Annotated in this window: 74 protein-coding genes and 3 pseudogenes; 39 read left to right on the top strand and 38 right to left on the bottom strand. The window is 75.3% G+C overall.

What is annotated here, in order from left to right; all coding sequences use genetic code 11:
* Positions 1-379: 379 nt before the first annotated feature.
* Together ACFC0B_RS34295 and ACFC0B_RS34290 are read left to right on the top strand one after the other, a co-directional pair.
* Positions 380-1,447: an NUDIX domain-containing protein gene (locus tag ACFC0B_RS34295; protein WP_376095020.1), complete on the top strand. Its 1,068-nt coding sequence runs from the start codon at positions 380-382 to the stop codon at positions 1,445-1,447.
* A gap of 76 nt (positions 1,448-1,523) precedes the next feature.
* Entirely contained in the window at positions 1,524-2,378 is an 855-nt protein-coding gene (locus ACFC0B_RS34290) for a DUF4184 family protein (protein WP_376095017.1), read from the top strand.
* A gap of 88 nt (positions 2,379-2,466) precedes the next feature.
* On the opposite strand, the gene ACFC0B_RS34285 is transcribed toward ACFC0B_RS34290, so the two are convergent.
* Positions 2,467-3,831 (bottom strand): dipeptidase, encoded by a 1,365-nt coding sequence (locus ACFC0B_RS34285; protein ID WP_376095014.1) that lies wholly within the window; start codon positions 3,829-3,831, stop codon positions 2,467-2,469.
* A 219-nt stretch (positions 3,832-4,050) separates the two neighbouring features.
* Between ACFC0B_RS34285 and ACFC0B_RS34280 the strand changes: the two genes are divergently transcribed.
* Positions 4,051-5,298: a geranylgeranyl reductase family protein gene (locus ACFC0B_RS34280; protein WP_376095011.1), complete on the top strand. Its 1,248-nt coding sequence runs from the start codon at positions 4,051-4,053 to the stop codon at positions 5,296-5,298.
* An 83-nt stretch (positions 5,299-5,381) separates the two neighbouring features.
* Here the strand turns inward: ACFC0B_RS34280 and ACFC0B_RS34275 are convergent, their stop codons facing one another.
* Positions 5,382-7,679, bottom strand: coding sequence for a glycosyl hydrolase family 18 protein (locus ACFC0B_RS34275; RefSeq protein WP_376095008.1), 2,298 nt, complete (start codon positions 7,677-7,679; stop codon positions 5,382-5,384).
* 182 nt (positions 7,680-7,861) lie between these two features.
* Positions 7,862-8,857 carry an ArsR/SmtB family transcription factor gene (locus ACFC0B_RS34270; protein WP_376095005.1) on the bottom strand — a complete coding sequence of 332 codons (996 nt, stop codon included), beginning with the start codon at positions 8,855-8,857 and terminating at the stop codon, positions 7,862-7,864.
* A gap of 75 nt (positions 8,858-8,932) precedes the next feature.
* Between ACFC0B_RS34270 and ACFC0B_RS34265 the strand changes: the two genes are divergently transcribed.
* A complete protein-coding gene (locus tag ACFC0B_RS34265) occupies positions 8,933-10,249 on the top strand; it encodes an MFS transporter (RefSeq protein WP_376095002.1) in 1,317 nt (438 codons plus the stop codon).
* 4 nt (positions 10,250-10,253) lie between these two features.
* Here ACFC0B_RS34265 and ACFC0B_RS34260 read toward each other — a convergent pair whose 3' ends face one another.
* Positions 10,254-10,676: a RidA family protein gene (locus tag ACFC0B_RS34260; protein ID WP_376094999.1), complete on the bottom strand. Its 423-nt coding sequence runs from the start codon at positions 10,674-10,676 to the stop codon at positions 10,254-10,256.
* A 59-nt stretch (positions 10,677-10,735) separates the two neighbouring features.
* On the opposite strand from ACFC0B_RS34260, the pseudogene ACFC0B_RS34255 reads away from it, so the two are divergent.
* Positions 10,736-10,999, top strand: a pseudogene (locus ACFC0B_RS34255) (Uma2 family endonuclease); the annotation flags it as partial.
* 130 nt (positions 11,000-11,129) lie between these two features.
* A complete protein-coding gene (locus ACFC0B_RS34250) occupies positions 11,130-11,903 on the top strand; it encodes an enoyl-CoA hydratase family protein (RefSeq protein ID WP_376094996.1) in 774 nt (257 codons plus the stop codon).
* Positions 11,904-11,922: 19 nt separating this feature from the next.
* On the opposite strand, the gene ACFC0B_RS34245 is transcribed toward ACFC0B_RS34250, so the two are convergent.
* A complete protein-coding gene (locus ACFC0B_RS34245; protein WP_376094993.1) occupies positions 11,923-12,675 on the bottom strand; it encodes a maleylpyruvate isomerase family mycothiol-dependent enzyme in 753 nt (250 codons plus the stop codon).
* 129 nt (positions 12,676-12,804) lie between these two features.
* Here ACFC0B_RS34245 and ACFC0B_RS34240 point away from each other — a divergent pair, with 129 nt between their 5' ends.
* Positions 12,805-13,563 (top strand): acyltransferase, encoded by a 759-nt coding sequence (locus ACFC0B_RS34240; RefSeq protein ID WP_376094990.1) that lies wholly within the window; start codon positions 12,805-12,807, stop codon positions 13,561-13,563.
* A gap of 158 nt (positions 13,564-13,721) precedes the next feature.
* Positions 13,722-15,176, top strand: coding sequence for a hypothetical protein (locus ACFC0B_RS34235; protein ID WP_376094987.1), 1,455 nt, complete (start codon positions 13,722-13,724; stop codon positions 15,174-15,176).
* A gap of 29 nt (positions 15,177-15,205) precedes the next feature.
* Here the strand turns inward: ACFC0B_RS34235 and ACFC0B_RS34230 are convergent, their stop codons facing one another.
* Positions 15,206-15,787 carry a HutD family protein gene (locus ACFC0B_RS34230; protein ID WP_376094984.1) on the bottom strand — a complete coding sequence of 194 codons (582 nt, stop codon included), beginning with the start codon at positions 15,785-15,787 and terminating at the stop codon, positions 15,206-15,208.
* Positions 15,788-15,830: 43 nt separating this feature from the next.
* Positions 15,831-17,084 (bottom strand): MFS transporter, encoded by a 1,254-nt coding sequence (locus tag ACFC0B_RS34225; protein ID WP_376094981.1) that lies wholly within the window; start codon positions 17,082-17,084, stop codon positions 15,831-15,833.
* Between the two features lie 116 nt (positions 17,085-17,200).
* On the opposite strand from ACFC0B_RS34225, the gene ACFC0B_RS34220 reads away from it, so the two are divergent.
* Positions 17,201-18,379, top strand: a complete 1,179-nt coding sequence (locus tag ACFC0B_RS34220; RefSeq protein ID WP_376095062.1) for an ROK family protein — start codon at positions 17,201-17,203, stop codon at positions 18,377-18,379.
* 115 nt (positions 18,380-18,494) lie between these two features.
* Positions 18,495-19,613, top strand: a complete 1,119-nt coding sequence (locus ACFC0B_RS34215; protein WP_376094978.1) for a PLP-dependent cysteine synthase family protein — start codon at positions 18,495-18,497, stop codon at positions 19,611-19,613.
* A gap of 93 nt (positions 19,614-19,706) precedes the next feature.
* Here the strand turns inward: ACFC0B_RS34215 and ACFC0B_RS34210 are convergent, their stop codons facing one another.
* The 10 genes and pseudogenes from ACFC0B_RS34210 to ACFC0B_RS34165 all read right to left on the bottom strand — a co-directional run bounded on the left by ACFC0B_RS34210 (position 19,707) and on the right by ACFC0B_RS34165 (position 33,965).
* Positions 19,707-22,115 carry a right-handed parallel beta-helix repeat-containing protein gene (locus ACFC0B_RS34210; RefSeq protein WP_376094975.1) on the bottom strand — a complete coding sequence of 803 codons (2,409 nt, stop codon included), beginning with the start codon at positions 22,113-22,115 and terminating at the stop codon, positions 19,707-19,709.
* 269 nt (positions 22,116-22,384) lie between these two features.
* A complete protein-coding gene (locus ACFC0B_RS34205; protein WP_376094972.1) occupies positions 22,385-23,263 on the bottom strand; it encodes an MOSC domain-containing protein in 879 nt (292 codons plus the stop codon).
* Between the two features lie 337 nt (positions 23,264-23,600).
* Positions 23,601-24,401 carry a DUF6643 family protein gene (locus ACFC0B_RS34200; RefSeq protein WP_376094969.1) on the bottom strand — a complete coding sequence of 267 codons (801 nt, stop codon included), beginning with the start codon at positions 24,399-24,401 and terminating at the stop codon, positions 23,601-23,603.
* Between the two features lie 522 nt (positions 24,402-24,923).
* A pseudogene (gene mscL, locus ACFC0B_RS34195) lies at positions 24,924-25,334 on the bottom strand (large conductance mechanosensitive channel protein MscL); the annotation flags it as partial.
* A 138-nt stretch (positions 25,335-25,472) separates the two neighbouring features.
* Positions 25,473-26,666 carry a DegT/DnrJ/EryC1/StrS family aminotransferase gene (locus ACFC0B_RS34190; RefSeq protein ID WP_376094966.1) on the bottom strand — a complete coding sequence of 398 codons (1,194 nt, stop codon included), beginning with the start codon at positions 26,664-26,666 and terminating at the stop codon, positions 25,473-25,475.
* Positions 26,663-28,234, bottom strand: coding sequence for a hypothetical protein (locus tag ACFC0B_RS34185; RefSeq protein WP_376094963.1), 1,572 nt, complete (start codon positions 28,232-28,234; stop codon positions 26,663-26,665). The genes ACFC0B_RS34190 and ACFC0B_RS34185 overlap by 4 nt, the downstream gene beginning before the upstream one ends.
* A gap of 8 nt (positions 28,235-28,242) precedes the next feature.
* A complete protein-coding gene (locus ACFC0B_RS34180; RefSeq protein ID WP_376094960.1) occupies positions 28,243-29,322 on the bottom strand; it encodes a GNAT family N-acetyltransferase in 1,080 nt (359 codons plus the stop codon).
* A 92-nt stretch (positions 29,323-29,414) separates the two neighbouring features.
* Positions 29,415-30,587 (bottom strand): glycosyltransferase, encoded by a 1,173-nt coding sequence (locus tag ACFC0B_RS34175; RefSeq protein WP_376094957.1) that lies wholly within the window; start codon positions 30,585-30,587, stop codon positions 29,415-29,417.
* Entirely contained in the window at positions 30,584-32,413 is a 1,830-nt protein-coding gene (locus tag ACFC0B_RS34170; RefSeq protein ID WP_376094954.1) for a tyrosine-protein kinase family protein, read from the bottom strand. Before ACFC0B_RS34170 ends, ACFC0B_RS34175 begins: the two co-directional genes overlap by 4 nt.
* Positions 32,414-32,819: 406 nt before the next feature.
* Positions 32,820-33,965 carry a glycosyltransferase family 4 protein gene (locus tag ACFC0B_RS34165; RefSeq protein WP_376094951.1) on the bottom strand — a complete coding sequence of 382 codons (1,146 nt, stop codon included), beginning with the start codon at positions 33,963-33,965 and terminating at the stop codon, positions 32,820-32,822.
* Between the two features lie 309 nt (positions 33,966-34,274).
* Here ACFC0B_RS34165 and ACFC0B_RS34160 point away from each other — a divergent pair, with 309 nt between their 5' ends.
* The 5 genes from ACFC0B_RS34160 to ACFC0B_RS34140 all read left to right on the top strand — a co-directional run bounded on the left by ACFC0B_RS34160 (position 34,275) and on the right by ACFC0B_RS34140 (position 39,748).
* Positions 34,275-35,408, top strand: a complete 1,134-nt coding sequence (locus ACFC0B_RS34160; protein WP_376094948.1) for a glycosyltransferase family 4 protein — start codon at positions 34,275-34,277, stop codon at positions 35,406-35,408.
* Positions 35,409-35,512: 104 nt separating this feature from the next.
* Entirely contained in the window at positions 35,513-36,202 is a 690-nt protein-coding gene (locus tag ACFC0B_RS34155) for a thiol:disulfide interchange protein DsbA/DsbL (RefSeq protein WP_376094945.1), read from the top strand.
* Between the two features lie 245 nt (positions 36,203-36,447).
* A complete protein-coding gene (locus tag ACFC0B_RS34150) occupies positions 36,448-37,356 on the top strand; it encodes an ABC transporter permease (RefSeq protein WP_376094942.1) in 909 nt (302 codons plus the stop codon).
* Positions 37,346-38,545 carry a polysaccharide ABC transporter ATP-binding protein gene (locus ACFC0B_RS34145; protein WP_376094939.1) on the top strand — a complete coding sequence of 400 codons (1,200 nt, stop codon included), beginning with the start codon at positions 37,346-37,348 and terminating at the stop codon, positions 38,543-38,545. The genes ACFC0B_RS34150 and ACFC0B_RS34145 overlap by 11 nt, the downstream gene beginning before the upstream one ends.
* 3 nt (positions 38,546-38,548) lie before the next feature.
* On the top strand, positions 38,549-39,748 hold the full coding sequence (locus ACFC0B_RS34140; RefSeq protein WP_376094936.1) for a glycosyltransferase family 4 protein: 1,200 nt from the start codon (positions 38,549-38,551) through the stop codon (positions 39,746-39,748).
* Positions 39,749-39,908: 160 nt separating this feature from the next.
* Here the strand turns inward: ACFC0B_RS34140 and ACFC0B_RS34135 are convergent, their stop codons facing one another.
* Both ACFC0B_RS34135 and ACFC0B_RS34130 read right to left on the bottom strand, forming a co-directional pair.
* Positions 39,909-40,655, bottom strand: coding sequence for an SAM-dependent methyltransferase (locus tag ACFC0B_RS34135; protein ID WP_376094933.1), 747 nt, complete (start codon positions 40,653-40,655; stop codon positions 39,909-39,911).
* A gap of 24 nt (positions 40,656-40,679) precedes the next feature.
* A complete protein-coding gene (locus tag ACFC0B_RS34130; RefSeq protein ID WP_376094930.1) occupies positions 40,680-41,819 on the bottom strand; it encodes a glycosyltransferase in 1,140 nt (379 codons plus the stop codon).
* 57 nt (positions 41,820-41,876) lie between these two features.
* Between ACFC0B_RS34130 and ACFC0B_RS34125 the strand changes: the two genes are divergently transcribed.
* On the top strand, positions 41,877-42,647 hold the full coding sequence (locus ACFC0B_RS34125) for a glutamate racemase (RefSeq protein WP_376094927.1): 771 nt from the start codon (positions 41,877-41,879) through the stop codon (positions 42,645-42,647).
* Between the two features lie 516 nt (positions 42,648-43,163).
* Here the strand turns inward: ACFC0B_RS34125 and ACFC0B_RS34120 are convergent.
* On the bottom strand, positions 43,164-44,300 hold the full coding sequence (locus tag ACFC0B_RS34120; protein WP_376094924.1) for a polysaccharide deacetylase family protein: 1,137 nt from the start codon (positions 44,298-44,300) through the stop codon (positions 43,164-43,166).
* Between the two features lie 433 nt (positions 44,301-44,733).
* On the opposite strand from ACFC0B_RS34120, the gene ACFC0B_RS34115 reads away from it, so the two are divergent.
* The 6 genes from ACFC0B_RS34115 to ACFC0B_RS34090 all read left to right on the top strand — a co-directional run bounded on the left by ACFC0B_RS34115 (position 44,734) and on the right by ACFC0B_RS34090 (position 49,259).
* Positions 44,734-45,003, top strand: a complete 270-nt coding sequence (locus ACFC0B_RS34115) for a hypothetical protein (protein ID WP_376094921.1) — start codon at positions 44,734-44,736, stop codon at positions 45,001-45,003.
* Between the two features lie 263 nt (positions 45,004-45,266).
* Positions 45,267-46,109 (top strand): polysaccharide deacetylase family protein, encoded by an 843-nt coding sequence (locus ACFC0B_RS34110; RefSeq protein WP_376094918.1) that lies wholly within the window; start codon positions 45,267-45,269, stop codon positions 46,107-46,109.
* Positions 46,102-47,286, top strand: coding sequence for a glycosyltransferase (locus ACFC0B_RS34105; protein WP_376094916.1), 1,185 nt, complete (start codon positions 46,102-46,104; stop codon positions 47,284-47,286). Before ACFC0B_RS34110 ends, ACFC0B_RS34105 begins: the two co-directional genes overlap by 8 nt.
* Positions 47,287-47,329: 43 nt before the next feature.
* Positions 47,330-48,055: a sugar transferase gene (locus ACFC0B_RS34100; protein ID WP_376094913.1), complete on the top strand. Its 726-nt coding sequence runs from the start codon at positions 47,330-47,332 to the stop codon at positions 48,053-48,055.
* 26 nt (positions 48,056-48,081) lie between these two features.
* Positions 48,082-48,708, top strand: a complete 627-nt coding sequence (locus ACFC0B_RS34095) for an acetyltransferase (RefSeq protein WP_376094910.1) — start codon at positions 48,082-48,084, stop codon at positions 48,706-48,708.
* Between the two features lie 62 nt (positions 48,709-48,770).
* On the top strand, positions 48,771-49,259 hold the full coding sequence (locus ACFC0B_RS34090) for an NUDIX domain-containing protein (protein ID WP_376094907.1): 489 nt from the start codon (positions 48,771-48,773) through the stop codon (positions 49,257-49,259).
* 9 nt (positions 49,260-49,268) lie between these two features.
* Here ACFC0B_RS34090 and ACFC0B_RS34085 read toward each other — a convergent pair whose 3' ends face one another.
* Together ACFC0B_RS34085 and ACFC0B_RS34080 are read right to left on the bottom strand one after the other, a co-directional pair.
* A complete protein-coding gene (locus ACFC0B_RS34085) occupies positions 49,269-50,198 on the bottom strand; it encodes an NAD-dependent epimerase/dehydratase family protein (protein ID WP_376094904.1) in 930 nt (309 codons plus the stop codon).
* Between the two features lie 144 nt (positions 50,199-50,342).
* Positions 50,343-50,882 carry a PTS-dependent dihydroxyacetone kinase phosphotransferase subunit DhaM gene (locus ACFC0B_RS34080; protein WP_376094901.1) on the bottom strand — a complete coding sequence of 180 codons (540 nt, stop codon included), beginning with the start codon at positions 50,880-50,882 and terminating at the stop codon, positions 50,343-50,345.
* Positions 50,883-51,195: 313 nt separating this feature from the next.
* On the opposite strand from ACFC0B_RS34080, the gene ACFC0B_RS34075 reads away from it, so the two are divergent.
* The 3 genes from ACFC0B_RS34075 to ACFC0B_RS34065 all read left to right on the top strand — a co-directional run bounded on the left by ACFC0B_RS34075 (position 51,196) and on the right by ACFC0B_RS34065 (position 54,264).
* Positions 51,196-51,414 (top strand): DUF397 domain-containing protein, encoded by a 219-nt coding sequence (locus tag ACFC0B_RS34075; RefSeq protein ID WP_376095059.1) that lies wholly within the window; start codon positions 51,196-51,198, stop codon positions 51,412-51,414.
* A 695-nt stretch (positions 51,415-52,109) separates the two neighbouring features.
* Positions 52,110-52,604: a hypothetical protein gene (locus ACFC0B_RS34070; protein ID WP_376094898.1), complete on the top strand. Its 495-nt coding sequence runs from the start codon at positions 52,110-52,112 to the stop codon at positions 52,602-52,604.
* Positions 52,605-53,016: 412 nt separating this feature from the next.
* Positions 53,017-54,264: an acyl-CoA dehydrogenase family protein gene (locus ACFC0B_RS34065; RefSeq protein ID WP_376094895.1), complete on the top strand. Its 1,248-nt coding sequence runs from the start codon at positions 53,017-53,019 to the stop codon at positions 54,262-54,264.
* A gap of 24 nt (positions 54,265-54,288) precedes the next feature.
* Here the strand turns inward: ACFC0B_RS34065 and ACFC0B_RS34060 are convergent, their stop codons facing one another.
* The gene (locus ACFC0B_RS34060) at positions 54,289-55,518 is read right to left on the bottom strand and encodes a phosphotransferase (RefSeq protein WP_376094892.1); all 1,230 of its coding nucleotides are present in this window, start codon (positions 55,516-55,518) and stop codon (positions 54,289-54,291) included.
* Positions 55,519-55,997: 479 nt separating this feature from the next.
* On the opposite strand from ACFC0B_RS34060, the gene ACFC0B_RS34055 reads away from it, so the two are divergent.
* A complete protein-coding gene (locus tag ACFC0B_RS34055; protein ID WP_376094889.1) occupies positions 55,998-57,482 on the top strand; it encodes a hypothetical protein in 1,485 nt (494 codons plus the stop codon).
* Between the two features lie 39 nt (positions 57,483-57,521).
* Here the strand turns inward: ACFC0B_RS34055 and ACFC0B_RS34050 are convergent, their stop codons facing one another.
* Positions 57,522-57,872: a PAS domain-containing protein gene (locus ACFC0B_RS34050; RefSeq protein WP_376094886.1), complete on the bottom strand. Its 351-nt coding sequence runs from the start codon at positions 57,870-57,872 to the stop codon at positions 57,522-57,524.
* 287 nt (positions 57,873-58,159) lie between these two features.
* Here ACFC0B_RS34050 and ACFC0B_RS34045 point away from each other — a divergent pair, with 287 nt between their 5' ends.
* Positions 58,160-59,680 carry a HEAT repeat domain-containing protein gene (locus ACFC0B_RS34045; protein WP_376094883.1) on the top strand — a complete coding sequence of 507 codons (1,521 nt, stop codon included), beginning with the start codon at positions 58,160-58,162 and terminating at the stop codon, positions 59,678-59,680.
* 105 nt (positions 59,681-59,785) lie between these two features.
* Here the strand turns inward: ACFC0B_RS34045 and ACFC0B_RS34040 are convergent, their stop codons facing one another.
* Both ACFC0B_RS34040 and ACFC0B_RS34035 read right to left on the bottom strand, forming a co-directional pair.
* Positions 59,786-60,631, bottom strand: coding sequence for an undecaprenyl-diphosphate phosphatase (locus ACFC0B_RS34040; RefSeq protein ID WP_376095056.1), 846 nt, complete (start codon positions 60,629-60,631; stop codon positions 59,786-59,788).
* A gap of 255 nt (positions 60,632-60,886) precedes the next feature.
* Positions 60,887-61,594, bottom strand: coding sequence for a class I SAM-dependent methyltransferase (locus tag ACFC0B_RS34035; RefSeq protein WP_376094880.1), 708 nt, complete (start codon positions 61,592-61,594; stop codon positions 60,887-60,889).
* A 136-nt stretch (positions 61,595-61,730) separates the two neighbouring features.
* Between ACFC0B_RS34035 and ACFC0B_RS34030 the strand changes: the two genes are divergently transcribed.
* The gene (locus ACFC0B_RS34030; RefSeq protein WP_376094877.1) at positions 61,731-62,339 is read left to right on the top strand and encodes a DUF4396 domain-containing protein; all 609 of its coding nucleotides are present in this window, start codon (positions 61,731-61,733) and stop codon (positions 62,337-62,339) included.
* Positions 62,340-62,441: 102 nt separating this feature from the next.
* On the opposite strand, the gene ACFC0B_RS34025 is transcribed toward ACFC0B_RS34030, so the two are convergent.
* Entirely contained in the window at positions 62,442-62,975 is a 534-nt protein-coding gene (locus ACFC0B_RS34025) for a PadR family transcriptional regulator (RefSeq protein WP_376094874.1), read from the bottom strand.
* A 130-nt stretch (positions 62,976-63,105) separates the two neighbouring features.
* Between ACFC0B_RS34025 and ACFC0B_RS34020 the strand changes: the two genes are divergently transcribed.
* Both ACFC0B_RS34020 and ACFC0B_RS34015 read left to right on the top strand, forming a co-directional pair.
* The gene (locus ACFC0B_RS34020) at positions 63,106-63,867 is read left to right on the top strand and encodes an alpha/beta fold hydrolase (RefSeq protein WP_376094871.1); all 762 of its coding nucleotides are present in this window, start codon (positions 63,106-63,108) and stop codon (positions 63,865-63,867) included.
* Between the two features lie 46 nt (positions 63,868-63,913).
* Positions 63,914-64,831, top strand: a pseudogene (locus tag ACFC0B_RS34015) (aminoglycoside phosphotransferase family protein); the annotation flags it as partial.
* Positions 64,832-65,097: 266 nt separating this feature from the next.
* Here the strand turns inward: ACFC0B_RS34015 and ACFC0B_RS34010 are convergent.
* On the bottom strand, positions 65,098-65,874 hold the full coding sequence (locus tag ACFC0B_RS34010; RefSeq protein WP_376094868.1) for a LamB/YcsF family protein: 777 nt from the start codon (positions 65,872-65,874) through the stop codon (positions 65,098-65,100).
* A gap of 84 nt (positions 65,875-65,958) precedes the next feature.
* A complete protein-coding gene (locus ACFC0B_RS34005) occupies positions 65,959-66,516 on the bottom strand; it encodes a hypothetical protein (protein WP_376094865.1) in 558 nt (185 codons plus the stop codon).
* Between the two features lie 232 nt (positions 66,517-66,748).
* Between ACFC0B_RS34005 and ACFC0B_RS34000 the strand changes: the two genes are divergently transcribed.
* The 4 genes from ACFC0B_RS34000 (at position 66,749) to ACFC0B_RS33985 (ending at position 74,729) form a co-directional block, all read left to right on the top strand.
* Positions 66,749-68,284: a hypothetical protein gene (locus ACFC0B_RS34000; protein ID WP_376095053.1), complete on the top strand. Its 1,536-nt coding sequence runs from the start codon at positions 66,749-66,751 to the stop codon at positions 68,282-68,284.
* A gap of 91 nt (positions 68,285-68,375) precedes the next feature.
* Positions 68,376-69,251, top strand: a complete 876-nt coding sequence (locus ACFC0B_RS33995; RefSeq protein WP_376094862.1) for a hypothetical protein — start codon at positions 68,376-68,378, stop codon at positions 69,249-69,251.
* A gap of 125 nt (positions 69,252-69,376) precedes the next feature.
* A complete protein-coding gene (locus tag ACFC0B_RS33990) occupies positions 69,377-73,939 on the top strand; it encodes a hypothetical protein (RefSeq protein ID WP_376094859.1) in 4,563 nt (1,520 codons plus the stop codon).
* 25 nt (positions 73,940-73,964) lie between these two features.
* Positions 73,965-74,729 carry a metallophosphoesterase gene (locus tag ACFC0B_RS33985; RefSeq protein ID WP_376095050.1) on the top strand — a complete coding sequence of 255 codons (765 nt, stop codon included), beginning with the start codon at positions 73,965-73,967 and terminating at the stop codon, positions 74,727-74,729.
* Here ACFC0B_RS33985 and ACFC0B_RS33980 read toward each other — a convergent pair.
* On the bottom strand, positions 74,705-75,169 hold the full coding sequence (locus tag ACFC0B_RS33980) for a hypothetical protein (RefSeq protein WP_376094856.1): 465 nt from the start codon (positions 75,167-75,169) through the stop codon (positions 74,705-74,707). The two genes, ACFC0B_RS33985 and ACFC0B_RS33980, sit on opposite strands and share 25 nt — an antisense overlap.
* Before the next feature lie 180 nt (positions 75,170-75,349).
* Positions 75,350-76,045: a FadR/GntR family transcriptional regulator gene (locus tag ACFC0B_RS33975; protein ID WP_376094853.1), complete on the bottom strand. Its 696-nt coding sequence runs from the start codon at positions 76,043-76,045 to the stop codon at positions 75,350-75,352.
* A 161-nt stretch (positions 76,046-76,206) separates the two neighbouring features.
* Here ACFC0B_RS33975 and ACFC0B_RS33970 point away from each other — a divergent pair, with 161 nt between their 5' ends.
* On the top strand, positions 76,207-76,761 hold the full coding sequence (locus ACFC0B_RS33970) for a gluconokinase (protein WP_376094850.1): 555 nt from the start codon (positions 76,207-76,209) through the stop codon (positions 76,759-76,761).
* Positions 76,758-78,158 (top strand): GntP family permease, encoded by a 1,401-nt coding sequence (locus ACFC0B_RS33965; RefSeq protein WP_376094847.1) that lies wholly within the window; start codon positions 76,758-76,760, stop codon positions 78,156-78,158. Before ACFC0B_RS33970 ends, ACFC0B_RS33965 begins: the two co-directional genes overlap by 4 nt.
* A 321-nt stretch (positions 78,159-78,479) precedes the next feature.
* Here ACFC0B_RS33965 and ACFC0B_RS33960 read toward each other — a convergent pair whose 3' ends face one another.
* From ACFC0B_RS33960 to mmuM, 5 genes are all read right to left on the bottom strand, one after another.
* Positions 78,480-80,075 (bottom strand): glycerol-3-phosphate dehydrogenase/oxidase, encoded by a 1,596-nt coding sequence (locus tag ACFC0B_RS33960; protein WP_350569005.1) that lies wholly within the window; start codon positions 80,073-80,075, stop codon positions 78,480-78,482.
* Positions 80,076-80,220: 145 nt separating this feature from the next.
* Positions 80,221-81,741, bottom strand: coding sequence for a glycerol kinase GlpK (gene glpK, locus ACFC0B_RS33955; protein ID WP_376094844.1), 1,521 nt, complete (start codon positions 81,739-81,741; stop codon positions 80,221-80,223).
* Between the two features lie 91 nt (positions 81,742-81,832).
* Positions 81,833-82,552 carry an MIP/aquaporin family protein gene (locus ACFC0B_RS33950; protein ID WP_376094841.1) on the bottom strand — a complete coding sequence of 240 codons (720 nt, stop codon included), beginning with the start codon at positions 82,550-82,552 and terminating at the stop codon, positions 81,833-81,835.
* 323 nt (positions 82,553-82,875) lie between these two features.
* The gene (locus ACFC0B_RS33945; RefSeq protein ID WP_376094838.1) at positions 82,876-83,640 is read right to left on the bottom strand and encodes an IclR family transcriptional regulator; all 765 of its coding nucleotides are present in this window, start codon (positions 83,638-83,640) and stop codon (positions 82,876-82,878) included.
* Positions 83,641-83,801: 161 nt separating this feature from the next.
* The gene (gene mmuM / locus ACFC0B_RS33940) at positions 83,802-84,755 is read right to left on the bottom strand and encodes a homocysteine S-methyltransferase (RefSeq protein WP_376094835.1); all 954 of its coding nucleotides are present in this window, start codon (positions 84,753-84,755) and stop codon (positions 83,802-83,804) included.
* 67 nt (positions 84,756-84,822) lie between these two features.
* Between mmuM and ACFC0B_RS33935 the strand changes: the two genes are divergently transcribed.
* The 3 genes from ACFC0B_RS33935 to ACFC0B_RS33925 all read left to right on the top strand — a co-directional run bounded on the left by ACFC0B_RS33935 (position 84,823) and on the right by ACFC0B_RS33925 (position 88,627).
* A complete protein-coding gene (locus ACFC0B_RS33935; protein ID WP_376094832.1) occupies positions 84,823-85,902 on the top strand; it encodes an NUDIX domain-containing protein in 1,080 nt (359 codons plus the stop codon).
* Complete coding sequence (locus tag ACFC0B_RS33930; protein WP_376094829.1) at positions 85,899-86,450, top strand: NUDIX domain-containing protein; 552 nt, start codon at positions 85,899-85,901, stop codon at positions 86,448-86,450. The genes ACFC0B_RS33935 and ACFC0B_RS33930 overlap by 4 nt, the downstream gene beginning before the upstream one ends.
* Before the next feature lie 152 nt (positions 86,451-86,602).
* Positions 86,603-88,627, top strand: coding sequence for an acetoacetate--CoA ligase (locus tag ACFC0B_RS33925; protein ID WP_376094826.1), 2,025 nt, complete (start codon positions 86,603-86,605; stop codon positions 88,625-88,627).
* Positions 88,628-88,727: 100 nt separating this feature from the next.
* On the opposite strand, the gene ptsP is transcribed toward ACFC0B_RS33925, so the two are convergent.
* Entirely contained in the window at positions 88,728-90,398 is a 1,671-nt protein-coding gene (gene ptsP / locus ACFC0B_RS33920; protein ID WP_376094823.1) for a phosphoenolpyruvate--protein phosphotransferase, read from the bottom strand.
* Between the two features lie 101 nt (positions 90,399-90,499).
* Positions 90,500-90,949, bottom strand: coding sequence for a PTS glucose transporter subunit IIA (locus ACFC0B_RS33915; RefSeq protein WP_376094821.1), 450 nt, complete (start codon positions 90,947-90,949; stop codon positions 90,500-90,502).
* Positions 90,950-91,448 lie beyond the last annotated feature (499 nt).

The following is a 91,448-nucleotide window of genomic DNA, read 5'->3' as shown; positions in this document are numbered from 1 at the left end:
GTACTGGTTCCGCAACAGCCAGGGCCAGTGGCGCTGGACCTCGCACTACGACGTCTACCTGGACCGCACCGGCGGGGCCGGGGACCTGCGCGCGACGGGGCGCGGGAAGCGCGGAGGGGGCGCGCGCCCAAGGGGCGGACTCCGGTGCCCAGGGGTGCGCGATCCGGCGCGGCCGGGGTCGTACGGGAATCGTCGCAGGCCCTCTGACCTGGGCACATGCCCCTGACAAGCGGAACGGGGAACCGCCATGAGCGGGGGCGGCGTGGAGGTATGGGGACCGGCGCGGCAGGGGTACCACCTCGGGTGGCGCTGGTTCGACGGACGGGGGCGCCGCCCGGTGCGAACGGCGCCGGGGGAGGTCGAGAACATGGGGGCGTGAGTGATCGTCTGGGTCAATGGCACGTTCGGGGCGGGCAAGACGAGCGCCTGCCGCGCGTTGGTGGAACTGCTGCCCGGCAGCATGCTGTTCGATCCCGAGCTGGTCGGCTTCGGACTGCGCGCGATGCTGCCGGCCGACCGGATGGCGGCGGTGTCGGACTTCCAGGACCTGCCGGCCTGGCGCCGCCTGGTCCCCGAGACGGCGGCGGCGCTGCTCGGCGAGGTGACCGGGCCGCTGGTGGTCCCGATGACGCTGCTGCGGGAGGACTACCGGGACGAGATCTTCGGGTCGCTGGCCTCGAACGGCATCGCCGTGCACCACCTCGTCCTGGACCCTGAAGAAACGATCCTGCGCCAGCGCATAGCCCAGCGCGAGGAGATCCCTGACGACCCGGAGCGCAGCGAGCGGATCCGCCAGTGGTGCCTGGAGCACCTGCCGCGCTACCGCGCCGCCCGCCGCTGGCTGCGCCGCGACGCCCGGCTCGTCGACACCTCCGGCCTCACCCCGGGCGAGACCGCCGCCCGGCTGGCCCAGCTGGTGGGCGACGGCTCGGCCCGCTGTCCGATCGCGCAGACCCCCGACCCGACCGGGGACACCGTCGCGGCCGCCGTCCTGTTCTTCGACGAGCAGGACCGGGTGCTGCTCGTCGACCCGGTCTACAAGCCGGACTGGGAGTTCCCCGGCGGCGTCGTCGAGCGCGGCGAGGCGCCCACCGACGCCGCGCTCCGGGAGACCGCCGAGGAGCTCGGCCTGCGCCTCGACCCGGCCGCGCTGCGGCTGCTCGCCGTCGACTGGGAGCCGCGCACCGGCCCGCGCTGCGGCGGGCTGCGGCTGGTCTACGACGGCGGGCTGCTGGACGCCACCGCCCGGCAGGGGCTGCGGCTCCAGCAGGAGGAACTGCGCGGCTGGCGGTTCGTCGGACTGGAGGAGGCCGCCGGGCTGCTGCCCCCGACCCGGTACCGGCGGCTGGCGGCCGCGCTGGACGCCCGCCGCTGCGGGGAGCTGCGCTACCTGGAGGCCGGGCGCCGGGCCGGCGCGGGGCTGGCGTCGACCGCCGACGCGGCGTGAGCACGGGCGGCGCGCGCCCCGCGGCCGCCCCGGCCCCCGGGCGACGGCGCCCGCGGCGGGGCGGCAGGATGGCGGCATGCCGTTCACACTGAGCCACCCCGCCGCCGTGCTGCCCCTGCTGCGCGCGGCGGGGGAGCGCGGACCCCTGGTCGCGTCGGCGCTGGTCGCCGGGTCGCTGGCGCCCGACCTGCCGTTCTTCGCCGAGTCGCTGCTGCCCGGGGTGTACCGGCACGGCGGGACGACCCACCGCTGGTGGGCGGTGCCGACGGTGGACGTGGTGCTCGCGGCCGGGCTGGTGGCGGGCTGGCACGGGCTGGTGCGCGGACCGCTGGTCGCGCTGCTCCCGGGCCGGTGGGCGGGCGCGGCCGAGGCGCTGACGGTCCGCCGGGCCGGGCGGGGGCGGCCGTCGGGCGCGGACCTCGGGTGGTTCGCGCTCTCGGCGGCGGCCGGTGCGGCGAGCCACGTCGGCTGGGACGGCTTCACCCACGCCGGGCGGTTCGGGTCCCGGCTGCTGCCGGCGCTGGAGCGGCCGGTGGCGGGCGGCCCGCCGCTGTACGAGGTGCTGCAGTACGGCACCTCGGCGCCCGGGCTGGCCGCGGTGGCGGGGTACGCGGTGCGGGCGGCCCGGGCGGTGGAGCCGGTGCGCCCGGCCGTCGAGCTGTCGGACCGGGCCCGGCGGACGGGCGCGGCGGTGCTGGGGGCGGCCACCGCGGCGGGGGTGGTGCACCGGCTGGTGCCGCTGCGGCGCGGACCGCTCGCGGAGCTGTGCTTCGGGGCGGGGGCCGGCCTCGCGGTCGGCGCGGTCGGCTGGGCGCTGGGCCGGGCGGCCGTGGCGGGGGTGCGGGGGCGTACGGGGAGCGGTTCCCCACGGCGTACGGGCGCGCGGGCGCAGGTTCGCGCGGGCGGGTGGCTGCGCGGGGCCGGCGCGTAACGGCAGGGGCCGCGCCGTCACGGGCGGACGGCGCGGCCCCGGGCCCGTGGTGCGGGCGGGTGGCGGCGCGGGGCGGTGTGCCGGAGCGTCAGACGGAGCGCAGCTCGGCGTAGCGGCGCAGGAAGAGCGCCTCGGTGAGGGCCATCCGCTCCAGCTCCAGCGGGTCGACGCTCTCGTTGACGGCGTGGATCTGGGTGGTCGGCTCCTCGACGCCGATCAGGATGATCTCGGCCTCCGGGTAGAGGGTGCGCAGCGTGTTGCAGAGCGGGATCGAGCCGCCCTCGCCGGAGGCCACCATCGGGGTGCCGAAGGCCTCGGCCATCGCCTCGCCCATCGCCTCGTAGGCCGGGCCGGAGGTGTCGGCGCTGAACGCGGCGCCGTTGCCCTGCCGCTCCACGGTGACCCGGGCGCCGAACGGCACCTGGCCCTCCAGGTGGGCGACCAGCGCCTCCTGGGCGGCCGCGGTGTCCATGCCCGGCGGCACCCGCAGGCTGACCGAGGCCTTGGCGGAGGCCTGCACGGAGGAGGTCGCGCCGATCACCGGCGGGGCGTCGACGCCGAGGACGGTGACCGAGGGGCGGGCCCAGAGCCGGTCGGCGACGGTGCCGGTGCCGGTGAGCTCGACGCCGTCCAGCACCTTGGCGTCGGCGCGGAACTGCTCGTCGGGGTACTGCACGCCGCTCCAGCTCTGGCCGGTGGCCAGCCCGGCCACGGCGACGTCGCCGTTCTCGTCGTGCAGCGAGGCGAGCACCTTGACCAGCGCCTGCAGGGCGTCCGGGGCGGCGCCGCCGAAGGCGCCCGAGTGCAGGTTGCCGGCCAGCGTGCGGACCGAGACGTCGACCACGGTCATGCCGCGCAGCGAGGCGGTGACGGTGGGCAGGCCGGGGGCGAAGTTGCCGGTGTCGCCGATCACGATGGCGTCGGCGGCGAGCAGCTCGGGGTGGGCCTCGGCGTAGCGCTCCAGGCCGCCGGTGCCCTGCTCCTCCGAGCCCTCGACGATGACCTTCAGCCCGACCGGGTAGCCGCCGTCCGCCTGGCGCAGCGCCCGAAGGGCCGTCAGGTGCATCAGGATGTTGCCCTTGCAGTCGGCGGCGCCGCGCCCGTACCAGCGGCCGTCGCGCTCGGTGAGCTGGAAGGCGGGGCTGAGCCAGGCGTCCTCGTCGAGCGGCGGCTGGACGTCGTAGTGCGAGTAGAGCAGCACGGTCGGGGCGCCGGCCGGGCCGGGGAGCTCGCCGTAGACGGACTGGGTGCCGTCGGGGGTGTCCAGCAGCCGGATGTTCGTCAGGCCCTCGGCGGCGAAGGCGTCGGCGACCCAGCGGGCGGCCTTCTCGCACTCCTCGACCGGGAACTGGCGCGGGTCGGCGACCGAGGGGAAGGCGACCAGGTCGGCGAGGTCGGTGCGGGCGCGGTCCATGAGGGACCGGACGGCGTCGGCCAGGGGCTGCTGCGGCATCGGTGCTCCGGGGGGCTGGTCCGTCCGAGGGGGTGGTGCGGGCGAACGGTGTTGACGGGGGGTAGTGCCGATCATAGGCGGAGCCGGGCGGGGGCCGTCGGGGGCCTTCGGGGGAGCGTCCCAGGGCGGCGCACCGGACCCGGCCGACCGGTGGTTCGGTCGCGCGTTCGGGGTGGTGCGGCCGACGGCGGCGGGGGCGGCCGCATAGGATTGCTGCCCGTGACTGACTCCGGAAGCCCCGATACTCGCAGCCCGCTCGACGCCGAGGCCGACGGGCCGGACCGGCCGGACCCGCTGGACGGCGTCTGGGACGTCGTCGTGGTCGGCGCCGGACCGGCCGGCGCCTCCGCCGCGCACGCCGCGGCCGTGCAGGGCCGGCGCGTGCTGCTGCTCGACAAGGCCGAGCACCCCCGGTACAAGACCTGCGGCGGCGGCATCATCGGCCCCTCCCGGGACAGCCTGCCGCCGGACTTCAGACTGCCGCTCCAGGACCGGGTGCACGCCGTCACCTTCGCGTACCGCGGCCGGTTCGCCCGGACCAGGCGCTCCCGGCAGATGCTGTTCGGCCTGGTCAACCGGGACGAGTTCGACCTGCGCCTGGTCCAGGCGGCCAAGCAGGCCGGGGCGGTGCTGGTCACCGGAGTGACCGTCACCGGGGTCGAGCAGCGCGGCGGCGAGCACCGGACGGCGCTGGTCACCGCCTCCGACGGGCGCGGCTTCGAGGCGCGCGCGGTGGTCGGCGCGGACGGCAGCGCGAGCCGGATCGGCCGGCACGTCGGCGTCTCCTTCGACCAGATCGACCTCGGCCTGGAGGCGGAGATCCCCGTCCCGGCGGACGTCGCCGCCGACTGGGCGGGCCGGATCCACCTCGACTGGGGCCCGCTGCCCGGCAGTTACGGCTGGGTGTTCCCGAAGACCGAGTCCAGCAGCCTGACCGTCGGGGTGATCTCGGCGCGCGGCGACGGCGAGCGGACCAAGCAGTACCTGGCCGACTACATCCGGCGGCTGGGCCTGTCGGGCTTCCCGCCGAGCGTGGAGTCCGGGCACCTGACCCGCTGCCGGGCCGACGACTCGCCGCTGTCGCGCGGCCGGGTCCTGGTGGCCGGCGACGCGGCGGGCCTGCTGGAGCCGTGGACCCGCGAGGGCATCTCGTACGCGCTGCGCTCGGGCCGGCTGGCCGGGGAGTGGGCGGTGAAGGTGGCCGAGGCGGGCACGGCGGCCGAGGTCCGGCGCGAGGCGCTGAACTACGCGTTCGCGATCAAGGCGGGCCTGGGGGTGGAGATGCGGGCCGGCAAGCAGATGCTGAACGCCTTCGAGCGCCGGCCCTACCTGTTCCACGCGGCGGTCTGCCTGGTCGACCCGGCGTGGCGGGCGTTCGCCCGGACCACCCAGGGGCACACCACCTTCGCCCAGGTGCTGCGGCAGTACCGCTCGGCGCGGCGGCTCGCCGCGCTCGCCTCGCGCTGAACCGGCGGGCAACGGCGTGACGCCGGGCCGGACGGGTGGTTCCCGTCCGGCCCGGCGTGCGCGGATCACCGGGGCGACAGGGGCTACCTGAGGCCGCCGTCGACCGCGTTGATCAGGGTGCCGCCCGGGGTGTCACCGGTCATGTCCCAGATCATCGCGCCGAGCAGGCCCTTCGATTTCAGCCAGGCCGTCTTCTTGGTGATCGACCAGGCGTCGTCGAAGGTCCACCACTGTCCGCCCGCTCCGGTGTAGCCGTAGGTCGCCACCGACTGTTCGTCGTGGTAGACGGAGAGGTTGGGGAAGGTGGTGAGCAGGTTGTTGTACCCGCGGGTGCCGGCCTCCTCGGCGAACTGGCCGGGGGCGGCGCCGGTGGCGCTCTGCCACTCGCCCTTGACCCCGCCGTCCGCGACGCCCTGCCAGCCGCGGCCGTAGAAGGCCAGGCCGATGGTGAGCTTGCGCGGGTTGACCCCGGCGTCCAGGTAGGGCTTGACGGCCCCCTCGACGCTGAAGTGCGTGGTGTACGGGTCCTGGGCGTCCACGTAGAGGTTGCCCTGGTGGCCGGCGCGGTTGGGCTCCCACGAGTTGTCGCTGCCGGCGCCGTGGAAGTCGTAGCCCTGGATGTTGGCGATGTCCAGGTAGTTGAAGATCTTCGAGAGGTCCCAGCCCTGGTTGATCTTGACCGGGTCGGCCGGGGTGAAGGCGGTCAGCAGCTTGTGCGAGCCGCCGAGCGCGTCCAGCTGCTTGCGGAACTCGGCGAGCAGCGCGGTCAGGTTGTCCTTGTCGTTGGCGCTGTAGTGGTTGCCGGCGTGGCCGTCGGGCGAGCCGGGCCACTCCCAGTCGATGTCGATGCCGTCGAAGATGCCGGCCGCGACGCCGTCACCGCCCGCGCCGTTGTAGGCCGGCAGGTTGCCCTTGATCCAGATGTCGATGCAGGACTTGACGAACTTCTGCCGGGACGCGTCGGTGGCCGCCGCGTCGGAGAAGTACTTGGAGTACGTCCAGCCGCCGAGCGAGGCGACGACCTTCAGGTGCGGGTACTTGGCCTTGAGCTTCTTCAGCTGGTTGAAGTTGCCGCGCAGCTTGCCCCAGCCGTCGTCCGCCACGCCGTCGATCGACTGGGCGGCGCTCATCGGGCGGGCGTAGTCGGCGTCGGCGTCGCCGGCACCGGTGCCCTGGTCGGGGTCCTGCGGGTTGGACGTGGTGCCCCTGGTGACGCCCGCCATGCAGGTGAGGTTGACCGGGTCGATGTTCTCGAAGGCGTAGTTGATGACGTCGAGCTTGGCCGCGCTGCCCGAGGTGTCGAGGTTCTTCACGAAGTACTGGCGTCCGTAGATGCCCCACTGGGTGAAGTAGCCCACCCGGGCGTACTTGCCGGCGCCGACCAGGTCGGAGGTGGTGACCTTGAGCGCGGTCGAGGCGGGGGAGGCGTTGTCGGCGCCGTCCCGGGCCTTGACGGTGAAGGTGTAGGAGGTGGACGGGGAGAGGCTGCTCACGGTGGTCGTCAGGGTGGAGCCGGTGACCGTGCGGACCAGCGTGCCGTCCTGGTAGACGTCGTACGCGGCGACCTTCAGGTTGTCGGTGGCGGCGTTCCAGGCGAGCGTCACGTCGCTCGAACCCACCGCGGTGGTGCGGAGGTTGGTGGGCGCGGTGGGCGGCGTCGGGTCGGTGGACGGGTCGAAGGTGGAGGCGGTGACCGGCGCGCTCGCCGGACCGAGGTTGCCGCGGGTGTCCTTGGCGCGGACCGTCAGCGTGTAGCTGGTCGCCGGGGTGAGGCCGGTGACCACGGTGTCGGTGGTGGTGCTGCTGCCGACCACGGTGCTGCCGTTCAGCACGTCGTAGGAGGCGACCGGGAAGTCGCCGCCGGTCGCGGCGGGCCACTTCAGCGCGAGCGTGTGGGCGGTCGAGTCGGTCACCGTCGGGGTGCCCGGGGCGGACGGCAGGACGTCCGAACTGCCGTCGCACTTGTCGCCGTTGATCCGGCAGCCGGTCGGCGTGCCGATCGGGCCGTTGGCGACGAACCAGAAGCTGTACGGCTCGGTGGTCTTCCCGGCGGGGACGTTGGCGTTGTAGAACGCGGCGACGGCGGTGACGTGGCGGCCGTTGACCGTCGCGGTGCCGTTGTAGCTGTTCTGGATGGTCACACCGGCCGGGAGGTCGAACTCCAGGGTCCAGCCGTTGACGGCGGTGGTGTTGTCGTTCCTGACGATGTAGGTGCCCTTCCACCAGGAGCCGCTGTTCTCGCTGGTGAAGGCGGCGGTGAGCTTGCCGGCCGCGTTGGCCGGGGTGGCCAGGGCGGTGATCGCGGCCAGGGGGAGGAGCAGGACGGAGAACAGCGCGAGCAGCCTGTGGCGGCCTCGGCGCGTGCGGGATCGAACGGACATGGTTCTCCCTGCGACTGTGGGGGTTGGACAGGGTGACGCCGAACCGTACGGGGGTGGTGCGGGGGTCGTGACATGCCCGCCGCCGTGGGGAGACGGGGGCATGGGCACTGTAGGAGGTACAGACCAATGCGTCAACAGGTCTGTACCATTGAGGAGTTGGCCGGGCCCGGCGGACCGGTGCTTCAGCTGCGGCGCGGCTCGCCGCAGAGCTCGTCGCCGAGCGGACTGCGGGCGTACAGCACCGAGCGGCCGTGCCGCGCCCGGGTGACCAGGCCGGTGGCGTGCAGCACCGCCAGGTGCTGGCTGACCGCGCCCGGGGTGACGCCCAGCCGGTAGGCGAGGTCGGTGGTGGAGCCCGGTTCGGCCAGCAGCGCCAGCAGCCGGGCCTTGGGCGCGCCGAGCAGCCGCTCCAGCGCGCGCGGGGTCGCCGGCGGGCGCGGTCCGGCCATCCCCGCCTGGCCGCGGGCCGGGTAACTGACCTGCGGGGCGCGGTCGTTGCTGATCATCGTGATCGCGCCGCGGGCGAAGAAGGTCGGCACCAGGACCAGCCCCCGCCCGTCCACCGTGATCTCCTCGTCCCAGGCGGACCAGTGCCGGTTGATCGCGAGGATGCCGTCCGCCCAGTGCAGCCGGTGGTCGAGGTCGGCGAAGAGCGCCGCCGCGCCCTGCTGCGCCAGCACCCGCGCCCGGTAGACCAGGTCCGCCTCCAGCACAGCCCGTGCCTGCGGCCACCAGGCGGGCGCCAGGCAGTGCTCCCAGTACTCCTCCAGGGCGTCCGCGATCCGGGCCAGCAGCCGGGCCGGATCGGCCAGGCCGTCCGCCAGTACGGCGGGCATCGGCCGGGGATCCAGCAGGAAGGCCAGCTCCAGCTCCGGCCGCAACTGCTCGGGCGGCAGCGCCCGGACGGTGGCCAGCTCGCTGCGGAAGTCCGGGGAGGGGGTGACCGGACGGGGCGTCAGGAAGTCCGGGACCCAGCGGCTGGCGGAGACCAGGGAGAGCAGCAGGTTCCGGTCCGGCAGCCGTTCGAAGGCGGGCCGGAGCCGTTCGAAGGCGGGGGACTGCAGGTGGTAGACGCCCGGGTGGGTCCACATCCGCAGACTGAGCGCGGCCTCCTGGATCGGCGAGCAGGCGAACCAGGTGGTGGCGAGATCCGCCAGATCGAGCTTGAACCGGTGCACGCCGTCCCCCCTGACGTTTTAGGGCGAGCCTAAATCAGTACGGCTCGGGGGCCGTGCCGGGGTGGGATCGTGGGCATGACCACCCCACCGGCGGCGAACGCCGCACCGAGCCCCGCGCTGCCCGCGTCCAGGGCCTCCCGCCTGCTGCACCCCGACCCGACGGTGCGCCGGCTCGCCCGGATCACCCTGTTCAACACCCTCGGCAGCGGCCTCTCACTCTCCGTCGGGGTGCTGTTCTTCACCCGCTACCTCGGCCTGAGCGCGGCGCAGCTCGGCCTCGCGCTCACCGCCGCCGGGCTCTGCGGGGTGCTCGCGAGCGTCCCCGCCGGGCGCGCCGCCGACCGCTGGGGGAGCCGACCGATCCTGGTGGCGCTGGTCGCGCTCACCGGCCTCGGCACCGCCGGCTACACCGCGGTCGGCGGCTACCCGGCGTTCGTGGCGCTCGCCTGCCTGGTCGCCGCCGCCGACCGGGGCGCGGCCGCCGTGCGCAACGCCCTCTACGCCGAGGTGCTGCCGGCCGACAAGCGGGTGGCCGGGCGGGCCTATCTGCGGGTGGTGACCAACGTCGGGCTCGGCCTGGGCACCGGCGTCGGCGCGATCGCGCTCCAGGTGGACTCGCGCCCCGGCTATCTGGCGGCGATCCTGGCCGACGCGGTCTCGTACCTGGCGGTCGCGGTGATGTTCCACCGGATGCCGGTGCCGGGCCGCGCGGGCGGGGCGGAGGCGACGGGCGGGGCGGAGACGGCGGGCAGTGAGCGGGGCGAGGCGCGGCCGGCCCGGGAGCGCAACCCGGCGCTGCGGGACGGGCCGTTCCTGTTGGTGACCGCGCTCAGCGCGGTACTCGCCCTGCAGTTCGCGCTGCTGGAGGTCGGCGTGCCGCTGTGGATCGTCCAGCAGACCGACGCGCCCCGGATCACCGTGGCCGCCACCCTGGTCGTCAACACCGTGCTGGTCATCGCGTTCCAGGTCCGCGCCACCCGGGGCACCGAGCACCCGGCCGCCGCCGCGCGGGCCTGCGGCCGGGCCGGGCTGATCCTGGCCGCCTCCTGCCTGGTGATCGCCCTCGCCCACGGCGCGCCCGCCGCGATCGCCGCCGTGGTGGTGCTCGCCGGCGTCGGGCTCCAGGCGGTCGGCGAGGTCCTGGGCCAGGCGGGCACCTGGGCGCTCAGCTACGACCTGGCCGGCGAACGGGCCCACGGCGCCTACCAGGGCGTCTTCAACGCGGGCACCGCCGCCGCCCTGATGATCGGCCCGGCCGTCGTCTCGACGGTCGTCATCGGCCACGGCCCGGCCGGCTGGGCCGCCCTCGGCGCCCTGCTCGCCGGCGCGGGCCTCGCGATGGGCCCCGCCGTCCGGTGGGCCCGGCGGCGGAGCGGGGCGGCGGTGCGCTGAGGGCCTACTCCGGGACGACCGCGAAGGCCTCGATCTCCATCAGCACCTCGGGCAGGAACAGCGCGGCGACCTGCATCGCCGAGGACGCGGGCAGCGGCAGGTCCCCGAGCGCCTCGTTGCGGGCCTCGCGGACGGCGGGCATGTACGCCATGTCGGTGACGAAGTACGTCAGCTTGACGACGTGCGAGAAGTCCGCCCCCGCCGCCGCCAGACAGCGCCGCAGGTTCTCGAACACCTGCCGCGCCTGCGCCTGCGGGTCCCCCTCCCCGACCAGCCGCCGCTCCTCGTCGAACGCCACCTGCCCCGACACGGCCACCAGCCGCCCGCTCCCGCTGACGACCTGCGTGTACCCCGTCCCCGGAGCGACCCCGGGCGGCTCGGCGATGTGGGTGAGAGGGGCGGCGTTCCGCTGCGATTCCATGGTCATGCGCCCATCGTGGCCGATGCCCGATCACCGCACCACGCGTTTACGGTCGGACGGAGGGTGCGCTGCTCCCGGACCAGACGCTGCTGGTGGTGGAGGTCGGCTCGCCGTCGAACGCGGAGACCGATCGGACGGTCAAGCGCCGCCGCTACGGCCAGTACGGGGCGCCGCTCCACCTGCTGGTCGACCGCCAGGCCCGCACCTGCACGCTGTTCAGCGAGCCCACCCGGCTCGGCTACGCCGTGGAGGACGGGCCGCATCCCTTCGGGGCGCCGGTCCGGCTGCCGGAGCCGTTCGGCCTCGCCCTCGACACGGCGCGGCTCTGATCCGCTCCGGGCCTCCGAGGGGGCTGGTCCGGGGGAGGGCGGGCATGTCAGAGTCGTGCGGGCGCGCGCGGCTCACGGGCGGCGGGCGTTCGTTCCGACCCACCCTCAGCCGGAAAGCAGGACCGCACCGATGACCAGCGAAGCGCCCCTCGTTCGTGTCGCCACCGAGGACGCCGTCACCACCCTGACGCTCGACTCGCCGCACAACCGCAACGCCCTCTCCACCCGGCTGATGGCCGAGCTGACGGCCGGGCTCGCCGGGGCGGCGGCCGATCCGGAGGTGCGGGCGGTGGTGCTGACGCACGCGGGCAAGGTGTTCTGCGCGGGGGCGGACCTCTCGGAGGCGACGGGTGCCGATCCGACGGTCGGGCCGCGCGGGCTGGTCGACCTCCAGCGGGCCGTCGTGGACTGCGCCAAGCCGGTGATCGCCGTGATCCACGGGCACGTCCGGGCCGGCGGGCTCGGGCTGGTCGGCGCGGCCGACCTGGCGCTCGCCGGGCCGGCCGCCACCTTCGCGTTCACCGAGGTCCGGCTCGGGCTCGCGCCGGCCGTCATCTCGCTGCCGCTGCGCCCGAAGCTGGATCCGCGCGCGGCCTCCCGCTACTACCTGACCGGCGAGGTCTTCGACGCCGTCGAGGCCGCCCGGATCGGCCTGGTCACGCAGGCCGTCGACGCGCCGGAGGCGGCCGAGGTCGCGCTCAAGGGCCTGCTGGACGCCCTGCGGCTGGGTTCGCCGCAGGGCCTCGCGCAGTCCAAGCGGCTCGCCAACGCCGAGGTGGTGCGCTCCTTCGAGCGGGACGCCGACGAGCTGGTGGAGCTGTCGGCGCGGCTGTTCGGCTCGGAGGAGGCGCAGGAGGGCATGCGCGCGTTCCTGGAGAAGCGCCCGGCGCGCTGGGTGCGCTGACCCGCCGCCTCCGCGCGGCTCAGCCGATGGCCGCGGCCTCGCGCCACAGGTCGAGCAGCGAGTCGTCCCCGGCGGTGGCCACCCGTCCGCCGTCCGGCAGACGGTTCCAGAGCAGCAGGTAGAGGTCGCGGGCCGGGCCGGTGAGCGTCAGGTCGGCCGGCCGCTCGGCGTGCTCGACGGTGATCGGCTCCGGGCTGATGGTCAGCAGCCATCGGCCCGGGCCGTCGCTCGCGCTGACCTGCAGTGTGCGCGGGTGCTCGCTGCGGACCTTGGAGCGGCCGAGGGTCAGGAAGCCGGCCAGCAGCTCGTCGATGCCGTCGTGGGCGAACTCCGGGTCGGCGTGCGGCCCCTCGACACCCGCCGCCGCGTCGGCGTCGACCCGGTGCACGGCCGTCTCGTGCGCCTGCCGGCGGGCCCAGAACGCGAGCGGGCTCGGTGCCGGGAGGAAGGTCCAGCAGTCCAGGTCGGCCGGGGCGGCGGTGAGCGTGTCGACCAGCGTGGCGTGGCCGGTGCGGAACCAGGCGACCAGGTCGGCGTCGTCCGGCTCCGGCCCCCAGGCGGCCTGCTGCCGTTCGGCGTCCATCGGGGCGGTCAGCCGGTCGCGGACGGTGCCGGTCACCCAGCGGTGCACCTGGCCGACGTGCAGGACGAGGTCGCGCAGCTGCCACTCCGGGCAGGTCGGGACCGGGGTGGCGAGGTCGGTGCGGGCGGCGGCGTCCGCGAGCAGGGCGCCCTCGCGGCGCAGGGCGTCGAGGTGCGTGGTGATCTCCATGACGGTGAGTCTGGCAGCAGCGGCGGATTCCGGACACCGCTTTTCGAACAGGGTTTCGAGAAGTTTTGTGGCGTGTGACCTTGGCCGCCCTCCCGCCGGGCGGGCGCTACGGGCCGGTAACGTGAGCGCATGTCGATCACGCGTTCCCTGTTCAGCGCCGCCCGGGCGGGTGGCCGGCGAGCCGCGGGCCGGCTCGTCCACCGGGGCTGGCAGTGGGTGCAGCGGGCCGGCGCGGTGTCCAGCGAGAACCCGGGGCCGTACCGGTTCCGCGAGCTGGGCGCGGGGACGAAGCTGACCTTCCCGCTCGGCGCGGTCTTCAACGAGCAGTGGATCACCATCGGGCCGTTCTCGATCATCGGCGAGCGGGTGACCATCAGCGCGGGCTTCCTGCCCGGGCTCGACCTCGGCCCCGAGCCGATCGTGCGGATCGGCGGCGGCTGTGTGATCGGCCGGGACAGCCACATCGTCGGCCACCAGTCGATCGTGCTCGGTGACGACGTGTGGACGGGCCCGGGCGTCTACATATCCGACCAGGCGCACGAGTACCGGGCCACCGATCTGCCGATCGGCAAGCAGTGGCCGCGCAACGAGCCGGTGGAGATCGGCTCCGGCAGTTGGATCGGCACCGGCGCGGTGATCCTGCCGGGCGCCCGGCTGGGCCGCAACGTGGTCGTCGCGGCCGGCTCGGTGGTGCGCGGCGAGGTGCCGGACCACACCGTGGTCGCGGGCGCCCCGGCCAGGGCCGTCCGCCGGTGGACGCCGGAGGAGGGCTGGCAGCCGCCGTTCCGCAACGAGCCGCCGCGGCCGCTGCCGGACGACGTGACGGTCGCGCAACTGCGGGCGCTGGCCGGGTGGGACCTGCGGCTGCCGGGCGAGCCGGGGGCCTGAGCGGGCCCGGGCGGCTCGGCGGGTGTGCGCGGGCGGGACCGCGCGGCCCCGCGTCCGCCCGGCCTCCGGGCCGTGCTGGGCAACGCGGGGGCCGCGCGGTAGCCTCGCCCTGCCGCACCGCGGGTGCTGTCAGGGGAACGACCGGCCCGGGGGGACTGGTGACCGAACAACCCGACACCAAGGGGACGGAGGCCGAGGAGGCCGTCCCGCCCCGCCTCTCGACCGCCGCCACCAGGACGTTCGGCGTGCTGACCGTCCTGGCCGTCGCGGTGTGCGTGGTCCTGGCCGTCCGGCGTCCGTGGAACGGCTCCGGCGATCCGCTGCTGGTCCGGGCGGTGGCGGTCGCCCTCGGGTTCGCCGCGCTGCGGGTGCTCGCCTGCTTCCGCGCGCCGCGCGCGGCGGCACCGGTCGACCGGGCCGACCCGGGCCCGCCCCGCCCCACCCCCGGTGAACTGCGCGGCGCCGCCCGGCTGATCCGCCGTCGGGCCTGGCGCCGCGGCCTGGGCGCCGGCGCGCTCACCCTGCTCACGGTCGCCGCCGTCCCCGCCCTGGTCGCCCCGTTCAGCGGCGCTCCCGAGGAGGCGGCCGGACGACTGGTCGCCCTCGAAGCGGCGGGCGCGCGCTGGGACGCGTTCGAGATCCTGCCCCCGGTGGTCAACGGCGACCCGCTGCCCGCCTACCCGCGCCACACCCCGTACCGGCTGGGCCCGGTCGACGGGACCTCCGGCGAACCGATCGACCTCGACCGCTCGGACGCCGTGGACGGTCTGGCCGTCGGCACCCGGCTGCGGGTCCTGCACGTCCCGGGCGGGACCTGGCCCGGGCCGCTCGCCGAGCGCGAGATCGAGCCCTTCCTGGAGCCCGCCCCGCTGCGGCGCGTGGCCGGGGCGGTCTGGGCGTCCGTCGCCCTCGCCGCCGGCCTGATCGGGCTGGCCGCCGGCCGCGCCTGGTACAGCACGCCAGGCCGCTCGGGGAGCGAGGCCTTCCTGACCGGACCGCTGCACTGGGCCCGGGTGCGCGTTCCTGGTACCACGGTCGAGGCGGTCCGCACCGACATCGAGCCCGAGCCGGGGGAGGAGCCCGCGACCGAGGCCCGGATGCTCCTGGAGCCCGCTCCCGGCGCCCGCCGGGCGGGCGAGACGGCCCCGGCCCCCGAAGAGCTGCAGTGCAGCGCCCTCGGGGCCGGGCGCGGCCACCTCACCCCCGCCACCGGCTGGCTCGCCCGGAAGCCGGGCAGCGGGCGGGCGATGCTCGTCCTCGACGACGGCACGACCGTCTGGGCCACCGTTCCGGGCCCGGCCGAGGCCCCACCGGAGGACACCGCCCCCGCGGACGCCGTCGCGGACGGGGCCGACCGCGGGTCCGCCCCGCGCGTCCTCGCCCCGACGCCCGGCGTCCAGCACCCGTGGGGCAGCGCCCTCCTGCTCGGCGCCGCGGGCTGGCCGGCGGGCCTGCTGCTCCACCGCCTGCTCACCGACCCCGGCGCGATCGTGCCGGCCAAGCGCTTCGCCGGGGAGCTGATCGGCGTCCCCCTGCTCGTCGGCCTCGGGCTGTTCGCCGTGCTGCTGGTGGCCGGCCTCGTGATCACCGTGATCGCGCGCTTCTCCGACTAGCTAGCCGGCCAGTCCGGTGCCGGACGCCGTCAGATCGGCGGCGCGTCGCGGAAGGTGACGACGGCGGTGACGCCCTCGGGGCGCAGGGCGTGGGCGGCCGGGGCGGTGAGGAGGGCGGCGTCGTAGCGGGCGAGGGGGGCGCCGTCGAGGGTGGCGGTGCCGGAGAGGCAGACCAGCAGCACGGTGGCGCCGACCGGGACGTCGACCGGGCCGGGGTGCTCGGCGAGGACGAGGTCGGCGGTGGCGCGGCCGCGGCGGGTCATCACGTTGAAGTCGACGAGCGGGCCGCCGAGCAGTCGGCAGTCGGTGGCCGCGTCGCCGGAGAACGCGAACGGGCGGAACGGCGCGTCGACGAGGTGCTCGGTGCCGTCGACCGTCAGCGCCATGCCCGGGCCCTCGACCACGGTGATCACCCGGTCGACGCCGGGGAAGGCGGAGAACGGTCCGGCGGAGGCGACGTCGGCGAGGCTGACCCGCCACCGGAAGTCGTCCGGCCCGGAGCCCGCCGGGTCCCCGGCGACCTCCCTGGTCACCCCGCCCCCGTTGCGCCACGCCGTGGCCGGTCGCCCGGCGGCGGGCAGGAACCGGACCGGAGCCGTGCTGTTCGTCATGGCGCGATCCTCGCACGGGGCCGGTGGGGGCGGGGTGACGGGTTCAGTGGCGGCGGGCGGCCAGCGGGAGGACGGCGGCGACGACCGCGGCGGCGGCGACGGTGGTCAGGGCGAGCGGCAGGCTGGTCGCGTCGGCGAGGAAGCCGATCACCGGCGGGCCGATCAGCATGCCGGCGTAGCCGAGCGTCGAGGCGAGGGCGACGCCCTGCGGGCCGCCGACGGTGCCGGCCCGGGCGATGGCGAGCGGGAAGATGTTGGCCAGCCCGAGCCCGACCAGGACGAACCCGGCCACGGCCAGCGGCACCAGGGGCGCGAGCGCCGCCAGCAGCATCCCGGCCGCCGCGGTGAGACCGCCGAGGATCATCACCCGGTGCTGGCCGAGCCGCAGGGAGAGCCAGGTGCCGCCGATCCGCCCGGTGGTCATGGCGAGGGCGTAGGCGGCGTAGGCGGCGGCGGCCACCCGCGCGCCGGCGTGGACGTCGTCGGTGAGGTGCAGGGTGGTCCAGTCGGCGACGGCGCCCTCGCCGTACGCGGTGCAGAGCGCGGTGAGGCCGAGCAGCAGGACCAGCACCCGGCCGGAGGAGGGAGCGGTGCGGGCGGAGGGGGTGGAGGGGGTGGAGGCGGCGGAGACCGGTCGCGCCGCGGGGCTGCGGAGCAGCGCGACGCCCGCCGCCGCGGTGACGGCGAGTCCGGCGAGTCCGGCCAGCGCCAGCCACTCGGCGGCCGTGAGCGGGCCGGCGAGCAGCCCGCCGACGCCCGCCCCGAGCAGGCCGCCGAGGCTGTACCCGGCGTGGAAGCTGGGCATCACCGGGCGTCCCAGCTCGGCGACGATCTCGACGGCGGCGCTGTTCATGGCGACGTTGGCCCCGCCGTAGCCGGCGCCGAAGAGCAGCAGGACGCCGCCGAGCGCCGTCACCGAGTGGGTGTGCGCGGGCAGCGGGACGGCGAGCGCGAGCACGGCGAGCGAGGCGACGGTGACCGGCCGGGGGCCGTACCGGAGGCAGAGCCGGCCGACGACCGGCATGGTGACGACGGCGCCCGCCGAGACGCAGAGCAGGGCGAGTCCGAGGGCGCTGTGCGAGGCGTGGACCTGGCTGCGGACGTCCGGGATGCGGACCACCCAGGCGGCGAAGAGCAGGCCGTCGACGGCGAAGAAGGCGGTGAGGGCGAGCCGGGCGGTGCCCCAGGAGGCGAGGGAGTGCGCGAAGGGGCTGGGGGATTTCGCCGAGGTGCTGCGAGACTGGGGAGAGGGGTGACGGAGGGGACCGGAGGGACGGATTTTGTTTCGGAGCGGCACAAAGTAACAATAGGTCCGTGCAGCTCTCACCTTCAAGCCCGAAGCCCGGGACCGGGGCCGACCACGACGCGCAGCGCGACGCCCACCGCCGCGCGGCCCCCGACCGAGGGCGGACGCTGCTCGGCCCCGCGCTCCAGCTGATCCACACCGGCCGGGCCCCGACCCGCTCCGCGCTGACCCGCGCGCTGGACGTCACCCGGGCCACCGCCGGCGCCGTCACCGCCGAACTGGAGGCGCTCGGCCTCATCACGGTCGACTCCCGCCCGGCCGGCGGCGGCCGCGGCCGCCCCTCGCACCGGCTCGCCATCGACCCCGCGGGCCCGGTGGTGGTCGCCGGCCAGATCCACGCCGACGGCCTCAGCGTCACCCTGGCCGGCCTCGGCGGACTGCTCGACCCGCCGGTCCACCTGCCGCTGCCCGCCGCCACCGACCCGGTGCGGATGCTGCGCGCCGTCGCCCAGGCGGGTGCGGAGCTCGCCCGCGGCACCGAGCGGCGCTGTCTCGGCGCGGCGCTCGCGCTGCCCAACCCGGTCACCGAGCCGGACGGCACGGCGCTCGCCGCGCTGCACTTCGCCTGGCCCAGCGGCACGCCCGTCGCCGACCTGTACGACGTGGAGGTGGGGCGCGCCGACCACGGTCCGCGCGCGCTCGACCCGCTGCCCACCGCGATCGCCAACGACGCCAACCTCGCCGCCCTCGCGGAGTACCGGCACGGCGCCGGCCGCGGCGCGCGACACCTGCTGCTCGCCACCTCCGGCCACCGCGGCGTCGGCGGCGCGCTGGTCATCGACGGCCGGCTGCACACCGGCAGCGCCGGACTCGCCCTGGAGGTCGGCCACCTGACCGTGGATCCGCAGGGCCGGCCCTGCGGGTGCGGCAACCGGGGCTGCCTCAACTCGGAGACCGACCCGGACGCGCTGTTCGCCGCCGCCGGGCTGACGCCGGACCCGGACCGGCCGCTGCTCGACCAGGCCGGCGAGCTCTGCCGGGCCGCCGCCACCGACGAGCGGGCCAGGGCGGCCGTGGAGCACGTCATCGACCGGCTCGGCCTCGGCCTGGCCGGGGTCGCCAACATCCTCAACCCGGACCGGGTGGTGCTCAGCGGGCTGCACCTGGACCTGCTGGAGGCCGCGCCGGAGCGGCTGCGCGCGGTCGTCGCCGAGCGCAGCCTGTGGGGGCGCAGCGGCCGGGTGCCGATCGTCGGCGCGGAGCTGGAGCACAGCGCGCTGGCCGGGGCGGCCGAACTGGGCTGGCTCCCGTACCTGGCGGACCCGCAGTCGGTGACCGCCGGGTAGCCGGTCCGATAAGCGGAGCCTGGAGCTTCGGATAATGTTACTTATCGTGACACCCATACACTCGTAGTGAGCGAACGGAGGGGGGCTTCCAGGGGACTCGTACGAGGAGAGTGGCATGGGCATGGGCATGGGGATCGAACCGACCGTTGACGTGGACCGTTCCGACCCGGCGTACCGGAGCTGGCTCAAGGAGGCGGTCCGCAAGGTCCAGGCGGACGCCAACCGCTCGGCCGACACCCACCTGCTGCGCTTCCCGCTCCCGGCGGACTGGGGCATCGACCTCTACCTCAAGGACGAGTCCACCCACCCGACCGGCTCGCTGAAGCACCGGCTGGCCCGTTCGCTGTTCCTCTACGGGCTCTGCAACGGCTGGATCCGCCCCGGCAAGCCTGTCATCGAGGCGTCCAGCGGCTCCACGGCCGTCTCCGAGGCGTACTTCGCGCAGCTCGTCGGGGTGCCGTTCATCGCGGTGATGGCCAAGTCCACCAGCCAGTCCAAGATCGACCTGATCGAGTTCCACGGCGGCGAGTGCCACCTGGTGGACCGGCCGGACGAGGTGTACGAGGCCTCGGCCCGGCTCGCCGAGCGGACCGGCGGCCACTACATGGACCAGTTCACCTACGCCGAGCGGGCCACCGACTGGCGGGGCAACAACAACATCGCCGAGTCGGTCTTCGCCCAGCTGCGCCTGGAGCCGCACCCCGAGCCGGCCTGGATCGTGGCCACCGCCGGTACCGGCGGCACCTCGGCGACCATCGCCCGGTACGTCCACTACATGCAGTACGACACCCGGATCTGCGTCGCCGACCCGGAGAACTCCTGTTTCTTCGACGGCTGGGTGCACGGCGACCCGGACGCGGTGTGCGACCGCGGCTCGCGGATCGAGGGGATCGGGCGGCCCCGGATGGAGCCGAGCTTCGTGCCCGGGGCGGTCGACCGGATGATGAAGGTCCCGGACGCCGCCTCGGTCGCCGCGGTGCGGCTGCTGGACCGGGTGCTCGGCCGGAAGGCGGGCGCGTCCACCGGGACCGGGCTGTGGAGCGCGCTGCGGATCGTCGCGCAGATGCGGGCGGCGGGGGAGCGCGGCAGCGTGGTCACCCTGATCTGCGACCCGGGTGACCGCTACCTCGACAAGTACTACTCGGACGACTGGCTGGCGGGCGAGCGGATCGACATCGCGCCCTACCTGGCCGGCCTGGAGTCCTTCCTGGCCGGCGGCGACTGGACGGGCTGACCGGCGACGGGCTGACCGGCGACGGCCGGACGGGCTGACCGGCGGGCCGCGCGGCGGGCGCGCCGCCCCGGATCACCGCCGGTCCTCCTGCCCCTACGGCAGGCGGGTCGTCGGGAGGTCGGCGGGGACGAGCAGCTGGAGGTCCTCGGTGGAGGCGTCGGGCAGGTGGGCGATCCGCATGGCGTGCCGCTCGACCATGGTCTCGAAGACCTGGCGGGCGGTGCGCCCGTTGCCGAAGTTGGGGCCGCGCTCGATGCCGGCGAAGTGGTCGAGCAGGGCGTGCTCGGTGGCCTCGGCGAGCGCGTACTCGTGCTCGGCGCACTGGGCGCGGGCGATCTCCAGCAGCTCCCCGGCCGAGTAGTCGGGGAAGGTGATGGTGCGCGAGAACCGCGAGGAGACCCCGGGGTTGGCGGACAGGAAGCGTTCCATCTCGGCGGTGTAGCCGGCCACGATGACCACCACCTCGTCCCGGTGGTCCTCCATCAGCTTCACCAGGGTGTCGATCGCCTCCCGCCCGAAGTCGCGGGCGCCGTCCTCCGGTGCCAGCGCGTACGCCTCGTCGATGAACAGGACGCCGCCGCGCGCCCGGTCGAAGGCGGCGGCGGTGCGGATCGCGGTGGAGCCGATGTGCTCGCCGACCAGGTCGACCCGGGCCACCTCGACCAGGTGGCCGAGTTGCAGCACCCCGAGCGAGGCCAGGATCTCGCCGTACAGCCGGGCTACCGTGGTCTTGCCGGTGCCGGGGGCGCCGGTGAAGACCAGGTGGCGGCGGAGCGAGGGCGCCTTGAGTCCGGCCTGCTGCCGCCGCCGGCCGACCGAGATCAGGTCGATCAGCGTCCGCACCTCCTGCTTGACGGTGGCCAGGCCCACCAGCCCGTCGAGTTCGGCCAGTGCCTCGTCGGCGGGCCGGCAGTCGGGGATCGGCCCGATCACCGCGGCGGCCGGCGCGGCGGAGGCCAAGGTCGCCGCGGTGGCCGCGAGTTGGGCGCGCGGCGGGGGGATCTCGGCCGCTCCGGCGGCCCCTGCGGCCGGTACGTCGTCCGAGGTGCACCCCTCCACCACCGGCCCGGGCTCGGAGAACTCGAAGCCGGCCCGCTCGTTCTGCTCGGCCCGGCACCGGGTGAGCACCGTGCGGCAGCCGTCGATGATGTGGAAGCCGAAGCCCTTGCCGTGCGAGACCCGGCAGTCCTCGAAGGTGCCCCGGCCCTGGGCGGAGACGTAGACGCCGGCGTCCGAGCCGGCCCGCACGGTGCAGTCCCGCAGCACCGGGTCGGCGCCCTTGGTGACGATCACACCGGTCGCCACGTCGGAGATCTCGCAGCCGGTCAGCACGCCCCCGCTGCCGTGGTCGCGGAACCACAGCCCGGTGCCCGCCTCCTGGACCCGGCAGCCGGTGAGCGTCACCGTCGCCCCGCCGCTGACCGACACCGCCGAGCTGCGGATCCGGCTGAACGAGCAGCCTTCGGCGACGGCCGCGGAGTCGCGGTCCAGCACGAACAGCGCGTCCGGCAGGTCGTGCAGCGCGCAGTCGGTGAGCGTGAGCCGGGCGCCGTCGCTCACCCACAGCGCCGGGTACTCGCCGTTCGAACCGTGGATCTGGCAGGACTCGGCGCTCGCCTCGGTGCCCTGGTCCCAGACCGAGAGCGCCCCGCGCCCGAAGTCCCGCACGGTGGAGTGGACGAGGCTGAGCCGGGCGCGGCCGCGCAGGTCGGCGGCGTTCTCCGGCACGTCGTGCACCCGGCTGCCGGTGAGCACGAGTTCGGCCTCGCCGTCCAGGGTGAGCCCGTTGCCGGTGACCCGGTGGATCTCGCAGTCGACCAGCCGGCCGCCCGCCTGCGCCTCGGCCTGCACCCCGCTGCCGCGGATCTCGTAGATCTCGCAGCCGGTCAGCTCGGCCGCGCTGCCCGGGTCGGAGAGCAGCACGCCCGCGCCGGAGGCGTGGTGCACCCGGCAGCGCTCCAGCGCGGCGGCCGCGCCGCCGAGCACCGCCAGCCCGGCCTGGCCGGCGGCGGCGACCTCGCAGTCCTCGAAGGCGGCGGCGGTGCCCGGGCCGCGCAGCCGCAGCCCGAGGCCGTCCGGGTTGGTCACCACGCAGCCCTTCAGGGTCGGCCGGGCGCCGTCGGTCACCTCGACCCCGGCCGCCGAGTGGGTCTCCACCCGGCAGCCGGTGAACGCGGGGGTCGCCTCCTCGCCGGTGACCAGGACGGCCGGGGCGGACCGGTCGCTGCCCTCGATCACCAGGTCGCGGACGGCCGCCGCGGCGGTGACGGTGAGCGGCACCCCGCCCGGCGGGTCGATCCGGACGCTGCCGGGGCCCGACGCGGCGACCAGCGTCACCGCCTTGTCGACGACCACGTTCTCCCGGAAGGTGCCCGGTCGCACGGTCACCGTGTCGCCCGGTTCCGCGGCCGCCAGGGCCTCCGCGAGCGTGTCGTACTCGCCGGCGCGGCGCCGCCAGCGGGATGCGCTGTCCTGGGTGACCCGGACCCTGTGCTCAGCCATGACGGTCTGTCGTCCCCACCTTCATCGAGCCGGCGATCTGCGGACCGGACGCACGCGGACGCGGTGCGCCCGGACGCGGCGCACCGGGGTGCGCGGGTCGTCCGCCCACCGTAGCGCGCCCGCGCGGGTGCTCCGGCCGCGCGGGCCGGACGGGGTGGACGCCTGCCGCGGGTCCACCGGGTGTGTCGGCACCTGCTCCAACGAGCGCGCACACGTCCGGTTCCGGGACGCGGGTGCGGAAACGGGGGCGCGAGCGCGGGCGCCCGCCGTCAGACCTGGCGGTCGGCCGGCCAGTGCGCGCCGTCCTCCAGCACCTCGACCTCGTCGCCCAGCCGCAGCGTGCCGAGCACATCGCCCTCGACGCCGGCCGGTCGCTCGGGGATCAGGTTCTGCCCGAACGCCGCCTTCTTCAGCAGCCGGTGGTGCCTGGCCAGGGTGCGCAGCGGCTCGGGGCCGCGCCGCTCGCCGCTCTCCTGGTCGGTGGTGGTGACCACGCAGCGCCCGCACGGCTTGACCACCCGGAAGGTCAGCTCGCCGATCCGGATCCGCTGCCAGCCGTCCTCCGCCCAGGGCTCGCCGCCGGAGACCACCACGCTGGGGCGGAACCGCTCCATCGGCAGCTCCTCGTGGCCGTCCGGGTGCTCGGCGGCGATCAGCTCGTTGAGGCGGGCCAGCGAGGCGGTGCTGGTGAGCAGCAGCGGGAAGCCGTCGGCCATCGAGACGGTGTCGCCGGGGGCCGAGAAGTCCGGGTCGACGGGCCGGGCGCGCGGGTCGTCCAGGTGCACCAGGCGGTAGTCGCCGAGGTGCTCGGCGATCCACAGCTGGGCCTCCTTGCCCGCCTCGGCGGCGCGGAAGCGGGTGCCCCAGACCTCGACGTCGGCGAGCGGGTCGCCGACCGCGACGGCGGGGGCGGGGATCTCGGCGCGCGAGCCGTCGGGGGCGGTGAGGACGAGGGCCCCGGCGGGGGCGAGCTCGGCGCGGACCTGGCCCAGGGCGGCGTTCTCGCGCTGGCTGACGAACCGGCCGGTGGCGTCGGCGAGCATCCAGCGCCGGTCGCCGGCCAGGCCCCACGGTTCGACGCGGGCGCTCTCGGGGCTCAGGCGGTACATGGACTTGACGGGGTAGACGTGGAGTCCGGTGAGCTGCATTCCCCCATCCTGCCAGCCGGGTCCGGGCCGGCGGCGGGCGCGGTCCGTCTCCCCGGTGCGCCGGACGCGGTCCCGGCGGCGGCCCGGTCTCGGCCCGGCGGCGGTGGCCAGGCGGCGGCGGCCCGGCGGCGGTGGCACGGCGGCCCGTACGCGCCCGCACGTGCCCGCACGTGCGCCCGAATGCGCACGGACCGCCCGGAACGCCGGGTGGGGCGGCGTTCCGGGCGGTCCGTGGATGACCCGTTTCTCCGTACGCCCGGCGGATGTGGGTGCGCCGGGTGGTGCTAGGTGGTGCGGGTGCGGGCCGGGTGGGGCCGGCCCGGAGCTGTCACCGGCCTCAGTAGCTCTGGGCCTGCGGCTGGTAGCCCTGCTGGAACTGCCCGGGCTCGCCGTACGGGCCGGGCCGCTGCGGCTGCATCGGGCGGACCGGGGCGACCGGGGTGACCGCGGGGCGCAGCTGGGCGCCGCCGAAGGACTGGTCGCCGGAGCCGCCGAAGCCGCCGGGCTGGGTACCCTGGCCGCCGAAGCCCTGCGGGCCGCCGAACGGCTGCGGGGCCTGGGGCTGGCCGGCCGTGCCCTGCGGGCCGACCGGGCCGCCGGCCTGCTGCGCACCGAAGGTCTGCGGGCCGCCGTGGCCGCCGACGAAGGTGTTCTGGCCGCCGAAGCTCTGGCCGCCGGACGGCTGGTACCCGCCGGTGGCGGCCTGGGTGAAGCCCGGGGCCGGGGTCTGCGGGCGCTGGCCCGGCAGGTACGGCTGCGGGCCGCCGTAGCCGGGGACCGGCGGCTGGGGCGCGGCGGCGTACGCCGGCGCGGGCTGCGCCGGAATGTACGCGGTGGCCGGGCCGGAGGACGGCGCGCTGCTCGGGCCGGGGCCCAGGGCGAGGCGGGCGGGCGGCAGGGCGGGGAGGTTGCCGCCGGGGCTGTCGTACCCGGTGCCGTACCGGTTGTTCTCGTAGGACGGGCCGGACAGGCCGGATCCGTAACCGGTCGACAGGGCCGGCGGGAGGGCGGCCGGCACGTTGATGGGCGCGATCTGGGGGACACCGCGCTCTGCGACGAGGCTGTCGTAGATGGGCGTGCCGGAGGAGAAGGACGGAGAGGGGTAGCCGACTCCGTCGTAGGAGCGGGGCGAGGTCATGGGGCATACGGTAAGCCCACAACGCGCCTGCTGAGGAGACTGGGAGGCGGAGCAGTTCGAGTGTTTACACAAGCTTCGCCCGAACAAAGGCTTCGAAAGTAGGAAGAACGGACATTTCGGCGGCGACTTCAGGCCACTGTCCGGGGGCTCCGGGGGTTCGAACGGGGGTCGGACGGGGGTTCCGAAGACCCGTGCGGTGACGGGCCGGTGGACGGTTCGGGGACCGTCGAAGAAACTTCTGCGGGCGGGGCGCGGACCGGCGCATTCGAGCCCCCGCCGGGGGCGCGGCGGGGGCTCGTGAATGTTTGGGGAATAAAGTCCCCGTCAGGGCCGATATGGGCCCGCGGCCGGGTGGCCGAGTCCCGCTCAGTGCGCCGGGGCGGCCTGCTCGGCGGTCTTGTCGCCGGCCTTCTCGGTCTTGTCGCCGCTCTTCTCGCCGGTCTTCCCGGTGGCCTTCTCGGCGGGCTTCCCGGTCGACGGGCCCGCGGGCTGCTCGACGGGGCCGCGCTGGGCCGGGAAGCCCGGCCGGCCGGCCACCTCGGAGGTGCAGAACGAGCAGCGCACCGCCGCGGCCGGGATCCTGCTGAGGCACTCCGGGCAGTCCGCCGTGGCGGCCGGCACCGGCTTGGCGCCCTCCAGCTTGGCCTGGAGCCTGCCGACCGGCACCACCACGATGAAGTAGATCACCGCGGCCACCAGCACGAAGCCGATCAGGGCGTTGACGAAGACCCCGTACGGGAACCGGGTGCCGGCCACGTCGAAGGTCTTCTGGGTGAAGTCGCCGACCGCGCCCGTCGCCACGCCGATCAACGGCGTCAGGAACGCCGTCACGAACCCGGTGACCACGGCCGTGAAGGCCGCGCCGATCACGATGCCGACCGCCAGGTCGACCACGTTTCCGCGCAGCAGGAAGCTGCGGAATCCCTTGAGCACCGGGAACTCCATATCCGTACGGGGGAGGGTGGAACGGGACCGCGGGCCCCGGCCGGACATCCTGCCGACCCGGTGGGCCCGCGGTCCAACCGCGTTCACCCGAACCGCGTAACGGGCCCGCGGACCGGCCCGGTCGGGTCAGGCCGCGCGCAGACGCTCCGCGTACGGCTGGATCCGGACCACGGCCTCCGCGACCCGGCGCACGGTGGCCGCGTCCATCTGCGACCAGAGCGGCACGGTGAGCACCGAGTCGGCGAGCCGGTCGGTGAGCGGCAGCGACTCGGCCTGGCCCAGGTGGGCGTAGGCGCGCTGGCGCTGCACCGGCGGGTGGAAGTAGCGGCGCGAGTCGATGCCCTCCGCCCGCAGCGCGTCGGCGAGTTGGCGGGCGGTGAGGCCGAAGGCGGCGTCGTCCAGGATGAGCGTGAGGTCCTTGAAGGTGGAGGTGTCGCCCTCCTCCGGCAGCGCCAGGCGCAGCCCGGGCAGTCCGGCGGTCACCGCGGCGAACTCCTCGACCAGCGCCGTCCGGTGGGCCACCCGCTCGGGCAGGCCGGCCAGCCAGTTGAGGCCGACGGCGGCGTGCAGCTCGCTCATCCGCGCGTTCAGGCCGGGGAAGAGCGTGTCGTAGTCGCCCGGGTTGCCGTAGTCGCGGGCGGTGCGCAGCCGGCGGGCGAGGTCGGCGTCGCGGGTGGCGACCAGGCCGCCCTCGCCGGCCACCGCGACCTTGGTCGGGCTCATCGAGAACACCTCGGCGTAGCCGAAATTGCCGATCGGCACGCCCTTGCGGCGGCTGCCGAAGCCGTGCGCCGAGTCGTACACCAGCGGTACCCCGGCGGCGTCGGCGACCTCCTGGAGCCGCTCGACCTGGCAGGGCGTGCCGTACACGTGGGTGGCCATCAGGGCGGCCGGGCGGTCGGCGGCGGCCAGTCTGGCGGCGGCGTCCTCGGGGTCGAGGGTGATGTCCCGCTCGCGGGCCTCGGCGAACACCGGGGTGCCGCCGGCCCAGTGCGCGGCGTGCGCGGTGGCGGAGAAGGTGAAGCCGGGCATCACCACCGGGCGGCGGTCGTCGAGGCCGGCGGCCTGGAGGACCAGCATCAGCCCGGTGGTGCAGTTGGAGACCGCCACCACGTGCGGCACCTCCAGCAGCTCGGCCGCCGCCTCCTCCAGTTCGGCGACGGTGCGGCCGTTGGTGAGCTGTCCGCTGTCGAGCACGGTGCCGAGCCGCTCCAGCAGCGCGGCGCGGTCGGGCACCTGGACCCGGGTGAGCGGCAGCCCGCCGGGGAAGGCGGGCGTGCCGCCGAGGGCGGCGGGCAGGGCAAGGGTGTCGGTGGTCATGGCGCGGTCGATCCCCCCTGGGACGGTGACGGTGGCACGGTTGACGAGGATGGCGCGACGGAGGGCGGCGGGGCCGGGGAGGGCGCCGGCGCGGGAGCCGGCCGGGCCCGCCGCTCCGGCGGCTCGGCGCGGCGCCGGGCGCCCCACTGGCCGGGCGCGGCCCGCCACACCGGTGGCGGCCGGCGGCCGGCGGCGGTCCCGCGGCTCGCGGCGGCCGGGACGACCAGCAGCACCAGGGCGAGCGGCAGCACCTGGACCCGTTCGCGGGACAGGATGCCCATGTTGTTGATGGTCGAGAAGGCCCAGCAGAACAGCAGCGTGTAGACGGCGGCGAAGGCCACGTACGAGCGCTGCACGAACAGCCGGGGCAGCCGGCTCAGCCGCGGCCAGGCCCGGATGAACATCACCAGCAGGGCGAAGCACTCCACCGACTGGATCAGGTTCTGGATGTTGGAGGCCTCGAACGGGAACGGGCGGAACAGCACGCTGATCACCGCGACCGGCAGCCCCGCCGGGTTGAGGCTGAACTTCGGCGCGGCGTCCTCCGGCGCGGTCGCGTTGATCATCGAGTTGCCCTGGCTGGTGCGCCGGGAGGTCTCCGAGAGCACCTGGTTGACGGCGTCGCCGCCGGTCCCGTCGGTGCCGAAGAAGGTGGAGACCTGCTGGAGCACCAGCACCGCCATCGCGCCCAGCACCACGGCGGTGAGGATGGTGCGCAGCGGACCCAGCGCGCTGACCTGCCGCGGACGGCGGCGCAGCACGTAGGCGACCATCAGCCCGGCCCCGGCCAGCGCGGTGACGTGCGGGCGGACCATCGCGGTGCCCAGCGAGCCGAGCGCGATGCAGGCGAAGGCGCCGAACCGGCGGTCCAGCAGCCGCGCGGTGCCGTAGGTGGTCAGGCCCAGGCAGAACATCATCCAGGCGTCCTTGCCGATGCTGGACGGCCAGAACAGCAGGGACGGCAGGAAGAAGACCAGCTTGGCGTACTTGCGGGTGTCCGCCTCCGGGAAGGCGATCTGCAGCGCCCGCCAGAACAGCAGCAGGCCCCAGAAGCCCAGCCAGGAGAAGACCAGGAAGCCGCCGATCAGCGAGGGGCCGGTGATCGCGTAGACCACGCCGGTGACGATGATGACGAAGCCGGTGCCGGCCACCTTCATGCCCAGGTCGTAGTGGACGCCGCCGAGCAGGTCGGCCTGGTCGAGGTAGGCGGCGAGCTCGGTGCCCTTCTGGTGGTACATCTTGGCGTCGGCCGCGCCGCCGTACAGCACGAAGGCCATCAGGTAGCGGGGGAAGGCGCAGAGCAGCTTGGCGGTCATCGCCAGCAGCAGCAGCCGGAAGACGTCCCGTTCGGGGTTGGCGGCGGCGATCCGGGCGAGGACCGGGGTGCCGACGGCCATCAGCGCCGGGAGGATCAGCAGCGCGCCCCAGGTGTCGTACGAGGTGTGCACCGAGGCGAGCACGAAGAGCGTGACGTAGCCGGTGACCAGGGCGGCGGCGACGGCGGACGGCCAGGGGACGCGTCTGAGCGCCGCCGTCGCCACCCCTGGCGCACCCGGGCCCCTGGGCACCCCCGGCATCAGAACACCTCCAGGTCGCCGAGGTTGAACCGCCAGTCGGCCAGGGTGTACGGGGCGGGGCCGGTGGGCGTGCGGGCGACCAGCGTCATCCCGGTGCGCGGGGCGCGCAGGTAGCCGGTCCGCAGGGCGGCGTCGGCGGCCTCGGTGCCGGGGGAGAGGTGGGTGGCGACGTGGTCGCAGCCGCTCTCCCGGGCGGCGGCGCGCAGCAGCCGGGCGGCGCTGTCCCGGTCGCCGGGGCGGACGATCACGTCGGCTAGGGTGAACTCGGCGAGCGGGCCGCGCCGCCGGGGCCGGCCCAGGGCCAGACCGGTCAGTTCGTCGCCGCGGTGGACGGTGAGCACCCGGTAGTCCAGGCCGGGGGCCTCGCCGTAGCGCCAGCGCAGGAACTCCGGGGTGCGGTGGACGGCCAGCCGGTGGTCGGCGGCGGCGTCGGCGGCGGCGCGTTCGCGGAGCAGTTCGGCCAGCGGGCCGTGGTCCCCGGCGCCGGCGTGGGCGGCCAGCCAGGCGGCGGCGGTGGGCAGCCGGCAGTCCTCGTCGACGGGGCGCGCGGGGCCGGCCGGGCGGCGGGCGAGGGCGGCGCGCACGCCCCGGGCGAAGGCGGCCGGGCGTACGGCGCGCACCGTGACCGGCACCCGGCCCAGGTCCTGCCAGCCCATCTTCCGATAGGCGGGCAGGCTGTTGCCGTTGGGGGTGTTGAACACCAGCGCGGCCTCGTCGGCGACCTCGTCGAGCAGGTCGACGGTGAGCCGGCGGAAGATGCCGCGGCCCTGGAAGTCGGGGTGGGTGGCGGTGTCGACCGGGCGGACGGCGGTCACCGGGGCGCCGTCCTCGCCGCCCCGCCGCCACTGCCAGCGCAGGAACAGCCGGACGCCGACGAGCCGCCCGTCCGAGGTCTCGGCGACCAGGCCGGGGCTGGCGCCGAAGGGGTTGCGGCGGTGCTTCCAGGCGAAGAACTCGGCGGTGCGGGTGCCGGTGGGGCCGCCCGCCAGCGTGGCGGTGAGCAGGTCGAGCAGGGCGGGCAGGTCGGTCTCGGCGAGCGGGCGGAAGGTCAGCTCGGCGGGGGCGGGCAGGGCGCTCACGTCCGGACTCGCTCTCCCATCGGTGGTCGGGGGGCTAACGGGGAAACGTCGGTGCGTCGTTGTTCTCGGAGCGGGCCGCCGGGGGCGCGCGGTCAGTGCCGCAGGACCCGCGCGTACACCGCCTCGACGGCGCGTTGGGCGCCGGCCACGTCGAAGCGCTCGGCGCGCTCCCGGGCGGCGGCGGCCAGCCGGGCGCGCAGGTCCGGGTCCCCGGCCAGCCGGTCGAACGCGCCGGCCAGCGCCGCCGGGTCGCCGGGCGGGACGAGGAAGCCCTGCTCGCCGTCGTCCAGCACCTCGGGCATGCCGCCGACCCGGGTGACCACGGCGGGCAGCCCGCTGGTCATCGCCTCCATCAGCGCGACCGGCAGGCCCTCCTGGCGCGAGCTCAGCGTGAACACGTCCAGGGCGGGCAGCAGCGCGGGCACGTCGGCGCGCGAGCCGGCGAACACGACGCTGTCCGCGACGCCCAGTTCGGCGGCCCGGGCGCGCAGTCGCGCGTCCAGCGGCCCGGCGCCGACCAGCAGCAGCCGGGCGTCCGGGCGGCGGCCCAGCAGCGCGGCGTGCGCGGCGAGCAGGGTCGCCTGGTCCTTCTTGGGGGTGAGGTTGCCGACCGTGCCGACCACGAACGCGTGCTCCGGCAGGCCCAGTTCGGCGCGGGCGGCGGCCCGGGCGGCGGGCCCCTCGGGGGCGCCGGCCAGGTCCGGGCCGTGGTGCACCACGGTCACCCACTCGCCGGGGCGGCGCCGGCCGGGCGGGATGCTCCGGGCGACGGCGTGCGAGACGGCGATCACCGCGTCGTTGCGCCGGTACGTCAGCGCGTTCGCCCAGCGGGTGGCCGTGCGGTAGCGCTCCCAGACGTTGTGCTCGGTGTGCACCAGCCGCGGCGCGCCCCCCGCGAGGGTGGGGGCGAGCAGCCGGGTGGCGGCCGCCGGGACGGGCATGTGGGTGTGCACCAGGCCGTACCGGCGCGCGGCCAGCAGCGCGCGCAGCCGCAGCGGCCAGCGCGGATCGGCCCGGCCCGGGGTGCCCGGCGCGCCGCCCAGGCAGTGCACCGCCACCCCGGCCTCGGTGAGCGCGGGCGCGAGCGCGTCCTTCCACGGCAGGACGTAGGCGACCTCGATGCGGTAGCGCGAACGGTCCGCGTGGCGGGCGCAGTTGAGGAGCAGTTGTTCGGCGCCGCCGCGGCCGAGGCCCTTGGCCAGCCAGAGCACCCGGGTGGGCGCGTCCGCGGTGCCGTCCGCCGCTCCGGTCAGGGGCCCGTTCACCGCTCCTCCGCCTCGCGCAGCAGGGCCGGCTCGCCCTGGCCGTCGTCGGTCGCACCGGTCGCACCGGCCGGCCGGTGGCCGTTGCCGCCGCCCTCCGCCTCGGCGGGGCGCCGCGCCCAACTGGGCGTGGTCCGTCCGCCGCCGAGTTCGCCCGGCCGCTCGGACCCCCGGTCGGCGGCGGACCCCGCCGGCCCGGTCTGGCGCGGCGGTGCGGCGCTCTGCGCCCCGCCCCGGCCGGCCGGCCCGGACGCCCCGGAGCCGCCCGCCGGGGCGCGCCGCCGGCCGCCGGACGGCCCGTAGGTGCCGAGCAGCGCCACCCCGGCCACCGGGACCCCGGTGCGGGAGAGCAGCTCGGCCACCCGGTCGGCCTGTTCCGGCGTGACGTTTCCGCTGCGCACCGTCACCAGGACCGCGTCCGCGTGCTGCACCAGGTCGTAGGCGTCGTTGGCGTGCAGCAGCGGCGAGGTGTCGACCAGGATGACGTCCGCGTGCCGCCGGGCCCGGCGCAGCACCTCGCCGGCCCGCAGCACCAGCGCCGCCGGGTAGGCGGTGGTGTTGCCGCCGGTGATCAGCGAGACGCCGTCGACGTTGGTCGGCCGCACCAGGTCGTCCAGCTCGCCGAGCCGTTCGCCGCTGAGCAGTTCGGCCATGCCCGGCCCGTCGCCGACGCCGAGGTGGGTGTGCAGCTGCGGGTGGCGGAAGTCGCAGTCCAGTACGAGCACCTCGCGGCCGGTCTCGGCGAGCGCCGCGGCCAGGTTGGCGATGGTGATGGTCCGGCCGTCGCGGCTGCCGCCGGAGGCGACCAGGACCACCGGCGCGGGCTCGGCGAGCCGGCGCGAGGCGGTCCGCGCCGGGTCCCGGTCCTCGCCGCCGGCCGGGCGGGCCAGCGTGTCCGGGCCGGTCAGCAGCAGGGTCGAGCGCAGCGAGCGGTACGCCTCGGCGGCCGGGTCGGACGGCCGGCCGCGCACCAGCGGTTCGCGCACCCGGCGCTGCCGGCGCGACAGGTGCGGCACCTCGCCGATCACCGGCAGGTTGAACGCCTCCTCGACGGCGTTGCGGCTGCGCAGCTTGGTGTCCATCCGGCTGAGCATCAGTGCCGCGACCACGCCGAGCGCCAGGCCGAGCACCACCGCGAGGACGAGCCGCACGCTGCGGCTGGGGGAGGAGAGCAGGTTGCTGGTGCCCTGCCGGGCGTCGATGCTGCCCCACTGCTGGATGGCGTCGGTCTGGGCGCTGTTGGCCAGCTTGCTGATCGTGGTGAGGGTGGTGGTCAGCGAGGTGGCGGCGGCGGTCAGCTTGGGCTGCAGCTTGGGCTGGTCGGCGGCCGAGGAGCGGTTGAACTGGGCCTGGATCTCGTTCAGTTGCTGCTGCTGGGTGTCCGCCTGAGCCTGCAGCTTCTTGATCGTCTCGGCGGCGCTGCGGGCCGACTCGTCGCTGTAGCCCTTGATGATCGCCGCCGAGTAGGCGGTGGCCAGGTCGGAGCAGGACTGCTTGGTCGGGCCGGTGGTGGCGATGGTCAGCATCTGCGGGCTGTCCGCGGTGACGGTCCGGCGGGCGATCACCTCGGAGGCGTCGGCGATGCCGACGGCCTTGGCCGTGGCCGCGGCGACGTCCGCGCCCTGCGCGTAGGAGAGCACCTGGTCGGCGCGGACGGTGTCGCCCGCGCCCGCGACCGGGGTGATCGCGACCTTGCACTTCCATTTGGCGTTGTCCACCGTGTCGCCGGTCGGGGTCAGCAGCCAGCCGACGACCAGCGCGGCGAGCGTGCAGCCGACGAGCAGCCGCCAGTAGCGCCGCAGGACGGTGAAGTGGTTTGCCGGTTCCACCGGTTGGATCCCCTCGCGTTCGTGGTGCGGTGGTGCTGTCAGCGCCCGGCACGCCCCCGGCGGGAGCACGGCGGGTACGGGTACCGCTGGGTCACGCCCCCGGGCACGACCGCATGGCCCTCGCGGGCACGGTGGAATCCCTCGGCTGGTGTCGCAACCCGCCCCCCTGACGACTCGCGGCCGACGTCTCGACGACGCGCTCCCCACGGCCCGGCCCGGCTCCGGCGGTGCACCGCGTTCGGTGCCTGCCGACCGCCGCCCCCGCCGGTCCCCCTGCGATGCTTCCCGAGCCCCGACGTGCGGCGCAACCGCTTTGGCGATACTCGTCCGGGAGATCCCCGGCGGCCGGGCCCGGAGCGCCCGGATCCGGACAGGGCGCCCGGTCCCGGCGGGCCGGCGGGCGCGCTCAGACGGTCCGCAGCCGCAGCGAGCGCTCGTAGAACTCCACCATCTGGGCCGACACCTGGTGCAGCGTGAACGAGGTGAGGAAGCGCGCCCGGGCCGCCTTGGTCCGCACCCGCGCCGAAGCCCGGTCCTGCAGGGTGTCGGTCAGCGCCGCCGCCAGCGCGGCCGGCCGCTCCGGCGGCACCAGCCGGGCGTAGTCCTCCGAGCCCACCGTCTCGCGCAGTGCCGGCACGTCGGCGGCGACCAGCGGCACCCCGACGCCCATCGCCTCCATCGCCGCGCTGCCCAGCCCCTCCCAGCGGGACGGCACGGCGAACGCGTCGGAGGCCGCCATCAGGTCGAACACGTCGTCCCGCGGCCCGAGGAAGCGCACCCCGGCGGTCGCCGCGGCCAGCGCCCGCAGCCGCTCGCTCTCGCCGCCCTCGCTGCCGGCCAGCAGCAGCACCGCCTCCGGCTCCGCGCGCAGCACCTGCGGCCAGGCCTCCAGCAGCACGTCCAGGCCCTTCTGGTACTGCTGCCGGGCCGCCGCCAGCACCACCGGGACGTCCGGCGGCAGTTCCAGCGCGGTGCGCACGGCGGCCCGCCGGTCGGGCGTCACCGTGCCGAGGCGCTCCGGGTCGCGCCCGCGCGGCACCACGTCGATCCGCTGGGACGGCACCCGCAGCCGGTGCGCCATCGCGCCGGCCACGTAGCGGGTCAGCGCGTGGAAGCGCCGGGTGCCCTGCGCGGTCGCCGCGTCCACCGTCTGCGCGGCCCGCACCTTCCACGGGCTCAGCCCGCGCGCGTTGCGGTGCTCCGGCCCGTACGACGCGTTGACCAGGCTGGTCACCACCGGGGTGCGGGCGGCCAGCGCGGCGGCCCGGCCGAGCACGTCCGACTCGTACAGGGTGGTGTGCACCAGGTCCGGGCGGCGCTCGCGGACCAGCCGGTGCAGGGCGGCGACCGTGCGCCCCCGGGTGGGCCGGCCGACCCCGAACACGTCGGCCCCGGCCGCGGTGAGCTCCGGCTGGAAGCCGCCGGGGGAGTCCTTGAGGTACGCGACGTCGAGCTTCACCCCGGCCCGCACCAGTTGGGGGGCCATCGCCACCAGGCCCTGCTCGGCCCCGCCGACCCGGCTCACGCTGTCGATCACATAGAGCACATGCACAGGCCAACCCCCGCCCTCCTGGGCGCGCCCGGTCTCCCGTGCCGGGACGGCGCCCTGACTGCCGCTCAGCATCGCAGGTCGCGACCGGCACCCGCCAGCGATTCGGTCACACCGGGAACGGTGCCGAACGGCCGGTGGCGAATCGTCAGGGGGCGGACGACAGCGCGGAACAGGGCGCACGGGCCCTCCGAGGGGCGTACGACGGCGCCCGCCCGGCGCCTTCCGGGAGTACCCGCGCTGGCGTACGGACCACCGCCGGGTTGCGCGAAGGGGTCGTCCCAGGCCGGAGGCTGTGCCAAGGTCTGTCCCATGCCTGAAGCGACACCGGTCAGGACGGCCGGAACCCGCCCCCGCATCCTGCACCTCATCACCGATCCGCGCCGCCGCGGCGCGCAGGGCCTCGCCCGCGACCTCCACCGCGAACTGCGCCGCCGGGGCCAGGCCTCGGCCCTGCGCGCGCTCGCCCCGCACCCGGACGCCCACCCGGACGCCCCCGACACCCGCTCCACCACCGTCCTCGGCCCCGGCCGCCTCCACCCGCGCACCCTCGGCGCCCTGCGCACCGCCGCCCGCACCGCCGACCTCGTGGTCGCCCACGGATCCTCGACCCTCCCCGCCTGCGCCCTCGCCCTCGCCGGCACCCGCACCCCGTTCGTCTACGTCTCCATCGGCGACCCCCGGCACTGGACGCCCGGCCCGGTCCGCCGGCTGCGCACCGGCGCCCTGCTGCACCGCGCCGCCGCCGTCACCGCCCTCGCCGACGAGGCCCGCGACCTGCTCGTCGAACGCTTCCGGCTGCCCGCCGCCAAGGTCCGCACCATCCCCAACGCCCGCTCCGCCGACCGCTACCCGCCCGCCGCCGGCGAGGCCGACCGGCGTGCCGCCCGCCAGCAGCTGGGCCTGCCGCCGGACGGCCTGGTGGTCGCCTGGGTCGGCGCGATCTCCCGGGAGAAGCGCCTGGACCTCGCCCTCGACGCCCTCGACCGGCTCCCCGACGTGCGGCTCGCCGTCGCCGGGGACGGCCCGCTGCGCACCGCCCTGGAGCGACATCCGGCCGCCGCCCGGGCCCACTTCCTGGGCACCCTCGCCGACCCGGCCCCGCTCTACCGGGCCGTCGACGCCGTCCTGCTCAGCAGCGACAGCGAGGGAGTGCCCGGGGTGCTGATCGAGGCCGCGCTGGCCGGCCTGCCGGCCGTCGCCACCGACGTCGGCTGGGTCGGCTCGGTGGTCCGGGACGGCACCACCGGCGCGCTGGTCGCCCCCGGCGACCCGCTCGTCCTCGCCGAGGCGCTGGCCAAGGTGCTGGCCGGCGACCGCACCGGACTCGGCGCCGCCGCCCGCGCCCACGCGCTGGCCCACTGCGAGCTCGACCTGGTGGCCGACGCCTGGCAGCGGCTGTTCAGCGAGGTCTGCGGCCGCGGCGGACCGGGCGGACGCGGCTGACGCGTCCCGGTGCGCCGGGCCGGGTGCGCCGTTCAGGCGAATCCCGGCCCGACGCACCGGGACGACTGGCCGCCGACGTTCCGTCGCGCGTCACACTCCCCGGTGTGAAGTCGATCCTTCGAACCACCCTGCTGCTGGCCGTCGCCACCGGGATCGCCGCGTCCCCCCTCCAGGCCGCCGCCGCCAGCCACCACCAGCCGCCCCGCGAGGGCATCCCGTTCTCCCGCCTCGACACCATCCAGCCGGTGCGCGAGAGCGCCCGCACCGAGGCGCTGGAGTTCTTCTGGTACGACTGCGGGCACTCGCAGGCCCTGGAGCAGCCGCTCCAGGCCTGGACCGAGCGGCACCGCGACGATGTCGACCTGCGCCGCGTCCCGGCCATCTGGCAGGGCAGCCGCGAGGAGACCGCGCAGCGCGGCCACGCCCGGCTGTACTACACGCTGGAGCGCCTGGGCCTGGTCGACCGCCTGCAGACCGAGGCCTTCCGGGCGGTGCACACCAACGAGCAGGACCTCATCACCGAGGACACCGCCGCCGCCTGGGCGCAGAGCCAGGGCGTCGACCAGGACCGCTTCCGCGAGGCCTACCGCTCGGAGGAGGTGGGCCGGTCGGTCGACGAGGCCGCCGAGCTGTTCGTCCGCTACGGCATCAACGAGCTGCCCACCGTGGTCGTCCAGGGCGAGTACCGCACCTCGCCGACCAACGCCGGCGGCGTCGAGGCGATGCCCGAGGCGATGGACCACCTCGTCGCCCAGGACCAGCAGCGCCACCCGGCGCACACGCTGCTGCACTGACGCCTCCCCACCCCGATCGGCCCCTCCCCACCCCATCCGACCGCCCCGGCGGGTCGGCCGCACCCCGGCCGGCCCGCCCCTTTTCGGCCGCGCACCCCATCGCGATCCGATCACCTTCACCGAACCGACCCCCGGCGGCCACACTCTGTGCCAGAGTGGGCCCGGGCCGCGCCGCCGACGGTGTCAAGAGCCGCTGTGACGGGCCCACTTCTCGATACCGCCGGTACCGGAGAGGGCAGGTGTCCGTGGGGGGACAACGCGCGCAGCTCGTCGACGAGCGCGACAGCCAGACAACGCAGGCCCCGGGGCGGCGCCCGCCGGGCACCGACGGGCCGCCGCCCGAACTCGTCTTCAAACGCCGGCTCCGCCCGGCCCGGGTGGCCCGCGAGCTGTGGGGCGCCCGTGAACTCGTCCGCGCGCTCGCCGAACGCGACCTGCGCGCCCGCTACAAGCAGGCCGTGCTCGGCTTCGCCTGGGCGGTGCTCACCCCGCTCGCGCTGTGCGCCATCTTCACCCTGGTGTTCCGCCGCGCCGTGCACGTCGACACCGACGGCGCCGCGTACCCGCTGTTCGCCTACGTCGGCCTGATCGTCTGGCAGTTCTTCAGCAACACCATGAACCAGGGCGCGCTGAGCCTGGCCAACAACCTCAGCCTGCTCAACAAGGTGTACTGCCCGCGCGAGGTCTTCCCGCTCGCCACCATGCTGGTCGCCACCGTCGACATGCTGATCGGCACCGCGGTGCTGGGCCTGCTCTTCCTGGTCTTCTGGACCGCCCCCGCGGCGACCTTCCTGTGGGTGGTCCCGCTGCTGGGCATCCAGTTCGCCTTCACCTACGGCATCGCCCTGGTCCTGTCGGTGGCCGTGGTGTACCTGCGCGACGTGCGCCACCTGCTGCCGATCATCACCCAGATGGGCGTCTTCGCCACCCCCGTCGCCTACCCGCTGGCCCAGATCCCGGAGCGCCTCCAGGAGGTGTACGTCGGCCTCAACCCGCTCGGCGCGGTGATCGAGGGCTACCGCAACGCGCTGCTGTACGGCCGGGCGCCCGACGCCGCGCTCACCACGATCGCCGCGGTCTCCTCGGTGGTGTTCCTGGTCGGCGGCTACCTGCTGTTCAAGAAGCTGGAGACGGGGATCGCCGATGTCGCCTAGCCAGACCCTCCCGCTGGGGACCATCCGCACCGACCAGGTGTGGAAGCGCTTCAAGGCCGACCAGCAGCGGATGCTGCTGCGGGACAAGGTCGAGTCGATGGCCCGCCGGCTGCGCGGCGAGAAGGGCGAGGACTGGCGCTGGGCGCTGCGCGACATCTCGATGCACATCGAGCCCGGCGAGTCGGTCGGCCTCATCGGCTCCAACGGCTCGGGCAAGTCCACCCTGCTCAAGATGCTGACCCGGGTGATGTACCCCTACGGCGGGGTGATCGACGTGCGCGGCCGGATCGGCGCGCTGATCGAGATCCGGGCCGGCATCCACCCCGACCTGACCGGCCGGGAGAACATCTACCTGTTCGGCGCGCTGCTCGGCCTGCGGCGGCGCGAGGTGGCCACCCGCTTCGACGACATCGTCGAGTTCGCCCGGCTCGGCGGGGCCATCGACCGGCAGGTGAAGTTCTACTCCTCGGGCATGCAGATGCGCCTCGGCTTCGCGGTCGCCGCCTACCTGGAGCCGCACGTCCTGCTGGTGGACGAGGTGCTGGCGGTCGGCGACGCGGTGTTCCAGCAGCGCTGCCTGGACCGCATGCGCGAGGTCGCCGAGCAGGGCACCACCATCGTCTTCGTCTCGCACGACCTGCCCGCGGTGGAGTCCATCTGCCGGCGCGGCATCTGGCTGGAGCAGGGCTCGGTCCGGGTGGACGCCGGGATCAAGGAGGCGATGGCCGGGTACCGCGACTCCATCGAGGCGCAGTCCGAGGCCGGCGGCCGCACCGGTGAGCCGATCCAGCTGCTCAAGCACGAGGTGCGCGGCGAGGAGCGGGAGAGCCTCACCACCGACGAGCCGATGACCGTCGAGCTCACCCTGGGCGGCGACTACCGGGGCGACGCGACCCTGCACCTGGGCGTCAGCGAGGGCACCTCCAGCCCGATCTTCCAGATCAGCCACGAGATCCGGCTGACCGGTGAGGACCGCCGGGTGACCTGTGTGATCCCCCGGCTGCCGCTGCCGCGCGGCCGCTACACCCTCTGGACCGGCGTCTACAGCATCGGCAGGACCGACGGCGGCACGCTGATGAGCTGGCACTCGGCCGGCCAGTTCGACGTGTTCGGGCCGATGCTGGACTCCCCGCCGCGCGCCGTCGTGCTGGCCGCGCCGGTGTTCGTCCCGCACCACTGGGAGGAGTGAGGCGTGCGACCGGTCCGGGTGCTCGTCCATCTCAACAACCTGGCCCTCGGCGGCGCCCAGCTCAACGCGGTCGACATCGCCCGCACCCTGCGCGACCGCGGCCACGACCCGGTCCTGTTCGCCCAGGGGGTGGCCGGCCCGGCGCCGCTGGTCGATGTCGCCGCCGGGCACGGCCTGGACGTGGTGGTGGCGGGCGGCCCCGACACCCCGCACGCCGACGTCCGCCGCCGGCTGGGCCGGCTGGCCGCCGAGCACGGCAGCCAGCTGCTGCACGCCTGGGAGGTCCGGGCGGCCCGCAACTCCTACTTCGGGCCCGGGCGGTACGGCCGGCTGCCGGTGGTCACCACCTTCTACGGCATCCGGATGCTGCGCGGCCTGCCCCGGCACCAGCCGCTGGTGCTCGGCCTGGGCGCGCTGATGGGCGACGGCCGGGCCTTCGGCCACCGGGACGTCAGCCTCATCGAACCGCCGGTGAACACCGCCACCGACGCCCCCGGACTGGCCGACGGCCCGGCCTTCCGCCGCGAACACGGCATCGGGGACGACGAGTTGCTGCTGGTCATCGTCACCCGGCTGGTGCCCGCGCTGGAGAAGGACGCCGGCGCGGAGCTGACCGTGGACGCCGTCCGGCAGCTGGACGAGCCGCGGGTGCGGCTGGTGATCGTCGGCGCCGGCCCCAGCCTGGAGCCGCTGCGCGCCCGCGCGGCCGCCGTCAACGCCGACCTCGGCCGCCGGGCGGTGCTGGTCCCCGGCCAGCTGGCCGACCCGCGCCCGGCCTACCAGGCGGCCGACGTCGTCCTCGGCATGGGCGGTTCGGCGCTGCGCGGCCTCGCCTTCGGCAAGCCGGTGGTGGTGCACGGCGCGGCCGGGTACACCGCCGTTCACGAGCCCGGCCCGCTGGTCGAGCCGCACGCCTCGCGCTGCATGTACGGCTTCGGCGACGGCTCGCGCGCCCCCGAGGCGCTGGCCGCCCAGCTGCGCGGGCTGCTCGACGACCCGGAGCGCCGCGCCGAGCTGGGCGCCTGGGGGCGGCAGTGGGTGGTCGGCCGGTTCTCGCTGGAGAGCGTCACCAGCGCCTTCGAGGACCTCTACGCCCGGGTGCTGGCCCGGCCGGGCCGCACGGTGGGCTGGCTGAAGGACCTGGAGCAGATGACCCGGTACGAGTTCACCAAGCCGGCCGCGCTGCGGCTGCTGCGGCGGTGACGCCGGAACAGCTCCTCCTCCCACCGGTACGCGCGTGCCCTCCGACCGGGCCCGCGCGCTCATCGCCAACCGACCCGGCGCCGAGGGCGCTGCCGTATGCGCCCGCGCCGCGACCTCCTCGTCCGGCTCCGGGAACGGCCGCGCGCGGCTCGGTCCCGGCTCAGTCCCGGCGCAGCACCAGCGTGACGAAGCCGAGCGTCCCCCGGTAGCCGTGCAGCCATTCGGCGCGGTGCAGGTCGGCCGCCGCCAGGGCGTCCGCGGCGTCCGGGTGGTCGGGGTGGTCCAGTGCCCACGCGGCCAGCGTGCCGGTCCGGGCGAACTCGTAGGCGTCCCACTCCGATCGGCTGCTCACATGGGCGGACACCGGCGTCCAGCCGTCCGCCGCCACCCGGTCCAGGGTGGTCGCCAGGTCCGCGCGGTCCTCGCGCGCGGCACCGAGCGCGGCCAGCGCCGCCGCCGAGGGCTCGCACTCCCAGAACCCCTCGCCCACCAGCACCCGGCCACCGGGCGCCAGGTGCTCCCGGGCCGCGGCCAGCGCCGGCAGCAGGCCGCCGAAGACGTCCGTCGCGCCGACGTTCAGGACCAGCTCGAAGGGCCGGCGGTCGGTGAACTCCCGGGCGTCCAGGTGGTGCAGCCCGATCCGCCGCTGCACCCCGAGCGCCTCCGCCGACTCCCGGGCCAGGGCCAGCGCCGCCGCGTCCAGGTCCACCCCGACCGCCCGCCAGCGCGGCCGCGCGGCCAGCGCCCGCAGCAGCCAGGCCGCCCGGCCGCACCCCAGGTCCAGCGCCCGCCCCTCCTCGTCCGGCGCGAGCGCCCGCGCCAGGAGTGCCGCCACCGACCCGTCGGAGAGCGGCGCGGCGATCGGATGACGGGCGTGCGCGAGCCGGGAGACCGTCGGACCGTCCATCCGACCAGTGTGGCCCACCCCGGTTCAGTACGTCCGGCCTTTCCACGCGGCGCCCCTGCCCCGCCAGTGCTGCACCGCCGAGTCGACCGTCATCAGGAGGTAGAGCGAGGCCGTGAACGGCAGCAGCAGCGCCTCCGCCGGCGGGCGGCCGTAGTAGCGCAGCATCGGCACGAAGGTCCCCGCCATCAGCGCCCAGGCCGCCGCGCCCGCCGCCGCCACCGGCAGGGCGCCCGCCACCAGCCCCGCCACCGTCGCCACCGGCGGCACCAGGTAGACCAGCGCCAGCCCCAGCACCGTCCCCAGCAGCAGCACCGGCGAGTGCCGCAACTGGGCGTACGCGCTGCGCGACACCATCCGCCACAGCTGGGCGAGGCGCGGATACGGCCGCACGCTGTCCACCTGCTCCGCCAGCCCCAACCAGGTCCGGCCCCCGGCGGCCTTCACCGCCCGGGCCAGCGACACGTCGTCGATCACCGCGCCCCGGATCGCCGCCACCCCGCCCGCCCGCTCCAGCGCCTCCCGCCGCACCAGCGAGCAGCCGCCCGCCGCCGCGGCCGTCCGGGCACCGGGCCGGTTGCTCCACCGGAAGGGGTACAGCTGGGCGAAGAAGTACACGAAGGCCGGCACGATCAGCCGCTCCCAGCCCGTCTCCACCCGCAGCCGGGCCATCTGCGACACCAGGTCCAGCCGCTCGCCCTCCGCCGCGGCCACCAGATCGGCCAGCGAGTCCGGCCCGTGCGCGATGTCCGCGTCGGTCAGCAGCAGGTACTCGGCGTCCGGCCCGGCCAGCTCCACCCCGTGCCGCACCGCCCACAGCTTGCCCGTCCACCCCTCCGGCAGCGGGGGAGGGGTGGCCACGGTCAGCTCCAGGCCGTCGGGGGCGGCGAGCGAGCGCGCCAGCGCACCCGTCCCGTCCGAACTGTGGTCGTCCACCAGCACCACCCGGGCCCGCCCCGGGTACTTCTGCGCCAGCAGGCTCGGCAGCGACACCGGCAGCACCCCGGCCTCGTCCCGGGCCGGCACCACCACCGCCACCTGCGGCCAGCGCTCCGGCGGCCGGCGCGGCGGCAGCCGGACGTCGGTGCGCCAGAACGACCCGTGGCAGCCCGCCAGCCAGAGCCAGACCAGCAGGGAGAGCGCGGCGATCCACAGCAGGACGGTCACCCGGGCAGTCTGCCGCACCGGAGGTCCGGCGGGGGCCATCGACTAAAGTCTTGACCCGTGAAGATCGCACTGATGGACTCGGGAATCGGCCTGCTGGCCGCCGCCGCCGCACTCCGGGCGCTGCGTCCGGACGTCGATCTGGTGCTCTCCTCCAACCCCGCCTCGATGCCCTGGGGCCCCCGCACGCCCGAGGAGGTCACCGAGCTCGCCCTCGGCTGCGCCCGGGCCGCCGCCGCGCACCGGCCGGACGCGCTGATCGTCGCCTGCAACACCGCCTCGGTCCACGCGCTCGCCGCCCTGCGCGCCGAACTGGAGCCCGCGGTGCCGGTCATCGGCACCGTCCCGGCGATCAAGCCGGCCGCCGCCCTCGGCGGCCCGGTCGCCATCTGGGCCACGCCCGCCACCACCGGCAGCGCCTACCAGCGCGGGCTGATCCGCGACTTCGCCGGGGCGGCCGCGGTCACCGAGGTCGCCTGCCCGGGGCTCGCCGACGCCGTCGAGCACGGCGACGACGCGGCCATCGAGGCGGCCGTCGCCGCCGCGGCCGCCCGCACCCCGGCCGGCACGGCGGCCGTCGTCCTCGGCTGCACCCACTACGAACTGGTCGCGGACCGCATCCGCGCGGCCGTCGCCCCGAGCGCCCTGCCCTCGCTGACCCTGCACGGCTCCGCCGACCCGGTCGCCGCCCAGGCCCTGCGCCGCGTCCTCGACCCCACCCGCGAGGGCACCGGCACCCTCACCGTCCTCCACGCCGGCGCCCCCGCCACCCTCCCTCCCGCCGCCCTCGGCTACCCCCAGGCCCTCCCCTTCACGGCCCCCACCCCCTGACCACCCGGGCCCGCCGCGGGTCCCTGGCCGATGGGGCGCAGTGGGTGGACAACGCGATGTCGCTGCTGTCGTCCGTCGTGCTGGGTGGCGGCCGGTTCCCTGTTGGCGCGGCCCTGTCCGGGTTCGTCGGGTAGGTGGAGGAGGTCCGGCCTTCGTGTGGGCCCGCCGCCGGTCCCTGCGGTTCCTCCGCCGGCCTGGCCGGTCCCACCCGTCAGGGGTGCCCCGCGCCGTGACCGGCGGGGGCGCGGGCCGCGTCCGACGGCCGCGTCGACCTCGGCCGGGCCGGAGGGGAGGGAGCCGCGGTTCCCGTCGGCCCCGGCCGCCCGGATCCCCGGGGAGCCGCCCCCGGTCCCGGCGGCTCGCCGAACGGCGCCGATGCGCGCGTGTGCGGCCTGTCCGGGCCGCCCGGCGGCAGGACAGCGGCGTGGCGGCGCGGGAAGTCGACGGGGTCGGCGTCCGGTCGTGGGTGTGCGCAGGAAGCCGGTGGGGCGACTTCCTGCGCGGGGGAGGGGAGGGTCAGGCGGCCTGGCCGCGCCAGCGGCGGTAGGCGGGTTCCAGCCCGGAGAGGATGGTGTCGAAGCGCCGGGTGCTGGTCGTGGAGTCCACCTGGAGCCGGCTGATCTGGAGAGGGTGGGAGGGGAGCCGGGGGCCGAGGCGGTGGTCGGAGAGGAATCCGAGCCGGTAGCCCAGCTCCTGCAGGACGGTTTCGGCCCGGACGTCGTGGCCGCCGTCGGGGTAGGCGAAGGCGATGGGGGGCTCGCCGAGCCAGCGGGTGAGGGCTTCGTGGGCGCCGGTGATCTCCGCCCGGACGGTGGCGTCGTCGCAGCGGCCCAGGCACGGGTGCCCCTGGGTGTGGTTGCCGATGGCGACGCCGCCCTCGCGCAGGGCGACCAGGTCGGCGGGGGTGAGCTGGGCCTGGCCGGGCGGGCGCCGGTCGGCGCTGACCCGCAGTTCGTGGAGGCTGCGCCGGCGGTCCGGGTCGGGCATCGCCTTGAGTCGGCGGAGCAGCTGCGAGGGGTGCCCGCAGTCGAGGGAGCGGGCGCGCCCGCCGTGCCGGGCGAGGAAGTCGGCCTCGTGCCACCAGAACGGCTTCTCGGTGCCGATCAGCTCGGAGATGACGAAGGCGGCGGCCGGGATGCCGCGTTCGATCAGCGCGGGCAGCGCGTGGGTGAGGACGCTGCGGTCGGCGTCGTCGAAGGTCACCAGCACGCTGCGGGTGGGCAGCGGGCGCCGTTCGGTGACGGCCTGCTGCACGGCGGCCAGTGAGACGGGGGTCGCGAGTCTTCGCAGCCGGTCCAGCTGGGCGCCGAAGGAGCACGGGTCGGTCACCCCGTGGTAGGCGAGCACGGCGAGCCGCTGCGCCGCGCGGGCTCGGAAGAGCGGTTGGACGGGGGCGAACCGCAGCCACTCACCGCGCGCGTCGGCGGCGTGGCCGCCCGGGTGGCCGGCCGGCTCGGGCTCGGCGGGCAGGCGGACGGGCCCGGAGCAGGTGTGGGTGCCGGCGGACCGCAGCGCCCGGCCGCCCGGCGCGAGGGCGGCGGGCGGAAGGGCGGTGGTCGGGGTGACGATCGGCTGCCCGTCGGTCGTCACGGTGCCGGGCCCGGGCGGCGCGGCGGTGGTCGGCGGGGGCCGCAGGTCCGACAGGGCGGTCACCACGGCCCTGGTCCGGGCCGTGGGGCTGGAGGTCGATGTCGTGGAATGGGACTGCGGCACGGTTCCCCCTCGGTCGCCGATGCGGCGTGGCGGTACCGCCGGAGGACGGAGCCCGGCCTCCGACTCCAGGGCACGGCGGCTCCGCCCCCTGGGTATGTCCGGTCCGCGGCGGGGACTCCCAACCCGCACCGCGGACGGCTCCTGGATCGCTCAATGTAATGGAGACAGCTACGCCCCGTTGATGGTTGTACCGGACCGGCAAGGTTTTTTCGCAGATCGGGAACGATTCCGGGACGAGCTCGGAACGGGCCCGGAACGGCTCCGCGACACCCTGCCGACCTCCGGCCGCTCCCGTCCCGTCCGTCACGGAACGTGTCCGCCCGATCGCGTCCCGCATGCTGCCCGTGCGGCTGTGCGGGGGTACCTTGGGCTCATGGCAGATGCGGAACGTGATCACCTCCACCCGCACGGCGCGACCCGGATGGCCCGGTACTGTCACGGGGGCCCGCTGGTCACCCATCAGGTGCCGCTCGCGCTGGTGGGCCTGGCCTGCCTCGCGCTGGGCATCGTGGTGGCGGTCGTGGTTCCGGACAGTGACGGTCCGGCCTGGGCGATGGCGGTGGCGGGCTGCCTCGCGGCCGGCGTGCTGCTGCTCGGCCGGATCGGCTTCGCGCTGTTCCGCCGCCGCCGCGCGGCCGCCTGAGCGCGCACCGCGAGCCACCGGCGGACCACGCACGGAAACGGACGGATACGAGCGGAGCCGCTCAAACGTCGATCACCCGATCGAGTCCAACCGGTCAGATCGGCCGGTTTTCAGCCCATCTGCCAACTCCTTCTCGCTTCTTTCACAATTCCGGGGCACCAGCCCCACAGTTCCCCCTACTGTGATGTTCGTCCGGGGCGCCAACCGCGCCGGATGCGAGGCCACTTGACGGTGCCGGGGAGGGCGCCGCAGAGGGGGGAACGATGAGCGGCACCGCCGTGCCCGGAACGGCCCCGCCCGGCGGGGGGATCCGGACCCGGGTGAAACGCCAGCTGGCCCGCCGGGTCGGGACCAGCCCCGGCGAGGGCGCCACCGTCCTGATCTACCACCGGGTGGGAGGGAGGAGCCCGGACGAGCTGGACGTGTCCGCCGCCGACTTCGCCGCCCAGGCCGACCTGCTCGCCGCGCTGCCGCCCGGGCGGGTGGTCTCCCTGGACGAGGCCGCCGACCGGATCGGGGCCGGGCGCCGCACCCCGGGCGTCGTCCTCACCTTCGACGACGGCTTCGCGGACGTCTACGACAACGCCTGGCCGCTGCTGCGCGAGCGCGGCCTGCCCTTCACCGTCTACCTGGCCAGCGGCCACGTCGGCGGCGAGATGCGCTGGGAGGGCTCGACCGCCAAGGCGGCCGGCGCCCCGGCGCTCAGCTGGGCGCAGCTGCGCGAGATGACCGCCTCCGGCCTGTGCACGGTCGCCAACCACACCCGCACCCACGCCCGGCCCGAGCTGCTCTCCACCGCCGAGCTCGACGCCTGCAACGACGACGTCGAGGAGCACCTGGGCGTCCGCCCCCGGCACTACGCCTACACCTGGGGCGTGCCGGTCCCGCACATGGAGCCGGCCCTGCGGGCCCGCTTCCGGACCGCCGCGACCGGCGAGGTCGGCCGCAACACCCCCGGCGTGGACCCGGTCCGGCTGCGCCGGGTGCCGGTCCGCCGCACCGACCCGATCGACTTCTTCCGCGCCAAGCTGCACGGCCGGCTGATCCCCGAACGCGCCTACGCCGGGATCGTCGCCACCGCGAAGGCGGTGGGCGCCCGTGCCTGACAGCCGGATACCGGCGCGGCTGCGCGGCCCCGGCGGCCGCCCGCTGCGGGTCGCCCACCTCACCACCGTCGACATGAGCCTGCACCTGCTGCTCGCCACCGAGCTGAAGGTCGACCTGGAGGCCGGCTTCGAGACGTACGGGATCAGCGCGCCCGGCCCGTACGTCCCCCGGCTGGAGGCGATCGGGGTGCGCCACGAGCCGCTGCACGCGCTCACCCGGGCCTGGGAGCCGCGGGCCGACGCCGCCGCCGCCCGCGAACTGCTCGCCGTCCTGAACCGGATCCGCCCGGACGTGCTGCACACCCACAACCCGAAGACCGGCGTCCTCGGCCGGGTCCTCGGCCGCCTCGCCCGCGTCCCGGTGGTGGTCAACACCTGCCACGGACTCTGGGCGCAGGCACACGACCCGCTCGCCAAACGGGCCTTCGTGCTGGGCGCCGAGGCCTTCGCCGCCCGCTTCTCGCACGCCGAGCTCTACCAGAACGGCGAGGACCGCCGCACCCTGGCCCGCGCCGTCCCGGCCCGCCGCTCGCGGGTGGTCGGCAACGGCGTGGACCTCACCCGCTTCGCCACCGACCCGGGCGAGCGCGCCCGCACCCGCGCCGCGCTGCGCGCCGAACTCGGCGTCGGGCCGGACGAGCTGCTGGTCGGCGGGGTCGGCCGGCGGGTCGCCGAGAAGGGCATCGGGGAGTACGCCGAGGCGGCCCGCGCGCTGGCCGGCAAGGCCCGGTTCGTGTGGATCGGCCCCGACGACCCGGACAAGCCGGACGCCCACGGCGCCGAGTCCGGCGTCGACTTCCTCGGCCCGCGCGGCGACATGCCCGCCGTCTACGCGGCCCTCGACGTCTTCGTGCTCCCCTCCTACCGGGAGGGGTTCTCCCGCTCCGCCATGGAGGCCGCCGCCGGCGGCCTGCCGATGGTGCTCAGCGACATCCGGGGCTGCCGCGAGATCGGCACCCACGACGAGCACCTGCTCCTCGCCCCGCCCGGCGACGCCCGGGCCCTCACCGGCGCGCTGGACCGGCTCCTCACCGAGCCCGGCCTGCGCGAGCGCCTCGGCGCCGCGGCCCGCCGCCGCGCCACGGCGCAGTTCGACCAGCGCGCGGTCGCCGCCGTCTCGCTGGCCACCTACGCGGCCGTCGCCCGCGCCAAGGGACTGCCCTGGACGGTCGGCTGAGCCCGCCCACGACCACACCACCGCATCAGGGGGAAGGACCGTCATGAAGCGAGGGGGGGACCTCGCGATCACCGCCCTGGCCGGGATCGTCGCAATTCCGCTCGGCCTGGTGATCGCCCTGCTGATCCGCTGCACCATGGGCGGACCGGTGCTCTTCCGGCAGACCCGGACGGGGCTGCACGGCAAGGAGTTCGAGATCCTCAAGTTCCGCACCATGCGGGACCGGCGTTTCCCGGAGGAGCCGGACGCTCCCCGGATCACCCGGCTCGGGGAACTGCTCCGCAAGACCAGCCTGGACGAGCTGCCGCAGCTGTGGAACGTCGCACGCGGCGAGATGGGCGTGATCGGGCCCCGGCCCACACTGCCCGAGCAGGTCGTCCACTACTCCCGCCGGCAGCGCGGCCGGCTCGACGTCCGGCCCGGCCTCACCGGCTGGGCCCAGGTCAGGGGCCGCAACTCCATCACCTGGCCCGAGCGGATCGAGCTCGACCTCTGGTACGTCCACAACCGTTCGCTCGGACTCGACCTGCGGATCCTGCTGCTGACCGTCAAGGTGCTGCTGCACCCGGCCGGGATCACCGCGGCCGGCGGCGTCAACCCGGGCTTCCCGGCGCCCACCGAGCCGGCCGACACCGGCGTGCCGGTGGCCGCGGGAGCCGCCGAGCAGCCGCCCGCCGTGATCAGCCTGCCCCGGCAGAGCACGGCGTCCCGGCTGGCCCCGCCGGTCCGCACCGCGCCGGTCCACGCGGCCGTCGAGGAGGCGTCCTGACCGCCGGACCGGGCAGGATGGCCCCCGTGCCCTCCGCAACCGCCCCGCACGGGCTCTGGATCGCCGGCGCCGGGGGCGTCGGCCGCGAGGCGCTGGACACCGCGCTCGCGGCCGGCGTCCCGGTCGCGGGCTTCCTCGACGACAGCCGGCACGGTGACACGGTCCGCGGGCTGCCCGTCCGCCGGCCCGCCGAGCTCGAACCCGGCGCCCGCTACCTGGTCGGGATCGCCGACCCGGCCGTCCGGCAGCGGCTCGCCGCCCTGCTGGACGGCCTGGGCGCGGAGCCGGCCACCCTGGTCCACCCCCGGGCGCTGATCGCCCCGGACACCGTGCTCGGCCCGGGCTGCCTGGTGATGGGCGGCGCCTACGTGTCCAGCAGCGTCCGGTTCGGCGCGCACAGCCAGGTCCACTACAACGCGACGGTCGGCCACGACGCGGTGCTGGGCGAGCGGGTGACGGTCTACCCGGGCGGCAACGTCTCGGGCGCCGTCCTGCTGGCGGACGGCGCCACCGTCGGCTCCAACGCCGTGGTCCTCCAGGGCCGCGAGGTGGGCGAGGGTGCCTTCGTGGGCGCGGCCGCCGTGGTGACCCGGGACGTGCCGCCCGGCGAGGTCGTGGTCGGCTCCCCGGCCCGCCCGCTGCGCCGGGACTGACCGGGCGGCGGACCGGCCCGCGGCCGGGTACCCGCGTCCGGCGTCCCGGTAGGGTGCGGGCCATGGCCATTCCCGCGTTCCTCGCCGACCTCCGCGCCGTGGTCGGCTCCCGCATGCTCTGGCTCAGCGCCGTCGTCGCGGTCGTCCTGGACGACGACGGCCGGGTGCTGCTCGTGCAGCGCGTCGACGACGGCTGCTGGGCGCCGCCCGGCGGCATCCTCGACCCGGGCGAGCAGCCCGCCGACGGAGCGGCCCGCGAGTGCCTGGAGGAGACCGGCGTGGTCGCCGTCCCGGAGCAGCTGCTGGCGGTCACCGTCTCGCCGGAGATCACCTACCCCAACGGCGACCTGACGCAGTACCTGGAGGTCGTCTTCCGCTGCCGCCCGACGGGCGGCGAGGTCCGGCTGGACGAGGACGAGACGCTCGCGGTCGGCTGGTACGCCCTGGACGCGCTGCCGCCGATGGGCGAGAAGGAACTCGCCTGGATCCAGCGGGCGGTGTCCGGCCACTCCGAGGCCGCCTTCCGGTGGAACGGCGCCGTGTTCCCCTAGCCGAGCCCCTCAGAGGCCGCGGAACCAGGCCGCGGTCCGCTCCAGCCCCTCGCGCAGCGGGACCGGTGTGACGTCCGGGAACAGCTCGCGCAGCCGCGTGTTGTCGGCCTGCGAGTCCCGGACGTCGCCGGGCCGCGGGTCGACGTGCGCCACCTCGACCGGGCGGCCGAGCACCGACTCCAGCTCGCCGATCAGCTCCAGCAGCGAGGTGCGGGTGCCGAAGGCCAGGTTCACCGGGTCGGCGTGCACCACCCGGCGCAGCACGGCCTCGGTGATCACCTGGGTGACGGTGCCGACGAAGGTGAAGTCCCGGCTCTGCCCGCCGTCCCCGTGCACGGTCACCGGCCGCCCGGCCAGCGCGGCGTCCAGGAAGGCCGGGACGACGGCCGCGTAGGCGTGCCCGGCGGGCTGCAGCGGGCCGAAGACGTTGAAGAACCGCAGCGGGAGCACGCCCAGCCCGTAGCAGTGGTGGTAGGCCGCCAGATAGGACTCGGTGGCGAGCTTGCTGACCGCGTACGGGCTCATCGGCGCGGTGCGCATGCTCTCCTGCTTGGGCAGCTCGCGGTTGGCGCCGTAGACCGAGGAGGAGGACGCGGCGGCCACGTACAGGTCCCCGGCGCGGCGGGCCGCCTCCAGTACCTCCAGGGTGCCGGTGGCGTTGGCGTGGTGGCTGGCCAGCGGGTCGGCCACCGAGCGGGGCACGGAGGGCAGCGCGGCGAGGTGGACCACGGCGTCGGCGCCGGCGAAGGCCTCGTCCAGCAGCGCCCGGTCGAGGATCGTTCCCTCGTGGAGCACGGCCTCGGTGCCGGCGAGGTTGGTCTTCCGCCCGGTGGAGAGGTCGTCCACGACCCGGACCTGGTCCACCTCGGGCCGGGCCAGCAGGGCCCGGACCAGATTGGCCCCGATGAATCCGGCTCCGCCGGTGACGACCACGCGCATGGCTGAGGTTCCCCCCTCACGACCACCCGGCCCCTCGGCCGGTCCTGCGCCGATGGTAGCCGCGCGGTCACCCGTGGTGGGCCGGAACCCCGAGAACGGCCGGAAGCGGCCAGGCGCGGGGCGCGGCGGGCACCGGACGGGGGGTCAGCCCTTGGGCTGGCGGTACGCCTCCTCGGCGGCGTCCAGCACCGCCGCGAGGTCGCCGCCGGCGGTGGCCGTGGCCACCGCGGCCACCGCGCCCTCGACGAACGGGGCGTTGGCGAACCGGACCGGGAACGGCAGGCCGTGCTCGTCGGCGTCGGCGAGCAGCGCCCGGACGGTCGTCACCGCGCCGCCGAGGTCGGCCAGCACGACCACGCCGTGGCCCTGGTCGACCCGCCGGGTGGCGGCGGCGACCAGGACGGCGCTGATGCCGGGGCCGGCCACCAGGTCGCCGCCGGTCGCGGCCACCGGGGCCGGGGAGTCGTCGCCGCCCAGCGCGAGGGCGAGGGTGCGCACGGCGTTGGCGAGTTCCTGGCTGTGCGAGACCAGGACGACGCCGACCCGGCCGTGCGCGGGCGGCCGGCCCGCCCCGGGCCGGGGCAGCGGGGCCGGTGCGGGCGGGGTGCGGGGCGCCGGGGGGTGGGCCGAGGGGGCGTCGGAGATGGGGATGACATCGGCGCGGGTGCCGTCCCGGCGGCTCATCGGCTGCTCCTCGGGGCGCTCGGTGGGAACTCGGGCGGGAACCTGTCGGAACCCGGTCGCGAACTCGGTGGGGGCTCCCCACACTCTGGCAGTTCGCCCGTCGTCCGCCCGCACGGGACACGCGCCCGAGGGGGCCGGGCCGGGGCCGCCGACGGCCCGTCGGGCCCGGTCGGGGGAGTCCTGCCGATCCCGCCGCCCGGGGCCGTGCGGGTGACTAGGCTGGGGCCGTTCAGGCCGTCGGGAGGAGAGACCAGCAGTGGCAGCCAACAGCGTGACCGGGGTGGAGTCGACCGGGTCGGAGGCCGCGGGAGCGGTGGAGCTCGGCGCGAACGGGAAGCCGAAGGTGGACTTCGCCGGGGCGACCTGGCTGTGCAGCAGCCAGGGCGTGGGTGACGTCCAGATCGCCTTCGTGGACGGCTACATCGGCATGCGGGACGGCCGTCAGGAGGACGGCCCGGTCCTGGTGTTCACGCCCGCCGAGTGGCGGGCCTTCGTGCTCGGCGCGCGGGACGGCGAGTTCGACCTCACCTGACCGGATCCCGGCCGGACGTCCCGCGGGGCGCCCGGCCGGGGCCGAAGGTCTCCGCGGGCCATCGTTCTGATCACATTTGAACGTACCCTGTCATAATTTCTGTTGACTGCTGGACAAACGCAGCTCAGAGTATGAGCACAGGCAGACGCCGTGCCCACCGCCCCCACGCGGCCAGACACGGCGCCTGCTGTGCGACCCGGCAGCGCTGCCGAGTCTCCTCCCAGTCATCCCCTGCGCACCGGGGTGCGTCGGCCGGTCCCGGCCCACGAGGGGCCGGCAGTCGCCGGGAGGATGGCGCCGCACCCGAGAGCGACTCGGAGGCGGTGCCGTTGCCCGGGACCCGCACGCCCCCACGCGGCGGCGTCCCGAGCAGATCCGCGGGAGCGACGGGCCGGGGCCCCGCGGACCTTGCTTGTGATGCATGGAACTGTTGGCTTGTGTGCTGTGCGGTGTGCGACGTCGAAGCTGGGTGCTCGGCGGATCGGCACGACGGTGTGCACAGTGAGGGAAACGCGTGTAGGGCCGCGTTGCGACATGCCGTCCCCCCGAAGGGTGAAACCCAGAACGGCTGTCGTGCTGAACCGAACGTAGCCCGGACGGTTGCTCAGAGTCAACATTGGTCTCTGAGCGTGGATCTCCGTCCGGCGCCCCACCCACCCCGCGAACGCGGCGTGCCGGGCACGTACGATGTTCCCATGTCTTTTCTCCGCCGTCGCTCCGGTCAGCCCACCGGCCCGGACTTCGACGTGCTCGCCATGGACCCGGGCGACTGGCCCGGCGACTTCGGTGCGGCCATGATGACCGGCCCGGACGGCTCCTGCCAGGGGATTTTCCTGCGCTACGACCTGTTCGGCGGCAGAGGCCCGGCGATGTTCATCGGCAACCTCCCCGAGGGTTCGCCGGCCCGGGACACCGGCGACAGCGTGCCCTTCGAGGTGCGCCAGCTGCTCGCGGCCCTGGAGGACGAGGAACCGGTCGAGTTCGTCTCGGCGGAGGACTTCCCGGTCATGCTCGGGGACGACCTGCTGATCGTGAAGAAGGTCAAGGTCAGCGAGGGCCGGGTCTTCTGTGCCCAGTTCGGCCGGAGTGACGGGGTGCAGGTCACCATCGCCTCCTGGGACCGACCGATTTCGGACGACCTCTACCAGTTGCTCAAGCCGCTGCCCGCGGACATGTTCCAGCAGGGCTGAAAGGTGCCGGAAGCCTGCCCCGGAAGGCAGGGTTCCGTTTCCCGTTCCGGTCCTCGCCGCCCTTCCGCCACCCCGCTCGTTCCGGGCCCCGGACGCTGCTTGACGGCCTCGATCACGGCTTCGTAAAGTCGCGGACATGTCGTGCCGTCCCCTGCTGCTGACCCGTCGCAGCTACCTCGACCTGCGACGCACCGCCAGCGCGGCGTGTCCGGGCCACTGAGGGGGATTCGTCCCCGAGGCGGCGGGTGGGCGGCCGAGCGGCCGGCGCCGGTCCGGGGGGCGAGATGTTCGCCGACCCCGGGTTCCGGGGGCGGGCGTTCCGTCGACTCCGGGGCCGCCTACCGGTACCGCGCGCCCGTCCCGGCGTGTCGAGGAGTCAGAGCCCACGCTGCCGCCCGGAGGCACCAGCCCCATGAGCATCATCGCTGCCGACCAGCCGTCCGCCGCCCCGTCCCCCGTCGAGACCGCCCTCGCCGGGCTGCCCCGGGTCGTCGACCTGCTGGCCGCCCGGGCCGAGGAGCACGACCGCGACGCGACCTTCCCCTACCAGGGCATCGAGGCCGTCCACGAGGCCGGACTGCTCACCCTGACCGTCGACCGGCGGTACGGCGGGCCCGGCGGAACGCTCGCCGACACCGTCCAGGTGCTGTCCCAACTCGGGCGCGGGGACGCCTCGGTGGCCGTGGTCACCGCGTTCACCCTGCTCCAGCACGCCGAGCAGGCGCGGACGGCGAACTGGCCGACGGCCGGCTACCGGCGGCTGCTCACCGAGTCCCGGCGCGGGCCGGCCCTGGTCAACACCCTGCGGGTGGAACCCGGCGGCCGCAGCGGCGAGCCGCCGGCCACGGTGGCCCGGTGGGACGGCGAGGGCTGGCGGCTCACCGGCCGGAAGACCTACTGCACCGGCGCCGAGGCGCTCGCCTGGCTGGCGGTGACCGCCCGGACCGAGGAACCGGAGCCCCGGACCGGCACCTTCCTGGTGCGCGGCGAGAGCGAGGGCCTGGAGGTCGACCCGACCTGGGACCAGCTCGGCCTGCGGGCCAGCGCCAGCCACGACGTGGTGCTGGACGAGGTGCGGGTGCCCGCCGAGCTCGCGCTCGGCCTGAACCCGCCGAAGGGCGGCGCCGGAAGGGGCGCGAGCGGGTCCGCCGCGCGCCCCGGTTCCGCCTCGGGCGCCCCTGCCGGGGTGGTCCCGGCGGCCGAACTGGGCCGGGCCTGGCACGATTTGGCGCTCTCCGCGGTGGCCGTCGGGGTCGCCCGTTCGGCCCAGGACTGGCTGGTCCGGTTCCTGCACCAGCGAACTCCGGCCAATCTCACCGAGCCGCTCGGCAGCCTGCCCCGCTACCGCAGCGCGCTGGGCGAGATCGAGACCCAGCTGATCGGCGCGGAGGAACTGGTCCACGGACTGGCCCCCCGGGTCGACCGGGCCGAGCCGGACGCGGTCGCCCGGACCGGACCGGCCCACCTGCTGGCCACCCGGGCGGCGATATCCGCCGTCCAGCAGGCCGTCTCGCTCACCGGCAACCCGGGACTGAGCCGCCGTCACCCGCTGGAGCGCTACCTGCGGGACGTGCTCAGCAGCCGGGTCCACCTGGCCCCCGACGAGGCCGTCCTGGAGACCGCGGGCCGGGCCGCCCTGGAGCGCGGCGCCCGGCCCTGACCGGGTGCCGGCGGCCGGGCGGCCTCACCGCGTCCCGACGGCGGCCCGGACCGCGCGGCGGGCCAGCGCGGCGTCGTCGTACAGCCGGCGGATCATGATCCGCTGCTCCTCGCCGGCGCCCGGCACGTCGTACAGCCGGATCTCGCGCATCAGCACCAGCACCAGGTTCACCAGGAACGCGTCCCGGGCCAGGGTGCCGCCGCTCTGGGCGAGTTGGCTGATCTGCCGGCGGGCCGCGGTGTCCCCGGACAGCACGCTCCAGAGCACCGCCAGGTCGTAGCCGGGCAGGTACCAGCCGGCCTGCTCCCAGTCGACCAGGACCGGACCGGACGGCGCCAGCAGCATGTTGCTGAGCAGCGCGTCGCCGTGGCAGAGCTGGAGCGGGCCGCTTCCGAGGCCGTGCAGCAGCCCGCGCAGGTCCCCGGCGTCCCGGTCGGTGAGCTGGCCCACCGAGTGGTAGCGGGCGATCTCCAACTGGTAGTCCAGCCGCGGCTGGAACACGTCGGTCGGCGGGCGCCACAGGTTGAGCGTCCGGACGGCGGTGAGCAGCGCCCGGACCTCGCCCGGCGTGGGCGCGTTGGCCGGGTGGCGCTCCCGGGCGGCCGGGCGGCCGGGCACGCGCTCCATGACGAGCACGCAGCGGTCGTGGTCGGCGGCCACCAGCCGGGGCAGCCGCACCGGCGGGCGGTGCCGGACGAACGCCCGGTAGACCGCGACCTCGTGGTGGAAATCGGCCACCAGCTGCTCGAAGTACTCACTCCGAACCGCCTGCGGGGCAAGGCACTTGGCCACCACCGGGGCCCGGCCGATGGTGCCCGCCACCAGGATGTGGCGGCTCCCCTCGCGCAGCACCTGGCGCGGGGTGAACGCGGGACATATCCGCGAGACCCCGGCGAGCGCGGCCCGGACGGACGGCGTCTGCAGCGCCGAGGGGTCGATCCGCTCCTGCGCCGCGGGCTGGCCCGGCCGGGTCGGCGGGCGCAGCAGCCGGCCGTCGCCGGGGCGGGCGGCGGGGATCCGGACCCCGGGGACGCGGGGCCCGGCCGGAGCGGCGGTCTCGGACGGGCGGAGCCCCAGCGCGGTCCGGGCGGCCTGGCCCCGGGGGTCCGCGGGCCGGCCGTCGGCGGCGCGGGGGGCGACCGGCCGGGACGGCGGCGGGACCTGCTTCGGGCCGGGACGGCCGGCCGCTGCGGTGGGTGGGCGCAGCGCGGTCCGGGTCGCGGTCGGCGTCGGGGAGGTCGCTGAGGAGTACATGGGGTGAGGGAGGTCCCTTCCTGGTCCGTCTCGGATGCACCCCCGCGGGGGCGGGGGAGGGCCGGTGCCGCCGGTGTCTCCTGGTCCGGCGGCGGGCCCTGTTCGGTCCGGCGGGTGGTACGCGGGCGCCGGGCACGGACGCCGGGGCCGGAACCCCGTGCTGCGGCGGTGGACCGGCCGTCCGCACCCTGGGGAATGCGGTCGGCCGGTTCTGCCGTGGCCGTGCCCGGCGCCCCCGCGCCACCCGGCCGCGCCACCCCCTCGGGCGAGGAACCGGGGACGCCCGCGACCCGTGCGGGGGAAGCCCCGAACCGGCCTGGGACGCCGCCCGACCCGGGGGCGAGGTGGCACACGTCTACATCACACCCGGATGACGGTGGTTGGTAATGTGGCGGACCCTGGCGAAGCCTGGCGAATGCTCGCGGGCTCCCTGACGGAACCTCTAGCCTCGGATCAGCCGAGGAACCTGGGGGCTTCACGTGAGCAGGGGACCCAACACCCGACTCGCCGATCTGTTCGTCCTGACCGGATGGTCCAAGGGCGAGCTGGCGCGGCTGGTCAACAGGCGCGGTGCCGCGATGGGGCAGCAGCAGCTGTCCACCGACACCTCGCGGGTGCGGCGGTGGATCGAGCAGGGGGAGATCCCGCGCGATCCGGTGCCGAGGGTACTGGCAGCCGTGTTCACGGAGCGGCTCGGCCGTGTCGTCACCACTGAGGACCTCGGTCTGGAACGACACCGGCCCACCAGGACCGGAGCGGCGCAGTCCGCCACCTCGTCGCCGTGGGAGCCGGATCGGACGGCCGCGGTCCTCACCGAGTTCACGGGAATGGACCTCATGCTGAACCGACGTGGATTGGTGGGCGCGGGAGCCGCGCTCACGGCCGGGGCGGTCATCGCCGACTCGCTGAAGGGCTGGCTGGGCGGGGACGCGGTCGCGTACGCGGCCTCGGTGCCCGGACCGCGGCCGGTGGTCACCCAGGGCGGTGCCCGGCCGGTGGTGGACCTGTACGACGCGGGCCCGGTCGGGTCCGAGGAGGTGGACGCGCTGGAGCACGCGGTGCAGGTGTTCCGGGCCTGGGACGCGGCCCGCGGCGGCGGCCTGCAGCGCAAGGCGGTGGTGGGTCAACTCAACGAGGTGGGCGGTCTGCTGACGCACCGCCACAGTGCCGCCGTGGAGCGCAGGTTGTGGCTGGTCGCGGCCAACCTCGCGGTGCTGGCGGGCTGGATGTCGCACGACGTGGGGCTGGAGCCGACCGCGCAGAAGTACTTCATGCTGGCCGCCGAGTCGGCGAAGGAGGCCGGCGACCTGCCGCGCGCGGGGGAGGCGGTCTCCCGGGCGGCGCGCCAGATGGTGCACCTCGGGCGGGCCGACGACGCGATCGACCTGATGGAGGCGGCGCGGGCGGGCGGCGGCCGGATGCTGCCGAGGGCACGGGCGATGCTGAACACCGTCGAGGCGTGGGCGTACGCCTCGCTCGGGCAGTCGCAGGCGACCTGGCGGCTGCTGGGCGAGGCGGAGGACCTCTTCGCGGAGGAGCCGGACGGCCCGCCGCCGTCCTGGATGCAGGTCTTCGACGAGGCCGAGCTGCACGGGATGCAGGCGCTGGTGCTGCGCACGCTCGCCGAGCACGACCTGTCGGCCGCCGCCGAGGCCCGCCAGCACGCCGAGCGGGTGATCCGGCTGCGAGAGGGGACCGGCCGGCTGCGGTCGGCGCTGTTCGACCGGATCACGCTGGCCTCGGTGCACTGGCTGACCGGGGAGCCGGACGCGGCGGACGCCGAGGTCAAGCGGGTGCTGGACCTGATCGGCCAGAACTCCTCGCACCGGACGTGGGACCGGCTGCGGGAGATGTACCGGTTGACCGCGCGCTACCGGGGGGTGGCGGTGGTCGACGAGCTGCGGGACGAGCTGGGGCGGGAGCTGCGGTCGGCCGGGGCGAAGAACCGGCCGCTGTTCGCGTAGCGCCTCCTCCGGGTCACCGGGGGTCCGGCCCCGCGGCGGTCACGGGCAGGGGTTCGCCGGGCGCAGCAGCATGCGCAGGGCGGCGACGGTGCCGTCGGCGCCCAGGACGGGCTCCCCGGCGCACTCCACCAGGCCGTGCCCGCCGCCGGGGTGGCGGACCCGGAGGGTGCCGACGGCGTACCGGCCGTGCACCAGCGCGTCGGTCATCATCCGGCGCAGCTGCGGCCGGTCCGCCTCGCTCAGCCGGTCGGGCAGCCGGTCGAGGCTGAGCGGGCCGTGGCCGGGGTCGCAGCCGAGCAGCCGGTAGGCCTCGGCGGACCAGCGCACGTCGTCCGTGCGCAGATCCCATTCGGCCGCGGCGACCGTGTCGCGGCCGGACGTCGGTGTCATGGGCATGGAGTGTCCAGTCGTCCGTTCGCGGCGGTCGGCCGGCGGGTGGTGGGAACGACTGTCGCACAGCGGTCCGACACCCGTGGGCGATTTGGACAGAACGCCGACAAAGGTCCCCCGGCATATGCCAGTGCGCACAAAGGGTCGGTCGCCCTGTGTGCGGCGGGTCGTCCGAGGCGGTAACCTTCGGTGATTCCGGCGCCCGGGCGCCCACCGCAGTACCGACCAGAGACCCCGGCGACGGAAATCCCGTTGCCACTACGACCGCCGCAACGGATGCTGACCTCATGTTCGAGCCAGTGATAGCACCCAGTGCCAGCCTCCTCGGCCTCCTGCAGCGAGGTCGCGGTGACGGGCAGCTCCATGCGCTGGCCGCCGACCGCACCGAGGCCATCGCCGCGTTGGAGGAGTGCGTCACCAGGGATCCGCGAGCCGACTGGCAGGTCGAGAACCGCTCCCTCTACTACGCGCGCCTCTACATGGAGCTGGAGGCGTCGCTCGACGGCATCGAGGACCACCTCCACTCCCCGGAGGACCTCCTCGACGAGGACGACGCCCGCACCGGGCTCGCGCTCTCCGTCCTGGGCCACCTCGCCGCGTACGGTCGCCGGGACGCCCTGCTCATGCTCCGCGAGTACGCCGCCACCGGCACCAACTGGGCCTGGGCCCTGGACGAGCTCGCGCTGCGCGACGACGACCGCGGCCTGCTGCTGCTCGGGACCGCCGTGCTGGACCGCTTCCCGCCGGGCCCCGAGGGCGACGCCGAACTGCGCGAGACCATCCGGGGCGCCTACGAGCCCCGGCCGTGGCGGCTCTGGGCGGCGTACCACCCGAGAGTCGCGGCGGCCGGTGAGCAGTCACCCTTCGACCTGTGGCAACGCCAGCTGAACCGCAGCGGTGTCACCCCCGGCTGGTCCACCGCCGACGTGCTGGCCTGGGCCGACCAGGGCGAGCTCGGCGGCCTCGGCGCCGCCGCCTTCGCCGGCGGCCCGGTCCGTCCGGAGGCGTCCGCCTCCGGCGACGCCGACTCCCCGGCCCGCCCCGACGCGGTGGACCGCCGCGCCGCCGCGGCCGCCCGCTGCCTCGCCGCCGTGGTGCGCCCCGAGGACCGTTCCGCCGTCCTGGAGGCGGCCGGCGAGGGTCTGCCCGGCGCCCGCCGGGCCGCCCTGCGCTACCTCGTGGACCAGCGCGATCCGGCCGCGGCCGGCCTGATCGAGGCGGCCGCCGCCGACGTGGACGACCGGATGGTCCGGTTCGCCCTGGAACTGCTCGGCCGGATGCGCGGCCCGGAGGCGCTGGCCCAGGCCCGCCGCTGGGCCGATCCGGCCACCGGCGGCGCCGACAGCGCCCTCGGTGAGGCCGCCGTCCGGCTGCTGGCCGACGCGGGCGAGCCCGCCGACGGCCCGCTGGTGGTGACCGGCCTGCGCCGCTGGGTCTCGCTCCACGGGGTGTCCGGGGCCGACGCCGGGCTCGGGACGCTGGTCGACGGCGCGGGGCGGCTGGCCGCCACCGGGGCCGTCCCGGTGCTGCGCCACATCTACGGGGAGGCCGTCTCCTCGGAACTGCGCGGCCGCGCCGCCCGGGCGCTCGCCGCGACCGACGTGCACTTTCCCGAGGGGCCCGCCGTCGAGTGCCTCTGGGACTGCGAGGAGTCCACCCGGGAGCTCGCCGCGAGGCACGTCGCCACCACCGGTGACGCCCGCGTGCTGGAGCGCCTGCGGCGCCTCGCCGCCGACCCGGCCGAGGAGGCCGAGGTCCATGCCGCCGTCCGGGGCCGGCTGACCGCCGCCCGCGAGCGCCGCCGCTAGCGCGCCGCGCCGCCCCGCGCGAAGACGACGAAGCGGGCCGGTCCACCGTCGAGGTGGACCGGCCCGCTTCGGTGTTCCCCGGTGGAACGCGGTTCTCGTTCGCCGCTACTTGGCGACCACGCCGGCGTCCGGGGCCAGGGTGCCCACCGAGACCAGGACGATGATCAGAACGCCGAGCGCGATGCGGTAGATCACGAACGGCATGAAGCTGTTGTTCGAGATGTACTTCAGGAACCAGGAGATCGCCGCGTAGCCGACCACGAAGGCGATCACGGTGGCCAGGATGGTCGGACCCCAGGCCGGAGCGGGCCCCTCGCCGATCTTGAACAGCTCCAGGACGCCGGAGGCGAGCACGGCCGGGATCGCCAGCAGGAACGAGTACCGGGCCGCCGCCTCGCGGCTGTAGCCGAGCAGCAGGCCCGCGCTGATCGTGCCGCCGGAGCGCGACACGCCGGGGATGAGCGCCAGCGCCTGGGCCATGCCGTAGCCGGCCGCGTGCGGCAGGGTCAGGTCGCTGATCGGCTTGGCGTGCCGGATCGCCCGGGTGCGGTCGGCGACCGCCAGGATCACGCCGAACAGGATCAGCGTGGTGCCGATGATCCGCAGGTCGCGCAGGTCCTGCTCGATGGTGTCCTGGAACAGCTTGCCCAGGATGCCGATCGGCAGGGTGCCCATGATCACGAACCAGCCCATCCGGGCGTCCTGGTGCGAGCGGAGCGCGGGCCGGAACAGCGAGAGCGTCCAGGTCTTCACGATCGACGCGATGTCGCGGCGGAAGTAGATCAGCACCGCGGTCTCGGTGCCGAGCTGCGTCACGGCGGTGAAGGCCGCACCCGGGTCCTTCCAGCCCAGCAGGGCGGGGAAGACCCGGAGGTGGGCACTGGAGGAGATCGGCAGGAACTCGGTGAGTCCCTGGATCAGGCCGAGGACGGCCCCGTGGAACCACTCGATCACCGGACACCCTCCCGGGGTATCCGTCGCTCGATGCGCATGAAGCGTTCCTTGCTGGTCGGTGAGGGAACGGCCCTGCGAACCGGCCGGCGCGGTCCAGCGGCGCGGCTCGATGGCAGGCGAACCACCGGTCCCGCCCGGCGCTCGGGCCGCGCGCGGGCCCGGCGTCCGCCTGATGCTACGCCGTTCAGGTGACGGCCTGTCGCCCGCCCCCACCCTCGGGGGCCGTTCCCGGGACCGGCGGCCCCGTGCCGGTCAGACGGCCACCGGCCGGGCCCGTGCCCAGATCCGGTCCTCGGTCAGGTAGGAGTCGACGGCCAGCCCGGCCTCGGCGAGCGCCTGTTCGAACTCCGCCCGGTCCATCGGGCGGGACAGGAAGGTCTGGGTCCACCTCGCGTCCGGGAACTCGTACTCGACGTGCACCCGGTTGACGCCCTCGGCCACCGGTGTGGCCGACGCCACCCGCACCAGCCCGTCCGTCCCGAGCGGGCGCTCGCGCGGCACGTTCGTCTGCCAGTTCTCGCCCTCGCGCTGGATCAGCACCCAGCCGTCCGGGGCGACGTGCCGGCGGCAGGCGTCGAGCAGGCCGCGCCGGACGTCCAGGCTGCCGGCGTGGATCAGGAAGGAGGCGAGCAGCACGACGTCGAAGCGCTCGCCGAGGTCGAGCCGCTCGATCGGGCTGCGCACGGTGCGGGCCCCGCGGACCCGCGCCAGCATCTCGGCGGACTCGTCCACCGCCGTCACCCGGAAGCCCCGCTCCAGCAGCGGATGGGTCATCCGGCCCACGCCGCAGCCGAGTTCGAGCAGGCTCGCGCCGGGCGGGACGGCCGCCGCGATCACCTCGGGCTCGTCGTTGACCGGCAGCCGCGCGTACATCTCGACCGCGCAGCCGTCCGGGGTGATCGCGCCCGGGCCGGTGCCGCGGTACCCCTCGCGTTGTTCGTTCTGTCGTTCGTCAGCCATGCGAACCATCCGAGCACGAGGGGCCCGGGGTGGGAAGAGGGCGTGCGGAATCACGCTTGTTGCATACCCCAGGGGGGTATATAGTCATCGACGAACAGGGCAGCACGGCCAAGGCAACGAGCACGTGGAGGACGACATGGCACACCCCGCCCGGCACGACCACCAGCAGCACGCCGGTCACGAGCACCACGGCCGCGGTCACCACGAGGGGCACCGGGACCGCACCGGCCACGCGGGTGGTCAAGGCCACGAGGGTCACGCCGGGCACCACGGGGAACACGCCCACCACGGCCACGGCGGCGGGGGAGTGACCTGGGCGGCCGCGGCGCAGGCGACCCTGCACTGCCTCACCGGCTGCGCCATCGGGGAGATCCTCGGCATGGTGCTCGGCACCGCCTTCGGGCTGCACAACGGCGCCACCGTGACGCTCTCGATCCTGCTGGCCTTCGTCTTCGGCTACGCGCTGACCATGCGCGGCGTGCTCAGGGCCGGCCTGGACGTCCGCACCGCCGTCAAGGTCGCGCTGGCCGCCGACACCGTCTCGATCATCGTCATGGAGATCATCGACAACACCGTGATGATGACCGTTCCCGGCGCCATGGACGCGGGCCTCGCCGACCTCCTGTTCTGGGTGGCGCTGGCCGGCGCGCTGGTCCTGGCCTTCCTCCTGACCGTCCCGGTCAACAAGTGGATGATCGGCAAGGGGCGGGGCCACGCCGTGGTCCACGCCTACCACCAGCACTGACCGCTCCGCCCGCGCTGCCCGCACCGAACGCCGCGGCCCGCACCGACCCCCTGCGCAGGGGGCGGTGCGGGCCGCGGCGTTTCCCGTGTTCCCGCCGGGCGCTCAGGCCGCCCGGTCGAGCTCCCCGAGGGTGGCGCGCAGCCAGTCCAGCTCGGCGGTGGTGGTCGCGCGGGCGATCAGCAGCATCCCGCGGCGGAACGGATCGGCCACCTCCTCGGCGCCCACCGGCCGGTCGCCGTCGTAGAAGAAGCTGGCCGGCTCGCTCAGGAAGGCCAGGCGGCGCCGGAGCACGGCGGCCTGCGCGGCCGGCTCGCCGTCGAGGTGGCGCAGGAAGGCGAGCACAGTGAACCAGCGGTTCTCGTCGCTGACGTCCAGATCGTCCGGGGTGCGCAGCCGGTCCAGCAGCGCGGCCCGGCCGGCGTCGGTGAGCCGCAGGGTGTGCCGGGGCGCGGCCGCCGCGCCGGGCTCGGTGGAGCGCACCAGCAGGCCGTCGGCCTCCAGCCGCTTGATCGCCGGGTAGAGCGTGCCGTCGCTGATCGGCCGCACGTGGCCGGTGAGCGCGGCGAGGTGGCGCCGCAGTTCGTAGCCGTGCAGGGGCCGGTCGTGGAGGAACCCGAGGATCGCGAGCTTCAGCATGGGGCCACTCTCTCAGATCCGGCCGTCGATATCTCGGTATCGCTATATCTCGACATCGAGGTATGGTCTCTCCCGGCGCCCCGGAACGAGCCCGGGGCGCCGTCCCGACGACCGCAGGAGGAGCACGACCGTGCGCGACGCCACCATCACCCCGAACGGCGACCGGATCCGCTGGGTGGAGATCCCGGGCCGGGAGCCCGTCCGCCTCTACCTGCACGGCCTCGGCGCCAGCTCGCCGGTCTACTACGCCGCGGCCGCCGCCCACCCGCTGCTCACCGGCCACCGCTCGCTCCTGCTCGACCTGCTCGGCTTCGGCATCAGCGACCGGCCCGCCGACTTCCCCTACACGCTGGAGGCGCACGCCGACGCCGTCGCCGCGGCCGTCCGCGCGGCGGGGGTGGAGCGGGTGGAGGTGATCGGCCACAGCCTGGGCGGCGCGGTCGCGATCCAGCTGGCCCACCGGCACCCCGGGCTGGTCGCCAAGCTGGTGCTGGTCGACGCCGTCATCGACCCGGTCGTCCCGAGCCGGGGGCCGGGCAGCGGTGGCATCGCCACCTTCACCGAGGAGGAGTTCCTGGCCGGCGGCCTGGAGCAGGTGGAGCGCTGGGCGGGCCCGTTCTGGTGGGCCACCATGCGGCTCGCCGGCCCCGAGGCGCTGCACCGCAGCGCCGTCCACCGCTGCCGGGCGACCGTGCCGAGCCTGCGCGAGCAACTGCACGGCCTGGAGCTGCCGCGCACCTTCCTCCACCCCGAGGCCGACGGCGAGCTGCCCGGCGCGGACCGGCTCCGGGCGGCGGGCGTGGTGCTGGAGGCCGTGCCCGACTGCGGGCACAACATCATGATCGACAATCCGGAGGGCTTCGCGAAGGCCGTCGCCGCCGCCCTGGCGTAGCGTCGTGGGGTCGATCCGCCGTCCCGCCGCGAGGAGTGCGTCCGCCATGCCGATCCAGGTGCCCGAGGCGCTGGCCGCCTCCCTCGCCGACTGCTTCGGGGCGGAGGGGCGGGCCTGGGCCGACCGACTGCCCGCGCTCGCTTCGGAGTTGGCGGATCGCTGGGAGCTGCGGATCGACGGCGCGCCCGCGCACGGCGTGGCCGGCCTCGTCCTGCCCGTCCGGCGGGCCGACGGCACGGGTGCCGTGCTCAAGCTCCAGCCCGTGGACGAGGAGACGGCCGGCGAACCGCTCGCCCTGCGCGCCTGGGGCGGCCGGGGCGCCGTCCGGCTGCTCGACCACGACCCGGCCACCGGCTCGATGCTGCTGGAGCGCCTCGATCCCGCCCGCTCCCTGCTCGCCGTCCCGGACGATCTGGCCGCCACCGCCGTCGTCGCCGACCTGCTGGCCGAACTGACGCTCCATCAGGCGCCGGACGGGGTACGGACCTTGGCGGACATCGCGGACGCCGCGCTCGCGGAGGTGCCGGAGGCGCGCGGTTCGCTGGCCGGGGAGGACGACCGCCGGCTGCTCGCCGATCTCGCGGCCGCCGTGCGGGAGGTCCGGCCCGAACCGGGCGACCGGCTGCTCCACTGGGACCTGCACTTCGGCAACGTGCTCGCCCCGGCCGCCCCCGGCGCCCGCGCCCCCTGGCTCGCCATCGACCCCAAGCCCCTGGCCGGCGACCCGGGGTTCGAACTCCTCCCCGCCCTGGGGAACCGCTGGTCCGACCTCGCCGCCACCGGCGACCTCCCGCGCGCCCTGCGCCGCCGCTTCGACCTGATGACCGACCGCCTCGCCCTGGACCGCGACCGCGCCGTCCGCTGGACCCTCGGCCGCGTCCTGCAGAACGCGCTGTGGGACGTGGAGGACGGTGCGTCGGTCATCGACGAAGGCCAACGGACCGTCGCCCTGGTCCTGTTGGGTCGTCAGGGCGTCCTCGGGGCTCCTGGTCGGACCACCGCCACCGGCCCGCCGGGCGATCCGGCGGTCGCGGGCGGTACTCCTCCCGCGTGAGTCACTTCCTCACGTTGCCGGCGTCGACCTGTCGGCGTCGACGCCCGAGGGTTCGCCGTCCCGGAGCGCGAGCCCGGCGCAGTGCCGGACGGCGCCTGCCCGGTGCGGGGCCGTGCCCGCGAGCCCCACCGGCGGCGCGGGCCCGCCCACCGGCCGGACGACCGGCTCCGGGTCGGTCACGCGAACGCCTCCACCCGGACGCCCGCCGAGGCGAGCGCGCCGCGGATGCGCCAGGCGAGCTGGGCCGCGCCGGGGGTGTCGCCGTGGACGCAGAGCGAGCGCGCCTCGACGGTGATCGGCTCGCCGCCGGCCGCTTCCACGGAGCCGTCGCGGGCGATGCCGACGGCCCGGGTGATGACCTTCTCGGGGTCGTGGATCACGGCGTCGGGTTCGCGGCGCGGGACGAGGGTGCCGGCCCAGGTGTAGGCGCGGTCGGCGAACGCCTCGGTGACCACCGGCAGCCCGGCGGCCTCGGCGGCGGTCAGCAGCCGGGAGCCCGGCAGGCCGAGCACCGGCAGCGGGCCGTCGACCGCCGCCCCGGACCGCAGGATCCCGGCGACCACCGCCTCCGCCTGCTCGGTGTCGGCGACCACCCGGTTGTAGAGGGCGCCGTGCGGTTTGACGTAGGAGACCCGCGAGCCGGCCGCGCGGGCGAAGACCTGCAGGGCGCCGATCTGGTAGGCGATCTCGTCGGCCAGCTCGTCGGGCGGCACGTCCATCGCCCGGCGGCCGAAGCCCGCGAGGTCCCGGTAGGAGACCTGGGCGCCGATCCGGACACCGCGCTCGGCGGCCAGCGCGCAGACCCGGCGCATGGTGGAGGGGTCTCCGGCGTGGAAGCCGCAGGCGACGTTGGCGCTGGTGACGACGGAGAGCAGGGCCTCGTCGTCGGTCAGCGTCCAGCGTCCGAACCCCTCCCCGAGGTCCGCATTGAGATCGATCACCGTATCGGCCACGCCGGTCCGCCTTCCAGCAGCTGTTGAGCCAGATGGTAGGGCCTGCGGCGGGGCGCGCCGCGCCGCTCGTCCGTCCGGCGGCGGTCAGCCGGCCACCGCGGTCGGAGGCTGTCCGCCCGACCCGGCCCGCTCGGCCCGCTCGACCAGCGGCCGCAGCGCGCGCAGCACCACGAGCAGCGGGACGACGCCCACGATCCCGAACGACATATCGATAAACCGCCAGTACAGCGGGATGCCCCGCAGCGGTCCGCAGATCAGGGCGAGCGGAATGATCCCGGCGCAGGCGAGCACCGCCCAGCGGACCACCCAGACGTTGCGCACCGGGTCCTTGATCGGCCCCCAGAACGCTGCCGCGATCACCAGGTGGGCGAAGGCGAGCCAGTCGGTGCCGTAGGCGAGGAAGGGGTAGCGGGCGTTGGTCTCGGCGAGGCCGTCGCGGACCCGTTCGATCCACTCCAGCAGGGCCGGGAACCGTTCGGCCACCGGGGCCGCGGGGCCGGTGGCCAGGTCGGCGAGCCAGCGGGTCTCGCTCTCCAGCGGGAAGGCAGTCAGTCCGCTCAGGACCAGGCAGACCACGAAGATCCGGAGCCAGCGGCGGACCCGCCGCAGGGCCGTCCGTTCGCCGTCGATCGCGTCGTTCATGGGCGTCCACCCCCGTACGGCGGCATGTCGAGGACATGCCGAAGATGCAGGCCGAGCTGGTCCCGCCTGCCCGACAGGACTCTAGACCCAAGAATTGAACGCGTTCAACACTGTGGCCGGACTCGCCGGATCCCCGGAAGCGGCCGCCCCCGGCGCCGCCCGCCCGGCTGTCCGGAAGGTCCGTTTCGGTCGATGTCGGCACCTGCCTCTAGTCTTGTCCCCCGTGACCGTCATCGCCGACCAGCCCACCGAGCACGGCCCCCGGCCGCCCGCCGGGTCCGCCGTCGCCGCCGCGCGGCCCGCGCCGGGCCCCGCCGCCGACGAGGGCCTGGCCCGCCGGCTCAAGGCGCTGGCCTGCACCGCCCCGCTGCACGACCTGGACAGCCGCAAGGTGATGCTGGCCGGCGAGTACGGCGGCTACGCGATGGCCGAGGTCGGACTCGCCGCCATCGACCTGGTCACCCTCAACATGGACTTCGACACCGGCGCCGACCGCGAGCTCGTGCTCGCCCGGCTGCTGCCCCGGGTCGCCGCCCAGGCGCCCGGCCGCTCCGCCGCCGAGCACCAGCGGGTCGGCCGCTGGGTGCTGGAGTCGCTGATCAACGTCGGCAGCGTCGACCGGGGCTTCCGCGCCGTCTACGGCACCTTCAACGCCGAGGGCGAGTACGTCCGCCGCGACTACGACTTCAAGCTGATCGAGGAGGTCCCGGGCCCCGACGGCGGCGTCTACCTGCGGACCACCGACGAGGCGGTCAACGTCCTGGTCGGCGCCCTGGACACCGACGTCACCTCCGCCCAGATCGCCGCCGAGGTCAAGCTGGAGGTGCTGATCCGGCGCGGCCGGCTGGCCGACGCCCAGCTCGCCGCCGAGCAGGCCCGCTACCGCACCGTCCAGTACGCCGAGACGCTGCGCCGCGCCCTGGAGGCCACCCGCCGCAACGTCCGCGCCGTCGACTGGATGCGGGCGATCCCGGACCTCATCGACGAGGCGCTCGACCACATCGCCGACCGCTACCGGCACGAGAACGCGATTCTCACCAACATCCGCAAGGCCCGCGACGAGGCCGAGGACCCGGAGCACAAGCGCCGCGCCGCCGAGCTGGTGGACATCGTCAAGGACTGCATCCGCCGCCACACCCAGCTGCAGACCCGGCTGCTGGAGGCCGGACCGCTGTTCCGCGCCGAGCAGGACCGGCAGGCCTTCGCCACCCCCGGCGCCCGCAGCGGCATCGACCTCTACGGCCAGCTGCTCGCCCCCGTGCTCCGGCTGCCGATAGCGCAGGCCGTCCGCCCCACCGGCGCGTTCTTCGCCCGTGGCGCCGGCCTGCGCACCCCGGTCTCGGTCCGCGTCAGCGACCTGGTCGACCTGCTGCTCACCCCGCCGGTCGAGCGCGAGCACCTCGGAGCAGAGCTGCCCGACCCGGACCTCGTCGCCACCCCCGACGACAGCCGGTTCTCCGAGGCCCAGCTCGAAGCGGCCCTCGACCTGCTGGACCTGCCCGCCGACGCGCCCCGCCGGCTCTCCGGCCTGCTCGCCGAGGCCCGCGCGCAGGACCCGGAGCTCCCGTACCTGGTCGCCCTGCTGGCCGTGCACGCGGCCAGCCCGCCGGTCGGCACCGCCTACCGGCAGGGCGAGGAGCGGCTGCTCTTCGCGGTCGACGACGGCACCCCGCTGCGCGACCGGGAGTTCGGCGGCGCCGACCTCATCGTCGGCAGCGCCCTGCTCGACGCCGCCGGCATGGCCGCCGACCGCAAGGACGCCGGCTGACCTCCGGCCGGGACGGCCGACCGCCCCGGCCGCCACCCGGCCACCCCGCCACCCGCACATCCCCCCGCAACGCCCCCGAGGAGCACCGCCCGTGACGACCCACCACGACACGTCCTGGGCGCCCGAGACCGAACCGGCCGTCCCCGCGCCGATCACCCCGGCCGACGTCGCCGACGCCGCCCGCCTGGTCAGCTTCGGCCTTCAGGCCAAGCTGCTCCCCGCCCGCGACGCCGAGTACGCCGAACTCGTCCGCCGCCACCGCGAGGACCCGCCCTTCGCCCGCCTCGCCGACGCCGTCGCCACCGGCATGGGCCTGGTCGTCCTGGAGGTCTCCCCGCGCGCCGGCATGGCCGTCGCCGCCGCCGAGGACTCCGTCTTCGCCGTCCGGATGGGCGACTACTCGCGCCGCGCCGCCTCCGAGTCCACCGACCGCTTCCTGCACGGCCTGGCCCACCTGGCCGTCGCCGCGATGGCCTTCCCCCGCCCCGAGGACCTCGCCGACGACGGCTACCTCGGCCGGATCACCGTCAACGGCATCGACGCCTTCGTCCGCCAGGCCTGCCGCCGCCTGGAGGAGCAGGCCGAGGCCGACGGCGACAACACCGACCCGCAGAGCGACGCCCCCGGACTGGAGGCCGCCTGGCGCGTCTGGGCCCGGCGCACCGCCACGGGTGCCACCAAGGACGCCCGCCGGCTCTCCGGCTCCACCATCGGCATCGTCGCCAAGGCCGTGCTGTTCCTGGTCGACTCCGGCTTCCTGCAGAAGGTCTCGGACGACGCCGGCGGCACCTACCGCACCACCGCCCGCTACCAGCTCCAGGTCCGCGACCTGGCCGGCACCGCCGCCATGGCCGAGCTGCTCGACCTCGGCGTGGTCCCGGTCTCCGACGGCACCGCCTCCCTGCTGCCCCCGGACACCGGCGACGACCTCGTCGCCGACGCGGGCCTGCCGTTCAACGCGCTGTAGCCCCGGCCGCACGGGAACGGGGCCGCACGAGAGCCCCCGCCGCCCGAAAGCCCGCCGGCACCCCCGCGCCCCCGCCGGCACCCCGCCACCCTCCGACCCACCCGCCTCCTGGAGAACCGCCGCACATGTACGAGCTCAACCGGGTCCGCCTCTACTCGATCGGACCGGCCGGCGCCCGCTACGCCGACACGGTGCTCGACCTGCGCGGCGTCGGCGAGCCCGTCGCCGACCCGGCGCCCCAGCAGATCGGCCTGTTCGGCGAGGACACCGAGGGCCCGGTCCGCCGCCCCGCCCCGGCCGGCGTGCTCTTCCTGGAGAACGGCGGCGGCAAGTCCGTCCTGCTCAAGCTGATCTTCTCGGTCATGCTCCCCGGCCACCGCAACACCCTCGGCGGCGCCAGCTCCGGCGTGCTCCGCAAGTTCCTGCTCGCCGACGACTGCGGCCACGTCGCCCTGGAGTGGCAGCACACCGTCACCGGTGAGCTGATCGTGGTCGGCAAGGTCAGCGAGTGGCGCGGCCGCCAGGTCTCCTCCGACCCGCGCAAGTTCGCCGAGACCTGGTACTCCTTCCGTCCCGGCCCCGGCCTCACCCTCGACTCCCTCCCGGTCGCCGAGCGGGTCAGCCTGGTCGGCGACCAGAGGGCCCGCGGCCGCCGCCGCACCATGAAGGGCTTCCGCGACGCCCTCACCGAGGCCGGCAAGGCCCACCCGCACCTCGACCTGGTCTTCGAGGACGGCCACGACCGCTGGACCGAACACCTCGGCGAACTCGGCCTCGACCCCGAACTCTTCCGCTACCAGCGCGAGATGAACGCCGACGAGGGCGAGGCGGCCGGCCTCTTCGCGGTCAAGCAGGACAAGGACTTCACCGACCTGCTGCTGCGCGCCGTCACCGACACCCGGGACACCGACGGCCTCGCCGACCTCGTCCACGGCTTCGCCGCCAAGCTCGGCCTGCGCTCCGAACTCACCGCCGAACGCGACTTCACCGCCGGCTCCCTGGAGCTGCTGGAGCGGATCGCCGAGGCCACCACCGCCCGCGAGACCGTCCGCGAGGCCCACCGCACCGCCGAACGCCGCACCCGCCGGCTCGCCCACGCCCTGGCCTCCCGCGCCGCCGCCGAACGCGACCGCGCCCAGGACCTCGCCGTCGAGGTCGCCGCCGCCGCGAGCGCCGTCACCGCCGCCGAGAGCGACCGCACCCGGCACACCCTGATCGCCGCCGAACTCACCCACCGGCACGCCTCGCTGGCGCTGGCCGCCGCCACCTCCGAGGCCGCCGCCCTGCGCCGCGAACTCACCGACGCCCGCACCCTGCACGCCGCCTGGCAGGCCGCCGAGGCCGTGCTGCGCCACCGCGCCGCCGCCGACCGGGTCGGCCGGGTCGCCGCCGCGATCCGCGAGGCCGAGCTGGACGCCGCCCCCGCGCTCGCCGCCCGGGCGCGCGCCGCCACCGCCCTGGCCCGCGCCCTGGAGGGCGCCGCCGCGGCCGCCGAGGAGCGTGCCGACACCGAGGAGCAGCGCGCCGCCGAGCTCCAGTCCGACGGCTCCAGGGCCCAGAGCGACGCCACCGAGGCCGCCACCGCCGCCCAGAAGGCCCGCAGCGAGGCCGAGCACCTGCGGCAGCGCCTCGCCGAGGTCGAGCAGGAGACCGCCGCCGCCGTCGAGGCCGGCTTCATCGACACCGACGGCGACGTCGACCCGGCCCGCGCCGCCCTGCACGCCGCCGACGTGGAGAAGGCCGCCGCGGCCGCCCTCGGCCAGGCCCGCACCGCCGCCGAGTCCGCCGCCGCCCGGCTGCGCGAGGCCGCCGCCGCCACCGGCCGCGCCGAACTCGCCGCCGCCCGCGCCACCGACGCCCGCAAGGCCGCCGCCCGGGCGCTCGCCACCGAGCAGCGCACCGCCGCCCTGCTCGCCACCGAGCCCCGGCTCGCCGACCTGCTCTCGCTGACGCCCTACCAGGAGTCCGCCGAGGAGGACGCCGGCTTCCTCACCCCCGCCGTCCTCGACCGCAACGCCGAGTACCTGCGCGAACTCCTCGACGAGGCCATCGCCACCGCCGAACGCACCCTGTTCGACCTGCGCACCGCCGCCGCCGACGACTCCCGGATCCTGGCCGCGCTCGGCGACGGCGGCCTGCTGCCGCCCGGCCCGGACGTCCTCGCCACCGTCGAGTACCTCGCCGAGCACGGCATCCCGGCCCTGCCCGGCTGGCGCTACCTCGCCCAGTCCGTCGACCCGGCCGACCACGAGGCGATCCTCGCGGCCCGCCCCGAACTCGTCGACGGCGTCGTCGTCACCGACCCCGGCTCCCTGGAGCGGGCCCGCGAGGCGCTGCGCTCGGCCGCCCTGCTGCCCCGCTCCACCGTCGCCGTCGGCGCCGCCGCCTCGCTGATCGCCCCGATCACCGACGAGCCCGCGTTCTTCCTGGTGCCGCCGAACCCGGCCATGCACGACGAGTCCGCCGCCGACGACGAGCGCCGCGAACTGCGCGCCCGCGCCACCGCCCGCGAGGAGCACATCCGCGAACTCGCCGCCCGCCTCGGCGGCGACCGCGCGCTCGCCGCCCGCCTCGCCTCCTGGCACGCCAGCTGCCCGCCCGGCACCCTCGCCGAACTCGCCGGCGCCGCCGAGGCCGCCCGCGAGCACGCCGAGCAGGCCGCCGCCGCCCTGGCCACCCTGCGCGCCGAGCACGACGAGGCCGAGACCGACCACGCCGTCGCGGCCACGGCCCACGAGGAGCACCGGGAGACCGCGCAGCGCGCCCGCCGCCGCGCCGACGCCCTCTCCGGCCTGGCCTTCCGCCTGCGCGAGCGCGCCACCTGGAGCCGCCGCCAGCGCGAACTCACCGAGGACGCCACCGAGTGCGACCGCCGCCAGGCCGTCTGCGCCGAACGCGCCCGCACCTGCGACGAGGACCGCCGCGCTGTTCAGCGCGCCGCCGACGACGCCCGTCGCACGGGGCGCGCCCTGCGGGCCGAACGGGCCGAGATCTCCGCCGCCGAGCAGTCCGACGAGCCCGCCGAGGCCGCCCCCGCCGCGCTGCCCGAGCTGCGCGAGGCCTACCGCTCCGCCTCCCAGCTCTACGAGAAGGTCGGCGTCGGCGCCGACCTGCGCGCCGAGCAGGCCCGCGCCGAGGGCGACGAGGCCGCCGCCGCGACCGAACTCGACCGCCTCACCAACAAGGTCCGCATCCGCGCCGAGGAACTGCTCAACAGCCCCGACGGCGCCGACGGCCCGGCCCGCCAGGCCGCCGCCGCCCGTGCCGAGGAACTCGTCGCCACCATCGAGGCCCGCTCCGCCGCCGCCAGCGAGCAGCTCGGCCGGCTGCGCGGCGAGGCCGAACGCTCCGCCCCCGCCGACGGCGAGGCGCACACCGAGCTGCCCGAGGACCTCGTCCCCACCGACCCGGAGCACGCCCAGACCCTGCTGCGCAGCGCCACCAGCCGGCTCGCCGAACGCCGCGAGGCCGTCGACACCGCCCGCACCGCGCACGCCGACCTCCAGCGCACCCTCGACGCCGCCCAGGCCGCCGCCGCCGACTTCGACGAGCACGCCGGACAGCTGCGCGACGGCCTGCGCGAGCAGCAGGACGACTCCGAGACCCTGGCCGAGCCCTACCTCGGCACGCTCGCCGAGGCCCGCACCGCCGCGGCCGAGGCCCGCCGCGCGCTGCGCACCGCCGCCGGCGAGCTGTCCTCCGCCGAACTCGCCGTCCGCGACGCCTCGGACGCCCTCGTCCGGCACGCCAACGCGGCCCGCTACGAGGCCGTCCGCACCCCGGCCCGCCAGCAGATCCGCGAGCTGCCCGCCTCCGCGCTGCCCGACCACGCCGCCAACTGGGCCGCCGCCTTCGCGCCCCGGCTGCGGGTGCTCACCGACGAACTCGCCCAGCTGGAGCGCAACCGCGGCTCGATCGTCGACCGGCTGCGCGGCCTGGTCGAGTCCTCGCTGACCACCCTGCGGGCCGCCCAGCGGCTGTCCCGCCTGCCCGAGGGCCTGGGGGAGTGGTCCGGCCAGGAGTTCCTGCGGATCCGCTTCGAGGACCCGGACCACGCGACCCTGGTCGAGCGCCTCGGCGAGGTCATCGACGAGGCCACCCGCGCGGCCGTCCGCAAGAACAGCGACCTGCGCCGCGACGGCATGTCGCTGCTGCTGCGCGGCGTCGCCGCGGCGATCGGCCCCAAGGGCGTGGCCGTCGAGATCCTCAAGCCGGACGCGGTGCTGCGCGCCGAGCGGGTGAGCGTCGGCCAGATGTCCGACGTGTTCTCCGGCGGCCAGCTGCTCACCGCCGCCATCGCGCTGTACTGCACGATGGCCGCGCTGCGCGCCAACGACCGCGGCCAGTCCCAGCTGCGGCACGCGGGCACGCTGTTCCTCGACAACCCGATCGGCCGGGCCAACGCCACCTACCTGCTGGAGCTCCAGCGCGCGGTGGCCGACGCCCTCGGCGTCCAGCTGATCTACACCACGGGCCTGTTCGACACCACCGCGCTCGCCGAGTTCCCGCTGGTCATCCGGCTGCGCAACGACGCCGACCTGCGGGCCGGCCTCAAGTACATCTCGGTGGAGGAGCACCTGCGGCCGGGCCTGCCCGCCCCGCAGGACCCGGACGGCCCGGCCGTCCACGGCGAGATCACCGCCACCCGGATGTTCAAGCGCCCCGCGGAGGTTCCCGCCTCGTCGTGATCGCCGTAGCGTGGGCCCCATGCCCGTGCTGACGATCGCCCACCTCAGTGACACCCACCTCGGCCAGGTCCACCGCGGGGACGGGGGCGAGCGCGCCCGGCGGCGGGCCGAGCAGGTGATGGCGTACCTCGACGCCCTGCCCGGCCCGCTGGACGCGGTGCTGGTCACCGGGGACCTCGCCGACCACGGCCTGCCCGAGGAGTACCGGCAGGTCGCCGAGGTGCTGGCCTCCCGGCACCCGGTGCTGCTCTGCCCCGGCAACCACGACCGCCGCTCGGCCTACCGCGAGGTGCTGCTCGGCGAGGCGCCGGGGGAGGAGCCGGTCAACCGGCTGCACCGGCTGCCCGGCGCCGACGTGCTGATGCTGGACTCCTCGATCCCCCGGCAGGACGACGGCCTGCTGGACGACGCCACGCTCGACTGGCTGGATGCCGAACTCGCCGCGGGGCGCACCGAGTTGCCGGCACTGGTGGCCTTCCACCACCCGCCGGTGGAACTGCACCTGCCCTACGTCGACCCGATCCGCCAGTTCGGCGCGGCGCGGCTGGCGCGGGTGCTGCGCCGGCACCCCCGGGTGGCCGCCCTGCTCTGCGGCCACGCGCACACCCCCGCGGCGACCACCTTCGCGGGTCTTCCGCTGCTGGTCGCGCCCGGGGTGGCCTCCACCGTCACGCTGCCCTGCGAGGGCGGACACGGCATCACCTTCGACCACCCGCCGATGCTGGCCTTCCACGTCATGGACGGGGACCGCCGGCTCACCACCCACTACCGGGTGGTCAGCCCCGCCTGACGCGGCGCCGGGCCGCCCGGGTACGGCGGCCCGGCCGGCGGCTGGTGGGGCGGCTGCGGCTGGCGGGGGCGCTGCGGGTGCTGCTGCTGGTACGGCGGGTACGGCTGCTGCTGGGGCCGCGGCTGCGGAGGGCGCGGCGGCGACTGCTGCGGGTACCCCGCCGGGGCGCGGCTTCCGGCCATCGGCGAGGCCGAGTTCGGCGCGCGCATCCGCTGGGCCGCGACCTGGCGCGAGATCAGGATCTCCAGCAGGCACCACATCGTGCCGAACACCCCCACCCCCATCGCCATCAGCGCCGGCGTCATCAGCCAGCTGTCGGCGTACGAGGACAGCGTCGCCACCACGATGCCCACCATGGTGAAGGACAGGCAGAGCACCGCGCGGACGACGGCCCGGCGGACCTCGTCGGGAAGGCGGCGGCGACGGCGGGCGGTTGGCATCGGGCGACCCCCAGGCGCGGACGGGTGGCGGACACGAGCGGGGCGGGCGCCGAGTTTACGCCCCCGCGCTCCACTCTGCCCCGTCGTACCCGGACTATGCGCGCGAAACCCCCCGAACCGACACCAAATCGTGTGATCCGCCCCGGATCCTACCGAACGGCCCGCCGAATCCCGGGCACCTCAGGCGAGTTGCTCGTTCAGTTCGGCCAGCGCGCCCTCGACGATGGTCCGCATCGCGCGCTCGGCCCGCTCGGGGTCCCCCGCGCAGACCGCCTCGGCGACCTCGCGGTGCAACCGGATCGCGTACGGCTCCGGCTGATGGGGCATCAGATGGTACTCGGTCCGGCCGGTCAGCACCGCGCCGACGGTCTCCCGGAGGTGGGCGAACATCTCGTTGCGCGAGGCCCGCAGCACGGTGGCGTGGAACTCGATGTCGTGCTGGAGGAAGGTGTCCAGGTCGGCGGCGCGCGCGGTCATCGTCAACTCGACCGCCAGCGCGCTGAGCCGGCGCCGTTCGTCGTCGGTGGCGTGCCGGGCCGCGAGCGCGGCGGCGGCCGGCTCCACGGCGAGTCGCAGCGAGCCGAGCGAGCGCAGCTGGGCGGGCCGGTCGGCGCCGGCCAGCCGCCAGCGGATCACCAGCGGGTCGAAGACGTCCCAGTCGGACCTGGGCTGCACGGTGATGCCGACCCGGCGGCGGGAGGCCACCAGGCGCATCCCCTCCAGGATCCGGACCGCCTCGCGGACCACCGTCCGGGAGACCCCGAACCGCTCCTCCAGCTCCTCGGCGCGCAGCACCGTGCCCTCGGGGAGCTCCCCGGACGCGATGGCCGGCCCCAGTTCCGCGAGCAGTCGGCCGGGCAGGCCCTGGATCTCCATCCCGCCAGCCTAGACCGCCGCCCTCCGGCCGGCGCCGTCACCCCCGGGCTCGAACCGCCGCCATGTCCGGGCATAAAAGTATGACGATTTGGTTTCTGCTACTTGAATACGTCATATCTTTGAGGCGATAGTGGCGGCCAGGCAACGAAGGAGCACCACCCATGGCTCTCAGCGTCGAGAACCACGACACCTCCCACGCGCCCCTCACCATCGTGGTGATGGGCGTCTCCGGTGTCGGCAAGACCACCCTGGCCCGCCTGCTGGCCGACCGCCTCGACCTCCCCTTCGCCGAGGCGGACGACTTCCACCCGCCGGCCAACATCGCCAAGATGGCGGCCGGCGTCCCGCTGGACGACCGGGACCGCGAACCCTGGCTGCGCGCCATCGGCGCCTGGCTCAAGGAGCGCACCGAGGCCGGCACCGGCGGCGTGGTCACCTGCTCGGCGCTCAAGCACGGCTACCGCGACCTGCTGCGCGAAGCCGACCCGGACGCCTGGTTCCTGCACCTCAGCGGCCGGACCGAGCTGGTCGAGGACCGGCTCGCCCACCGCACCGGCCACTTCATGCCGCCGTCGCTGCTCGGCTCCCAGTACGCCGCCCTGGAACCCCTCGGTCCGGACGAGCGCGGCGCCGTCCTGGACGTCGGGCCGACCCCCGAAGAACTCGTCGAGAAGGCCGCCGCGCTGCTGCGGCCCGTCAATGGAGACCTCGCGTGACCCCGTCCCCCACCCTCGCGGTGCTCGCGGCCGCCCCACCGGCCCTCCCGCACACCGGCAGCGACACCCAGCTGCTGATCGCGGTGCTGCTCAGCATCGGCGCCATCGTGCTGCTGATCACCAAGCTCAAGCTGCACCCGTTCCTGGCCCTGACCCTCGGTTCGGGCCTGCTGGCCGCCGTCGCCGGCGCGCCCTTCGACAAGCTGCTCAGCAGCTTCTCCACCGGCTTCGGCTCCACCGTCGCGGGCGTCGGCCTGCTGATCGGCCTGGGCGCGATGCTCGGCAAGCTGCTCGCCGACTCCGGCGGCGCGAACATCATCGCGGACACCGTGCTGTCCCGCTCCGGGCCCAGGGCGCTGCCGTGGGCGATGGCGCTGATCGCCGCCGTGCTCGGCCTGCCGCTGTTCTTCGAGGTCGGCGTGGTGCTGCTGATCCCGATCGTCCTGCTGGTGGCCCGCCGCGGCAACGTCCCGCTGATGCGGATCGGCATCCCGGCGCTGGCCGGCCTGTCCGTGCTGCACGGCCTGGTGCCCCCGCACCCCGGTCCGCTGGTCGCCGTCGACGCGCTCAAGGCCGACCTCGGCATCACCCTGGCGCTCGGCCTGCTGATCGCCGTCCCGACCCTGATCGTCGCCGGGCCGCTGTTCGCCCGCGTCGCCGAGCGCTGGGTCGGCCCGCTGGAGATCCCCGAGGCGGCCGTCCCGGTGGAGACCGCGAAGCGCGAGCACACCCCGTCCTTCGGCGCCGTGCTGGCGACCATCCTGCTGCCGGTCGTCCTGATGCTCGCCAAGGCGCTGGCGGACGTCGTGATCGACGACCCCAAGGCGCTGCCGCAGCGGGTCTTCGACTTCATCGGCTCCCCGCTGATCGCCCTGCTCGCGGCGACCCTGCTCGGCATGGTGACCCTGGGCAGGGCGGCCGGCTTCGACAAGGCCCGGATCTCCGACACGGTCGGCAAGTCGCTCGGCCCGATCGCCGGCATCGTCTTCATCGTCGGCGCGGGCGGCGGCTTCAAGCAGACCCTGATCGACGTGGGCGTCGGCAGCGCGGTCAGCGAGTGGTCGTCCAAGTGGCACATCTCGGCGCTGCTGCTCGGCTGGCTGATCGCGGTGCTGATCCGCCTCGCCACCGGCTCGGCCACGGTCGCCACCATCACCGCGGCCGGCATCGTCGCCCCGCTGGCGGCCGACATGTCGTCCACCCACGCGGCCCTGCTGGTGCTGGCCATCGGCGCCGGCTCGCTGTTCCTGTCGCACGTCAACGACGCCGGCTTCTGGCTGGTGAAGGAGTACTTCGGGATGAGCGTCGGCCAGACGCTGAAGTCCTGGTCGGCGATGGAGACGGTGATCTCGGTGGTCGCGATCGCCCTGATCATGCCGCTCAGCCTGGTCATCTAGCGGGCCCCGGACACAACGCCGAACGGGCGGGCGCTCCTCGTGGAGCGCCCGCCCGTTCGTCCGTGCCGGGATGGGACCAGGCGACCGGCGGGGGCCACCGAGCCGTCGGCGGCGGCCTTGAGGGTGAGGTCGACGTCGGTCCACTTCCCGTAGGTCGGCGGGCATGCCGACGGGCGGGCACCCCCAGCCCTGGGGTGCCCGCCCGTCGAGTCCGGTGCGCACGCGCGCCTACGCGGTTCCGCCCTTCGCGAGGCTGTGCCTACTTGGTTCCACGCTTCGCGAGGCTGTGCCTACTTGGTTCCGCGCTTCGCGAGGCTGGGCCTACTTGGTTCCGCGCTTCGCGAGGAAGGCCTCGACCTCGGCACGGACCTCCGGAGTGTCCAGGCCGCGGACGGTCATCGTGGTGCGGCGGCGCAGCACGTCGTCCGCGGTGTACGCCCACTCGTGGTCGGCCGCGTAGGCGACCTGCGCCCAGACGTCCGGACCGTCCTCGTGGATCGGTCGGCCGAGCTCCGGGTTCTCGTCGATCATCCGGGCGATGTCGAAGGACAGCGTGCCGTAGTGGCCGGCCAGGTGCTTGGCGACCAGCGGCTCCATCCGCGAGCCGGGCTCACGGTCGATCAGCAGGCGGTGCGCCACGGCGTTCGGCGCGCCGACGCCCGGCAGCGGCACGGTCGGGGCGATCGGGGAGATGTCCTCGCCGAGCGAGGTGCCGGGCACGTGGGCCAGCTTCTCCAGCACGGTGCGCCCGATGTGGCGGTAGGTGGTCCACTTGCCGCCGGCGACCGACAGCATGCCGCCCTTGCCCTCGGTGACGACGGTCTCGCGCTTGGCGGCGGCGGTGTCGCCCGGGCCGCCGGGCAGCACCCGCAGGCCCGCGAAGGTGTAGGTGATCAGGTCGCGGTCGAGGTGCTCGTCGCGGATCGCGTGCGCGGCCTCGCCGAGGATCTGGTCGACGTCCGCCTCGGTGGCCCGGACGTCCTTCGGGTCGCCGGTGTACTCCTCGTCGGTGGTGCCGAGCAGGACGTGGTCCTCCCACGGGATGGCGAAGGAGACGCGGTACTTGTCGATCGGGATGGTCAGCGCGGCGCGCCACGGCGAGCGGCGCTTGACCACCACGTGCGCGCCCTTGGAGAGGCGGATCGACGGCGCGGCGCCGGCGTCCTCCATCCGGCGCAGGTGGTCCACCCACGGGCCGGTGGCGTTCAGCACCAGGCGGGCGTCGACGCCGAACTCGGTGCCGTCCATGCGGTCCTTGAGCTCGGCGCCGGTGACCCGGCCGCCGGTGAAGCGCAGGCCGGTGACCTCGGCGTGGTTGAGCACGACCGCGCCGGCCTCGACGGCGGCGCGCACGGTCATCACCGCGACGCGCGAGTCGTTCATCTGGTGGTCGCCGTAGACGGCCACCGAGCGCAGGCCCTCGGTGCGCAGCGCGGGCACCTGCTGGGCGGCGTGCGCGGCGGTGGAGACCCGGCCCATGCCGTCGCGGAAGGCGGAGAGCGCCGAGTACAGGAACACGCCGGCGCCGAGCTTGGGCGCGCTGTGCGGGCCGCCCTTGTAGACCGGCACGAAGAAGGTCAGCGGGTTGACCAGGTGCGGGGCGACGTCGGTGGAGAGCGCGCGGCGCTCCTTGTGGTTCTCGGCGACCAGCTTGACCGCGCCGGTCTGCAGGTAGCGCAGACCGCCGTGGACGAGCTTGGAGGAGGCGCTGGAGGTGGCGCCGGCGAAGTCGCCGGCGTCGACCATGGCGACCTTCAGACCGGCCTGGGACGCGGTCCAGGCGACGGCGGTGCCGAGGATGCCGCCCCCGATCACCAGCAGGTCGTAGGTGGCCTTGCCGAGCAGCTCGCGGGTCTCGGCGCGGGAGGCGGTGCGGCCGGCGGTCAGCTCGGCGCCCAGGGTCGGAATGGTTGCCATGGTGTGTGTACGGCGCGCGGGTCGGGCGGCGCCGTTACTCCTCTCGGTGTGCGTACGGCCCCTGGGAGAGGCCGGTGGCCCGGTGCGGCGGGCCGGTGGAACGGGGGCGGGCCGGCCGGGGCAGGTGCCCCGACCGGCGTCGCGGTCAGTTGGTCTCTTCCTCCTCCACCCAGCCCATGGTGCGCTCGACGGCCTTGAGCCACTTCTTGTACTCGCGCTCCCGGGTGGCCTCGTCCATCCGCGGGGTCCACTCGGCGGCGCGGTGCCAGTTGGCCCGCAGGGTGTCGAGGTCGCTCCAGAAGCCGACCGCCAGGCCGGCCGCGTAGGCGGCGCCCAGGGCGGTGGTCTCGGCCACGTACGGGCGCTCGACCGGGGCGTCCAGGACGTCGGCGATGTTCTGCATGAGCAGGTTGTTGCTGGTCATGCCGCCGTCGACCTTGAGGGCGGTGAGCTCGACCCCGGAGTCCTTCTGCATGGCGTCGACGACCTCGCGGGTCTGCCAGGCGGTGGCCTCCAGGACGGCCCGGGCCAGGTGGCCCTTGGTGACGTACCGGGTGAGGCCGGCGATCACACCGCGGGCGTCGGAGCGCCAGTACGGGGCGAACAGGCCGGAGAAGGCCGGGACGAAGTAGGCGCCGCCGTTGTCCTCGACCGTGTTGGCCAGGGTCTCGATCTCGGCGGCGGTGGAGATGATGCCGAGCTGGTCGCGCAGCCACTGGACGAGCGAGCCGGTGACGGCGATCGAGCCCTCCAGGGCGTACACCGGAGCCTGGTCGCCGATCCGGTAGCCGACCGTGGTCAGCAGGCCGTGGTACGAGTTGACGATCTTCTCGCCGGTGTTCAGCAGCAGGAAGGTGCCGGTGCCGTAGGTGGACTTGGCCTCGCCCTCGTCGAAGCAGGTCTGGCCGAACAGCGCGGCCTGCTGGTCGCCGAGCGCGGAGGCGACCGGCACGCCCGCCAGGTCGCCGACGGCCTCGCCGTACACCTCGGCGGAGGAGCGGATCTCGGGCAGGACCGCCATCGGCACGCCCATCGACTCGGCGATGCCCTCGTCCCAGGCCAGCGTCTTCAGGTTCATCAGCATGGTGCGGCTGGCGTTGGTCACGTCCGTGACGTGCTTGCCGCCGTTCACCCCGCCGGTGAGGTTCCAGATGACCCAGGTGTCCATGGTGCCGAAGAGGATGTCGCCGGCCTCGGCGCGCTCGCGCAGGCCCTCGACGTTGTCCAGCAGCCAGCGGATCTTCGGGCCGGCGAAGTAGCTGGCCAGCGGGAGGCCGGTCTCGCGGCGGAAGCGGTCCTGGCCGACGTTGCGGCCCAGCTCGCGGCAGAGCGCCTCGGTGCGGGTGTCCTGCCACACCAGCGCGTTGTGCACCGGCTCGCCGGTGTTCCTGTCCCACAGGACGGTGGTCTCGCGCTGGTTGGTGATGCCGATGGCGCGGATGTCGTCCTTGGTCAGGCCGGCCTTCTCCAGCGCACCGCGGACGACCGACTGCACCCGGGTCCAGATCTCGGCGGCGTCGTGCTCGACGTAGCCGGGCTGGGGGAAGATCTGCCGGTGCTCCTGCTGGTCGACGGAGACGATGCGGCCGTCGGCGCCGAAGATGATGCAGCGGCTGGAGGTGGTGCCCTGGTCGATCGCGGCGATGTAGTTGCCAGTGGAGGTCATGAGGGTCCTCGGCTCGGGAAGGTGTGCGGGGGAGGGTGGGCCTGACTCTCGGGTCAGTCCCCGGATCCGGGCGGGGTGGAAACCCGGCGGGTCAGAACGCGACGTGGTACAGGCCGCCGGCCAGCAGGCCGCCGATGACCGGGCCGGCCACCGGGATCCAGGCGTACGACCAGTCGGAGCCGCCCTTGTTCGGGATCGGCAGCAGCGAGTGGACGATGCGCGGGCCGAGGTCGCGGACCGGGTTGATGGCGTAGCCGGTCGGGCCGCCGAGGGACAGACCGATGCCGACGACGGTGAAGGCGACGATCAGGATGCCGGTGCCGGAGAGGCCGAGGCCCTTGGTCAGGCCCTGGGTGAGGATGGCCAGGGCGAGCACGAAGGTGCCGATGATCTCGGTGAGCAGGTTCTGGACCGGGTTCCGGATCTCGGGGCCGGTCGAGAAGATGCCGAGGGTGGGCTCCTGGTTGGCCTGGAACTGGCCGAGGTAGGTGAGCCACACGAGGACGGCGCCGATCATGGCGCCGATCAGCTGGGAGACGAGGTAGACCGGGACCTTGCTCCAGTCGCCGGTGTCGACGGCGATGGCCAGGGTGACGGCCGGGTTCAGGTGGGCACCGGACTTCGGAGCCGACATGTAGGCGGCGATCATCACCGCGAAGCCCCAGCCGAAGGTGATCGCCAGCCAGCCGGCGTTCAGGGCCTTCGACTTCTTGAGCGTCACGGCGGCGCAGACGCCGCCGCCGAGGAGTATCAGGGCGGCGGTGCCGAGGGTTTCGCCGACGAAGATGTCGCCGTTGGAGAACGCGGACACAAAGACTCCCTTGTCCATATGGCCCGGAGGTGCGGGTGGGGGCAGGGGCCGGGCGATCGCTGGGCGGGTGAGCGCCTTGTGGGAGTGATCTGCACGGCCATCGTTCGACAATGTCGACCGTCATGCGGAAGCTTCCTCCCCGGGTCGCCCTCGCGTCAAGGCCGGGTTACGCAGCTGTGACCCTTCGCTCGCCGTGCTACCCGATGCCACCGGATGGATCCGTGGAATTTTGGACAAAACGGTAAGGCGCGGACGGGCATTTCGCCCGTCCGCGCCTCTGCGTGAACGATTCTTCGGGTGTCGGGAGGGCGGCGGTCCGCCGCTCAGAACCGCCCGGCGCCGAGGTCCCGGGAGATCGCGCGCGCCGCGCTGCGCACCGACGCGACCAGCGAGGGCTTCACGAATCCGTCCTCGCAGACCCGCTCGACCGCGCCGCTGATGCAGACCGCGCCCACCGGGTTGCGCCGCCGGTCCTGGATCAGTGCGCCGATCGAGGCCACGCCGTCCCAGGTCTCCTCCACCGAGTCCGCCCAGCCGCGCTCGCGGGTCAGCGCCGCCTCGGCGTCCACGTCCGCCGGCTCGGTGAGCGTCCGCGCGGTGTACGACTCGAACGGGCCGTCTCCCAGCTCGCCGCGCGCCACCGGGTCGTAGGCCAGCAGCACCTTGCCCAGCGCGGTCGAGTGCAGCGGCTGCATCGAGCCGACCTCCAGCACCTGCCGGGTGTCGTCCGGCCGGAACACGTGGTGCACGATGAGCACCCCGCGCTGGTGCAGCACCCCCAGGTAGACGGTCTCGCCGGCCGCCCTGGCCAGGTCGTCGGCCCACACCAGGGCCCGCGCCCGCAGCTCGTGGACGTCCAGGTAGCTCTGCCCGAGCCGCAGCAGCTCGGCGCCCAGCTGGTACTTGCCGCTCTCCGGGTCCTGCTCCACGAACCCCTCCTGCTGGAGGGTGCGCAGGATGCCGTGCGCGGTGCCCTTGGCGAGGTCCAGCGCCGTCGCGACCTCCGACAGGCCCAGGCGGCGCTCGCCGCCGGCCAGCAGGCGCATGATCGCGGCGGCCCGGGAAAGCGACTGGATCGGGCCGGGCATGGGTACCTCCGCGCTGATGGGCGGTCGACATTGTCGACCGCAGTGGTGACGGCACGAGTCTGCCAGGCCGTCGCCGTTCCGTGCACCTTCCCCCTCGGTAACCCCGCCGCGGCCGGGCCGGCCGCGCACCCCCGGACGGCCCGTGCGGCCGGTGCCGGGGATCAGCCGGGCCGTTCGGCGGCCGCCGCCTCCGCCACCTCCGCCACCTCCGCGGCCACCGCCCGGATCGCGTCCGGCCCGACCCGGCAGCAGCCGCCCACCAGCCGCGCCCCGGCCGCCAGCCAGCCGGCCACCCGGCGCGCCTCGAAGGTCGGCCCGCCGCACCACGCCCCGGCTGCCGCGTTCCAGCCCTCGCCGCTGTTCGGGTACACCACCACCGGCTTGCCGGAGACCCGCGCCGCCAGCGGCACCGCCCGGTCCGCCTCCCCGGGCGCGCAGCAGTTCACCCCCACCGCCACCACCTCGTCCGCCTCCGCCGCCAGCGCGAAAGCCTCCGCCAGCGGCTGCCCGGCCCGGGTCAGCCCGCCCGCCGCGCCGAACGACAGCCAGGCCGGCACCCCCAGTCCGCGCACCGCCCGCACCAGCACCCGCGCCTCCTCGACGTCCGGCACCGTCTCCAGCGCCAGCACGTCCGGGCCCGCCGCCGCCAGCGCCTCCAGCCGCGGCCGGTGGAACGCCTCCAGCTCGGCCGCCGTCAGCCCGTACCGGCCCCGGTACTCCGAGCCGTCCGCCAGCACCGCCCCGTACGGCCCGACCGACGCGGCCACCCACCGGCGCGGCCCCGGCAGCCCGCGCGCCGCCTCCCGCGCCAGTTCCACGCTGCGGGCCAGCAGCCGGACCGCCCCGTCCCGGCCGATCCCGCGCCGGGCGAAGCCGGCGAAACCCGCCTGGTAGCTCGCGGTGATCGCGACCTGCGCGCCCGCCGCGAAGTACGCCCGGTGCGCCGCCCGCACCGCCTCCGGCGCGTCCGCCAGCAGCCGGGCCGACCACAGCTCGTCCGCCAGGTCGTACCCGGCCGCCGCCAGCTGGTCGGACAGCCCGCCGTCCAGCACCAGCGGCCCGGCCGCCAGCGCGGCGGCGAAGTCCGGCGCGCCGGGTGTGCCGGGTGTGCCCATCACGGCCTCCTCGGGTGAACGTCCTGGTCACAGCCTAGGAGTCCGGGCGCGGGGGAGGGTGCGGAAAATGATTTGCCGCAGAGTCAAGAGATCGCTACGTTGTGCTCATTCCGAGAAGGACGCCCGTCCGGCAGCACCGGGAGGCAGCACCGGGAGAGGGAGGAGCGTACCCGTGGACACCACCGAGCAGGAATGGCTCGCCGCCTACGACCCGCGCGCCTACACCCCGGTCGCCGTCACGGTCGACGTGGTCGCCCTCACCCTGCGGCACGGCCGGCTGCACGTCCTGCTCGTCGAGCGCGCCCTGCCGCCCTACCAGGGCCGCTGGGCCCTGCCCGGCGGCTTCCTGAGGGCCGGCGAGGAGAGCCTCGACGAGGCCGCCGCCCGCGAGTTCGCCGAGGAGACCGGGCTGCACGGCACCGTCGGGGCCGAGGCCGCGCTCAGCCGCATCCACCTCGAACAGCTCGGCAGCTACGGCGCACCCGACCGCGACCCGCGGATGCACGTGGTCTCCGTCGCCTACCTCGCCTTCGCCCCGGACCTGCCCGACCCGCGGGCCGGCACCGACGCGGCCCACGCCGCCTGGCACCCCGTCACCGCCCTCGACCTCCGGCCCGCCGGCCGGTCCGAGACCGCCGGTGCGCCCGCCGACACCCACGGGGGTGGCGTCGACGGGCGCACCGGCTCCACCGAGCCGTCCGAGTCCTCGGCACCCGCCGGGCCCGCCGAGGACGCCGAGCCCGGCGACCGCACCCCCATCGAGCTCGCCTTCGACCACGCCCGGATCGTCGCCGACGGCCTCGACCGCGCCCGCGCCAAGATCGAGTACAGCCCGCTGGCCACCGCGTTCCTCCACCACGACTTCACCATCCCCGAGCTGCGCGCCGTCTACGAGGCCGTCTGGGACGAGAAGCTCCACCCCGGCAACTTCCACCGCAAGGTGCTCTCCGTCCCCGGCTTCGTCGAGGGCACCGGTACCACCACCGACCGCGGCGGCGCCCGCGGCGGCCCCCGCGCCCGCACCTACCACGCCGGCGACGCCCGCCTCCTCCACCCCGCACTGCTGCGCCCCGCCCGCAGCGATCCCCGACCGGATCCCGCGACCCCCGCCCCGCCCCCGGCCGCCCGCACTACCATCCGCCCATGACGACTCACGAGGCCGGCCCGGTGCGCCACCAAGCCAACTCCCACTGCCACTTCTGCGGCAGCCCCTACCCGCCCGGCACCTCCGCCTGGCCCCGGACCTGCCCCGGCTGCACCGAGATCAGCTACCGCAACCCGCTGCCCGTCGTCGTCACCCTCCTCCCGGTCACCCCGGCCGCCGACACCGCCCCCGGCCTCGTGGTGATCCGCCGCACCATCGAGCCCGGCTACGGCGAACTCGCCCTCCCCGGCGGCTACATCGACTACGGCGAGAGCTGGCAGCAGGCCTGCGTGCGCGAACTGCGCGAGGAGACCGGCATCCGCGCCGAGGCCGCGGACATCACCCTGGTCGCCACCGACTCCGACACCCGCGGGGGCTTCCTCTGCCTCTTCGGCCTGCTCCCGGCCCGTCCGCTCGCCGCCCTCCCGCCCTCCGTCCCCACCGACGAGACCGACGGCTGGCAGCTCGCCACCCCCGAGACCCCGCTCGCCTTCCCCTTCCACACCCGGGTCTCCCGCTCCTGGTTCAACGGCGAGTTCACCCGCCTCTGACCAGGCAACCCGGCCGCCGCCCGGTCGGCCGGGCGGACCCTGGCGCACCGGCCGATCACATGGCAGGGTCTGCACCGACAGCCCCCAACCGGACGCGGGCCCTGCCACAAGCATCCCCGTCCGCCCTCATCACCGGCCGGGAGACCACCACCGTGAGCACCCCACCCCAGGACCAGCCACTCTGGCGCCCCAACCCCGCTCGTGCCGCCGGCACCGGGATCGTGGCCTTCCAGGCCTGGGCCGCCGAGCACCACGGCGCCCCGGCCGCCCCGCTCGCCCCCGCCGCCGACGACGACCAGGCGGCCGCCCGCTACGCCGCCCTGCACGCCTGGTCCGTCGAGGACCTCGACCGCTTCTGGACCGCCGTCACCCAGTGGTACGACGTCCGCTTCACCGAGGCACCCGACGCCGTCCTCGCCGACCCCGCGATGCCCGGCGCCCGCTGGTTCCCCGGCGCCCGCCTCAACTACGCCGAGCACGCCCTGCGCGCCGGCGAGGACCCCGCCGACGCCGACCGCCCCGCGATCCTCCACCTCGACGAGACCACCGACGAGCCCGTCGCCCTCAGCTGGGCCGAACTCCGCCGCCAGGTCGGCTCCCTCGCCGCCGCCCTCCGGGCCCGGGGCGTGCGCCCCGGCGACCGGGTCAGCGCCTACCTGCCCAACATCCCGCAGGCCGCCGTCGCCCTCCTCGCCACCGCCGCCGTCGGCGCCGTCTGGACCAGCTGCGCCCCCGACTTCGGCGCCCGCAGCGTCCTCGACCGCCTCCAGCAGATCGAGCCCGTCGTCCTCTTCGCCGTCGACGGCTACCACTACGGCGGCAAGGACCACGACCGCACCGAGGTCGTCGCCGAACTCCGCCGCGAACTCCCGTCGCTGCGCACCGTCGTGCACGTCCCCCTGCTCGGCGCCCCCGCCCCCGAGGGAGCGCTGACCTGGGACGACCTGGTCGCCGCCGACACCGCCCCGGTCTTCGAACCGGTCCCCTTCGACCACCCGCTCTGGGTCCTCTACTCCTCCGGCACCACCGGCCTGCCCAAGGCCATCGTGCAGAGCCAGGGCGGCATCCTCGTCGAGCACCTGAAGCAGGCCGGCCTCCACCTCGACCTCGGCCCCGACGACCGCTTCCTCTGGTACACCTCCACCGGCTGGATGATGTGGAACTTCCTCCTCGCCGGCCTGCTCGTCGGGTCCACGATCGTCACCTACGACGGCAGCCCCGGCCACCCCGACACCGGCGCCTTCTGGTCCGTCGCCGCCCGCACCGGTGCCACCGTCGTGGGCACCTCCGCCGCCTACGTCATCGCCAGCCGGAAGGCGGGCCTGCGCCCCGGCCACGACCTCGACCTCTCCGCGATCCGCTGCCTCGGCACCACCGGCTCCCCGCTGCCGCCCGACGGCTTCCGCTGGATCTACGAGGAGCTGAAGGAGGACGTCTGGCTCGCCTCCGTCAGCGGCGGCACCGACGTCTGCTCCTGCTTCGTCGGCGGCGTCCCCACCCTCCCCGTCCACCTCGGCGAGATCCAGGCCCCCTGCCTCGGCGCCGCCGTCGAGTCCTGGGACGTCAACGGCCGGCCGCTCACCGACGAGGTCGGCGAACTCGTCGTCACCAAGCCCATCCCCTCGATGCCCACCGGCTTCTGGAACGACCCCGAGGGAACGCGCTACCACGACAGCTACTTCGACATGTACCCCGGCGTCTGGCGGCACGGCGACTGGATCACCGCCACCTCCCGCGGCACCGTCGTCATCCACGGCCGCTCCGACTCCACCCTCAACCGCCAGGGCGTCCGGATGGGCTCCTCGGACATCTACGAGGTCGTCGAACGCCTCCCCGAGATCGCCGAATCCCTGGTCATCGGCCTGGAGGAGCCCGACGGCGGCTACTGGATGCCGCTCTTCGTCGTCCTCACCCCCGGCGCCGAACTCGACGACGACCTCATCGGCCGCATCCGCACCTCGCTGCGCACCGAGCTCTCCCCGCGCCACGTCCCCGACGAGGTCATCGCCGTCCGCGGCCTGCCGCACACCCTGACCGGCAAGCGCATCGAGGTCCCGGTGAAGCGCCTGCTCTCCGGCACCCCGCTCGACCAGGCCGTCAACCCCGGCTCCGTCGACAACCTCGACCACCTCCGCTGGTTCGAGCAGCTCGGCCGCGACCGCGCCGCCGCGAAGTAGCCGCGGGCCCTCCGCCCGGACACGCCGGAGGGGCCCTTCCACCGCCACGGTGGAAGGGCCCCTCCTGGTGTTCTCCGACGGTCGCCCGGCGGCGGCCCGGCTACTCGCCCGACAGCACCTGCTGCGCCGCGGCCCGCGCCTCCTCGGCGCTGTCCGCCGCCCGCGCCGCCTCGGCGGCCCGGCGGCACTGCGCCAGCGTGTACTTGGCCAGCGCGGACCGCACATAGGGGATCGACGCCGCGCCCATCGACAGGCTGGTGACACCGAGACCGGTCAGCACCACGGCCAGCAGCGGGTCCGACGCGGCCTCACCGCAGACGCCGCAGCTCTTGCCCTCGGCCTGCGCAGCCTCGGCCGCGGACGCGATCAGGTCGAGCAGCGCCGGCTGCCACGGGTCCTGCAGCCGGGCCAGCGCACCGACCTGCCGGTCGGCGGCGAAGGTGTACTGGGCGAGGTCGTTGGTGCCCAGCGACAGGAACTCGACCTCCTGGAGGATCGAGCGCGCCCGCAGCGCGGCCGACGGAATCTCCACCATCGCGCCGAACTTGGCGCTCAGCCCGGCCTCACGACACGCCTCGGCGAAATCCTTGGCGTCCTTGCGGTCGGCCACCATCGGGGCCATCACCTCAAGGTGCACCGGCAGGCCCTCGGCGGCGGTGGCCAGCGCCCGCAGCTGGGTCCGCAGCACGTCCGGGTGCTCCAGCAGGGTGCGCAGACCGCGTACGCCCAGCGCCGGGTTCGGCTCGTCGGCCGGGGTCAGGAAGTCCAGCGGCTTGTCCGCTCCCGCGTCGAGTACCCGGACGACGACCCGGTTCTCCGGGAACGCCTCCAGCACCTTGCGGTACGCCTCGACCTGCTTCTCCTCGCTGGGCGCCTTCGCCGAGTCGTCGAGGAAGAGGAACTCGGTGCGGAACAGCCCGACGCCCTCGGCGCCCGCCGCCAGCGCGGCCGGCAGGTCGCCCGGACCGCCGACGTTGGCGAGCAGCGGCACCTTGTGGCCGTCGGAGGTGGCACCCGGGCCGGAGGAGGAGGCGAGCGCCGCCTTGCGCTCGGCGGCGATCCGGCGCAGCTCCTCCTTCTTCTCCTCGCTCGGCTCGACCAGCACGTCACCGGAGCTGCCGTCCACGGCGACGACGGTGCCCTCGGCGACATCGGTCGCCCCCGGGAGGGCGACCACGGCCGGAACGCCCATGGCCCGCGCCAGGATGGCGCTGTGGCTGGTCGGCCCGCCCTCCTCGGTCACGAAGCCGAGCACCAGCGTCGGGTCCAGCAGCGCGGTGTCGGCCGGGGCCAGGTCCCGGGCGAACAGCACGTACGGCTCGTCGCTGTCCGGCACACCCGGCATCGGCACGCCCAGCAGCCGAGCGACGATGCGGTTGCGCACGTCGTCCAGGTCGGCCACCCGGCCCGCCAGGTACTCCCCGGCCGAGGCGAGCAGCGCCCGGTAGGCGGCGAAGGCGTCGTAGACGCCGCGCTCGGCGCTGCTGCCGACCGCGATCCGGCGGGTGACGTCGGCCATCAGCTCCGGGTCCTGCGCCATCAGCGCCTGGGCCTCCAGCACGGCCTGGGCCTCGCCGCCGGCCAGGTTGCCGCGGGCGATCAGGTCCGCGGCCACCGCCTCGACGGCCGCCTGGGCGCGGGCCTGCTCGCGCGGAGCGTCCTCGGTCGGGATCTGGGTGGCCGGGGGCTCCAGTACCGCCGTCCCCATGTGCCGCACCTGGCCGATCGCGACCCCGTGGCTGACACCCACGCCGCGCAGCGTCTTCTCCATGTCTGTCTCCGTGAGAGAGGCGGCCCCGCCGGGTACCGCTGTTTGCCGGGCCGCCCCGGCCGGGACGGCGGGGCGGGTGTGTCGGGTAAGTGGGGGAGGGGTCAGCTCCAGTCGAACAGGGCGTCGCCGACGGCGACCTCCCCGCTCTCCAGCACTCCGGCCAGCGCCTCGGTCGAGGCCTCCAGCGCGACGATCGGCGAGATCGGCGACTTGCCGGCGGCCTCGACGGCGGCCGGGTCCCACTTGATGACGGCCTGGCCGCGGGTGACGGTGTCGCCCTTGCTGACGAGCAGCTCGAAGCCCTCACCGTTCAGCTGGACGGTGTCGATGCCCAGGTGGGTCAGGACACCGTGCCCGTCCGCGTCGACGACGACGAACGCGTGCGGGTGCATGGACACGACCACGCCGTCCACCGGGGCAACGGCCTCGGTCTGCTCGCGCACGGGGTCGATCGCGGTGCCGGGGCCGACCATCGCACCCGAGAACACGGGGTCCGGCACGCCGGCGAGCCCGACGACCTTGCCGGTCAGCGGCGACGTCACAGTGGTCATGGTTGAGCCTCCCAAGTGCGCAGTACAGGTGAGCGGCCGCGAACGCGGCAGGGCGATCGACTGAAGCCTAAATCATGTCAACTTCGGACATCTGTCGACATTCCCGGGTAGTCGATCGTGCCGCCCGCCCGCACCGGCCGGCCATCTCGCCGACCGCTAGTGGTCTAGTCCTCTTGGCCGATGCGCCGCACTCTACAGGCATCTTGGCGAATCGGGACCATTGCTGTATATGCTCGCGAGAGCAACAAATCACGCGTCCGGGCGGGTGACGCCGGCGTGGCTCGATTCGCGCTCCGGCCGACGACCCGCTATGGTTGGTCGAGTCGCCGCGAGTCGGCGGTTAACACCAGATTTCGGATGCGAAAAGCACCGGTTAAGTACCGGGAAACGGATCTGGTAAGCTCGAAACACGAAAGAACGAAGCGCCCGGAGGGCCGGTGTGAAAGCCGCCTGATGGAAGCGTCCGTTCCTTGAGAACTCAACAGCGTGCCAAAAGTCA

It is taken from the genome of Kitasatospora sp. NPDC056184 (assembly GCF_042268405.1).
In the GTDB taxonomy this organism is placed as follows: Bacteria; Actinomycetota; Actinomycetes; order Streptomycetales; family Streptomycetaceae; genus Kitasatospora.
Note: the sequence above shows the minus strand (reverse complement) of the source record. Positions and strands in the feature narration are given on the sequence as shown.

Excerpts from the sequence above, each read along its gene's own strand:
- ACFC0B_RS34290 (WP_376095017.1), top strand. The coding sequence starts at position 1,524 with ATGCCGTTCACACTGAGCCACCCCGCCGCCGTGCTGCCCCTGCTGCGC.
- ACFC0B_RS34285 (WP_376095014.1), bottom strand. The coding sequence starts at position 3,831 with ATGCCGCAGCAGCCCCTGGCCGACGCCGTCCGGTCCCTCATGGACCGC.
- ACFC0B_RS34275 (WP_376095008.1), bottom strand. The coding sequence starts at position 7,679 with ATGTCCGTTCGATCCCGCACGCGCCGAGGCCGCCACAGGCTGCTCGCG.
- ACFC0B_RS34265 (WP_376095002.1), top strand. The coding sequence starts at position 8,933 with ATGACCACCCCACCGGCGGCGAACGCCGCACCGAGCCCCGCGCTGCCC.
- ACFC0B_RS34260 (WP_376094999.1), bottom strand. The coding sequence starts at position 10,676 with ATGACCATGGAATCGCAGCGGAACGCCGCCCCTCTCACCCACATCGCC.
- ACFC0B_RS34250 (WP_376094996.1), top strand. The coding sequence starts at position 11,130 with ATGACCAGCGAAGCGCCCCTCGTTCGTGTCGCCACCGAGGACGCCGTC.
- ACFC0B_RS34245 (WP_376094993.1), bottom strand. The coding sequence starts at position 12,675 with ATGGAGATCACCACGCACCTCGACGCCCTGCGCCGCGAGGGCGCCCTG.
- ACFC0B_RS34240 (WP_376094990.1), top strand. The coding sequence starts at position 12,805 with ATGTCGATCACGCGTTCCCTGTTCAGCGCCGCCCGGGCGGGTGGCCGG.
- ACFC0B_RS34230 (WP_376094984.1), bottom strand. The coding sequence starts at position 15,787 with ATGACGAACAGCACGGCTCCGGTCCGGTTCCTGCCCGCCGCCGGGCGA.
- ACFC0B_RS34215 (WP_376094978.1), top strand. The coding sequence starts at position 18,495 with ATGGGCATGGGCATGGGGATCGAACCGACCGTTGACGTGGACCGTTCC.
- ACFC0B_RS34210 (WP_376094975.1), bottom strand. The coding sequence starts at position 22,115 with ATGGCTGAGCACAGGGTCCGGGTCACCCAGGACAGCGCATCCCGCTGG.
- ACFC0B_RS34205 (WP_376094972.1), bottom strand. The coding sequence starts at position 23,263 with ATGCAGCTCACCGGACTCCACGTCTACCCCGTCAAGTCCATGTACCGC.
- ACFC0B_RS34200 (WP_376094969.1), bottom strand. The coding sequence starts at position 24,401 with ATGACCTCGCCCCGCTCCTACGACGGAGTCGGCTACCCCTCTCCGTCC.
- ACFC0B_RS34190 (WP_376094966.1), bottom strand. The coding sequence starts at position 26,666 with ATGACCACCGACACCCTTGCCCTGCCCGCCGCCCTCGGCGGCACGCCC.
- ACFC0B_RS34160 (WP_376094948.1), top strand. The coding sequence starts at position 34,275 with ATGCCTGAAGCGACACCGGTCAGGACGGCCGGAACCCGCCCCCGCATC.
- ACFC0B_RS34145 (WP_376094939.1), top strand. The coding sequence starts at position 37,346 with ATGTCGCCTAGCCAGACCCTCCCGCTGGGGACCATCCGCACCGACCAG.
- ACFC0B_RS34135 (WP_376094933.1), bottom strand. The coding sequence starts at position 40,655 with ATGGACGGTCCGACGGTCTCCCGGCTCGCGCACGCCCGTCATCCGATC.
- ACFC0B_RS34115 (WP_376094921.1), top strand. The coding sequence starts at position 44,734 with ATGGCAGATGCGGAACGTGATCACCTCCACCCGCACGGCGCGACCCGG.
- ACFC0B_RS34110 (WP_376094918.1), top strand. The coding sequence starts at position 45,267 with ATGAGCGGCACCGCCGTGCCCGGAACGGCCCCGCCCGGCGGGGGGATC.
- ACFC0B_RS34100 (WP_376094913.1), top strand. The coding sequence starts at position 47,330 with ATGAAGCGAGGGGGGGACCTCGCGATCACCGCCCTGGCCGGGATCGTC.
- ACFC0B_RS34090 (WP_376094907.1), top strand. The coding sequence starts at position 48,771 with ATGGCCATTCCCGCGTTCCTCGCCGACCTCCGCGCCGTGGTCGGCTCC.
- ACFC0B_RS34085 (WP_376094904.1), bottom strand. The coding sequence starts at position 50,198 with ATGCGCGTGGTCGTCACCGGCGGAGCCGGATTCATCGGGGCCAATCTG.
- ACFC0B_RS34080 (WP_376094901.1), bottom strand. The coding sequence starts at position 50,882 with ATGAGCCGCCGGGACGGCACCCGCGCCGATGTCATCCCCATCTCCGAC.
- ACFC0B_RS34070 (WP_376094898.1), top strand. The coding sequence starts at position 52,110 with ATGTCTTTTCTCCGCCGTCGCTCCGGTCAGCCCACCGGCCCGGACTTC.
- ACFC0B_RS34065 (WP_376094895.1), top strand. The coding sequence starts at position 53,017 with ATGAGCATCATCGCTGCCGACCAGCCGTCCGCCGCCCCGTCCCCCGTC.
- ACFC0B_RS34060 (WP_376094892.1), bottom strand. The coding sequence starts at position 55,518 with ATGTACTCCTCAGCGACCTCCCCGACGCCGACCGCGACCCGGACCGCG.
- ACFC0B_RS34050 (WP_376094886.1), bottom strand. The coding sequence starts at position 57,872 with ATGACACCGACGTCCGGCCGCGACACGGTCGCCGCGGCCGAATGGGAT.
- ACFC0B_RS34045 (WP_376094883.1), top strand. The coding sequence starts at position 58,160 with ATGTTCGAGCCAGTGATAGCACCCAGTGCCAGCCTCCTCGGCCTCCTG.
- ACFC0B_RS34035 (WP_376094880.1), bottom strand. The coding sequence starts at position 61,594 with ATGGCTGACGAACGACAGAACGAACAACGCGAGGGGTACCGCGGCACC.
- ACFC0B_RS34030 (WP_376094877.1), top strand. The coding sequence starts at position 61,731 with ATGGCACACCCCGCCCGGCACGACCACCAGCAGCACGCCGGTCACGAG.
- ACFC0B_RS34025 (WP_376094874.1), bottom strand. The coding sequence starts at position 62,975 with ATGCTGAAGCTCGCGATCCTCGGGTTCCTCCACGACCGGCCCCTGCAC.
- ACFC0B_RS34005 (WP_376094865.1), bottom strand. The coding sequence starts at position 66,516 with ATGAACGACGCGATCGACGGCGAACGGACGGCCCTGCGGCGGGTCCGC.
- ACFC0B_RS33990 (WP_376094859.1), top strand. The coding sequence starts at position 69,377 with ATGTACGAGCTCAACCGGGTCCGCCTCTACTCGATCGGACCGGCCGGC.
- ACFC0B_RS33980 (WP_376094856.1), bottom strand. The coding sequence starts at position 75,169 with ATGCCAACCGCCCGCCGTCGCCGCCGCCTTCCCGACGAGGTCCGCCGG.
- ACFC0B_RS33975 (WP_376094853.1), bottom strand. The coding sequence starts at position 76,045 with ATGGAGATCCAGGGCCTGCCCGGCCGACTGCTCGCGGAACTGGGGCCG.
- ACFC0B_RS33970 (WP_376094850.1), top strand. The coding sequence starts at position 76,207 with ATGGCTCTCAGCGTCGAGAACCACGACACCTCCCACGCGCCCCTCACC.
- ACFC0B_RS33960 (WP_350569005.1), bottom strand. The coding sequence starts at position 80,075 with ATGGCAACCATTCCGACCCTGGGCGCCGAGCTGACCGCCGGCCGCACC.
- glpK (WP_376094844.1), bottom strand. The coding sequence starts at position 81,741 with ATGACCTCCACTGGCAACTACATCGCCGCGATCGACCAGGGCACCACC.
- ACFC0B_RS33945 (WP_376094838.1), bottom strand. The coding sequence starts at position 83,640 with ATGCCCGGCCCGATCCAGTCGCTTTCCCGGGCCGCCGCGATCATGCGC.
- mmuM (WP_376094835.1), bottom strand. The coding sequence starts at position 84,755 with ATGGGCACACCCGGCACACCCGGCGCGCCGGACTTCGCCGCCGCGCTG.
- ACFC0B_RS33935 (WP_376094832.1), top strand. The coding sequence starts at position 84,823 with ATGATTTGCCGCAGAGTCAAGAGATCGCTACGTTGTGCTCATTCCGAG.
- ACFC0B_RS33930 (WP_376094829.1), top strand. The coding sequence starts at position 85,899 with ATGACGACTCACGAGGCCGGCCCGGTGCGCCACCAAGCCAACTCCCAC.
- ptsP (WP_376094823.1), bottom strand. The coding sequence starts at position 90,398 with ATGGAGAAGACGCTGCGCGGCGTGGGTGTCAGCCACGGGGTCGCGATC.
- ACFC0B_RS33915 (WP_376094821.1), bottom strand. The coding sequence starts at position 90,949 with ATGACCACTGTGACGTCGCCGCTGACCGGCAAGGTCGTCGGGCTCGCC.